Here is a 115,343-nt window from a genome sequence, read left to right as displayed (position 1 = left end):
TGCTCATTAATCTCGTATTCATTCAGTTTCCTATAATCTTCTGAAACGAAAGAAATTTTCATATGATTAGCTAAAATATTCGTCTTTTCAACAAGCGTTTCGGCAAGCAAGTCGAAATCGACGGTAACGTGTTTGGATAAGAAAAGTTCTCCATACATTTTCATGAAAGCTTTTATGCAATAAATTAAATCATATTTTGTATGTTTTACTACCTCACCATATAAACGTTCAATCATAGTTAATATGGTTTTTTCGTGCAACTTATCATAATGGCGCATTTTTAGAATGAATTCTTTATTGAATGTTTGCGTCTGTTCCTTGATAAATATTTTTGCGAAATCCAAATGTTTATAAAAATAACGATACGTGGCATTGTAAAAATCATACAATAAACGATCATTTTTTGAATTTTTGACTATGTAGTCAATGTCAGATGTGATTTCCATCATAAAATGATCAATTAATGTTAAAATCAATTCGTCCTTCGATTTAAATGATAGATAAAAAGCACCTTTAGATATGCCGCAATGATCCGTGATTTGTTGAACGGATGTTGCTTCAAATCCTTGTTTTGCAAACAGTTCCAATGCTTTTTCCATAATCAATTGTTTTTTAATCACGATATTTTCCCCGCTCTCAATAGTTCAACGTTGACAAATGACTGATTAGTCATTACTATAAGTGAATAGGTTATGAAAGTCAATTTTGTGTAGGAAAACAAACATTTAGAAATAGAAAATTGGGGGTAGAGAGCAGCTGTGAAAGGTCTAGTTAATTTTGTTCTGAAAAATAAATTAGCCGTTTGGCTTCTTACAATCATTATTACCGTATCTGGAATTTATGCAGGTACTCGAATGAAAACGGAGACGATTCCAGATATAACGATTCCATATTTAATGGTAACGGGAGTATATCCTGGAGCAACTCCTGAACAAGTCATGAAAGATGTGTCCATGCCATTAGAGAAAGCGGCTGAAAACCTGGAAGATGTTAAAGCCGTTTATTCTAATTCATATTCTAACATGTCAAGTATTCAAGTGGAATATGAATATGGCATCGATATGGATGAGGCAAAGCGTGCATTGCAATCTGCATTAGATGCAATGACTTTACCAGAGGATACGCAAAAGCCGACCATTACGTCTATTAATATGAATATGATGCCAGTCGTGGCACTTAGTGTAAGTAGTGAAAAAGAAGACATTGTAGAATTAACTTCTACGGTAGAAGATATTTTACTGCCTAAACTACAGAAAATTGAAGGCGTAGCGTCTGCTACAGTAACAGGGCAGCATATAGAAGATGTAGAGCTTGTTTATAATAAAGAAAAAATGGCTGAACTTGGTCTTACAGAAGATTCAGTAAAGCAAATGATTCAAGCGAGCGACATGTCTGTTTCCTTAGGTCTATATGAGTTTAAAGAAGGGGAAGAAGCAGTAGCGATTGACGGGAAATTCATGACCGCTAATGAACTAAAGAACATGCTTATTCCTGTTACACCATCAGAAACAAATCCAACTCCATTTGTAAAGCTTAGTGACATCGCAAAAATTGATGTAGTCGGAAAAGTAGAATCGGTTTCTCGTACAAATGGTAAAGATGCGATTGCCATTCAAATTGTTAAAGGACAACAAGCAAATACTGTTGATGTCGTAAAAAGTGTAAAAAAATTAATTAAAGACGAGCAAGCTAAAATTGATGGACTGATTATTGATGTTTCACTTGACCAAGGTAAGCCAATAGAAGACTCAATCAAAACCATGGTTGAAAAAGCCTTATTTGGTGGCTTAATTGCCGTATTAATCATCCTTTTATTCTTGCGTGATTTTAAATCGACTTTGATTTCAATTGTATCCATCCCGGTTTCAATTTTTATGGCATTAATGATTTTGAACTGGTTGGATATTACACTGAATATGATGACACTAGGAGCGGTTACGGTAGCCATTGGTCGTGTCATCGATGACTCGATCGTTGTCGTAGAAAATATTTATCGAAGGCTGCATTTAAAAGATGAGAAATTAACGGGGCGCGCGCTCATTCGTGAAGCAACGATAGAAATGTTCAAGCCGATCGCATCATCTACCATCGTAACGGTTGCGGTTTTTGCGCCACTAATCTTTGTAGGTGGGATGGTTGGCGAGTTGTTCATGCCATTCGCATTGACGATGACATTTGCACTAGGTGCGTCGTTAATTGTAGCGATCACTATCGTTCCTGCCTTTTCTCACTTCTTATTTAAGAAAAAATTATATGGTGAGAAGACAGAAAAGAGTCATAAGGAAGCAGGGAAATTGGCGAAATGGTATAAGGGCATCCTAAACTGGACGCTAAACCATAAAGCCATTACATCAGTTATTTCGATTCTTTTATTAGTCGGAAGCATCTGTTTAACTCCACTAATCGGATTTAGCTTTATGGGCAGTGAAGAAGATAAAGTCATGTATTTAACATATACTCCAGCAACAGGCGAGTTGAAGGACGAGACTTTAGCAAACGTAGAAGTTGTGGAGCAAGAATTATTAAAACGCAAAGATATTGATATCGTTCAATTATCGATAACCAATAGCGGCGATCCAATGGCAGCGATGATGGGCGGTGGAGGTAAAGGGGCGCTAATGTACCTCATCTTTGACCCAGATATGGAAAATTTCCCTGAGGTTCGCAAGGATATTGAAGACTATGTATCCAATATTGGCCAATCGGGTGAATGGAAGAGCCAGAACTTCGCTTCCATGGGGATGTCGTCGAATGAACTTAGCTATACATTTTACAGTGAAGATTTAGATAAATTAAATGACGCTGTAAAAAAGGTTGAAAAGGTAATGAAGGAAAACGATGGACTAGAAAAGGTCACTTCAAGTGCTGAAGATGCTTATGTCGAGTATACCTTTAAAGTAGAGCAGGATGAATTGCTGAAATACGGCTTAACTACAGGCCAAATCGTGATGATGTTAAGCCCTCATAAAACGCAAGATGTTTTAACGACGGTTAAAAAAGACGGAAACACGTTAGATGTGATTGTTCAACAAGAACAAAAAGAACAGCCAAAATCAGTTGATGATATTTTAAAAACAGAAATACCAACAGCAATGGGTACAACGATGCCACTTTCTGACCTTGTCAAAGTGGAGAAGGGAACTACTCTAAACACATTGGCACGCAGTAAAGGCGAGTACTATGCAACAGTTTCAGGAACCATCCTTGGAAATGATGTTTCAAAGGCTAATTCTGAGGTAGAGAAAGAAATTAATAAAATTGATTTGCCTAAAGGTGTTTCGATGGATGTTGGTGGTGTAGCGGCCGATATGGCAGAGACATTTACACAGCTTGGAGTAGCTATGCTAGCGGCAATTGCGATAGTATACTTTATCCTCGTTGTTACTTTCGGCGAAGGAACAGCACCATTTGCGATTTTGTTCTCCTTGCCATTTGCAGTCATCGGGGCGTTTGTTGGGCTTTACATTGCTGGCGAAACGATATCAGTATCCGTTATGATGGGCCTCCTCATGTTGATTGGGATTATCGTAACAAATGCTATCGTTCTCGTAGACAGGATTGTTCGAATGGAACGCGGCGGTATGAATATGCGCGAAGCAATATTAGAAGCTGGCGCCACTCGTTTACGTCCGATCCTTATGACGGCGATCGCCACAATTGGAGCATTAATTCCATTAGCGATTGGCGCAGAAGGCGGAGGCGGTATGATTTCAAAAGGCCTCGCCATTACAGTAATCGGTGGTTTAACAAGCTCAACATTATTAACACTCATTATCGTACCGATTGTGTATGAAATACTTTCGAAGATGCTTAAGAAAAATCGTAAAGAAATAGAAGAGAATTAACGGAAAAGCCCTACAAAGAGGTATCTCTTTGTAGGGTTTTTTATTCGGAAAATAGTGCGGACTTTAAATCATTGTTTGTATATAATTGGTATATGGTGAAGTTTTTCCAATAAAATCTTGGGAGAAATAATGAATAAAAAAATATGGTTGTATAGGATTATTTTTTCTGCATTTTTAATGTTGTTAATTGTTCCTTTGATCCAATGGAAAGTTAAAGTTAAGTATATCCGTTTAAACGGAATTGAACAGTTCTCACCAGAGACATCAGATAGCGAAGGTCATTATCTTCTTTTTTATCCTACTGATTATCGTTTTTCTCAGGAATTTACATTAGTAAAAGAAGTGACAAACACTGGAGAAGTCGTAAAACAGTACAGAATTTTTGACGATGATTTTGGAAGAATGACTCCGCATCAAAAGCCAAATGACATTAATCAATTATATATTTCCTTTTTTGGTGGTATTGGTGGCGAATATTATTTTAACTATGATATTCAAAAAAATAGATTTAAAAAGGTGAATGTTGATTATCTGGAAAACAAGGTTGAAATTGACCATATTAGGCACTATGGCGATGAGATTGTTTTTCAGACTCTAGCATCACATAAAACTGGAAATCAAGGATTCTATTCTACAATTTCGAATGCCACTACACAACAAAGCATTGAAACCGATTATCGTCGCTCTCCACTCTCTGCACCACTCTTGGACTTTAATGGAAAGGTATTATATGGTACAGCAGGGACAGTGGGAGATGATGATGATTACGAACATCACGGCATTGCAGTCGCAGATTTAATAAATGGTTCTATTACATACGAAACTTTTGGAACTGATAATATTTCTCTTATCCCTCTTTTTTCAACAAAAGATTATGCCTATATAATGGGGGATAATGGAAAGATGTATGTTTATGATCAAGATTTTCAGTTCAAAATATATGAGCCTTTTAAACATTTACCGAAGCAAGATTATTATGATACATCCGGAAGTAGACAATTAGCTCTAGATGAGCAGAGAATTTTATATTGTTTAAGCGATGGAGAAGATAAATATTCATTAGGTGTTTTTCATTTAAAAGATGAGCCTGTATTTGAATTATTTAATAGAGACTTTTCCAACACAGACAACTGGTATGAACCTCTATATCAGAACGTAGAAGAGAAAGAAATATATGTTAAAGAAATGAGTAATACAAAAAAGAAGAATCATATAATCGTAATAGATAATGAGAGTCTTAAAATAAAGGCGAAATTTCCTGTTCGTAATAATCATTTACTTGATTTTGTTGTAAAAACCAAATGAAAGAAAAAAATCTTCGAGCGGCTATCACTCGAAGATTTTTTTACTATTAACCTTTTAAAATATCATCAATTTTAGCTAATTCTTCTTCACTGAAATCTAGGTTGTTTAAAGCTGCTACGTTATCTTCAATTTGACTTACACGGCTAGCTCCGATTAGAGCGGATGTCACACGTCCTCCACGAAGTACCCATGCAAGTGACATTTGCGCTAGTGTTTGGCCTCTTTCGGCGGCAATGTCATTTAGTTGACGAATCTTTTGTATGACTTCTTCAGTAACTTGATCCTCTTTAAGTGCACCAGTTGAACTTGCAGCACGTGAATCCTTAGGAATTCCGCCTAAATATTTATTCGTTAACAACCCTTGTTGTAATGGGCAGAAAGCTATTGATCCTACTCCACTTTCATCTAGAACATCTTGCAACCCATCTTCAATCCAGCGGTTTAGCATGGAGTAGCTTGGTTGATGAATTAACAACGGCGTTCCTAGATCATTTAAAATTCTAACGGCTTCAGCTGTTTGTTCTGGGGAATAGCTTGAAATCCCAACGTATAATGCTTTACCTTGTCGAACGATTTGGTCAAGGGCACCCATTGTCTCTTCCAATGGTGTGTTTGGATCTGGACGGTGGGAATAGAAAATATCAACATAGTCCAATCCCATACGTTTCAAGCTTTGGTCAAGACTAGCAATCAAGTATTTTTTGGATCCCCATTCGCCGTAAGGGCCATTCCACATCCAATAGCCCGCTTTTGTAGAAATGACCATTTCATCACGGTATGGTTTAAAATCTGTTGCGAGCATTTCGCCAAACATTGTTTCAGCGGATCCTGCTGGAGGTCCGTAGTTGTTGGCAAGGTCAAAGTGTGTGATTCCTAAATCAAAGGCTCTTCTAAGCATCGCACGGCCATTTTCATATGTATCTACACCGCCAAAGTTATGCCATAGACCTAGTGAAATCGCTGGTAATAAAAGACCAGAATTTCCTGTTCGGTTGTATTTCATTGTGTCATATCGTTTGTCATCTGCTAAGTACACCATAATATATTCTCCTTTTTGTATAATATTTAAGATTTAGAGACCTCAACATAGTTTCTCCATATATGAACAGGCTCCCAATTTAATAGCTTTTTAGCCTTTTCATTACTAAAAAGTGTTTCAAAGCCAGTAAATTCTTTCTTGAACTCTTTCACATTTGGATATACCTGCTCCATCAACTGTTTGCTTTCAATATCCATACTAGTTTCATTATTGGCGATGTTTAATGCGACAGAACCAAGTCCGTCCGCTTCAACTGCAAGTCGATACGCGGTTGCGGCATCTCTTGAATCAATATAGCTCCACATTATCGTTTTCCGTTGCTCTGGATTATGAATAAAGCTTGGAAAATTAGCATACATCTCAGGTGTGATGACATTTCCGAGACGCATGGAAACGACTTGCATCCCCGTTCTGCGATGAATCATATCTGCAGTTTGTTCATTCACGATTTTGGATAATCCGTAACTATCCTCAGGCAATTGCGGATGTTCCTCGTCAATTGGCACATATTTCGGCTCTAATGAGTTCCTCGAGAAAACAATACCGTAAGAAGACTCACTTGAGGTAATAACAGCTTTTTTGATACCTAAGTTCCCGGCTGCTTCCAAAATGTTATAAGTGGACATTACATTATTTCGGAACGTCACTTCATTCGGATGTGAATAAGCAACTGGAATTGCAGCAAGATGAACAACCGCATCTGCTCCAACTAAAACCCCGTGCACTTCTCCAAGATTCGTTAAATCTGTAATGACGGTTGGACAAAGCTCCTCATTCGGCTTCTTTGCATCTGCATTCACAACTTCATAGCCATGATGTAAAAATTCTTTTATTACAGAAGGTCCTAATAAACCGCTTCCACCTGTAATGACAACCTTTGGCATGTTAATCACCTCTCTACTTTGGTGTAAATAAAACGCTTACTCACTTCGAAGTATATGTGTTCATAATCATTTATACAAGTAGTGAAAATTTTTTGATATAATAAAAGATAGGTTATTTACTATAAATTTTATAGTTGCTATTTGCTATATAGGGGGACGGAATGATGCAAGAGATAAAGGAAGAATTGGTCATTGAATGCTCGATTGAAAAAGCCTTGAATGTTATCGGCGGAAAGTGGACTTTTCTTATATTAAAGCAACTTTTTGAAGGAACAAAACGGTTCGGAGAAATCCAAAAATCGATACCAAAAATTAGCCCAAAGGCATTAACTGATACGCTTCGTCACTTAGAAGAAAACGAAGTAGTCATACGCAAAGTAACACCTACCGTTCCGGTTACGGTTGAATATTCATTAACAGAGAAGGGACAAGCTTTACATAAGATATTAAAAGAAATGAAGATATGGGGATCGCGATGGGCATAGTTCATTGTTCGAACTGTGCTAACGGAAGTTGAGGGAAATAAATAGAATAGGAACTCGATGTTCTGACATCGAGTTCCTAATACATCATTATAGTTCTAAAAAATTACTTCATCTGGATCTGATCCGAAGCGGTAGTTTTTATTCATTTGATCAATTACTTTCATATCTTCATCTGATAGAGTGAAGTCGAAAATATTAGCATTTTCTTGGATTCGCTCTTTGTGGACTGATTTAGGTATCGTCACAACCCCATTCTGAAGATCCCAGCGAAGGACGATTTGAGCTGGCGTTTTACCATGCTTTTCTGCTAGCTCAGTCAGTTGTGGCAGGTCTAGATTTCCTTTCATAATTGGAGTCCAAGCTTCTAATTGGATACCTGCATTTTTACAATATTGACGAAGCTCCTGCTGATTGAGTAATGGATGGAATTCCACTTGGTTCACTGCAGGAATTACATCGCTGTTTTGTTTAAGCGTTTCAAGATGGTGAATGTTAAAGTTACTTACGCCAATCGCACGAATATATCCGTCTTTCTGCAGCTTTTCAAAAGCCTTCCACGTTTCTACGAACTTCGTTTTACCTGGCCAGTGAATTAGATAAAGGTCAATGTATTCAAGACCTAGTTTCTGGCGACTCTCTTCAAAAGCGCGTAGGGTAGATTCGTAGCCTTGATCAGAGTTTGCTAGTTTTGTTGTGATAAATAATTCCTCACGCGTGATGCCGCTTTGCTTAATCGCTGTACCGACTCCAGTTTCGTTTCGGTAGCCAGCTGCTGTATCAATCGAACGATAGCCTGCTTCCAACGCATATTGAACTGAATTAATTACTTCGTCACCGTCCTCAACTTGAAAGACACCAAGTCCGAGCCACGGCATATGTACTCCATTGTTTAAAACCGTATAATCCTTGATATTTAGAATAGTCACATGTTTTCCTCCTCATCAAGTAATCCCTTTCATTGTATAAGACAACTTTGAAAATTGTAAGTAGTGAAATCTTTTTGTCTAGGTATACTTTTGTTAACTAACTTACTTTAAATTAAGTTCCTCGCTGTAACCAATTTTAGCAACATAGTCGATTAAAAAATGAAGCAGAATTATAGGGATAATAGAATGTAGCCCCATATACAAAAAAGCAAAAAACAAACCAACGATGCTCGTTCTAACCACATTTCCTACACCTTGGTACGTATGGGCAAGTCCAAATATTATAGACGAGGCAATCAATACAACCCATATCGATAAAGATGGAAATAAATAAGTTAAAGCAAAGATTAAAAATCCACGGTAAATGATTTCTTCTGTAATACCTGCCGTCCAGGAAACAAACGTCCAAACTTTTTTATCTTCTTTTGTTATAGGCATGATATCCGCAAATTTACTTTTCTCTAAATCTTGTTTTGTTACTTCCATAATTTTTTGTTTCAATTTTTTACTTATTTTGGATCCCACAAAATAATAGATAAGAAGGAGAGCGTATAAGATGGCAATGCCAATTGTAATATACGTTACCCAAGTTCCTAATGGGCCAGTATTTATCGTAATGCCTCTTAATCCAATATCTTGTAACGTTAACTGTCCAAATCCCACTAGTCCTAGAATGATCAATGTGGGAATCCACAGACCTAACATTACTTTTTTATAATATTTTATTCTTTCAATCGGATTTCTTCGGACTCTTTCTTTGAATCTTTGATAATCAAAATAACCATAAACAGGTTCATATAGAAAAAGAAAAATAATAATCAACCAAATAAAAATGTCCATGATCATTCCCCCTGTTTAACAACAATTCCATGTAGCTTTTTCAAAATTTTGTGGTATGTCAAAATATCTTCTTCGGGTAATTGCAAAAAATATTTTTCCAGCACCATTTCATCAACTTCATTTAATTCTTTATAAAAATCCTCCCCTTTTGTATCTAAAAAAACGAAGACCTCTCGTCTATTTTCTTCGTTTATTTCCCTTTTTACGTATTGTTGTTTTTCTAGTTTTCGAATAAATTGGCTAGCTGCACTTGGTGTGGCATTAATGATGGTCGCAACTTCATTCATCGTCAGTTTTTTACTTTTATGCAAAACGTTTAATACGAGCGATTGCTTTGAAGAAAGGTCGTGCTCGTCTAATATTTTTTTGTATTCGTTTATGAAAACAGACTTAATCTCTTCTGAAAACTGATTGGCTTCCAATAAAATTTTTTTTAAATCCATTTTTTTGTTTCCTCCAATCATTAACTCATGTTAATATTTAAGTGTGATAAATAATTAAGTTTACTTAAATATTACACAAAATTTTTTCTTTAATCAACTTTGAAAAGAGGATTATATATGAAAGTTTTGATTATTGGATTGGAATCCATACTCATTAGTTTCTTGATTTTTAGAGTGTATAAACTGTCAAAAAGCTATAGGAAGCTTGGGAAAGAAAAATCCTTCATCGAAAAAATGGAGGTAATCCTCTCTGAATCGCTTCCAAAGCCTGTTGCGATGATGATAACCAGGGAAATCACGATGCTTTATTACTTGTTTTCGCGGGATTCTAATCAAGAGATGAACAATGCTTTTTCATATCATAAAAAAGTAGGATATAAAGGCATAATGATAGTCTTATTAAGTGTTATTTTACTTGAAAGTGTTGGTCTCTTTTTCTTGCTTCATAATTGGAGTCCGATTATTTCGTGGATTCATGTGGCCTTAAATATATATGCTGTCCTTTACTTGATTAGTGATTACCGTGCCATTGTTCAACTTCCGATTTTACTGAAGGATAATATGCTGCTCATTAGAATAGGATCTAGAAGACACATTGCAATCCCTTTAACTCAAATCGCCTCTATCGATGGAGGAGGGAAGTTTTTGGAGGAAAAGAGGAATAAACATGTTTTTAAAGGGGTTTTACTCGAATTTGATACCCCTCAATTTGAAATCGACCTTAAAAATCCTATCATAATGACTAATTTGCTTGGAAAACCGCAAGAGATTACAAAGGTCTACTTAACTGTAGATGATAAGGAAAAACTTCATCAATCTTTGAAAGAATATAAATTTCCATCTTAAACTGAGAGGGAGAAACTTGCTCTTTTTGGTTGACCACAACGTTACTTGGGAATCCACCAGAATAAGTTTTTCCTTTCATTCGAAGAATTTAAGGAGAAGTGGATTCCTCTAAGGGTCTATCATTTCCAGCTAAGAGAAGACCAGTGTTGGGGTATGACATGACAACCAAAAACCTGCAGATGCCACCTCTAAGAATTCATCAAACGCACACCCAATAACATCAAAAAAGAAATCCCCACCATGCTAATAACCCACAACCAAGCCAATTCCATATTGCCAGAATCAATCGCTATGTAGATCGCGGTTGGGATCGTTTGGGTTTTGCCAGGGATGTTGCCGGCAAACATTAAAGTGGCTCCGAACTCGCCTAATCCACGTGCGAAACTTAAAATGGCTCCTGAAATAATTGCTCGATGCGCAAGTGGAATCGTTATGAACGCGAATAACTTAAATTCATTTGCACCGTCTACACGGGCTGCGTTCTCAATATCATGATCTATCGATTCAAAGCCAGCTTTAGCAGATTGATACATAAGTGGAAAAGCGACGACGGTGGAGGCAATGACTGCTGCCCACCACGTAAACATAATTGGTTGTTTAAACAAGGCTTCTATCAACTGTCCAATAATGCTATTCCTACCAAATATAACAATTAGCAAAAATCCTACGACAGAAGGCGGCAATACTAAAGGTAAGAGGAATGTTGTTTCTATAAAAGTCTTCCCTTTGAATTTTTTATTCGCCATCATCTTTCCAAAAAATAATCCTATTATGAATACAATGATTCCTGAAAAAGCAGCGACTTCTAATGAAAGTTTAATAGGTGCCCAAAAGTTGGTGGCCATTTTAATTATTTCAGTCCTTTAAATCCATACTTTTCGAAAATATCAATAGACGATTCGTTCTGAAGAAATTCGTAGAATCGTTTTGCTTCTATTGGATTACGACTGTTTTTAATCACTCCAATAGGATAAATGATAGGGGCGTGAGAGTTTTCTTTTGCTGTTGCCACCATTTTAACTTTCAGTGAAATGAGCGCATCTGTTTTATACACAATACCCGCATCAACATTGTTTGTTTCTACATATGTAAGAACTTGCCGCACGTCTTTAGCATATACGATTTTTCCTTCGACATCTGCCCATAAGTGCAAGTTTTGTAATGTTTCTTTTGCATATTGTCCAGCTGGTACTGATTCCGGGGTCCCTATAGAAATCTGTCCAGCCTTGATTAGATCTTCGAAAGACTCAATTCCTGTATTTGAATTTACAGGTATGACTAGTACAAGTTCATTTCCAACTAAATCGATTCCTTGTTTTTGATCGATTAATCCGTCTTCTATCAGTTTATCAAACTTGTCTTCTGCAGCAGAAAAGAAAAGATCGACAGGTGCTCCTTGAGAAATTTGTTGCTGAAGGGCACCAGAAGCTCCAAAGTTAAAGTTTATTTTTATATGAGGATTTTTTTCCTCAAAGAGTGGTTTAATATCATTCAATGCATCTTGTAAACTTGCTGCTGCAGATATGGTTATCTCTACGTCTTTTTCTGATGCCTCTAATTTATTGGACGAACATCCACTTATGATAAGTAGTATTACGGAGATAAAGAACAAAATAAGCTTTTTCACCATTTATTGTCCTTTCTAACTTGTTATGGTTACTTGAAATAAATTATATCATGAAGGAAACAATGACTGTTTTAGAGAAAAATAAAATGCCCAATGGAGAAAGCAGAGCCCCATAACATTAGTCTCACTATAGTTACTCTAATGGACAAAGGGTTTAATATACTTTTGATAAATAAAAATAAAATATGCTTGACACTAATAAAAAACTTCAATACTATTTATTTATTGATTAATAAATAAAAAAGAGGTTGATTACAATAGTCGTACGTGAAGATAAAAAAGAATTGATTTTAGACAAAGCCGTCGGTATTTTTGCGGAAAACGGGTATTACAAAGCAACGACAGCCCTAATAGCAAAAGCCGCAGGAGTAACACAACCGTATGTTTTTCATTTTTTTAAAAATAAAGAAGAACTATTTATTGCGGTTATTGATCGGGCCTCCAAGCGTATTTATGAAGCTTTTTCAGAGGTAGAAGCACCAGTTGAGAAATTGATGGATACGATGGGGAAAGCATTTATGGATATGATGAAGACGCATAAAGATGAAATCATTTTAATAATGCAGTCGCATGCAATTTCCGAACCAGTTATTCGCAAGCATGTTAGGGAAAAATTTAGGATTGTTCAAGAATTAGTCACTGAAAAGTTAAAAACAGCAGGCAGCCCAAATCCGGAAGCTGGTGCAAGTCAATTTTTAAGCAACGGATTCTTAATTACGGTGGCGGAAGTATTAGAATTACCACAGTTGCTTTGTTTTGATTAGGATAAGAAGGCAGAATATATCTGTCTTTTTTAACACTCTGTTATTTATTGATTGATAAATAAATATCGAAAGGAAGATGAATGTAAAATGATGAAAGCTGCATCAAAATCTCTTATTTTATTGTTTGCGAAAGAAAAGCTATTGGTCATTATGGGTATGATGGGTTTTGTGCTTGCTGCAATTTGTGCCGTTTATGTTGCTTTATTTGGGGGGATTATTCTTCCAGAAGGAAACGTGGAAAGTGCGTTTTCTTTTAATGCAGCCATTGCTATTTTTATCTTATCCATTGCAGTCTTATTACAAGTATCTGGATTAAGCCCGAGAGGTAGAAAAAGGATTCGTTGGGGTTTTGTTTTTACAGTTTTAATCGGATATGGGATAGAAACGATACAGCATTTTCGAGGTATTAATCCCAGATACACACAGGTGGGGACTACGACCGATGTTTTATTCGGGACGTTCTTCGGAATAATGTCTTTAGTGCTAATTACTTTGACTATTATCGTTGCTATTTCTTTTTTCCGAAGAAGGGATGAAGAGCAATATCCATTCCTTACTCTCAGTATTCGATATGCATTTCTCTCCACAATGGTTTCTTTCGCCGCAGGCATTTGTATGTCCGTACTTCAAAGCCGATATACGGGAGCGGCTGGGAATTTTATCGTTCTACATGGATTAGGATTCCACGCTCTCCAGACACTTCCTATATTGGGATGGTTAACTGAAAAAGCAAAGATTGACTCGAAGCGAGCTCGGGTTCTTATACATGTAGGCAGCGTTTCTTGGATGATTTCTATTTTATTAATCGGCATTCAAACATTTCTCGGACGTACAATATTTGAAATGAGTGTATTGCCTATTCTTGCGGTCATTGCTCTACTAGGTTGGTTAGCGGCGTTGATTGTTTCCTTTTTAGATGCGTTAAAAGATAATCAAGCTCTATGGATAAACGGGAAAGGGTATCAATGAATATTGATCGAGCCATAGAAATAGTAAAGAACGAAAGCCAACATCTCGATGGCAATCATTTCTCCCATATTCCCACTCCGACATAGTTCCGTTATAATAGGTAAGTATGTTGAAAAAAGATACATGAGCTTATCATTTGATATAGACGGAACTTTTTAGGAGGGACCAACATGACAAACATAAAAGGAGAGAGCTTCATTGCCGATATTCGCCAATTGGATGCGAAAGGCTCGGGGCAGGCGGTCGTTTGGCGAGAGAACGAGCATGGAAATCCGAAGAAACTAAAGCTGACGATTCCATACACTCTTCCAGGTGAAAAAGTACGTGTAACGGTGGAGCGACCGTGGGTAAGAAGATGGAAAGCGAAGCCGGAAGAAATATTAGAGGTTCATTCTGAAAGAATCAAACCGTCATGTCCTCATTTTGAACTTTGTGGGGGCTGTGTTTGGCAGCACTGGGATTATTCAGGTCAATTGAAACAAAAAACGAATCATGTCAAACAAGCGATTGAAGTTCAAGGGTTTGATCCAGCCCTTGTCCGAGATACGATTGGAATGGATGATCCTTGGCATTACCGTAATAAAATGGAGTTTACTTTCGCTCCAGATGGCACTCTAGGTTTACATGAACAAGGAAATTTCCGTAGTATTATTTCATTGGAAACTTGTCTCATTGCTGGGAAAGACATGGTGGAAGCGGCAATGGAAGTCGCGAAATGGGCACTTGAACACGAAATAAGTGGATACGATAAGGATGCCCATGAAGGCTTGCTTCGTCATTTAATGGTGCGCCAATCCTTCGCGACAGGGGAAATGATGTTGGCGCTGTTTGCTACGGAGGCTCCTGTAGGGAAACTTGAAAAAGCGGTGAACGATTTAACTGAAAAAATTGAGCAGAAATTTCCACAAGTTAAGAGCCTGTTATGGCTTGAAAATACACAATGGGCAGACAGGACTCAAGCAGAAAAAACACATATATTAGCAGGTCGTGATTTCATCTATGATGAGTTGGTCGGATACCGCTACCGTCTCTGGTTTGATACATTTTTCCAAACGAATCCAACCCAAGCGCAAAAATTAGTTGAACTTGCGTTAGAAATGGGTGAACCGAAGAGAACAGAGAAGATGATAGATCTCTTTTGCGGAGTGGGTACTTTCTCATTACCATTTGCAAGTCGAGTAGATAAACTTGCTGGAATTGAAATTGTCGAAACTTCCATTGAATCTGCAAAATGCAACGCAGAAGACAATGGCATTTCCAACACATACTTTTTAGCAAAGGATGCTAGATTAGGAATCGACCAAGTACTAGAGACTTTCGGAAAACCTGAGTTATTACTGCTTGACCCACCACGTTCTGGAGCAGGTGGAAAAGTGATGAGAAGAATTGGTCGTTCCAAACCAGAACGCATCGTTTATGTATCTTGTAATCCGGATACGTTCGCAACAGATATAAAAGAACTTCTTCCTTTTGGATATAAATTAGAAGTTGTTCAACCAGTTGACCTATTTCCTCATACGTTTCATGTGGAGTGTGTGGCACTGCTTACGTCTAACTAAAATAATAATTAAAACAGCTCGCTCCTTAGTTAGGAAGGCGAGCTGTTTCTCTTATAAATACAGAATGTGAATGAATATAATTAGCAATTTAACTCTAAGCTAAATCCTCTGCCATTTAAGATAAAGCGGAGCTGATGAAGAAATTACCTCCATTGATGCCATCTGTTTTTCTGAAGCAAAAGCGACATTTTGAGTATTACTGGCGACACAAGGAAACATTGTATGGGGTTTCCTTATTTATGATCTAATAGTATTTAAAATGTAATATGATAGAATAAATTTAATATGAGAGGAGGGAAAAGAGATGGAGAGAAAAATAGACATAATTATACAAAAGTTGGACAAGATCGAGGACAAGCTTAACGAACATAGTAAAATACTCTATAACCATAGCGAAATTCTTAATAGCCACACAGAGATTCTTACTAGCCACAGTGAAATGTTGAATAGCCATACAGAAATGCTTACTAGTCATAGCCAAATTCTTAAACATCACGATGAACAACTAAAAAGCCACGGCGACTTACTTCACCAACTAATCAAAAACGTTGCAGCAACCAATGCTAAATTAAATGAACTATCTGGTAAGGTCGATAAGAATACTAAAGACATTGAAGCGATTAAAAGTACAATGGTTACAACCGTTGATTTGCAGTATTTTGATCGAAAAATTTCCGAACATGATCGGGAAATCATGAAAATTAAACTTGGTTAGTGCACCCCTTAGGAAATTACCCCACCTTTACTCAACAAATCAAATCCCTTATATGCTGTATCAAAAGCAATTTGGATTGCTTTTTTCATATGAATGTTCTCAAAAATCCATGAATGATAAATGTTATAATTAAATAAATTCCCATTCATGGAGGAGTCAACAATGAGTGAAAATTTTATCGTTCGACCTGCATCAAAGGAAGACGTAGATGCATTATACAAACTGATGAGACAGTATATTGTTGATTTCTATCAACAACCTGATCCTAAAGAAAATGAGCTAAAGGACCTGATTCATCACTTATTGGATAATCCTATAAGTGGTCTGCAGTTTGTAGCTGAAGAAAATGGACAAGTAGTAGGGTTTGCTACTCTGTACTTTACGTTTAGTACGTTAAAAGTAAAAAGGCAGGCAATTCTAAATGATTTATTTGTCGCCCCGCAAGAAAGAGGGAAAAAAATCGGCGAAAAGCTATTCGAAACATGCTTGGACTACATTCGGAAAAATGATTTTTCATCTATGACATGGGAGACGGCAAAAGATAATATCGCAGCTCAATCCCTCTACAACAAAATGGGCGGCAAACAATCGGAATGGTTGTGTTATGAGATTAGTTAAATCTAGGTATAATGTATGCTTGTTTGGAGAAAAGAAAATAATGAGTGGAAATTATTAAAAGAAAATATCGAATTGAAAAGGTGATGAACATGTCAAAAGCTACTCCATTTTTAATGTTCCAGGGGAATGCGGAAGAAGCAATAAATTTTTACATATCTATTTTTGAGGATTCTGAAATTACAAGTTTAACTCGTGGAGGTACGGAAGGTAGTGTCATGAAAGCTACTTTTACGATAAATGGCCAAGAATTCATGTGTATTGACAGCGATATTAAACATGATTTTACGTTTACACCATCATTGTCTATCTTTATTACATGCGATACTGAAAAAGAAATCGATGAACTATTTGAAAAATTATCCGATGGTGGAGGCGTCTTAATGCCTATAGGTGATTATGGATTTAGCAAGAAATTTGGATGGGTAAATGATAAATTTGGTGTTTCGTGGCAATTGAATCTTCCTAGCTGATGTCTATGTAAAGTTACCTTTGTGTATACAAAATTTGCCATAAATAAAAAATATTAGAAGAATTTTGTTGAATATTGGAAAATGGTGAGATAAGATAAAAGTACCAGGTAGTTTATCATATAAATAAAAGGCATTATTTGAAAAAATACGACGCAAAGCTAAGGGTCTAAAGGTTTTTGGGTTCAATCTTAAAAACTATGATTCACTGGTCATCATTTTATTTTTTTGAAAATCCTATGGCTATTCTATGTCTATAGAATAGCTATTTTTTATAAGAAGAGAGGGACGCTGATTAGGAGTAAGATAGTATAACTACATTGTTATATGGAAGCGGTTACTAATACATATCCATCTTAATAAAAGGTAACACACTATATATTTTAGGGAATGAGGAGAAACATGAAGAATTTGTTCAATTTTAAAAGCTTAAAAATGAAGATTTTGGTTGGGTTTTTTCTTGTCATTCTACTATTCGTAGCCTTTGGAGCCTATAATTTTATATCAGTTTTCAGTGTAAACAACTCTACTAAAAACATCGTTAGTAAGGATCTTCAATTATTGATTGCAGATGAACAAATGGCTACTAGAATGGCCAATAGTATAGGCTTGGCCAGTGGATATGTAGTATTTGGTTATAATGACTATAAGGATATATTTGAAGACGAAACAAAAAAAGCTCAGCATTATGAAAAGATTGCTAAAGAGTTAGGTGCTTCCGCTGAATACGAGGAACTTATTCAGCGTTCTGAATCGTGGAGAGAACATGTTATAAGTGATGTATTTGAAGAATTTGAAAAAGGCAATAAAGACCAAGCTATCTTAAACCTTGCAATATCGTCAAAGGAAGCCCGTAATATTATGGAAGGTTTTGAGAAGATAGCAGCAGATACAGAGACACTCATTCAAAATCAAGGTAAAAGCATTATCGATAATGGAAATGGGACTCTTTATGTCGTATCCATTGCTATTGCATTAGTTATAATCGTTAGTATAGCGGCAGCACTCATTACTTCTACAATCATAACAACCCCAATAAAAAAAGTGATGGAACGAATGAAGTTGATTTCAAGCGGGAATCTCAGTCATGAGCCGTTAACTACGAAATCACGAGACGAAATTGCCGATCTTGTTATCTCTACAAATGACATGAATAAGAATATACGTGATTTAATTAGTCAAATTAACTATGTTTCTGATTCCATTGCGAGACAAAGTGAGGAGTTGTCTCTATCAGCAAACGACGTTAATGCTGGTTCTCAACAAATATCAGCCACCATGCATGAAGTAGCCAATGGAACCGAAACTCAAGCTACAAGTGCTAGTGAGTTGGCATCCATTATGGTATCTTTTTCTACTACAGTCCAAGAGGCTAATGATAACGGAGAACGTATACAGAAGGCTTCCGCTGATGTGTTGCATATGACAAGCGAAGGGAGTCAATTAATGCAGGCTTCTAGTCAGCAAATGGCCAAGATTGATGAAATTGTTCATGAAGCCGTTGCTATGGTAAAGGGTCTAGATGGAAAATCCCAAGAAATTTCTAAGTTGGTTTCTGTGATTCAAGAGATTGCCGATCAAACGAATTTACTAGCTTTAAACGCGGCAATTGAAGCGGCAAGAGCGGGGGAACATGGTAGAGGTTTTGCAGTAGTAGCAGATGAAGTTCGTAAACTGGCAGAACAAGTATCTGCGTCTATATCAAATATTACTGCCATCGTGAATGGAATTCAAAATGAATCTAGTTTAGTTGCAGATTCTCTAGAAGAAGGTTATAAGGAAGTTACACACGGAACGAGCCAAATTGAAGCAACACAAAAAACTTTTTCCGGAATTAGCAATGCTGTTACAGAGATGACAAATAACATTCAAGTTGTCTCCGAAAATATCTTAAACATAGCTAACAGTAGTAAAAAAATGAACGAATCTATTACAGAAATTGCAGCAATCTCTGAAGAATCAGCTGCTGGAGTGGAGCAAACGTCTGCTTCATCTGAACAAATCAGCAGTACGATGAAAGAAGTGGCAAATAGGTCTAGTGATCTGTCTAAGTTAGCAGAGAACTTAAATGGTTTGGTCCATCGCTTTGTTCTTAAATAACACCAATAATTTAAACAAAAGCCCAAGGATATTAATCCTTGGGCTTGCTTTTTATTATGATGCTTTTGGTATAACTTCACTACTCGATGTCTTTTTACTTCCTTTCACATTTACGATTAAAACACCGGAAATCGCCACGATTCCTCCGATGAGTGAAAGAGTGGTTGGAAATTCGTTTAACCAAATCCATGCAACGAGGATGGCAATAGCTGGTTCAACATATAAGATGCTCGTAATAGAGCTTGCTTTACCTAATGAAAGTGCAATTGCCCACATCACATAAGCAATGGCGCCAGGAAAAACTCCTACATAAATCGCCGTCAGATTGGCTTCCAATGTCGCATGTTGAACCGTTTGGAATACACCAGGCGCAAAGATGAAAAACGGAATGGTTCCCGCCCATGTAAAATAGGCAGTCAATTCAATTGGTCTATAACGCTTAAGAAATGGCTTTTGGAAAACAAAGAAGACGGAAGTGGCAAGTGCGGAAATTAACACAAAAATAGCCCCTTCGGAAATTGTAAAAGATGATCCCGAAGTTCCCACCGTAATTAAAATAATCCCAATAAAACCAACACTTAAACCTAACCACCCGAATAAACCTAAGCGTTCTTTTAAAACAATAGCTGCTATAATTGCGGTGAAGATTGGACCAGAGCCGATTAGCATGCCCGCTGTACCGGCAGAAATGGTTTGTTCACCAAATGTAACGCCAATGTGATAAATACTAATTCCGATCCAGCCAAGTAAAATGATTTTTAGTAGATCTTTTTTTTGAGGTAACTGGAATTTAACTCCTGGCCATAATGCATATATGACAAATAAAGCTGATGCGATGAAAAAACGTACAAGGACTAAATGGCCGGGTGAATAACCGCCATTTAAGCTAACACGAATACCTGCAAAAGTAGATCCCCAAATCAAAACTGTGATAGATGCCATTAACAAAGCTTTTGCAATCAAGAAAATTTCCTCCCACTACAAAATGGAACATTTACATATTATAGCCCTTTACGATTATTTATGGAAAGAAGAAAATATTGTATGGATATGCGCTCTGAATCTAATTTTTACTTCTACAAAAAAGTAAATGACCTTGAAGGGAAAATAGGACAGTTAGTAGAATACATACAAATCAAGCATCAAGTAACAGAAGGGTATTGGATAATGAAAGAATTACTTATGAATAGAAAATTTGTGTTTTTATGGTTGGCGCAAGGTGCTTCTGGACTGGGAAGTACATTTGCTACATTTGCTTTATCGTGGCTCATTTATGAAATGACAGGTTCGAAGATGGCAATGGGGAGTATTTGGGTATCATTTATGCTTCCTAATATCCTGATTCAATTATTTTCAGGTCCTTACCTAGATCGATGGGATCGCAAGAAAGTAATGATGTTTTCGGAATGGTTCAGAGCAGCCGCTTTTCTTGTTCTAGTTATTTGGATTTCGATGGATCAATTAGAAGTTTGGCACCTTTATGCCGTATCGATTGCTGTTGGGCTTGCCCAGCCAATCTTTTATCCGGCAAGTATGGCTTATGTTGCGGATATATTACCTAAGGACAAGTTAATAAAGGGCAACTCCCTCCTTGAAGGAACAGGACAGGTCATGATGCTTTTAGGGCCGACATTAGGAGGACTTTTAATTTCAGCTTTTGGAACAGAACCTGTTTTATATATCTTGATTATTTCTTTAGGAGTCTCTGGTTTTCTATTAATGATGAATCCAAGCTCTAAGAAAAAACAATTAGTAAAAAGAGAAAGTTGGTTTACCCAGTTTAAAGAAGGTCTCCAGTTTTACCGCGTATACCCCGTGTTATTATGGGTAGGAATGATGATGATGATGATCAATTTCAGCTCAGGAGCAGCACAGCCGATGTTTTTGCCATATATTACAGATGAATTAGGTGGCACAGCCTTTCAATATGGTTTATTTACTTCTGCTTTTTCGTTTGGTATGGTGGCGGGCACTGTACTTACGGGAACACTAAAAGAACCAGAAAATAGAAAACTAGTCATGCTAGGATCATTATTTATTTCAGGAGTGTTATTTTTAGGGTTAGCATGGACACCTTTTTATTGGCTCGCTCTTGTTATTTCGTTTGGACAAGGGATATTTGCGATTATTTTTAATATTAATAATACGACGTTATATCAGAGAAGAGTGCCGGAGCATTTGCGTGGAAGAGTGTTTTCTGTAAGAGTTTTATTAGCGCAAGCTGGGGTTCCGTTCGGAGCGGCATTAGGTGGTCTTTTTGCAGAAATGTTTTCCATCCCAATTTTATTTACAGTTTTAGGATGTCTCATTGCATGCACTACCATCGTTTGTTGGTTTAATCCGATTTTTGACAAGCTTAGTGAGAAGGGTATAGTGAACATAGATGTAAAAGCTGGTAAAAAATGAAATAGAATGATAAGAAACTATCAGCATGTGATTAGGAAAATTCCTATTCATCATTTAATCAGTGGATTGGAAAAAATGGTATCTGTATATCAAGTTCTCTATTACGAAAAAATTCGTTGAATGTTTTTGCTCTACTTAATAAAAGTAGAGCACTTTTTATGTTTTTTCAATCCTAATAAGGACATTGGGACTAAGAAAAAACACTACAAATAGACTAGTGGAATTTACAATATCTATATGTTATTAAAATACTTTATTAATAATCCTCCTCTAATATTTTAAGTGAAACACATTCTACTAAAACTTTTAGGAGGTCATATGCAATGAATAAGAAAAAGGTTATTGTCCCATTGTTAAGTGCAGCTATTTTATTTCCAACTGCCGCAAACGTATTGGCAGAAACGTACCAGCCAATTTCTTCAGTAAAATCTGTGGAATTTGTCGGAATGGAAGCGCCGGATACATATGAAGAACGTTCAGCAATGTATAGTGAAGCTTCGGCAATTGTTACGTTGAACGATGGTTCCAAGAAGACAGTTCCTTTGGAATATAAATCTTTGGCCAGACCTGGAGAAGTTATTAATGGCAAAGTTGTAGGCGCCGCTTATGATGTTAACGGCAATGTGATTAAAGACGACAAAGGTAACCCTTATGTTTCAACAGCGCCGGACATGAATACTTTGCTTACTGTGAATGGAAAAAGTGGTAAATTGTATTTAATTAATCATTTTGAAAGTATGCCAAAAAATGAAATTGGAAATATGCCAAAAGCAGTTTATTTGAATACCGTGATTCAAGATAAGAAAACAGGAGAACTTAAAATTACCGATATTGAACCTGTCGATTTTTCAGCGTATGGTGGCATTTGGACACCTTGTGCGGGGACTCTATCTCCTTGGAACACTCACTTAGGAAGTGAAGAATATGAACCTAATGCTCGAGCTCATGAGGCTAACCCTGAAAAATCTGACGTAACTGAATTTGCTCGTAACTATTATCAAGATCCCAACGCTATTGGAAATCCGTATCTTTATGGTTATACGACAGAAATAACCGTTCATCCAAACGGAAAGACGAAAGGTGTCAAACACTACAGCATGGGTCGTTTATCATTCGAAAATGTAGCGGTCGCGCCTGATCAACGTACTGTTTATTATGGAGATGATGGCAGCTATACAATGTCCTTTATGTACGTTGCTGATAAAGCAAAGGACTTATCAGCAGGTACACTATATGCCGCAAAATGGAATCAAACAAGTGATCAAAATGGCGGAGCCGCTGATATTGAATGGATAAAATTAGGACATGCCAATGATAACGAAATAAAGGAGCTTGCAAAAACAGTATCATTTAGCGATATTTTTGAAGTGACCACTGACGCTGCTTATGCAAAAGAAAACGGCTTTACAAGAATTAAGGCTGCTGGAAATGATGAGTGGCTAAAAGTAAAACCTGGCATGGAAAAAGCTGCAGCATTTTTGGAATCCCGTAGATACGGAGCTATTTTAGGTGCTACCGCTGAATTTAATAAAATGGAAACTCTCACTTTCAACAAAGCAGATAAAAAAATCTATATGGCGATGTCTTACGTTGAAAAAGGCATGACTAAAAATCCGAAGGATCCTGTGGATGATATTCAATTACCGAAACTTAGCGCGGGTGCCATATATGAAATGAATACGTCAGCTGCACAAAAGGATCGCGGTGGGAACCCAATTGCTAGTGATTATGTTGTAACCGATATGTCAGCATTATTGCTAGGTGAAGATTTATCGGCTCCAGATAAAGATGGGAACACTGCCAATCCTGATAAAATGGCTAACCCAGACAATATTGCTTTCTCTGAAAAATTAAGGACTCTATTTATTGCTGAAGATAGTAGTATGCATACGAATAACTTTGGCTGGGCCTATAACGTGGATACAAAGAAACTTTCCCGTATCGTTTCAGCGCCTGATGGAGGGGAAGTTACCGGTCTTCAGGCAATTGATGACTTAAATGGCCATTCCTATCTCATGGTTGGTTCGCAAAACCCAGGCAATATTGGTTATTTCAATTTACCTTCCGTTGACGGAAAGTAAGTTAAGTTAATTAAACAAAAAGCTCAACACTGCTGAAACTCTGGCGGTGTTGAGCTTTTTAAGTTACTTCTTATTTCTTCAAAACACCTTGTATATAAACAAATATCGGTTACTAGATTAGAATAAATGTGAGTAAAGTCCTACTTTTCAAAAAATACAGATTCTGAGACAATGGATTCAGTAATGCAAACGTTTACAAAAAGAATGAAAAAAGGAGGAAATGTATGAAGCGTTATATGAAAAAGTCCTTCAGCATGATTGCCCTCATCATATTATTAATGCAAACACTTGCATTAGGAGCTCTAAACAATTTGCCATCTGTAAATGCAGAAGGCAGGATAGTAACTCTAGTAGGAAATTTACAGGACGAGCTGGGTGGATCAGGAGAGTGGGATCCTGCGGATAAGTCCACACAGATGCAATTGCAAGAAAATGAGAAGTACGTGCTAACGGGGACGCTGCCAGCAGGAAACTACGAATATAAAATTGCAATCAATGGTTCCTGGGATGAAAACTATGGAGTGAACGGGGAGCGGAACGGATCAAACTATCAGTTGTCACTCGATAAGGAAACGGAAATTACTTTTATCTACGATGATACTACGCACCGGGTCACGATTCTTCGGGAATTGCTAGATTCAGAAAAACCAAGAATTGTCGGCGACCTCCAGCCGAAGCTGAATGCAGGCAGTGAATGGTCACCTAGCGAATCGACTGCCATTATGCAGGATGAAGACCGTGACAATATCTATACGTATACAGCCCTTGTCCCTAAAGGAAAACACGAGTTTAAGATTGTGCTAGGTACAGACTGGTCAGCTCCAGCCTATCCTGAGAATAACTTTGTTTTAAACGTCGTGAAAGATGCTGTGATTACGTTCTTTTATAACCATGATACGAAGGCTGTGTACACCGATTATGACCCAGGGTTGCCGGATGGGAATGTCCAAGGGGACAAGCTGTTTCATAATACATGGGATCTAGCTTATAGATCTCCATTTGGAGCAGTGAAAGCAGGGGAATCGGTCAAGCTCCGCCTCCAAGCAAAAAAAGGGGACTTGACGGAGGCTAGGGTCGAAGTTAAAAACTATCAAACTGGTAATACTATTTCGGCCAATATGGAATATGCGGGCTGGCTTGAGCTAGATGGGTCACAAGTTGAATTTTGGGAAGCAACCATCAAGCCGGAGGACAAAGGTGTTTACGGGTATAAGTTCATTGCTCGTGATGGGGATGCACAAAAGGAATACGGAGAAGATGCTTATGAAGGCGGAAAAGGCGTGGCATCTGATGGAAATGCGGCATTTTTCCAATTGACGGTGTATGATTCCGCGTATAAGACGCCTGATTGGATGAAGGAAGCGGTCGTCTATCAAATTTTCCCGGATCGCTTTTATAATGGCAATAAAAAGAATGATACAGCAAAAATGAATGCCCGTGGCGAGGAGCCGATTGAGCATAGGGATTGGAATCAGCTTCCAGATAATCCGCGTGAAGCAGATTCAGACGGTTATGATGGTGACGGAATCTGGTCGAATGATTTCTTCGGCGGCGATATTGCAGGGATTCAAATGAAACTGGATTATATTCAATCACTTGGCGTCAATACGCTATATTTAAATCCAATTGCTCATGCTGCGTCTAATCATAAGTATGATGCGACAGACTTTAAGGCAATCGATCCAATGTTCGGGACGCCGGAAGAATTTAAAGCATTTACAAAAGAATTGAAGAAACGAAAAATGAATTTGATATTGGACGGCGTGTTTAACCATGTTGGGGATGATTCAATTTATTTCGACCGCTACGGGAAGTATGAAACGGTCGGAGCATATGAATATTGGTCAGCTGTGTATGATCTCGTTAACAAAGGTGTAGATGAGGAAGCGGCGAAGAAACAGGTGGCGGCAAAATTCGTTTCTGAAGGACAGGTTTTTAGCCCATACGGCTTCCATAACTGGTTCAATATTGAAAATCGGAAAGTGGATGGAGTTTATCAATATCAGGCATGGTGGGGATTCGATTCCCTTCCGGAAATCAAATCGGTGCCTGGTGATGCTGTAGACTATTTGTCGGAGTTAAACAATAAAGAGTTTGCCAACTATATTATGTATGAGAAGGACTCAGTAGCGAAAACATGGCTCGATAGAGGGGCTTCGGGATGGCGTCTAGATGTTGCGAATGAGGTCGATACTGAATTTTGGAGGGAATTCCGTAAAGAACTAAAGACGGGGAAAAAGGATGAGCCGCTTATCCTCGGAGAAATCTGGGACGATGCGTCACAATATTTCCTTGGGGATCTATATGATTCGGTGATGAATTATCGTTTCCGCGATGCCCTCATCAATTATTTGAAAAATGGTAATGCCGAAGGAGCAGAAAATCAGTTAAATGCTGTATACGAAGACTATCCGAAGGAAGCTTTTTATGCCCTAATGAATTTAATGGGTTCCCATGATACGCCGCGAGCAGCCTTTATTCTCGGAAATGGGACAGATTCATTTGAGCGTGCCGAGCAGGATAAAAATTATCAGCATCAGCTTGGAATCGAGCGTTTAAAGCTTGCAGCTATTTTACAGATGGGTTATGCGGGTGCACCAACAATTTACTACGGTGACGAAGCCGGTGTAACAGGATCAAAGGACCCGGATGACCGCCGCACATATCCTTGGGGCAACGAGAATTTGGAACTTATCAAGCATTACAAGACAATTGGAGATGTCAGGACGACATATCATGATTTATTCAGTTATGGCGATTTAAATCATTTGTATGCAAAGGGTGACGTTCTTGCTTTTTCCCGTTCAGATAAAAAGAATGTTGCTGTCATTTTGACAAATCGCGGCAATGAAGATAAGCGGGTCGAATTGGACGTCGATGACATTGTCATTAATGGAATCAAGTTTACAGATCAACTTGATAAAAAGTATAAAGCAGCCTCAAAGGACGGAAAATTGGTGGTTACAATCCCGGCCATGAGCGGACGCATGCTCGTTTCCGACAAGGGACAAAATCTGAAGCGCCCAGAAGAGGTGAAACAACTTACAGCTGTGGAAGGCAACCATTCTGTATCCTTGACGTGGAAAGGCGGCGCCAAAAACTATGCCGTTTACATGACGACAGTTGAAGGGGCTTTTTATAAGAAAGTGGCAGAAACTGAGGACAAGAATATCACCATCGATGGCCTTGAAAATGGTCGTAAATATTATTTCGCTGTCATAACCATTGATAAAAATGGCAACCGTTCAGAAAAAACGAAGTTAGAAACTGCTGCCATTCCTCACGTAAAGTTAATAGGAAACAATTATAAGATTGATCATGTTTCAGCACTTGAAAATGGCAAAATTGACCTTTCGAAGCCACAAGTGGTCACTGCAAGCATTTTTGTCAAAGGGGAAACGGTATCCGAACAGATGGAAGGGCTAAAGGCAAAGCTTGAAGTTAAGCAGCCAGGAAGCAGTAACTGGATTTCCTATCCGTCAGTCTATATAGGTCAAGAGGAGGAGGCTAATGTCTTTCAAGCCCAATTCCTTCCACTTGCCGAAGGAACATATGAATATCGCTTTGCTTTTTCTAGTGATCTCGGCAGGAATTGGGTGACGAGTGAAGTACAGTCAGTGAACTTTACTAAAGGGGAGGATATAGGGGTTCCGGCTGAACTTGTTTTGCTTGAACAACCATTACAAGAATCCGGCCAGGTTAATCTTTCTTGGAATTTGGAAGGGGCCAACAATCCTTATATGACCGCGATTGTCCGAGATGGGGAGATGATTGCCCAATTGTTTGATATGAGCAAGCAATCGTACCGTGATGGAAACGTCGTAAACGGAAAGACATACAATTATGAAGTACATGTGTATAATCAATCTGGCCAGATGGTGAAATCGAATGGGGTTACCGTTACACCAGATCGAATTATGGTGCAAGTGACGTTTAAGCTCAATGCACCTGACTACACGCCGCAGGGAGCAACCATCACAATCCCAGGCAGCAAAAACAGCTGGAACACAGGCGCCTGGGCAATGACCCGCGGCGGGGCGGTAACAAGTGATTATGAATATACCATTGAAGCGCTGGAAGGTGAAGAGCTGACATATAAATATGTCAAAAATGGCACGTGGGATCAAGAGGGACTGGCAGACCATACACCTGCCAACCCAAATGATGATGATGTCAGCTATTATGGCTATGGAGCACCTGGAACCGACCTTTCTATTACCGTTACAAATCAAGGCGGAAACAAAATGGTCGTACATGACAAGATTCTCCGTTGGATTGATCTGCCTGTTGTCGTTACGTCTCATACAGACGGACAAGCAGTATCCTCTGACAGCATCACACTCAAAGGGAATGCGATTAAAGCAGGCATCCTTACAATCAATGGAGAGCGGGTGGCAATTAATAGCGACATGAGTTTCTCCCATCAGATTACTCTCAAGTCTGGGGAAAATAATATCGTGCTTCATATCGAACCATCGGAGGAAAATAAATCAGCTATTTTCAAAAATGACGGTGGCGCTATTGGAAAAGCGACAAAAACATTGGAATTGACGATTGTGAAAAAGTAAAAAGTAGCCTCTTCCGTGAATGGAAGAGGCTACTTCTTTATAGATGCAAGTTTGACCGTAGAAGTTGCTAGTAGAAAGGTCATAACACTACTTTATTTTTTGGTCATATTCAATTGTTTGTATCGTTCCATCCTCGTTATATTTTAGTTCAGTGTATTTAACACTCCGTTTATGATTAACCCCACCAGATAAAGAGGCATCATGGTAAAATAAATACCATTTGTCTTTAAACTCTACAATAGAGTGATGTGTTGTCCAACCAAGAACTGGGGTTAAGATTGTACCTTTATAAACATAAGGACCTTGTGGATTTTTACTCATGGCATAGGCGAGAAGATGGGTAGTTCCTGTGGAGTAGGAAAGATAATAATACCCGTTATATTTATGTACCCATGGGCCTTCGAAAAACCTTCTTTCCTCATCTCTTGCAAGGATAGGATTGCCTTTTTCATCAATAATGGAAATTTTTTGAGGCTTTTCTTTAAAAGAAAGCATATCATCATTTAGTTCTGCAAACATTGGACCTAATGCAGGTTCCGAAGGTGCAGGACCTTTTCCGTTGGGATCATAGCTTCCTGTTTGCCATTTTTCTAACTGCCCGCCCCAAAGGCCGCCAAAATACATATAAGCTCGATTATCCTCATCGACAAGTACAGCTGGATCCATGCTGAAACTGCCTTGTATGAAATTTTCTTGTGGAGTAAAAGGTCCAGCCGGATTCGGACTAGTGGCTACTCCAATTCGAAAGATTTCATCATGATCTTTGGCCGGAAAGTATAAATAGTATGTATTATTTTTGTAAGCAGCATCCGGCGCCCACATTTGTTGCTTTGCCCATGGAACATCTTTTACATGAAGGACTTCTCCATGATCCACGCATGGAGAATCAAAATCATCTAATGATAGAACATGGTAATCCTCCATGGCATATTGATCTCCGTTATCATTGGAAGGTCCATCGTGATCTAAATCATGGGATGGATAAATATAAAGCTTACCTTCGAAAACATGGGCAGATGGGTCTGCAGTATAAATATGCTCTACTAACGGTTCGTTAGGTTTTACTCTTTCTTTCATTTCCTGCTCACCTCCAATAATCTTAGAACATTTATGCATTTAAATGCTTCTATATTCAGTTTGAACTTTGGCCAACTATTTTCTCTGTTTAGTGAAACATAACCTTTCTGAATAATTCTATTAAACTCTCTTAAATACCGGAAAAAATTAATCAAAACCTCCCATTCATAAATACATTGAAAAAACTTTGTATAATGGCTAGACAAACTATATTTTTATTATTATAATATGGAAAAACAGAAAAGACAACGCTTACAAAATATTAAGTATCTACAATATTATTCTTCAACACCTTCAAAAAAGATTATAAGCATAATTTTATATAGACATAACCCGCTGTATGAAAGCGCTTAATTACTTGGTGATTCATATCCAATGATTAGGATAGGCAATAAATTATAAGTTTATTCAAGTGAAGAAGTTTGCACAAATGCTTATCATTCCTTTTTAAACACCACAATCCACACGAAACTGTACAACAAAATTCCCGAATGCATATCCTTAGTGCTGGGTCTTGTATGTTGATGACCTCTCCAATTTATGGTGGAGACACGAACAAAACAAAGTGATACTAGACAAATCATTTTCTCTAATTAAATACATAGGCAAAAGTATCAGGCAAACCAATGGATGGAAGGTTGGATTTTTCACTTCTCTCACATTGATGAAATAGTATGTGGTCCCATATCATCGTAATTTCTCAAATAGTAGGTGATGGCTATTGGTTTTATTCGAATTCCACACCTGACTTATAAAACCGTACAGCACTAACCCTTTTCGTACAACTTTTAATAAAGACATCAAAAATTAAGTTAGATACTGCAAGGTATATCCTTGATTATCAAATAACATTTTTATTTAAGAGGGGGGCAAGGCTAGTGAAGGTGGGAAAAAGTTTCTTTTTAATTATGTTAAGTATGTTGATGATTTTGAGTTCGGCATGTTCATCAGAAACAGGTGGTAAGAGCACAGGTGGCAAAAAGTCAGGAAAAAAGGAAATTACAGTTTGGAGTTTTACAAACGAAGGTGAGTATGCTGTTAAAAAATACATGGAACAAAATCCGGATGTAAAAGTTAACTTTCAGCATATACCAGGTGATCAATATCAAACAAAATTACGTTCCGCTTTACAAACAGGTGTCAATGCTCCTGATGTTTTTGCAACTGAATATGGGTTTGTAAGAAAGTTTATTGATCATCCAGCTCTCGAAAATCTATCAGACGTGTCTTATAATGCGGGTGATTTTATTGGACAGCAATATGAATATGTACAGGCAATAGAAACGGATTCTGAAGGGCAAATAAAAGCTCTAGGTTACCAAGGAACACCAGGAGGAATCTATTATCGTAGAGATTTGGCCAAACAATATTTAGGGACAGACGATCCAGCAGAAGTCAGTGACTTAATTTCTTCTTGGGAGAAGATTTTTGAGATAGGTAAACGTGTTTACGATGAAAGTGGTGGCAAGGTTCATGCCTTATCGAATTGGAACGCCATTGGTGCGGTACAAGGAGGTAATGTAACTTCACCTTGGGTTGTGGACGGAAAATTAGTTATAGATCCAGAAAGACTGAAAGTATTAGATTTGGCACTTCAAGCAAAAGAAATGAATGTACTAGCTATGTTAGAAGACTGGAGTGCAGGGATGTGGGCAGCAATGCAATCCGGGGATGTGATGTTTTTCCCTGGCCCAACATGGTATTTGCAATACGTTATTAAAGCAAATGCACCAGATACAAGCGGTAATTGGGGATTGGCACACGGACCTGGTTCCTTTAGCGGAGGAGGAACATTCTATTCCATTTATTCAAAAAGTGAAAACAAAGAACTAGCCTGGGATTTTATCAAATTCTATTCATTTGATCACGAATTTTTGGAGCAATTGGCTAGAGAGGAAGCTTACTTTACAAGTAATAGAGAAGTAAACGCTAAACTAGCACCTGAGTTGACGGATGAATTCTTAGCGGGACAGAAGTATTTTGAGTTTTTCAATATTGAGGGTGAAAAGGTTCATCCTGTTTTAAGAACTGAGTTTGATGGAGATATCGATACAATATTTGGTAATAACATGGAGTCCTTTGTAAAAGGAAATATCAAAACGAAAGAAGAATTTCTTGAAAAGTTCAAAGCTGAAGTCAAGCATGATTTTCCTGATTTAGTTGTTGAGTAACAATTTGGCCCGGTAAAACCGGGCCAAATGATTATAAATCAAAGGTTTTGGAGGAAACGAATATGTTTTCTAATAGTATTAAAAAAGATAATTACGGATATCTATTCATTGCTCCATTCTTTATTATTTTTTGCATCTTTGGTTTTTATCCAATCTTATATTCCTTGTATTTAAGCTTTACAAACTGGGATGGATTAAATGCTCCAGCGTTTGTAGGATTTGCAAATTATTTAAGAGCTTTTGAGGATCCGGTTTTTTACAAATCTTTGTTCAATACTTTTTTTATTTGGATAATATCTGTTATTCCTCAGTTAACGGTGAGTTTAGTGTTAGCGGTTATCCTAACTGAAAGGTATTTAAAAGGAAAAGAGTTCTTCCGTGCCGTTTACTTTTTCCCTAATATAGTAACCGCCGCATCACTAGGATTACTTGTTAGTTTAATGTTTGATTGGAAAACGGGAAGCATGAACCAAATGTTATTAAGTATGGGTATTTTTGATGACCCATATGATTGGAAGAATAATCCCTTTATTATGAGATTAATAGTGTCTACCATTCTCTTTTTTCAATATTTTGGTTACTCTATGTTAATCTATATTGCTGGTCTTCAGGGAATATCTCATGAGTATTCAGAAGCTGCCCAAATTGATGGTGCAAGTAAAGTTCAAGTATTTTTCAAAATAACGATTCCACTTTTAAGGCCTATTATTCTCTTTCAAGTAATCACTTCTTTAATAGGTGGGGTGCAAATATTTGATCAACCATATATGTTAACGCAAGGTTCAGGAGCGCCGGACAACTCAACTCTTACTAGTATTATGTACCTATATCGAACAGCTTTTGAGCAAAATAATTTTGGCTACGGTGCAACATTAGCTTTTTGCTTATTTTTTGTAATAGGAACCTTATCTATTATTTCATTTTTGGTTTCCAATCGCCGTAGCAGGGTATAAAGGGGGAGCAGAAAATGGAACTTTCTAATCTAGAAACAAAAACTAAAGAGATGATTAGTCCTGAAAGAAAAAGAGGGAAAAGGAAACTTTTTTTTCTATATTTAATACTCATATTACTTGCCATTGTTTGTTTTTTTCCATTTTATTTAATGATTATGTATTCTACGCATTCAAATGCTGAAATTGCTGCCTCCTTTGTATATTTACCCGGAGATAACCTAGTATCGAATTTTACAAGAATGATAGAAAAGGTGAATATAGGTAGAGGCTTTTTAAATAGTATTATTATTGCGGGTGGTTCAACCTTATTAACAATTTATTTCGGTGGATTAACGGCTTATGGATTTTCTAAATTTAAATTCCGTTTCAATAAGCAACTTTTTTATTTTATGTTAGCTACGATGATGATTCCAGGCCAATTGGCGTTAATTGGTAGCTACAAATGGCTTGGGATGTTGAACTTACTAGATACGCATGCTGCTATTATTCTACCGGCAGCTGCAAATACATTTGCTGTATTTTTTATTAAACAATTTATTGATGGTAGTATTCCCGATGAGATTATTGAGTCTGCACGGATCGACGGTGCAGGTGAATGGAGGATTTTCAATCGTATTATTTTTCCGATGTTAGCCCCAGCTCTATCTGCTATTGGTATTTTTACATTTATTGGTTCATGGAACAATTTTATCAGCCCTCTTGTTCTATTATTTTCTGAGGAAAAATATCCTCTACCTGTAGTAGTTGCTATGATCCAAGGTTATTATAGTACCGATTATGGCTTGCTTTATCTTGGAGTAGCCATCTCCGTATTACCAATTATTATTGTCTTTTCAATCTTCTCAAAGCGAATTATGGGAAGTGTTGCGATAGGTTCGGTAAAAGGATAACTAGTTAAAAAAGATATGGAGTGGTTTTAATGAAGCTAGTGAAACTGGGAATTATTGGTTGTGGAAATATTAGTAGCATATACTGTCAGGCGGGAAGCAGATTTCAAAATTTAGAAGTTGTTGCTTGTGCAGATATTGATCTTGAGCGTGCAAAAGCACGGGCAAAAGAGTTTAATATTCCAAAAGCATGTACGGTTGAAGAGTTACTTGCGGATCCAGATATTGAAATTGTTATTAATCTAACAATACCAAAAGCCCATGCGGAAGTGTGTATTGCAGCACTAGAGGCGGGTAAGCATGTATATGTTGAAAAACCTTTAGCTGTAACGCGGGAAGATGGGCAAAAAATATTAACACTTGCAAAAGAAAAAGGATTATTGGTTGGTGGGGCTCCTGACACCTTTTTAGGAGGAGGGATTCAAACGGTACGGAAGTTAATCGACGAAGGGGAGATTGGAGAGGTTGTTGGTGCAACAGCATTTATGATGAGCCCAGGTCATGAAATTTGGCATCCGGATCCTGAGTTTTATTATAAAGTCGGTGGAGGACCGATGTTTGATATGGGTCCATACTACATAACGGCATTAATAAATTTAATCGGCCCTATTCGAAAAGTTACTGGATTTACAAGAATTAGCTTTCCTGAAAGAACAATAACAAGTCAACCGAAATATGGACAAAAAATCCAAGTAGAAGTCCCTACCCATGTTGCAGGTGTACTTGAATTTGAAAGTGGTCCAATAGCAACAATTATTACAAGCTTTGATGTTTATGGATCCAAACTTCCTAATATTGAAATTTATGGGTCTAAGGGAACAATCGTTGTACCTGATCCGAATACATTTGGAGGTCCAGTGTATCTCTTTAAGCGGAATGAAGATGACCCTTTATCTATTTATAAAAACGGAATTAAATGGGAGGAAATTCCGTTAACACATGGGTATACTGATAACAGCCGTGGTATAGGTGTGGCAGATATGGCGGAAGCGATCAGGAATGGCAGAATACATCGTGCAAATGGTGATTTGGCATTCCATGTGTTAGACGTAATGCACGCTATTCACGATACGTCTAATAGAGGAGCTCATTATGAACTTTCTAGCACATGTGAGAAACCAGAAGCATTACCAATAGATTTTTTAGAATACAGTCATCAGTGATAATCGATAAATAATTACTTGGATTTTTTGTAAAATAAATAGAAAAGATAAACCCTCGGATAAGACATAAAAGAAAAAGCTCAACAATGCATAAAACCTATGCATTGTTGAGCTTTTTAAATTACTTCGTATAGTTATCAAAATACCCTTGTATAAACACGATTGGCGTACCTTTATCTCCGCTTCCAGACGTTAAATCAGAAAGGGAACCGATTAAATCTGTCAGTTTTCTAGGTGTTGTCCCTTGAGCTTCCATCGCTCCGACAAGATCATCGCCTTTATTATTGATATAATCGGCGATTGCTTTTTTAAGCTCCTCACCTTTTAAATTGGCAAAATTATTATCGGCAAGGTATTTTAACTTGATTTCATTAGGTGTTCCTTCGAGACCTGATGTATAAGCAGGCGATACAACTGGATCAGCAAGCTCCCAAATTTTACCCACTGGATCTTTAAATGCACCATCGCCATAAATCATGACTTCTACATTTTTACCGGTTTTTTCTTTGAGCACTTGTTGAATTTTATCGACGACAGGCTGGCAGTTACGCGGGAAAAGTTTTACGCTTTCTTCTGTTGATTTATTGGAACCCAAAAGGCCGTATGCCTCATTATATCCGCTGCCGTCGACAGATTCAGATAAAATATTATCAAGGCTATATATTTTTTCTCCGCCGTTTGCTTTTAAAATTCTTTTCGTTCTAAATCTTGTATGGATGTCACAAGTAAGAACATTTTTTGTATATTCTAAAATGGTTTTTGGATTGTTTGAAAAAATAACTTCACATTCAACGCCGTATTCTTCAACTAATGATTTATAATACTCGATATAATCGACACCTGTAAAAGGATGTTTATTGTATCCAAACAAATCACGGAATTGTTTTTCGGTTAAAACATCAGTCCAAGGATTGACGCCTTTTTCGTCGAGTGTATCGATATCAACTAGGTGATTCCCCACTTCATCAGATGGGTAGCTGAGCATTAATACAATTTTTTTTGCACCTTTTGCAATACCGCGAAGGCAGTTTGCAAAACGGTTGCGGCTTAAGATTGGGAAAATGACTCCTAGGGAATCGTCTCCGAATTTTGAATGAACGTCTTTTGCAATTTGATCGATCGTCGCGTAGTTACCTTGTGCGCGTGCAACGATTGATTCTGTGATGGACACAATATCTTTATCATTAATTTTAAAGCCTTCAACCTCTGCAGCTTTTAACACGCTATCTACAACGATTTCTTCGATATTATCGCCTTTATTTATGATCGGGCAACGAAGTCCTCTCGCAACAGTTCCGACTACTCTCTCCAAATTGATCGCCCCTTATAACTATTAAAGTTAATGTAAGTTAACTCTACTTGTAATATACAGCAGTCTAGTGGTATAAGTAAAATGGATATATCTAATAGTAGGTATAAGGTGTGGTTATATGGCAAGTAAATTAGATTTGTATAAAATATTTTGTGTCGTTAGTAAAAGAAAAAGTTTTTCTCAGGCGGCAAAAGAGCTATATATGACGCAGCCTGCTGTCAGTCAAGCGATTATGCAGTTAGAAAGAGAGCTGGACACTCGTCTTTTTAATCGGACACCTAAAGGCGTCACTCTAACTGACGAGGGTGCTATCTTATTTGAATACGCCAATTCAGCCATCAACCTAATTGATGCAGGAGAAGAAAAGCTTTTGGAGTTTAAGAATTTAACGGCAGGAGAATTGAAAATAGGTGTAGGTGACACGATTTCTCGTCACTTCTTACTTCCATACTTAGAAGCATTTCATAATCACTACCCAAATATAAAATTTAAGATGGTGAATGGAACAACGACAGAAATTTGTTCTTTGCTAAAGTCCGGAGAAGTCGATATTGGAGTATGTAATTTCCCTTTAGAAGACTCAGCGCTGGAGCTAAGACCGTGCATCGATATTCACGACATCTTTGTTTGCGGAGAAAAATTTAAATATTTGCTATCTAAACCGATAAGTATGGAAGATCTCGTGAAGTTACCGTTAATCATGCTTGAACGGAAATCAAATTCGAGAAATTATGTGGAAGAATATTTGATTTCAATTGGGATCAAGGTGTCGCCAGAATTTGAATTGGGCTCACATGATTTATTATTGGAATTTGCGAAAATAAATCTAGGAATCGCCTGTGTAACAAAGGAATTTTCCCAAGAAGATTTGAATAAAGGACAATTATGGGAAGTACCTGTCAAAGAAGAGTTGCCAAGTAGAAGTATAGGGGTTTGCTATTTAAAAAGCGTTCCGTTATCCCCAGCTTCAACAAAGTTTATAAAGATTATAGAACGCCAACAAGTTTAAACTTCATTTTGGCTTCCTATGATCCTTATTTTTTTATTAAACCACCAATTCAAGACCTAAGAAAACTCTACAACTTGAGAAGTAACATTAGAAAGTCTCAGCTTTATCGAAAAAATTCATGAGAATCATTTCAATTACGACTACCGTTCCAAATAAGAATGCAAGCTTTTCTTTATCTGATAAATAAAGGGCAGCGCAGGCTAAAGTAAATATTAATAACTGTAAAAGGATTCTCACATTTGAAGACACTGGAAAGGAGGCTTTAGGGGCAATGAATGTACCCCAAAAAATTGCAACCAATAGCGGTAAGCCTATTCCAACTAAAATCTTAATAGCCCAACCGCTCTTTAATTGAAACCCCCAAAAAGAAAATGCTGCAAGGGCACATAGTTCCATTAAAAAGAAGATGATGAATACTGTGTATTTGATAGCAATCATTGTAAAATGCTCCCTAATGATTTTTCCATATATTCTTCTATATGATCTGAAGGATTAAGAACAGTATATCCATGGCATACTTCTACCTTTTCTGGTTTTAGGTCCTTAATGATGGCACTGCTTTTTATGGCTTCATTCATGTCGGCAGTAAAAATAGATATTGGGCGCTTGAGTTTTCCCTTTTTAGAAGTAAAAAGGTCACCTGCCAACAATACTTGATCCTTTTCGTGGTAATAAGCAACATGACCAGGAGAATGGCCAGGTGTATGGTATGGAGTCAGTCCGCCGATTTGCAATAAATTTCCTGTTTCATCTTCTGGAAGTGATCGAACGATTTCTTTTGAGACGTTCTGTTCTGGTTTCTTTCTTTTTGGATAAGGAAGTTCACCAGTCATATAAGGATTTTCAATTCGATGAGCATAAACCGGAACTTTTAGTTTATTTGAGATTGGCTTGATGGCGCCAATATGGTCCAGATGTCCGTGGGTAAGTAGGATTCTTTTCAGAGGCCCCATGTTCAGTTTTTCAATGAATGTCAAAATTCCTTTCGCCATATTCGGCATCCCAGCATCTACAAGTGTTACTTCTCCTTTATCCACAACAACCCAAACATGAACGGGAATCAACATCCACGTTCTTAAACTCCAAATATGCTCGGAAACTTGTTTCACTTTCATCATTCATCCCCCATTTGATTAATTTTTTCCTTGAATCCCCAAACTAAAATTTCTACAGAGAGGTCAAAAGTTGGTGTTAATCTTTTCATTAACTCGCCAATAGATTCATGAAGATAAGAATAAGTACTCAAAACTCCATTTAGCTGATAATAGAAAATGCGAGAAAAGTTTAATAATAATTCATTGTCAGGCATTGAGAGACAGTCTTGTAAAACTTGCTTCATTAATGCAAAGATTTTTAAGCGCAGTTTATTTATTTCTAATTCTGGATCAGATTCATCTACTCGAGTTGATTTGACATTGAAAATGACATCGAACATATTCCTATTTTCTAAGCAGAACTGAATATATTCATGACTGATTTTTTTTAGTTGAGCCTCAGGGGTTAATGTGTCTGTGATTGTAATGGAGTTTAACTGTTTATACAGTTTTTCTAACGATGGCATAGAAAGCTGATGTAGCAGCGCTTCTTTGTCCTTGAAATAAAGATAGATGGTTGTATGAGAACAACCTGCTTCCTTAGCAATTTCTCTTATCGATACCGAGTCAAATCCTTTTTTCGCAAATAATTTTCCGGCAGCATTTAAAATTAGTTCTTTCGTTTCTTCTGAACGTTGTTCCTGTCTGCTTTTCATAATGGATTCATCCCTTTTTTAGTAAATAACCAACCACTGGTTACATTATAACCAGTGGTTAGTTATTGTGTCAATAAGATAAAATATCATTTTCTTTTTTAGCCAAAAAGTATAATAATGAAAAAAACATCTATTATGGGAGTGTGTAGTATGAATCCATTCATATTTTCATGTATTTGCCCACACGGGGGAGAAATTATACCGGAATTACAGGGAACCGATCCAAAAAGAATGGCGGTGACTCGCCAAAGTTTAAAGTTGCTAGGCAAAGAAATGGCGGAGGCAAAACCTGATGCGTTGATTGTGTTAACTCCGCACGGAACTCGAATTAATGGGCAGTTTTCGATTTCGGGTTCAGAAAGAATGGTTGGGACAGTGGATGAAAACGACGCATCTTATACAATAGAAAAAGTAGTGGATCGGGAGCTTGCAGAGGGAGTTGCTGAACATTCCAAAGCAGCTGGGTTTCCAGTTGGTGTGATAAATTACGGAACTTCATCAGGACCGATTTCCTGCTTGCCTCTTGACTGGGGAGCAATTGTTCCGCTTCGCTTCATGCCAGATGTGCCAATTGTTGTGATTACTCCGTCTAGAGATCTTTCATTCGAAAAGCATTTGGAATTCGGAAAGGCGCTAAGGGAAGCAGTACAAAAATCCGAGAAGCGAATAGGACTTATCGCAAGCTGTGACTGGTCACACGCCCATGATGCAGCCGGTCCTTATGGATATGATCCTGGAGCCAAACAGTTAGATGAAGAAGCGGTGGGATTAATCAAAAACAACAAACTTGAAAATATGGCTGACTTTGATGAAGATTTTATTGAAGCGGCAAAACCAGATGGGATTTGGCAGACCCTTATTCTGGCCGGTGCTATCCCTGAGGAAGAACGAAAAGTGGAGTTTTTATCTTACGAGGCTCCAACGTACTTTGGATTGATTTGCGCTGCCATTCGCTAGACATTGCACGAATGAATTTGATATAAGCTGGGAACTACGGTATACTAGCGCTAATTACATAAAATGTCCGTCCGGGTGCTTGAGTGAATCAGGCTGAGATAGTAGCTGTTAACCGCTGCTGACCGTTAATCTGATCTGGGTAATGCCAGCGTAGAGAATATAGATCCAGTGTGATCTTTTTTAGGCCCTTCTCGACCGTCTGCGCATTCAGACGGCTTTTTTTGTATAGAAAAAAGTTAAGGGGTTGGAAAAAATGAAGTTGAAGTTTTCAGATTTACTGATCACTGTCATGATTGGAATTGTCTTTGGCATCATTATGAAATTTTGGGATGACTTATATACGGTCGTGAAACCGATGCTTCCGGTTGCACGGCAATTAATTTATGGAATGTGGTTTATGGTCGGCCCATTTGCCTTTTTGCTTATTCGCAAGCCGGGGGTTGCTTTATTATCAAGCGTGTCTGCAGCGGGGCTTTCGGCGTTTATCGGCCACGGGATTGAAGTCCTCATTTACGGCTTTATCCAAGGGCTAGGTGCTGAGATATTATTCGCTGGATTCCGTTATAAAAAGTTCGGGATTGTAGTGGCAGGATTAGCGGGTATTGCGTCTTGCTTCGCCGGCTTCTTCTTAGATTGGTTTTATGGATATGCGAATTTAGAAGCATGGGCGCTATTTACGAAGTACGGTTTACGCGTCATTAGTGCTTTCCTATTTACTGGAGTATTTGCATACTATATCGTTCGTGCTTTAGAAGGGACGGGTGTAACAAATCTGATTAGACCAGTCTCTAAGGAAGAATATTCGCTGTTAGATAAATAGTTTGGTAAGGTTGGGAAGGGCCAATGAAACTCTTACTTTTTCGAAAAGCTAGGTGATTTTTTTGGAATTACAACTACAAGATCCGATAATGGGAGTTTCGAATTTACGATTAAAATTTCCAGGAGAGCCATCTTTGATTTTCAAGGATCTCTCCTTTACCGTTTTAAAAGGAGAAAAGGTATTATTGCTGGGGCCAAGCGGCTGCGGAAAATCAACCTTACTCCAAGTATTAAGTGGGATTGTTCCAAATTCGATTGAAGTCCCCCTCAAACATGATTCAATCCAACTTCCAGAATCATGGGGATTTGTTTTTCAGGATCCCGATACTCAATTTTGTATGCCCTATGTGGACGAAGAATTGGCTTTTGTATTGGAAAATTTAAATATACCAAGGGAACAAATGGATGAAATGATCAAAGATGCGCTTGTACGAGTAGGCTTAGGCTCATTAGACGTGCATACGCCTATACAGGATCTTTCACAAGGAATGAAGCAACGTTTGGCTCTTGCTTCGGTCTTATTGCTCCAGCCGGATGTTCTATTCCTTGATGAGCCATCCGCTTTACTAGATCCAGAAGGAACAGTTCAAATCTGGGATTCGGTGAAGGAAGTAGCAGGGGATAAAACGGTTGTGATTGTAGAGCATAAAATTGATCAAATTGCTGATTGGGTTGATCGGGTTGTGCTGTTCAATCATATAGGAGAAATTCTTGCTGATGGGCTACCTTCTGTCATTTTTGAAAAACATCGAGAAGAACTCATCCAATATGGCATTTGGTATCCAGAAGTGTGGCAGGATTATCTTGCATCGGAGAAATATAAAAATACCGAAGAAAATAGAAAGAAAGAAAATCTATCAACCTCACAAATCATTAAGCTTCAAGACTTTAAAGGATACCGAGGAAAAACGGAAAAATTAAATATCCCAAGGGCAGAGATAAGACGCGGAAGCTGGGTTGCGATTATCGGTGAGAATGGAGCTGGAAAAAGCACGTTCCTGCTTTCGTTAATGCAATTACTCCGCTCATCAGGCGTTTACGAAGTAAATGGTAAGCAGATTGACATAGATAAAAAGAAAAAAACTCCACCGACTGGACTATCACTCGTTTTTCAAAATCCTGAGCTACAGTTTGTGACGAATTCTGTATTTGACGAAATTGCCTTTTCGTATACAGTATCGGGATTGCCTGATTCGGAAATACGTGGGAAAGTAATGGATCTATTAGACACTTTTCAAATCCACGTCAACGAAGATCGTCATCCATTTCAATTATCAATCGGACAAAAGCGCCGACTCAGCGTAGCCACTGCTTTTGCCCAAGGTTCTGAAGTTCTATTATTGGATGAACCTACGTTTGGCCAGGATGCCCGGAACACTTTTATTATGTTAGAACAACTAGAAGAACTGCGTAAAAATGGAACGACCATCATCATGGTCACTCACGATATGATGATTGCTGAACAGTTTGCGACGGAAGTTTGGACAATCGATAAAGGTAAATTGATTCAGCAGGAGCAAAAACGAAAGGAGAATGCATATGCAGGAATGGTTTACACCCGCTAGAGAGACATGGCTTTATCGTGTTAATCCTGCACTAAAATTCGCTATGTTTTTTGCCCTGCTCTTAGTCGTCTTATTCAATCAACATGTTGCTTTCACCTTCAATCAGATGATCCTATATGGAATCCTGTTATATGGTTTTAGCGGATATTCGTGGAGGAGATTACTCCTCTTTTCGCTGCCTATAATCCTTTCATTTTTCTCGTCAGCGCTAACGATGATGTTATTTGGAAAAGGGGAAACAGTTTGGTGGTCTTGGGGCCTAATTAAAATATCTGAGGAAAGCTTTAATTACGGATTATTACTCGGATACAAAACGGCTTGTTTCGGTTTTTTGGGCTTGGCTTTCGTATTGACTTCTCGGCCTATTCTCTTTTTTTATGCGCTTATGCAGCAGTTTCGTCTCCCTTCTAAATATGCATATAGTTTCATTGCTTCGATTCGTATGCTGCCTGTTATTGTCGATGAATTGCAAACGAGGTCCAATGCTCTTAAAGTACGAGGCGTTCAATTTTCTAAAGGAATAAGAGGCTATTTTGAAAGATTAAGAATGTACACTGTACCGCTATTTGCACAAAGTATTCGAAGGGCTCAAAGGGTGGCGGTAGCGATGGAAGCAAAACGTTACCAAATGGGGGCAAAGAGAACGTACTTTTACCCGACAAATTATTCAAAAATGGATATCGTGTTTGTAGTTATTATGACGATTTCCTTTGTTTCAGCCTATTTGTTGGCGTAATATGGTACGATGGGCATAGATGGAAAGAATGGATACTGGAGGAAATGCAATAATGTCTAATTTGCCCAATTGCACTAAGTGCAATTCAGAATATACGTATGAAGATGGAAGCCTTCTCGTTTGCCCGGAGTGTGCCTATGAGTGGAGTTTACAAGAAGGTGAAAGTTCGAACGATGAAAAGGTTGTAAAAGACGCTCATGGTAATATTCTAAACGATGGCGACGCTGTCACTATTATTAAGGATCTAAAAGTAAAAGGGAGTTCTTCCGTTTTAAAGATTGGTACAAAAGTAAAAAGTATTCGTTTAGTGGAAGGCGACCATAACATTGATTGCAAAATAGATGGCTTTGGAGCAATGAAGTTAAAATCCGAGTTTGTAAAGAAGGCGTAACAGCTAAATAGTAATTTTACGAGTCAGGCATCTTTGCTTGGCTTTTTTTATTTTATCCTTTTCTTAGACCAATTTCCCACAATAAAAATGCACCATTCACGCAAGAAATTTTCGGTTCAAGGAAGCTTTTATCGTGTACACTCTATACTAAGAGATACGAAAAAAATAAAAATGAGCGGTGATTAAATGGAAGAATCAAATCGATTTAATTGGCTATTTGACACGATAACGACTCATACACTCGATATTATTGCAATTGTTGATCAAAATCGGAGAGTGCGATTCACAACCCCCATGTTTTTTGAGATTTTTGGGTCTAATCTTGAAGGAAATCCGGATTTAGATATTTTTGATGTCGTACATCCGGAAGACCGTGAATGGTTAATGGGAAGGCATAAAAATGTCATCGCAACACAGCAGACATCATCAACAGAGTATAGAGTAATTGATAAGTATGGAGAGATTAGACATTTCGAGTGCAAGACTACTCCTATTCCAGATACAGAAGATAATTTGACAGTCGTGGCAATAAGAGACATAACAGAAAGAAAATTAATGGAGAGTGAACTTCAACATAGGAAAAACCGCTATGAAGTTTTACAAAAAAGTTTAAGAGATTATTCGCAAGATTTGTCAGCTGTTATGAAAGCATCTGATTTAGAAGGTCGATTATTGAAAGAGGTTCGCTTTATCTTACCTATGTCTGAACCTGAAGTTATTGTCCTTGATAATGAAGAAAATTTAGATGAGGTGGACTTCTTTCTACAGCAAATCGTAATAGGAAAATTGGAAAGAATAAAGGACCAGTATTTTATTAAGATAGGAGATAAAAAGAACTGTTCTTACATTCTTTCGTTACAAGCGTCTTCTATCCAAGATTCTATGGAATCCATTTGGCTTGAAACGTTGGTTTATTATACGGTAATGGTATTTGAGAATTTAAATGTCATAGAAAATTTAATGAATCAATTGGAAACAACTTTGCAAAGAAATGAGACTCCTCAATGGGTATTAAGGTTGTTATTTAATCTCCAAGAGCAGCAACGATTAAATTTATCTAGTGACTTGCATGACACTGTACTTCAGGATCAAATAGATTTGTATAGACGATTGGAAGCGCTTTTGAATCGATATGAAATAGAAGCTGGGGTTAAAACCCAACTAAAAGCGATTGAACAAGGCTTACTTGATACGATCCATCAAATAAGAATGACATGCAATGAATTGCGTCCTCCACTACTTAGAGAATTAGGGCTAGAAAGAGCATTAGAAAACCTATTTGACCATACCCAAGTGTCATCGACATTTAAAATCAATTTTCAAACAGAGAATACAACGGACCTTATATTAAGTGAAGAATTAACGATAGGAATTTATCGAATTGTACAAGAACTATTAAATAACGCGGCAAAGCACTCAAATGCAACTAGTTTGAAATTTTGCTTGATTAAAGATGGCCCATTAAAAATCGTATACTCTGATAATGGTGTAGGATTTGATACGAACAAGCTAAACCCTTCCTTCAACAATATGGGACTAACAAGTATGCGGCAAAGAGTTCAAAGCCTTAACGGCTGTATTGAATTTCATTCACAATTAAATCAGGGGCTAAAAGTGTTAATAGAATTTCCAAAGTTTAGAGATGGAGCATGATATATAAGGAGAAGTGATACAAATGATTAACATACTGATAGTGGATGACCATTTATCCATTATTGAAGGGACGAAAATGCTTTTGGAGCAAGAGCCTGATTTTAGAATCACAATTGAAAATAGCTCATTAAGAGTAATGGATGAAATCAAACTGAATCAATATGATGTTTTACTTTTTGACTTATATATGCCCCACGTCAACGGATTGGAACTTACTAAAAAAGCGCTATCTTATAATCCGGATTTAACCATACTCATCTATACAGGATTTGATATTAAACCCCATTTTAATTTATTGGTAGAAGCAGGTGTCTCGGGATTCTTATCAAAAACGTCTTCACGCGAAGAGCTTGTAACTGGCATTCGATGCGCTTTAAGGCAACAGGTTGTATTGCCGCTATCATTAGTGAGGGAATTGAGAAGACCAGGAATCATAGCCAGTGGTAGTAATTCACAAGAAAAAGTCGTTCTTAGTTCGTTGGAGGAAGAAATTCTCACTGAGCTTGCAAAAGGAAAAAGTACTAGGGAAATTTCTACAAAATTAGCGATGAGTCAAAGATCTTTAGAGTATAATTTAACATCCCTTTATCAAAAATTTGGTGTTAGAACGAGAGTAGACACTGTACAAAAAGCAAAGGATCTTGGATTAATTCCTGAAGAAGAATTGAAATAAATTGATAAAAGACTATTATAAGTGGTTGGAAAACATCCATTTGAAATAGTCTTTTTATTTTATTAGGCAACGTTGCAAAACATATTCGGAGGCACCCCAAATTTCTGCGGTGCCTGTTCAGAATGTCTGCGGTTTGTAGTGAATGGAATCGCCGTACAATGTAATCAACTTAGAGAGTTTCACGAATATTACGTTAAAAAATGAAAAACGGAGGTATTTTTATGATTTCGATTCAAGACGTATCAAAGGTGTATTCTTTAGAGTCCGGTGATTTTTTTGCACTAAAACATAACAATGTCCACATCAAAAATGGTGAGTTCGTAGCCATTATGGGTCCTAGTGGATCTGGGAAAAGTACACTCTTGCAATTAATGGGTGGGTTGGACTTACCGACAACAGGAGAAATGATTGTTGATGGTGTTCATTTAAACAAATTGAATGAAAAAGAACGAACGCTTTTCCGTCGAACAAAGGTAGGGTTTGTCTTTCAAAACTATCAACTGCTGCCTATGATGACCGTTGCCGAAAATATTGCACTCGCCCTATCAGCTAATAAAACTCCTAAAGATGAGATTTTACATCGAGTTAAGCAGCTGATGAAGGATGTAAACCTGGAAGGGAAGGAATCACAGTTTCCGTCCCAGCTAAGCGGAGGTCAGCAACAACGGGTAGCCATTGCGAGAGCACTTGCTATGAAGCCTCAATTAATTTTGGCAGATGAGCCTACCGGAAATCTAGATCAGAAAAATGGCACTGATATTTTGCAATTACTTTCCAAGTTGAATAAGGAAGAAAAAATAACGATTGTGATAGTGACTCATGACGAGCAGGCTGCTAAGGTAGCAGATCGCATAATCTTAATCTCGGATGGCGAAATTGTACAGGATCGCAGAAAGGGAGTGGCTAGAAATGAACCATTGGCTAGTAGCATGGCGTAACTTAATGCGAAGAAAGCTCCGAAGCTTTCTAATGATTGTGTCAATTGTTATTGGGGTAGCATCTACATTTGCCGTCGTTGCTGCTGTTGACTCTGCCGAAAAAGCATTCCCGATTTTCTTAAAAAATGCTTTTGGGAAAGCGGATTTTAATATTAACGGGACAGAGGCGTATTTTTCAGAAGAGGTTCATCAAGATATAAAGAAATTAGAAAGTATGTCATCCATTGCGGTGTTAAAAGAAAATACGAATATTGAAATCGAAGGGGCGAACAAATCCCCCATTCAAAAAAGAGTCGTTCTCAGCGGATATAGCGATTTAGATACTCCTGTTACGGGTTTTAAAGTCGTTGAAGGGAGTCTGAATAACGGTGGAGCTGTCATCACGGATCGAACAGCTAGAGTATGGAAAGTCAATGTAGGAGATACGATTTCCTTCAAAACAGATTCCGGAATACAAAGCATTAAAGTATCAGCCATCGTCAAATATACGGTTGAACTTATGGGACCATCAAGCTGGTCGATGGCAAACTATCACCCATGGTCGGTAGCTGTTCCGTTAAAGGTTGTACAGGATTGGTATCGTCTTCCAGGAAAAATTGACAATATCCAAGTCAAAGTAAAAGACGTATCTACATTGAAAACTGTAGAGAGCCAACTAGAACAATTCGTTAAAAATTACGATGGAATCTATATGCAACCTGTCGTGATCGACTTTGAATCAACATTCAAAACGCTTGATTCGTTCTTTCTAGCTCTTTATATTGCGGGATTTCTAGGTATCGTCCTTAGTGCTTTTATCATTTTCCATTCTTTCTATGTAAGTATGAAAGAACGCAAAAATGAATTTGCTGTATTAAAAACCGTGGGGTATACACCTTCCGACATAAGAGCAATGGTTTTAGCTGAGGTTATACTGATTTCCATTTTGGGAACAACGATTGGGTTATTGCTCGGATACGCATTTGGACTTGGATTAAAATCCCTTATCTTCTTAATATATAGCGTCTATGAAGGCGGAATGGTATTGATGAAAGGCTTAATACTTTCTGCTCTTGCCGGTTTGCTTGTTCCCATTCTTGCTGCATTGTATCCGATGCGCCAGGCAGTTAACGTAAGTGTCATTGAGGTAGTAAAAGAAAATCGCGCTACAGCTTTTAAGCCGAGTAAGTGGCTGGCCTTTATAGGAATTTTGTTGATCGCATCCGGGTTTTTTATTAAACATTTACTTTTGATTGTACCGTTGATGATAGGGATCATTTTCGTTTTTCCATATTTGTTTAAGCTATTTGAATTTTTCCTAAAGAAAGTGGTTTATAAACCATTATTCCGCTTCTCTGGTGAATTGGCTGCAAATAATTTAAACCGGAATTTAGGCCGTACTTCTATGACATCAGTCATTCTTTGTTTAGGAATTACGATGATTATACTAATGAGTTCATTGAATTCTGCTCTTTTACAAACATATGAAAAAGTGATCTATTCATCGTATGGAGGAAATTTAGATATCATGTTTCACCATGTTGAAAAAGAGGATTTAGAAACCTTAAAGAATATTGAGGGTGTTGACGGGGCAATCACTTATTCTATGCAATCCGTTATCTGGAGCCTCGGCGACCAAAAACGTAAACTGCCGGTTTATGGGGTTGGCGAGGAATGGATTGATCGTTTCTCATTGTTTACTTCTCCAGATATGAGTAACAGTGAGCGAATAAAGCAATTACAGTCAGATGAAATCCTTTTAGATAAAATTTCCTACGATGTGTGGGGAGGTACATTCGGAGAAAGCATTCTACTCGATACACTTCAAGGATTAAAAGCTTATAAGGTTGTTGGCATTGTCGACTCGATGAAAAACAGCGGCTACGGGGCTTTTATGAAAGAAGAAGCCTTTAAAGAGAGTTTTGGACTTAAATATGAAAGAAATGCCCTTGTCATAAAAGATGAGGATACAAGTCCGCTGGAATTAAGGAAAAGAATTTTTGATCAGTTTGGAGAAAGAATTGAAGAAATGTTTGGACCGGAAGATTGGGTAGCCGTAATTAAAGCGACTTTTACAGGATCATTCACGATTATAAACGGACTTGTCGTCTTAGCCATCATAGTTTCAGGGATTGGAATCACCAATACATTATTGATTAGTGTAATGGAACGGATTCGTGAAATTGGGATGATGCGTGCAGTTGGTGTGTCACGCAGGCAAATAGTTGGCATGATTCTACTGGAAGGTTTAGGTATCGGGCTAGCGGCGACAATTATCGGCTCCCTGTTTGGAATTCTTTTAATCTATATTACTTCCACGTTTTTGGAAGTAAGTTCACTCACTTTTGATTTTGGAATCTCATGGGGCATCATCTTTGCAACTACTTTGTTTGGACTTTCTGTTAGCTTGATTTCTAGTTTTGCTCCCGCCTCAAGAGCTGCAAAAACAAAATTAAGTGAAGCATTGAGATACGAGTAATTAAGAAATTATTATACAAAGCTAAGGGGCGGAATGAAATTTCCGCCCAAAACGAAGGATGGTACGAGGGAGGGTGGTAACCGTGAATAATCTCTATGTTGAAGAAAAATTAATGAAGCTTGAAGAACGTGAACGCCAGCGAAAGGCTGATCAGGCGTGGATGTGGTCAAATAAAGGTGGGGATGTACCTCCTAAAAAAACATTCCTTTTAAAAAACAGACTGTTAATTGGAATTTTTTAGAAAGATATATTTATTCAAATAGGTTGAATATGTGGATACGTAATGTTTAATATATTTCTATGATACAAAAATATTAATGAACAAGTTTGAACAACTACTAAAATAGCAAATGCTTTTTTATAAATAGAGTACTCATGGTTTCATTTGCGATAGAAGAGTTGGCTGGACTTAATGTGGTAGGAGAGAGTTTATGGTATATGATGTAGTTGTTATTGGTGGTGGCCAGGCGGGATTGGCCATGGGTTATTACTTAAGGAAAACGCACTTATCTTTTATGATTCTTGATAGCAATGAATCAGTTGGTGATGCTTGGCGAAAAAGGTATGACTCTCTAGTCTTATTTACCCCGCGGTTATATAGTTCATTACCCGGCTTGGCGTTGGATGGTGATCCTTCAGGTTTCCCCACGAAAAACGAAATTGCTGATTACCTTGAAAGATATGCTAAAACGTTTAATTTGCCTATTCAAGTAAAATGTAAGGTGACGAAGGTTCGGAAAGAAAATAATGAATATCATATTGTTACAAATGACTCTAAAATAAAGTCTAAAAAAGTAATCATCGCAACAGGTCCTTTTCATACTCCTAGAATCCCATCATTTGCAAAAGACCTTCCTAAAAACGTTGTTCAGCTTCATTCTTCTGAATATAAAAATCCATCACAATTAAATCGAGGCTCTGTCTTAGTTGTTGGAGGCGGAAATTCTGGTGCACAAATTGCTGTTGAACTATCAGATTCGCACGACACATACTTATCCATTGGTCATAAAATTCGCTTTCTCCCTTTATCAATTGGTAAAAAGAGCTTCTTTTGGTGGTGTGAGAAAATAGGGCTATTAAAGGCGAACGGAGACTCCTTTATCGGAAAAAAATTTAAAGACAAACCAGATCCAATATTTGGCTTTGAGTTAAAAGAGAGAATCAAAAATAATGAAGTTCAATTAAAAACTAGAACAAAGTCTATTAAGGAAAATGTAATTCAGTTTGAAGACTTATCAACATTAAAAGTGCAAAATGTTATTTGGGCAACTGGTTTTAATAAAGATTACTCGTGGATAGATATCCCTAACCTTTTTGATGGGAATGGCAATATAAAACATAATAGGGGAATTACAGAAAACACTGGCCTATACTTTCTAGGTCTTCCGTGGCAACATCGCAGAGGATCCGCCCTTTTATTAGGGGTAGGAGACGATGCAGAATATTTAGCTCACCATATAGAATCAAATTAGTAGAAGTGATTATTTCAAATTCTAAAAATCTACCATTTTGGTAGATTTTTTTGCGTTCTTACCACAAAAACTTGCGGTATGACTCAAAAACTGTGCGGGGAAAATTCATAAATACTGCGGTTAGGAAGGACTGAAATCGCCGTACAATGACATCAATCAATAGAGATTGAAAGGAGTACGGACGATGAACAACTATCAATTATTTATGCCATATGTGAAACAGGTTAGCAAATTGTATCTTATCGGATTTATTGGAAGTATATTTAGATTCCTGATTCCACTTTTTGTTCCATTAATTTTGAAGTATATATTTGATCAATTGCTGCAAAATGAAGCGTTGAGCCGAACGGAAATGCTCGAACAACTTTTATACATTTCAGCAGGAATGATTATTGTGTTTCTTTTCCTACGCACCCCTATGGAATATGTACGGCAGTTTTGTATTCATAAGGCAAACAATAATATTATTAAACAGCTTCGGAAGGATGCTTTTCAAAAGGTTCATTCCTTAGATGCAAAGTATTTTGTAGATAATAAAAGTGGAGAAATCGGAACTCGCTTTTTCGATGATATTGAAAAGGTGAGAGGCTTTTTGACTGCGATGTTTGGGAACATCTGGATTGAAATGATTGTGCTGCTTTTTGTTATCACTGTGATGGTCACTCTTAATGTGAAGCTAGCCGTTTTATCGGTTCTGTTAGTCGGTTTTCAATTTGTTTTAGCTCATCTTTTATCTAAAAAATTTAAAAGATCCACCCGAAACATGATGAAGTATCGGTCGGTAATGTATGGGTTTATTTTTGAAAAAATTCAGGGTGCCTTTCTATCTAAATTATTTGCTGCGGAAAAGCGTGACAAGGAACAATTGGATGAACATTTAACCCATTTCGATCATTTAACAGATAAGCATGCTAGAGTAAATGCAATCATGCTAGCTTCTGTTAATGTTCTAAGTGATATGACACCGTTTATCGTAGCGATAGTCGCAAGTCTATATGTGATAGATGGAAGCTTAACAATTGGTAGTTTGATTGCATTTTTCGCGTATGTGGATAAAATGAGAAGTCCTGTTGCAGCCTTGGTGAATGCCTATCCAGCAATCGTAGAAGGAAATGTCGCCCTTAAAAGGATCTTCGACTTTTTCCTTACACCATCTGCTATTACAGAAAGTGAAAAGCCAATAGATTTAAAGCAATTTCATCAAGCTATTCACCTAGACAATGTATCCTTTTCCTATGACGGAAAAAATGAAATCATTAAAAACATGTCATTGACATTAGAAAAGGGAAAAACATATGCATTTGTCGGCGAAAGCGGCGGCGGAAAGAGCACCATTCTGCAACTGTTGCTAAGAATGTATGATGCGAATAAGGGTGAAGTGTTAATAGATGGAGTGAATATTAAAGATTACTCGATTGCCAGTCTTAGAGAGCATATGGGGATTGTGACACAGGATAATTTCTTATACAGCACCTCGATTAAAGATAATATTAAAATGGCAAAATTGGATGCGACGGATGAGGAAATCATCGCTGCTGCCAAAAAAGCATTCGCTCATGATTTTATTTCAGAATTACCACAACAATATGATACAGAAATTGGTGAAAGAGGAATTAAGCTATCTGGCGGTCAGAAACAGCGAATTGCCCTTGCACGTGTATTTTTAAAAAATCCTTCTCTCATTATTTTAGATGAAGCAACGAGCGCACTAGATAATGAAAGTGAAAAGCTTGTTCAAGAATCAATCAGCCAATTCGAGAAAGATAAAACAATTATCATGATTGCCCATAGGCTTTCTACAATTGTTAATGCAGATATGATTTTTGTTGTGAAAAAAGGTGAAATCGTTGAAAAGGGTAACCATCAAAGCTTGCTTAGAAGAAATGGGTATTATAAAGAGTTGTATTCCAAGCAGAATATGATAATTGGTGAGGGATTAACTGCTGCTGGATGATGTATATGGATGCTACTTTGGTGGTCTATACGTTAGATGAGATAATCTATTGTCTTGTCTAACGTTTTTTTTCGTGAAAATAAGAGAAAGTTTCATCCGTTTATAGGATAAGGAATCTACATGATATTATCAAAATGTACATAATTATATTATTCAGAGATGGATCGATATAAGTAGTTAATAAGAATTCCAAATCATTTTCATTTAAAGAATTTTTTGTAAGATGCTTGCGTCGATAATGATTAGTGTGTCGTCAAAGTATCAGGGGAGGTTGAGAGGCATTCGATGTTTAATTTTATGAAGAAAGATACTTTGAGTCATGAAGAACGGATGAGAATCGCTGAAGAACTCATAGATACATATGGAAAGGGCATGACCAGCTTTGCTTACACATATTTGAAGGACTGGGGAGAGGCGGAAGAAGTGGTCCAGGAGGTCTTTATTATTGTGTATAAAAAAATTGATGGATATAAAGGAATTTCCTCTATCAAAACGTGGTTATACAGCATCACAGCGAATAAATGTAAGGATGTCCTAAAAAGCAGTTATAAAAAAAGATCAGTTATTACCGATAAAATCCAGTTATTTGTAAAAGATACGGAATCATCAACTGAGGATGAATATTACAAAAATATTAATGCAGAACAATTAGCACAATCAATTATGGATTTACCAATTAAATACCGTGAAATTATTATTTTATATTACTATAACGATCTAAATACAGAAGAAATTAGTAGATTACTAGATATGAGTAATTCTACAGTTAGAAGTCGCTTGCGAAGAGGGAGAAATTTATTGAAAGCAAAGCTTGAAGGGGGTAATGAATACTATGGACAAGTCTAACAATTGGATTAAAGAATCGTTAGAACATGAAGTCTTTGAGAATAACCCATTTAACGAAGATAGCAAAAAAAGAATATTGCAACGTTTAAATAAAAGAGAAATTCGTGCTTCAAATAATCCCTTCAATAAAATGGTCCCTGCCATTTTGACCGTAATGGTATTTGTTATAGGTTCCTACGCAATTGGTTCTTTTGCCTTTAAAGAGCTAGCAGGGAATCCACCAGTGGATAATAAAAATGAAATCGGAAGCGGAGAAGAATCTAACATACAGGTAAATGAACCGAATGAAAATAAAAATGATTCTTTGATAAATGAAAAGACGTTTCGTACGTACGGAATTAATCCGGAAAAGGTGGGAGTAGATATTTATGCGGACATAAGTGGCTTCTATCCTTTAAGTGAAGATCCATTTGCTGCACACGAACACTATCCTTTGATGGATTTTGGTTATGTAAATGTTACCGAGAAGAAGTTTATTATGACTGGTCAGGAAATCGACGAGATACACGACAAATTCCCAGAGATTAGTATATTTGTACCAGCTGGTGTTTTCTATGAAGGAGAGCTTATCCAGGCCGTTTTCGATATTGGTAGTGGAAACAGAAATACTAAAAAAGAAGAAGAAATATTGGAAGAAATAAAGAAAAGATTCCCGACCGTACCTATATTTATTAGTTTTTCTGATGTGTCAACAGGAGGACAAGATGAAAAAATCCTTATCCCTCAATCGTTTGGATATGGTTTAGGTGATTATTCGTATATCCAAAATGTTTCTGATGCATTGTATGCTGGCAATATTAATACGATTTTAGAGCTTTCAAAAACGAATAAACAATTTGTAGATGAATCTAAGTCAATCGGAGAAAACGATATGCTAAATAGAGCGTATAAAACAATGGCTTTTGAGGGTTACTTTATTAAAGGTAGTGGTGATTATGGATCTTTTCCTAATGGGAAAAGTGATATTCTGAAAGCAGGTACACTTCAAATATGGTCTGAAGTTCCGTTGAATATACCAGAGCAACAAGAAGCTATCAATCAAATGATTGCAACTATCGAACATTTTTATGATACAAAGGAATTCGCGCTAATAGTGACCTATCGTACCGACCCGAATTTCTTAAATGAAAAAAGTAAAGAAGAATACGGAGGATGGTCGGTAGGATATAAAATGCCAAACAATCCGAATGTAATATTTAAACATTTAGAGGGGATTGATCCTTATAATCCGTGACAGTAGGAATTATACATTTTGGTCGTATTTTATTAGATAACTAACTTGGTCAGTTAAAAGGGGAATTATAATGGAAAAATTGATAAATACCTTTACTGAGAAAAAATACCGGTAAAAATCCAATTACCTATGGATATTCCTTTAAATTTCAATCTGATGCGGAACTTTCCACGTTTTTATCAAAGTATAACGGTTAAGTAGGTTATCTTATCAATCAATCATTTACCAGAGTTAAAGAATGTTTTATCCTAAATATGGGATAAAAGTTTTTGAAAATTTGGGGGAATAAAAAGTGACACTAACATCTACAGACACACAGAATTTTATCGACATCATTTCAGACTTTGCACCAAAGCTAGTAGGAGAAATGGGAAAAGCTTATGTGAAGCCGGACATACCAGAGAAGAAGCTGCAAAATGCGCTTCAATCATATGGAGAAGGAATCAATGCAACGAATGTCGTTGCTCTTTATGATGGTACTACTTTTGGTAGTGCAAAGGATGGTTTCCTTATTACAAAGGCGGGATTTTACTATAAAGAAATTCTTGTAAAGCCTACATATATTAATTTTAATACGATCACGAAAGTAGAAATGGAAGAGGTTGCGGTTCCGAGAAAAAACAAGCCTGACAAAATTAACTATACGTTACATATTGAAGTTGGCGATGAAAGGATCACCTTTGCTGTTAACAATCTATACGTGGATGGCGAGCAACTATATTTATTTTTACAAAAGGTGATTGAATCGAAGGATCAAGACTTGATTGATGAAACAGATAAAATCATGATTTTAGAAGATATGCATGAAGATGTAAAACTAAACTACGTCAAAGCTATCGTCCAATTTGTCATGAATGAAAATGATGAAATTGATGCGAAGTCGCTTTCTGAAATCCAGACGCTCATGGCGCAATTGAACTTTGATGCAGAGTTGCGTCATCAAATCCGTTCTTATGTGGCGGAACCTTCGCTATCTATTGATGAATTGCTAGAAAGAATGATTGTTAATATTCCACGCGGAAGCGAAAATGCTTTGAAAATCTCATTAGTTAAAGATATGATTCGTGTCCATCGGGCGAAAGGAACTGATACTCCTGCGTTGGAAGTTGAGTCTATTGTTAATCTAGCAGAACGATATGATATTGATGAAAGTCAGATTACCGTCATTGAACAAGGAATTAAAAATGATGAAAAAATAATGCGCGGAGAAGTGAAAGACGATCAAATCATTAAAAATGCGAAAGAATTGTCTGCAAGAGCTGCTTCGGTAGGTGTACCAATTGCTGCAATCTATATGAGCGGCAGTGTTGTCGGATTGAGTGCAGCAGGACTTACATCCGGGTTGGCTGCACTTGGTCTTGGCGGTGTTCTCGGATTATCTTCCATGGTAACGGGCATTGGCGTTGTCGTTATTGCTGGAGTCGGTGTATACAAAGGCATTCAATGGCTGACAGGTGGCAGTGAGCGTTCGAAAACGCAGAAACGTGAATTTTTTATCCAAGAGATTATTAAAAACAACCAAAAAACAATTAACAATTTAGCTGAGGACGTAAATTTCTTTGCAGAGAAAGTAGTTGAAATTGCTCTTGAACAAGAAGTTAACAAACAAAGACTAGAAAAGCTTGGGAAAGAGTTGAGTATTTTTACGAAGGCATTAAAAACCCTTCAAGAAAAAGGCATTGATTTACAGGCAGTATTGGAGCAAAAGGATTAATCTATGAAAAAATTTGAGAAAGCATTAATTGTCCAAGATGACCAAATAAAAAGAATATCGAAAACTTTAAGCGATGTACAAGCAGTTGGAAGTGAATTGAAAGAGGGAAATGCAGCCCTAAAAACGAAGCTGGATGAGGCAGATGAACAAATGAACCAGCTCTTTGCCTCACTCGGGATCAATCTAAAGGATTTGGATACAGAGGGTTTCAATGTATCCGGTTCTATTCAATTATCAAGTGATGAAATGGCCAAAATCAAACTTCCAACCTTTGAGCCGCTTCCGATTGTTAACGGTGCAAATTGGGATGAATATGAGAAAAACATTGATTCATATATGGATAAATATGAATTGGATTTGAACATTGATCCAATTAAGCAACTCTTATCAGCCCAACAAATTAGGGAGATAGAAAATAAATTTTATCAAGAATTTGGAGATACTCGTTGGACAAAATGGGATTATACAATAGTAGGACTAGCTGCCCTTGTTGGTTTTTTAGTAGATTTGCTAGTTGTCAAAATGCCAGCAGGCGCGGCAGATAAATATGTTCCTCAGTCTCAAAAAAGCGCGGCAGGAAAATGGGTTAACAAAATGATGGATTCTTATTTGAATCCAGAAAATAATGCAGCGATTAGAAAATTAGAAAGCTGGGCGAAAACGCCGTACGACGCAGTTAATGTGAAAGCCTTTGATCGAATTATAAGCGAAGAAGGACCAATCAAAATGAACGCCAATCTTCATAGGTTGAAAACACCAGGACATGATCCTGTGCTGCAACTGATTTTTGGTGTTTTGGATTGTATGAATGGGACGATTTCGGTATTTGATCAAAGCGGAAAATTGGCTGTATTGGATAATCCTAATTTTGGAGGGACGAATCTATTTTTATCGATCACGAAAACATTAGCTCACTTCATTACGGATATTGGTACTCCAAAAGGAGTCGTACCACCATTTTTTTCACTAACACAAGCCATCACGTTAGACACTCCTTTCGAGATAAATGACATGGGTACGATAAGAAATATGAAACTGAATGAACTTGCAGAGCGCATGTATTCCGTTGGAGGATATAACTTCAATCATTTTCTCGTCATGTCTCTAACGCCTCTTTCTGTCGAAATGATTATTCGAGGCTATCACTGGATGACGAAACCTACAACAAACGTCGATTTTAAACGTGATTATAAACTTAACAGCATGCTTACGTTAGCTCATTCCTTAACGATGTCTACTAATATTATAAAAATGTGGCTAAATGGTTGGAATCCGCTTTCGTTTAACTACGCGGAATTGCTCATGCTTATAAAATCATTTTATTCTTTTGTTAGGGCAAAATCGGAAAGAGATAAAAAGATTGAAAATATACTTCTTCAAAATTGGGAAGAGATGTATCGTGCTCATTTTTAATAGTAGAACCCGTCGATGAATTGAATCGATGGGTTTTTTGCATATAAACAAAGAGGAATTATTCTAAGCTATATCCAATATAAAGGTAAAGATGAATAAAAGAAGGAAGGAGAAAATCATGAATGAATTTGACTCCCTCAAAGGAATAGCCAAACCAGCAAGGCGGGCACTAGCAGGTGCTGGGTACGAACGGCTGGAGCAATTAACTAAAGTTACAGAAGCGGAACTTTTGAGGCTGCACGGAATGGGACCAAGAGCAATAGAGCAAATTCGTCAGGCTCTTGCAGAAAAAGGATTGTCATTCGCTAGTAGCTCATAATAGCTAAGCCTTAACATAAAAAATGCACCTTTTAAAGAGTGCATTTTTATTTTTTCAAAAGTAAATACATGAAGTAAGGAGCACCGATATCACCATAATACCGGCTGAAATTCCATCTGGATCGACAATATTTCTCCCAATTGCATCGGAAAATAGTAACAGCCATCCCCCAATAAATGAAAATAATGGATTTTTGACCTAGTATATAGAATTAAAATATTAGTTTGCTCCGATTCCAATAGGGTAACAGAAAATTGTACTGTGTTTTACTTAATACCTATTGGGAGGTCTATCATGAACGAAAATAGGAAAGGAAATGAAAACAAGAAGCAGGAGCAATTGGAACAGTTTCGCTCCAATGACCAAGGAAAAGAAATGACGACCAATCAAGGGCTAAAATTATCGGAGGATGAATTTTCTTTAAAAGCAGGTGAACGTGGTCCGACATTAATGGAGGATTTTCATTTCCGTGAAAAAATGACCCACTTTGACCACGAGAGAATACCGGAACGAGTAGTTCATGCTCGCGGTTTTGCGGCTCATGGCGAGTTTGAATTATACGAATCTATGAAGGAATATACAAGTGCGAAATTTTTACAAGATCCTTTAGTAAAAACGCCAGTATTTGTTCGCTTTTCAACTGTTGCAGGTTCACGTGGTTCAGCAGAAACAGTTAGGGATGTTCGTGGCTTTGCTACAAAATTTTATACGGAAGAAGGAAATTTCGATCTAGTAGGTAATAATATTCCAGTCTTTTTTATTCAGGATGCAATTAAGTTTCCTGATTTAATCCATGCTGTAAAACCTGAACCGCATAATGAAATGCCTCAGGCTGCATCTGCACATGATACGTTTTGGGATTTTGTCGCAAATAATCAAGAATCAGCCCATATGGTCATGTGGCACATGTCAGACCGCGCCATCCCAAGAAGTTTTCGGATGATGGAAGGGTTCGGTGTCCACACGTTCCGATTCGTTAATGATCAAGGAAAAGCTCACTTTGTAAAATTCCATTGGAAGCCTGTTTTAGGTGTCCATTCTCTCGTCTGGGATGAAGCACAAAAAATATCGGGTAAGGATCCCGATTTTCACCGACGTGATCTATGGGAAGCGATAGAAATGGGGCAATATGTGGAATTTGAATTAGGTGTCCAACTCATCGATGAGGCAGAGGAGTTTTCATTCGATTTTGATATACTAGACCCTACAAAAATATGGCCAGAAGAAGATATACCTGTGAGAATCATCGGAAAAATGACCTTAAATCGCAACGTAGATAATGTATTTGCGGAAACCGAACAAGTTGCCTTTCATCCAGGTCATATTGTACCGGGTATTGATTTTACAAACGATCCTTTGTTGCAAGGTCGATTATTTTCTTATACTGATACACAATTAATTCGCCTTGGCGGTCCTAACTTTCATGAACTGCCCATCAATCGTCCCGTCTGTCCATTTCATAACAATCAACGTGATGGATATGGACGTCAAACGATCAATAAAGGTCAAGTCAGCTATCATAATAATTCATTGGCAAACAATACACCTAAGCCAGTAAGCGGTGTAGAGGGTGGATTTGTTCATTATCAGGAAAAAATTGAAGGGCATAAAGTGCGGAGAAGAAGTGATAGCTTTAAGGATCATTTCTCCCAAGCAACAATGTTTTGGAATAGTATGAGTCAGCCAGAGCAGATGCATATTATTGATGCATTCTCATTCGAGTTAGGAAAAGTAATGAGCTTTTCTGTCCGCCAACAAGTAGTCGATATGTTTTCCAATGTTAACGCTGAAATGGCAGCAGCGGTTGCCGATGCGATTGGTGTAACACCTCCAGGAGCTAAAAAATCGAATATAACAAAGTCATCACCAGCATTAAGCCAATTAAATACAAAGAAAACACCTTATACTCGTAAAGTGGGTGTAATCATTGGGAAAGATTTTAGCGGGACCGAAACAATGGCTGTATTAGATGTTTTAAAAGCAGCAGGTATACAAATCGAGATAATAAGTGAAAAATTCGGAACTTTGAAGGCCTCTGATGGGACAGAATTGATGGTTGATCAAACCTTTTTAACTACTGATCCAGTTTTATTGGACGCTTTATATATCGTTGGAGGATATGGAGAAAACGTAAAGTTTAGTCAGGATGTTACCTATTTTATTGAAGAAGCGTTTAAACATTATAAGTCGATAGGTGCTACACATGAAGGAACAAAATTCTTTAAAGAAAAAATGCTGAACAGCCCAGGAGTAGTGACAAGCGATAATATTCATCAATTGGCTCATGATTTGGTCGAAGCCATTTCAATACATCGCCACTGGGACCGACAAATCGTTTAGGCATATAGGCAAAAATCCTTTCCAATCGGGGAAAGGATTTTCTTTATGTTAAGTATACAGTAGAGTAAGAGTGAGTAATTAAGAATCTATTTTACGAAAAAATATTTCGCTAATTACAAATGCTATAAAGAACAAACTTAAAAAAGTGGGGTGATAAAATTGAAAATTGTTATTACAGCTGACACCCATATGCCAAGGATGGCAAAAAAACTTCCTGTAAGATTAGTCGAAGAGCTTGAAAATGCCGATTTGATCATTCATGCAGGTGACTGGCAAACATTCGAGGTATATGAAAAATTGAGAGAATATGCTCCAATAGAAGGTGTGGCAGGGAATATAGATGGTGAGGATTTACAAAATTTCTTCGGTAAAAAGAAGATTTTAACATTAGGATCGATCACAATCGGATTAACACATGGCGATGGGAAAGGAAAAACAACCGAGAGAAGGGCTTTGGAAATATTTAAGGATGAACAGATTGATCTTCTGATTTTCGGGCATTCCCATATACCATTAATGAAGAAGGTAGGTAACATAACACTTTTTAATCCAGGTTCTCCTACAGATAAGCGTAGACAAAAGCAGTTTTCTTTCGGAGTGCTATCTATTACAAAGAATATTACTTTAGAACATGAATTTTTTGATGATAAGGATTGAGCATCAATTTCCGAGCAAATAGGAAAAAAACTTAACTTATAGGTGAAATTTTTAGTAGAAGACATTATGGTTAACAGCTATACTGAAAATCATGAGGAATAACAATGGTGTTTCCAAAGTTCGTATATAAAACCTACAAAGGTATCAGCATTTCCGAATTGAGGATTAATGACGAATGGAGACATTAAAGGAAGCTAAATAAATTAGGAGGGTGTACATGTTAATTGATTGGAATGGATTAAATTACATAGCGATTATTATTGGCGGATTCTTGTATATGATATATGGAGCGGTTTATTATTCAATTTTACTTTCTAACAAAAAAGGAAATCAAGACAGTGGTCCAGTTAAGTATGTTGTTTCAGTTATCATAGCGTTTATCAGTTCATTTTTTATGGCCACCATTGTCCAAGCATCTGGATCAGGTATTGTAGAAGGTTTAACAATAGGCTTTATGGTAGGTTTGATCATTTCACTTGTTTATTTGAAAAACACACTGTTTGGCTTAATAAATAAAAAATCATTCATCATTGCTATTGGTGATCATCTTGTTATCTTTACCCTGTTAGGTGGTTTGCACGGTTTAATGGTGTAATTTTATTTAAACATCATCAATTACTTAGAAATTGTTTTAGAGAGGAAATGCTAGCATGATATACGATAAGTTAGAGAACTTAGGGCGGTATATTTTTAACAATCAAAAATTAAATAGTGCCATTCAAGATATTACTGAAGGTCTAATAGAAGATGAGAATGTATCGGATGATTATCAAAAAAATAAAATCGCATTTACAACCACTGTTTTGGATGAAAAAAGATATGAGGCACACAAAAAATATATTGATATTCATATTGTTTTAGAGGGAATGGAGTATGTAGAGGTTGCAAATGTTCAAGAACTAACGAACATAACGGAATACGATCAAGAAAGTGATATTTTCTTTGGTGATGTTGTATCAGACAATAAATTTTGCGGTTATTTACAAAAAGGTTATGCCCTTATTTGCTTCCCTGAGGATACCCATCTAGTAGGTGCACACAGAGAAGTGGAAGAACGTATTTGCAAAGTAGTCTATAAAATTTCAATGTAATTTACATATTAGGACCGGCCAGTTGTGTCAATGCCTAAAAAAATGATTGTACATGTCTTTTTTTTGTGATATTTTTATTTTGCCAAAAAAAATACAACAAACACCCATCCATATAATCCTAATAATCTGGTTTAGGAGTTTCTACGGAGCAACCATAATTGCTCTTCTATGGATAAAAGGACATGATTTCATCTATCAGGATGTTCTCTCATTTCTTTTATAACGACTTTTTATAGACTAGTACAAGCTGTATAGACTCGTAAACTACGAGACTTTCCTTATGAGAATGCGCCACCGATTATCGTGTCTTCGTCATTTATTGTGAGTCCCTGTAGCTCATACGACGAGCTTGCTCTTTTCTAAAAGTCCCATTCATCTATACTTCTCATATGAGTTGTATTCCGTAGTGATGGTGTGATGAGAGGGGATCAACATGGAAATTTGGAAGGATATTTTGGCTGCATTAAGTGGAGTGTTAAATGGACTCCCGCAAGGTTTATTAGCAATGACTTTTGGATTTGCAACCATTCCGACCGCCGCCGCATTTTTAATTGGTGCAGTTGGGAATGCCGCAACAAGTAATGTTGCAGTAATTTCATATCAAGCAGAGACGATTACATTGGCTGGTACAATGGGTAGAAGTATGCGCGAAAGATTATCGATGATCTTTTTTGGCGGAGCCATTCTGCTCATAATCGGCCTTTTTGGGTTTCTAGAGTCTTTGATCACTTGGATTGGACCCGTCATTACAACAGGGATGATGGCCGGAGTCGGAATTATGCTTTCAAAAGTATCTTGGGACATGGCAAAGAGCGATAAAATTAGTGGAACTACTTCGATGGCAAGCGCACTGATTGTTTATTTTGCCACGAAGGATTTAGTGTATACCATTACAGCTTCTGTCATAGTTTCAAGTATCGTTCGTTACTTTTTTTCAAAAAATAAGATTGAATCTACGGTGAAACAGGAATCAATAAAAGATGGCTTTATTCGTCAGAAATTGGTTATGAATCCCAGCGTAATACGTGGTGCTCTAGCAATGGTTTGCTTGAATATTGGGGCAAACATTGCTTTTGGTAAAATCAATGGTGAAATTGCCAACAAAGCCGTTAATGTTGATGTGCTTACAGTTATTAGCAGTTTCGCTGATATGGTTTCTTCCTTTTTTGGCGGGGCACCAGTAGAAATTATTATTTCCGCTACATCAAGTGCTCCTCATGCTGTTTGGTCAGGTGTATTGATGATGGTACTGATGGCCGTCATATTATTAACAGGTTTGTTGCCGAAAATTGGAAAGTTTGTACCGAGCGCTTCCATAGCAGGCTTCCTTTTTGTGTTAGGTGCTATCGTCACACTTCCGGGTAATGCGATTACTGCGTTAACGGGAGAAGGAGCGGGCTCAGGAATTATCGGTGCTATCACAATGATTGTTACAGCTATTACGGACCCGTTTCTTGGCATGCTTTCAGGCGTAGTTGTACAATTTTTAATGAACGTATTCGGATTTTGATGGAGGATTTTAAATGAAAACATATACTTTACAAATCGGAGACGTGACACGGGAATTACCTATTATACCTATTTCAGATACCTTGAGCATAGCGAGCTTTGTCATTCTCGGCGATACTGAAATTGTTAGCAAATCAGCACCACTACTAGCAGCAAAATTACCAGAGGTTGATGTACTTGTTACCGCAGAAGCGAAGGGAATCCCATTTGTTTATGAACTGTCAAAGCAACTTGGAATGTCCCGCTATATCGTAGCTCGAAAAAACGTGAAACCTTATATGGATGCACCTCTCGTTAACAAAGTTACTTCTATTACGACTCAAAAAGAGCAGTTGCTATGCCTTGATGGTACAGATGCAGAGTATATAAAAGGAAAACGCGTAGCATTAGTTGATGATGTAATTAGTACAGGAGAATCGCTTCGTGCCTTGGAACAGCTGGTGGAAGAAGCGGGTGCTATTGTTGCTGCTAAAGCCGCTATTCTCGCTGAAGGTGATGCAAAAGATCGAGAGGATATCGTTTATTTGGAATATCTGCCGCTATTTGAAATAAAATAATAAATATTAGTTTACCCTTCCTGAAAAATTTTTAGGAAGGGTTTTGTTAAGTTGGGTATACATAGTATAGAAACTTCCTCAGAAAGGAGTGGGAAAGTGGAAATATTAGTCATCGTTCTATTATTGCTAGTTTGCGTATTAATATCGAATGTCATCAGCCATTATATCCCTTTCATTCCTACTGCCTTAACGCAAATTGCTTTTGGAATAATACTCGCATTTTTCTTAAAGGATCTGTCTTTCACCATTGAAACAGAATGGTTTTTACTATTATTTGTAGCCCCGCTACTATATAACGATGGCAGGCATTATCCCCGCGAGGAATTGTGGAAAATGAGAGCTCCTATCTTTGGCAACGCTATTGTCCTTGTGCTTTTAACAACCATTGGCGGTGGTCTTTTTATTCATTGGTTGATTCCTAGTATTCCGCTTGCTGCTTCTTTTGCTTTAGCCGCTATTTTATCGCCGACAGATCCCGTAGCAGTTAATGGTATTGCGAAACGAATTCATATTCCAGAGAGGGTATTAAATCTCGTTCGAGGCGAGTCTTTAATCAATGATGCTTCCGGATTAGTAGCATTTAACTATGCTGTGGCGGCGGTTGTGACGGGTTATTTTTCATTATCAAAAGCTACGGTTGATTTTATATACATGTTTTTAGCAGGTGCTCTATTTGGCGTCATTCTTAGTTTGCTCATCATGTGGATCCGTTTTACGCTTCGAAAACAAGGGATTCATGATGTGACATTCCACTCATTACTGCAAATTATCGCTCCATTCCTAATTTATATGATAGCAGAAGAATTTTTTCATGCCTCCGGAGTAATTGCTGTTGTTATGGGGGGGATTGTACATACTCTAATTAGAGAGCGGACAGAAACGATGAACGCTGAAGAACAGGTCCTTACCGAAAATATCTGGACGATAGTACTTTTTGTTTTAAACGGAATCGTATTTATTTTATTAGGTCTAAATATTCCTTCTTCAATGGCGGCCACTGTCGAGAATCCGGATATAGGTAATGGCTTAGCCGTTCTATACGTTATTTTGATTGGTTTTGTTATATTAGGCATTCGTTTTATGTGGTCTTATTTATTTGCGTATTCTACTTATCGTCACAATAAGTTAAATGACTCCGTAACACCCAATTTAAAGACAAGCCTATTTATAAGTTTAACAGGTGTTCGTGGAGCAGTCACAATGGCGGGCGTTCTCTCCATTCCTTACTTCATCATGAATGGAAGTGAATTCCCAGAGCGCTCTTTAATTCTTTTTCTAGCTGCCGGCGTCATCCTTTTTACATTAATTGTTGCAACGATATTTTTGCCGCTTTTAAGTAAAGACACTCCGACAGAAGCGACTGAAAAGGATTTAACGAATGCTAGAAGAAAAATTTTGCTTGCGGCGATTCAAACTATTCGGCAAGAAATGAAAGAAGAAAACAAATCGGCTGCTTATGAATTAATGAATGAATACAAGATCAAGTTTCAACGAATTCATCCAAGACGAAAGACAATAGATGAAACAATTGATGACCAACAAAAAATGGCAGAAATACGATTGTTGGCTTTGAAGGCCGAAAGAAAATATATTGAAGACATTATGGGTAAAAACAGAATGGACGAAGAGGTCTTTGAATCATTCGAAAAATCACTTAACCATAGGGAAGAAGTTCTTTCGAATAATGTCCAATCTAGATTTACTTTTCTCATTGGATTAGCGATTAGGGGTTTAAAACGTTACAGATCACATAAAAGAAAAAATGATCGTGCTACATTACATTTAGCCAAGCAAATTCAGTTAAAAGCATTCCAAGCAGCTCTAAAAACGTTAGAAGAGACCGCAAAAGGCATGGAAAAAAATGAAATCGTTTATGCAGTGATTCTTGATTATAAAAGAATGATTGAGCAATTAGAAAAGCCTTCTGTCCGCTACAACGAAAAAATAGAAGAACAAAAAGAAGAACTTCGTATAAAAGTAATGGACGTGGAGCGCTCAAAGATTCATGAGTTGTATCAGTCAGGAGAAATCAGTATGGAGCAAGCTAGGGAATTAAGGAGATTCATTAATTATATTGAAAGTGTAACATTACATGAACATGTCGAATAATATAGCCAGGCCTTGTAGGGCTTGGCTTTTGTGATTGAAAAAAAGTAAAAAATTTTTAAAAAAAACTATAGACAATAAAAAATATTGGAGATATAATTTGTTTAATTTATAAATGAATGATTCATTCATCCAAAGATAGGAGATGGAATTAGAATGGATAAAAGACTAACAGATTCTGAATGGAATATACGAGGAAAATATGTAGTGATAACAGGTGCAACAAGTGGTATTGGTCTTGCAGCCGCTAAGATTTTGGCGAATCGGGGTGCAAATCTAGGAATCATTGCTCGAAACGAAGCTAAGGCAAATGAAGTAGTAAAACAAATTAAAGGGTCAACGAAGGAGAAGATCGTGATTGATGTGTTCTTAGCGGATATGTCTTCGCAGCAATCTATTCGCAAGGTAGCAACGGAGATCTTATCAAATTGTCCAAGAGTTGATGTCCTGATTAACAACGCTGGGGCACTGTTTGAGAATCATCAAGTTACAGATGACGGTCAAGAAATGACTTGGGCTGTGAATCATTTAGGACCGTTCCTTCTTACAACTCTTCTTCTAGAGCGGTTGAAGGAAAGTGCCCCTGCTCGAATTATAACGACCTCTTCACACGGCCATAAAATGGCTAGAAAGGGGATAGACTTTAATGATTTGCAGGCAGAACAACTATACAAACCAATGAAAAAGTTAATGGGCGGCCCAACCCTTCGCTATGGACAGTCAAAGCTTGCGAATATATTTTTCACATCCGAGCTCGGTCAACAGCTAAAAGGCACAGGGGTTACTACCTATTGCTTTGACCCAGGATTAGTCGATACGAATTTCAATCAAAACAATGGCAAGATGGCACGCTTGACGATGGCTGTGATGAGAATGTTTTCCCGCACTCCTGAAAAAGGGGCCGAAACAATGGTATGGTTAGCAGAAACAGAAGAAGTAAGCCATCAAACAGGTTTTTACTATGCGGAAAAAAAAATTGAAAGTCCAACGGAAATTGCCAAGGATCGAAATATTGCAAAACGGTTGTGGGAGATCAGTGAGAGACAGACATTGATAAAAGGTTAGTATAAAAGTAAACTATTTCTGGGAAGAGCATTGGCTGAATTACAATTACGGAGGGTCATGATCTTATGACACCATTAAATGAACAGCAGTTAGAACTGCTACACATACAACGGATTGAGCAAATTAAAAAAGCAGCATTAAAAGTATTTGCACGGCGAGGAATTATAGGGACGAAGATGAGCATGATTGCGGCAGAAGCAGGGATCAGTCAGGGTTTATCTTATCGATATTTTAAATCAAAAGAAGAACTTTTCATTACATTAATTCAAGATGCGTTAGAAGAAGCCAAAAATTCAATGGAACAGATTAATCATTTGTCGGGGACTCCAATAGAAAAAATGAGGACTTTAACGAAAAATATGCTTGAGGATAATAATAAGCAATTTTTCATGCTCATCCAGCAGGCAACAGCATCGGATGAAGTTCCTGAGCAGGCGCAGCAATTGCTAGAACAATTTTCTAAGGAAAATCCAATCCAACTACTAATTCCATTATTTATCGAAGGGCAAGAGATGGGACAATTTTGCGAAGGTGCCCCTAATAAGCTATTGTTTTGTTACTTCTCTATTATCACTGGACTAATGTTACAAGAAGCACAAACAGATGAAAATTACTGGATTCACGAGGTAGATTTGTTAATGAAGGTAATTATGAAGTAATTTTAAGGGTGTCTAATAGATTAATTAGTCACCCTTTTCGTTTTTCAACTTACTTCAATTTGATTTTGAATGTTTTTCAAAATGCTCTCTAAAGAAAGGACAACACCTTTATCATCTTTATACATAGCGTTTTTAGGAGAAAAAAGAACGGTGAATCCTGTCCAGCTGCTACTGAAATATGGAATAACCTTTTCCGCAACGTGAATTAGTTTGCATACGACCTATTCTTGTTTGCTGAAATTTATGTGTAAGTGAAGGAAACGGAGAAGATGAAATTCATTTACAAAAAATAAAAAATTCAATTGACAATTGGGATTTTTCAGAATAAAATAATGTTCATATCAAAATTTCATATTTCATAACTCTTATGAAGAGAGGCGGAGGGACTGGCCCAGTGAAGCCTCGGCAACCATTGAATAATATTTTTATTCAAACGGTGCCAATTCCAGCAGATTTTTTTAAGTCTGATATATAAGAGGTTAAGCTTAAATCACTTATTAAAAGCAGAGACCTCTTATTGTAAAGAGGTCTTTTTCTTGTATATCGGGGAATAAAAGAGTTGAAGGAACGGAGAAAAGCAGCTATAGGCTACAAGAAACTTCATACGGAGTAAAACAAAAAAGTACTATTAAAAATGAAATGGAGTGTTTTTAAATGGCAACAGCTCAATTGTTGAAAGTGGGAACAGAAGGAAAATGGAACCACGGTTTGCAAACGTCAATTACAATCAGGGATTTTGAAAAAATCACGGTTGATGAACCAGTAAATTTTGGCGGCACAGATGAAGGACCAACTCCGGTGGAATTGGTACTTGCAGGACTATCAAGCTGTGCTTCTGTCATGATTGCATTGATTGCAAAAGAACAGAACTTTTCTTATTCTGGTGTTGATTTCAAGAACGAAGGAACGCTGGATCTCCGCGGTTTGCAAGGAGTGGAAGGTGTTTCTCCCCATTTCCAATCAGTTCAATTCGATGTCGTGTTCAACACAGAAGAAAGCGAAGAGAGAATAGAAGCGTTGAAAGCTGAAGTGGAAAGAAGATGCCCAGTTTTGAATCTTTTGGCAGATGCGGGCGTGCATGTCGACGGGAACTGGAAAAGAGCTTAATGTAGGAGAGTGCTTGAAAGAATCGCTGACAGCGGTTCTTTCAAGCTGTTGAAACTGTGCGTCAATAATAAAGCCTCTATTTTCGCACTATCTAGCCCGTATTGATAAATAGTTTCCTTCTATGTAGGACCAGGCATTTAGACAATTCTAATTGTTCGGTATTGTTTCGATGCTGGCACTCACACAATTTGTTTTTGAATGTCTTTCAAAATGCTCTCTAAAGAATAGACAATTCCCTTATCATCTTTATACATAATATTTTTAGGGGAAAAGTGGACAGGTGAATCTAATCCTGCAGCTGCAGAAATCCGGAATAATCCTTTTCGTAATGTGATCAAATAATTTGCAACACGATATTTTTTTTCATCAATCACCAAAGCCTTCTGTAAATCAGGATCGGTCGTAGCGACTCCGACAGGACATGTATTCGATTGGCATTTTAATGTTTGAATGCAGCCAACAGAAATCATAAATCCACGTGCGATATTAATTAAATCAGCTCCCATTGCAAGAGCAACCGCTATTCGGTCAGGTGTAAAAAGTTTTCCAGACGCGATAATTTTCACACGATCTCGTACGCCATATTTTTTTAGAGTACATACAAGGATGGAAAGAGCAGATTTAAGAGGTAAGCCTACGCTATCAATTAGCTCTTGATACGAAGCTCCTGTTCCTCCTTCGCCTCCATCTACTGTAATAAAATCGGGACCTTTTCCAGTTTCTTTCATATACTTGGCAAGCTCTTCAGCACTATCGTTACTGCCAACAACAATCTTGATTCCAACTGGTTTTCCTGTATGAGAACGTATCTTTTCTATAAAGTCACACATTGCGGGCACATTATCAAACTGGTGAAAGCGGTTCGGGCTATCAACGGATTTGTATGGCACGACCTTTCGAATATCTGCAATTTCCGGATTGACCTTTTCAGCGTCTATATGGCCGCCACGGGTTTTTGCTCCTTGGGCTAATTTCAGTTCAAACGCTTTTATTTGAGAAATTTCGCTTTTTCTTTTTAATTCGTCCCAGTCTAGATCTCCGTTTCCATCTCTAATTCCGAATAAAGCCGGTCCAATTTGCATAATGATATCAACCCCACCCTCCAAATGATAGGGAGATAATCCGCCTTCACCTGTATTCATCCAGGTTCCTTTCGCAATGGCCAATCCTTTTGATAATGCGGTTATAGCATTTTTTCCTAGAGCTCCATAGCTCATCGCAGACATTCCAATAAGTCCTTTGAGTACAAATGGGTGCTCAGTATTTGGACCAATGACAACCGCATCGTCATTATGTAATAAATAAGCGGACGATTCATCCTCTTCCCATTTTTCCTCTCTTTGGGTAAAGAGAGGGTCTTTGATTAATAAATATCTTTTTGTTAGCGCAAGTGTGTTTTCATCCATCTTCATTTCTTCGTTAAGCATTGGGAACATGTCATTTCGAACATAATAACCTTCTTCTTCAAAATCACGTTTAGAACCGAATCCTACTACATCACGTTTATATTTCGCGCTTTTAACGATATGTTCATAATCATTCCTGGAAAAAGGCCTTCCTTCTGTATCGCTATTAAACCAATATTGACGAAATTCCGGACCAATTTTTTCTAAAAAATATCGAACCCTGCCAAGAAAAGGATAATTTCTTAAAATGGAATGCATTTTCTGATTTCGGTCGAACACTAATAAAAATAAAATGGAGACAATGAGCCCGAACAGAACAATTACAATAAGAAAAAAGCCTATAATAATTAATACACTTGCGAAAAAATTCATGTTCTCCACCTCATAATGGTTGAAATTACCTAACATTAATATCATCGTACTTAAATGGATTTATACAGTTATTAAACATATTCTTGCTTTTTCGAAAATATGTAAGTGAGGGGGAAAAGGAAGGAATTTCATGGATTTTCCTAGAAAATATATTAAGTGAATTAAAAGCGTAAACTTTTGTAAGAGCTACGGAAACAAGGAGGAATGGTAAGTGGGTGAATATGCACTTTTTGGAAAATTTATAGCAAAAGATGGCGAACGTGAGACATTAGTCAAAATATTACTAACAGCTGCAGATTCAATGCAGGATTTAGATGACTGTGAAATTTATCTAGTGAATATTTCCCCTGAAGAACCTAATTCCGTGTTTGTTTATGAAGTTTGGCGTGATGAAAGTGCACATCAGGCATCATTAACACTAGAAGCTGCTCAAACATTAATCCAACAAGCAAAACCAATCATTGCCGGAATGGAGAGAATCGCCACACTTTCACCAAGGGGAGGAAAAGGAATTAAAGGTTAATATTAATACCATGGTGGAAGCTAGTGGTTGTTCCATCATTTTTTTACTCAACTTAGTTAGGATAATTTTTTAAAAGGAGAGTAATGGTTATGGCGAAAAATAAGGAATCTGGCACTCCGCAAGTAGCTGATTTTTTGTCCAATCTTGAGCATCCATTAAAAAAAGAAATAGAGGAAGTTCGAACAATTATTTTAAGTGCTAATGAACAAATTACCGAACATATAAAATGGAACGCCCCGAGCTTTCAATATAAGAATGAAGATAGGGTGACCTTTAATCTTCACGGTAAAAGCTTTTTTAGATTGATTTTTCACTGCGGAGCAAAAGTAAAGGAAAACAACGTGAAAGAATATTTGTTAGATGATGCGAACGGGCTATTGGAGTGGGTCTCCAATGATAGAGCGATCGTGAAATTTACAGATATGAATGATGTTAAAGTAAAGAAAGATAAACTTGTAGAAGTCATAAGTAAGTGGTTGGAACTTACGTTTTAGAATTATATAAAGAAAATACTCTAGGTGGTAAAGATGACGAAAACAATCGTAGAAAAACTAAACTTAAAAAAGTATGAAAAAGTAGCGGTATTGAATTTACCCGAAGGTGCAGATTATTTAACAGAGCTCGATCCTTATGATACAGAACTTAAGGAAAGTAAATATGATCTAATCTTTGCATTTGTACTCGACATGGAATCTTTTAAAGAGCTCATACAAAAAGTAATTGAAAAGGATTTTTTAAACAAAAAGGGCTATATCTTTTTGGCTTATCCCAAAAAGGGGAATAAAGTTTATCCAACATTCATTCATCGAGACGAAATATTTTCTAGTATTGGCGTAGACGAAAATGGTTATGTTGGTAAAAGCAATATAAAATTTGCCCGTATGGTCGGCTTAGATGAAGTGTTTACAGTTGTAGGATTAAAAGAAGAATCCCGTAACAAAAAACAGACCTCCTCAAAAGCTAGCCAACGGGTTGACGATTATATTGAAATGATTCCAGCTATAGAAAAAGATTTAGAAGATAATCCTGATTTACTTTCTTTTTATCGGACGCTCACACCCGGGTATCAAAAAGATTGGGCTCGTCATGTGTATAGTGCAAAACAAGAATCCACAAGAAACAAACGACGTGAAGAAATGAAAAAGATTCTTGCCGCGAGGTACAAGAGTTTGGAATTGTATCGAAGGGATCAATAGTTCTCCAATAAAGCAGGAAGCCATTGGATGTTAATCAACAATCCAATGGCTTTTTATTTCTAATAGATAAAGGTACTTGTAATAATAGAAACGGAATTGGATTTACACTTTCGATTCCGAATACACTTTTAGCATCTCCTCAACACTAATCCCATTAATTTTCATTCCTTTTAAATTACACATGTTGATCTGAACGTTTTCTAGGTTGCAATCTGTAATCGTAGTTCCATTAAGGTCGCAGTTCTCAAACTTGAGCGGTCTTTGTTTAGCATTAGGTTCATAATTCGGATGACCCTCAGGTGGAAGGCCGATATTATGAATAAAAGCTCCTCCAAGTTGGGCTCCATCAATTTCTACATCGCTTAGGTTAGCATCATTAATGACTAATCGACTTAAATTTGCATTTACTATTTTGGTCTCAGATAAATCAACATTTTCAAAGTTGAGTTTATGTCCAAGTATGCAAGTAAAAGTTGAAGTAGAAATGTCTGCCATATTCAATTCTTGTTTTTGATTTTTTAGATTCATTAAGATCAGTCCTTTTAAAAAAATTTCATCCATCACATTCAACATTAAACATGTTTCCGTCTAAATCATAGAAGTCTAGAAACTTAAATCCTCCTTCTTCATCATGAACAATTTCCTCGACTCGTGCACCATGCTTTTTCAAATGCTTGTACAATTGCTCAATATTTTTGGCTTGAAAGCCGACAACACTTCGAGTAGCTCCATTTTTTGTGAAATTTGCATTTGTATCATCGTCCGTTTCAGATAGAAAAATCATTTGTCCAGATGGCAAGTTTACTTGCGCGAGCTTTTCTTCATCGCTATGCCAGATGAACTCAAAACCTAAAACTTCGGTATACCACTTAATGGATGCTGGTATATCTTTCACAGGAACAGTATTATATAAAATCTTTTCAATCAATTTTTACTACTCCTTTTTCTCAATTTCCACACTTACAATCGTTTTACATTTTTCTGGCGGATAACAGCCCATGGCAGGGAGTAAATAGATTTCTCGATGGACTCCTTTCATTTGGTACCCTTCTACCTCTAAATCCTCTTTTATTATTTGAAGTGTTTCCTTCGTATTTTTGTAATGGCCGACATGAAGTCTTTGTGCACATAAAGTAGGACCGTTATTCCTAAAAGTAATAGAAGGAAGCTCTTTTACTCGTAAATTCTTTTTCACATGTTCTATCGCCCTATCAAACATTTCTTCTGTAACACAATCTGCCACAAGCATCATTTGGTCAACGACCCATTTATCATTTTCGGCTGCTTTATGCCAAATAATTTCCGGAGGCATTAACTTAAATTTGTATTCTAGCTCTTTTTTCGTTATCTGCTTGATTTGATTAACAACCTTCCAAGCAAGCCATTTATCATCTTTCGGCTCAGGCCTTCCATCCCAATTCATATCATAGGAAGTGACCATACTTTGTGATACGTACTTTAATTCTGGTAATAATTGAATAACTGTTTTTTGAGGCTTTAGTTGATATATATCTCCGTAGACTTTTCTGTGGTCATGTGTCTTAAGCGTTTTGGATTCAAGTTTTTGCAAGTAAATATCCCCCTTTAAAAAATTCTTGTAATCAAGCTTATTATAAAAGTGGTAAAATAGTTATAGGTGAGGCTATAATGGCTAGGTGTGTGTTTTCATATCTATAATTGTCTTCTTTACTAATACTCGAATGTCCTTTATTTTTTAAAAATTTCCGCTTTTTTTATTATATTTTCGTAGTGAAAAAGGTAAGAACGTCAAGGCAAGATATGTAAACGGATACGGATTGATTTTGGAATGGATGGTGTCCAGTGAAACTTAAAATATCAATGTTTTACTTATTTTTATATCTCGGCATGGGAAGCTTTATGCCGTTTATGAGTTTGTTTTTAACTGAAAGGGGTTTTGACGCTTCGACAATCGGAGTGATTCTTGGTGCGGGCTCGTTGACGGGGATCATTGCACAGCCGGTATTCGGTCTTATTAACGACGCTGCCAAAGATTATCGGAAGCTATTAAAGGTTTCCACCTTTTTATCGGCCATTGTGGCATTCGGTTATATTTTTAGTGAATCATTTATACCTATGATTATTACCGCAATTGTCTTTTCTTTTATCAATACTCCTGCTGGAACGATTGTCGATGCTATTGCTGTTGAAAAGGGCCCATCATTTGGGTTCACTTATGGACAGGTTCGTTTATGGGGAGCGCTCGGATTCGCGTTCGTGACGGTCATTGCAGGCTATGTTTATAATGCGATTGGCTATCAATATAGTTTTGTGGCATTCGCGATTTTTGCCGTCATCATGTTTTTGCTCATGTTTACTTTTCCAAAAATGGAGCGGCCGAAGAAGGCGGAAGTACTAGGAAAAGAAGGGGTAGGTGCCTTATTTAGTAACCGAAATTTTATATTTTTCTTAGTCATTACGATGGTGATTTCAGGAACTGTTACGATGAACTTTAGTTATTTGCCTATTTATTTTCAAAAATTGAATTATCCAGTCGATCTCGTCGGTTGGAATTTTACAATTGCGGCAGTCGTTGAAATCCCATTATTCTGGTTATCTGCAAAGCTCATTCGGCGCATTGGTTTGTTTCCTATGCTTATTCTTGGAACGATTGCGTATGCAATTAAGTACATTATTATGGGATTCGCCCCTCCAGTTGGTGTCGTTTTATCTTTGCAAGCTCTTGATGGAATTGCTTTTGCCTTTTACTTCAGTTCAGTCGTTGAGATTGTCAATTTAATGGCGCCAAGAGATGCGAAGGCAACCGCCCAAACCATGTTTGCGGCTGCCGGGGGACTTGCAGGAATTGCGGGAAATGTCATTGGAGGGCTAGTAGTAGATTATCAAGGTCCTCAATTTCTGTTCTGGATGATGGGATGTATTATTTCCGTAGGGACTATGTTTTTCTTTCTCTTTCCTAAGAAAGGGAGCTATCGTTTACCCACAAGTAGTGGAGAGAATATAGCTGGTGTATAAACAAAAAATCCAATTAACTTTGTTAGTTAATTGGATTTTTTACGTTTAATTGACTACTTGTTGAACAAGCACCAGGACAATGTTTACTCAATTCACAGCCTGCGCATTTTCCCATTTTGCTTCTCTTTACAAATCGGTATATCGTAAAAATGGCGTAGCCGAAAATAAGAACGCCGAGAAGGATGCTGATGATCATTACATTTCCCTTCTTTCAAATTAATGAAGGCCAAATAGATGACCGCCTTGATAGATAACAATTGAAACCAAATAAGCAATGACAAGGGCATAAACAACTGAGAACCATGTCCATTTAGCTGACGCTGTTTCTTTTTTTATCGCGGCGACTGTCGCCAAGCATGGCACATATAGCAAAATAAAAGCGAGAAAACTATAGGCAGAAAGCGGTGTGAAATAGTCCGCCATTACGCCTTGCAATGTTGACATGTCGGGTGCAACGTATATGATGTTCATCGTCGAGACGACAACTTCTTTTGCTAAAAATCCGGTGAGTAAAGCTGCTCCTGCTTGCCAGTTTCCGAATCCGAGCGGATGGAGAATTGGAGCTATCACTCCACCAATCATGGCAAGGAAGCTATCGTCCATCGAAACATTCAAACCACCTGGTCCTGCATACGTTAAGAGCCAAATAATAACAGAACCACCAAAAATAAATGTCCCCGCTTTACGAACAAATCCTTTTCCTTTTTCCCACGTACTTTGCAATAAAGTTTTGAACTGCGGAATGCGATATGGAGGTAATTCGATTACAAAAAACGAACTTTCTTGTTTTAAAATAGTCGAAGAAAAAATCTTCGCTAAAGTCAGAGCAAGGATTACACCTAATAAATATAATGATAGAACAATTAGGGCTTGGTTTTGTTTGAAAAAGGCTCCGACAAATAAACTATAGACAGTTAATCGGGCAGAGCAAGACATTAATGGATTTAATATAATCGTGAGTAGCCGTTCTTTCGGTTGTTCGATTGTTCTGGCTGCCATGATTCCCGGAACGTTGCAGCCAAACCCGATAATCATCGGAATGAACGCTTTCCCATTTAAGCCAATGCTCTCCATTATTTTATCCATGACCATCGCCACACGAGCCATATAGCCCGAATCCTCAATAAACGAAATCATAAAGAAAAGCATAAAGATTTGTGGGACAAAAACGAGAACGCCGCCGACACCAGCAATGATCCCTTGTAAAATCAACGCACGGATAAACTCAGTAGCTCCTGCCATCACAAGTAAATTGTTCAGCGTATCCGTTAGCGGACCTGTAATAAACGCATCCAATCCATCTGATAGCGGAGTTCCGATCCAATCAAACGTCAGCTTAAAGATAAGGTACGTAAATAGTAAAAAAATAGGAAGACCTAGTACTTTATTTGTAACGATTTGATCGATACGGTCTGTCATCGTATACTCTATTTTTTTCGTATTGTTAACACAGCATAATAAAAGAGATTGAATGTAGTTCCCGCGAATCGTACGAATATGTTGGGCGATCGATTTTGCTTTAGTTTCAGCTTGAACTTGACGTTCCGTAGTTTCGTATATTTCATTGGCAATCGATTCAGGGATATATTGTAATATAAGATCTCGAACTAGCTTATTTCCTTCAAAAAATTGAAGAGCTAACCATCTTTTAGGAGGCAGATTTTCATTCTTAGGAAGCAATGAAATAATATGCTGAATCGATTCCTCCATCACGTTTCCGTAATTAATTATAAGGGGTGCCTGTGATTTTGCGGGTGTAGATAGGGTTGAAACTAATTCGTCGCAGCCTTCTCCAGAACGTGCAACAATAGGAACAACCGTACAACTGAGCCGTTCAGATAAAAGATGGAGATCAATTTCAATGCCCCTTGCCTTTGCAACATCGACCATATTTAATCCAATCACAAGCGGTTTTCCATATTCTAATAATTGTATCGTTAAGTAAAGATTTCTTTCTAATTGAGAAGCATCAACTATATTTAAAATGGTATAAACTTCATCATATAAAAGATAATGAGTGGCAACACCTTCATCTTTCGATAAGGGATTAAGAGAGTAAACACCAGGCAAATCGACTAATTGTCCATTCTTACTCTTTAAAATGCCAATCTTTTTCTCAACCGTAACACCAGTCCAATTTCCCACATATTCATATGAACCAGTCAGTTTATTAAATAAGGATGTTTTTCCGGTATTAGGATTTCCAAATAATGCTACTGTGTTGATACGCTTTCCACCCGAATCTTTTTAGCTTCGCTCCGGCGAATTCCTATTAATTGTCCTCTTGCTTCGATTGTAATTGGTCCCCCTAAAGGTAAAATGCGCTTTATTTTTAGGACCGACCCTTCCATAATTCCCAGATCTAATAAACGACGCTGAACGAGCTCGTTTACAGAGTCAGTATTTTTGATCCGAACTTTTTTTCCTACCTGTATTTCAGATAGAACCATTGCATACACCTCAATGCAAATGATAATCACTCTCAATTCACATTATTAATTTTATGGGAAGAATATTCATTTGTAAATAAAAAATGTTGGAAAAAAGTATGGACTTTCTATCTAACGTTCGTTAGAATTAATTTGTAGGAGTGAAAATATGGAAAATAAAATTTCAACTAAAGAAAAAATATTAAATATCGCTATTGATTTATTTTCCAAGTCTAGCTTTAGCGCAGTGTCGATACGGGACATTACGAGGGAAGTGGGGATTAAAGAGAGTTCTTTATACTATCATTTTAAAAATAAAGATGAACTGCTCGATAGTATTTTTTCTATCTTTCAACAAGAAATCGGAAAGGTCTGTCCGCCACTAGATATACTGGATCAAATCTTGGAACAAACGACTCCCGAGCAGTTTTTACAACAAGGTCTCCAAAATTTTAAATCTTATATATGTGATAATCCTAAAATGTCTAGGATATCCCGGATATTAAGTACGGAACAGTTTAATCATCCAAGAGCAAGGTCGATTATTTTAAATGATTTGTACGAAGATAATATTAAATTTATCGAAGTGGTTTTTGCAAAATACATAGATTTAGGGTACATCCAGGAATATCCTCCTCGGCTGCTTGCTGTTGAATATCAATATCCTGTATTTTCGATGATTACTCAATATCAAATTTTACAATTCGAGGGTAAAGATACTTCAGAATTAGAAGAACTATTGCACGACCATGTCGAGTTTTTTGTCCATAAAATCAAAAAATAAAAAGAATGATTAAATTTAGGGGTGTCATATGAAATTTTCAAAGGAAGATTTTAAGATTTCGGAGTCGGGAATCAGTAGTTTAGAAAGTATTATGATTGGTGGGGTAAAACAAAGCATTTTAATACAATCGGAAAATCCGAAAAATCCAGTGCTGCTTTTTATTCACGGTGGACCAAGCATGCCGGTGCCCGGTGTTGCGAACAGGGGTTTAGACTATGCGTTAGTTACAACGACAAAAGAACTCATTAAACATTTCACCGTTGTTTTTTGGGATCAGCGTGGAACGGGAAAGTCGTATTCCAAAGATATTCCAAAAGAGACGATGCATCTAAAACAATTTATAAGTGACGGACTTGAAGTGACGGAATATTTGCGTAACCGTTTTAAAAAAGAAAAAATTCATCTCGTCGCTCATTCATGGGGAACAGTAATTGGTTTGCCACTTGCTTCTCAACACCCGGATAAATATTACACTTATACTGGTTTCTCACAAATTCCGAGCTGGGTTGAAAATGATAAACTTAGTTATAAATGGTTACTCAAAACGGCAAAAGAAAATAATGATAAAAAAGCATTGCGAGAGCTTACTGAAGTCGGTGCTCCACCATATCTAGAAGGTTTCGAGCAGTGGGCTAAAATTCGAAAATGGCAATTCAAGTACAAATCGATGTTTTATGATGCAGGCGATAAAAAATCCGCTACCTTTTTTTCAGGTCTTAAAATTATGCTAAGATCGAAAGACTATTCATTTATAGATATTTACAATTCTCTTGTAAGAGGCTTCAAACTGTCTTATTCGGAGAAAATGTTAGAGGATATTAATACGTTTGACTTTTTTAAGGAAGTGCCTTTACTCCAATTGCCTGTCCTGTTTATTCACGGTGGTAAGGAAAAGCATGTGATGCCGGAATTGATTCAAAGATATTACGAGCAGTTGGATGCCCCAGAAGGAAAGCAACTGCTTTGGTCCGATAAATCTTCCCATGCCTTTCATATAGATGACGCACGTGAAAATGAGCAGAGGCTGATTACACATCTTACTAGAAAGTAGGTTCTCATTTATGCCTTATGAAATCAACAATGTCATGATCTCCGATGCGGAAATCAGACAAAGAGTAAAAGAATTAGCAGTAGAAATAGAACAGGACTTTAATCACGAACCGATTTTTTTGATTGTAGTCCTTAAGGGATCTTTCGTATTTGCAGCTGATTTGATTCGTGAAATGAAAGGAGATATAAAAATCGATTTTATCTCTGTTTCCAGCTATAGCGATCAAACAGAATCGACGGGTAAAGTGAGGTTATTAAAAGATTTAGATGCGAATATTACCGATCAGAATGTAGTTGTCGTCGAGGATATCATTGATAGCGGTCTAACACTTCATTTCTTGCGAGATCATTTGATGATGCATAAACCAAAACAAATTAAAATTTGCACTCTATTGGATAAGCCAGAAAGAAGGAAGATTGACTTGCCAGTTGATTATGTTGGTTTCGTCATTCCCGATGAATTCATAGTAGGCTACGGAATAGATTATGCTGAAAAGTATAGGAATTTACCTTATATTGCAACGGTAAAAGAAGTATAAGCCAACATTTTTGAGTTGGTTTTTTTGTTTCATAAGAAATTCTTATACATTTTTATAATTAATATCAATTTTACTTATGATGGAATCCGTACTATTCTTAAGATGAATTAAGGAGGTGCGGAGTATGGAGTATATAATGCTTTTTATTATTGGAGTTTGTGCAACAACCGTTGGGACATTAGCAGGCGGGGGAGGATTCATTAGCTTTCCAGCTATGTTAATTCTAGGGATGCCTGTCCATTCAGCGATCGGCGCCAACAAAGTATCAAACACGATAAGTTCGTTCTCTAGTTTTTTTCATCTATATAAAAAGAAAGAAATATCCTTAAAAGAGTCGTTTTGGATCATTCCAGTCAGTCTTGGCGGTGGATTGAGCGGGGGATATATTGCATCAAAAATATCTGGAGAGCATATGTACATCATCGCTATCATCCTATTAATATTTGCTTTTGTCACTTCTTTTAAAGGAAAGGGCAGTTTTACAGGAGAAAATCCTTTAAAGATGAATAGATTTAGTGTCCCAGGCCTTTATGGTATTGGAATATATGACGGACTTTTTGGCCCTGGCCAAGGAACCTTAATGTTTTACTTATTTAGTTACTTGAAAATTTCCTATATCCGAGCTGTTGGACTTGTGCGCCTCGCGACTTTTTCGAGTTGCTTCGGAGCAGCCATTTCATATATCGCAGCTGGAAAAATCATTTGGCCATTTACGATCGCACTTCTACTCGGCTCTTTGTCAGGTGCTCAAATTGGCGTTCGGATTGCTGAAAAGCTGAAACCACAATATGTTAAGCCAGTTTTACGTGTTGTGACGGTATTGCTTATTATTCATATTGTGGTAGATCAATTATAAAGAAAACATGTAAGAAAAGAGTTAGTTTAGAATAGAATTTAATGTTGATATACTTCGTAAAAGCTAAGGAAATAACCTGTTTCCTTAGCTTTTTTTATTGTAAAATTAATTTGAATATTCAGTACCAAGTGAGTTTGTCATGTGGCGGGATATCTATGAATACTAGTAGAAAAGTAGGTTTAAATGGAGGCGCTTATATGAAAAAAAGTCTTGTTAACTCCCCGATGATGTATGCGTTTGGTATGTTGGCTATGATGATTCCTAGTCAAGCTTTTAGCTCTTTTTATAGTTACTATTATGTTGACAAATTAGGATTGGGAATAGGATTAGCAACATTAGCACGTACAATTTTTATGATTTGGGATGCGGTTAACCAGCCCTTATTTGGATATTGGTCCGATCGAACCAAGACAAAGTATGGTCGGAGAAGGCCGTGGATTTTTGGAGCCATACCATTTTTTATGTTAACTTTCATCATGATATTCTCACCGCCAAAAGATATATCAGAGATGGGGCTTTTTACTTGGTTTTTGATTGCCCTAGTTCTGTACGAAGCGGTAGCGACAGTTATTTGGGTAAACTACGGTGCGCTTTTTCCTGAACTATTCAGAGGAGATAGAATTCGTGCAAAAGCCTCTGCCATTCAACAAGGTTTTCAAATTGTTGCACTCCTCATTGGCACAGCATTAACTCCTATTTTGTTTACGACGATGGGATTTAGCAAAATGTCGATTATATATGCAATTGTATTTGCTATTTTTATGCTTCTATTTTTAATGTATGTTAAAGAAAATGAACAGGCTGCCAACACTCCTAAACTTAGTTTAAAAGAGTCATTTGGCGAAACATTAAAAAATAGACCGTTCTGGTTAGTAAATATGGCAAATTCATTCGCCCAAACCGTTAATGGTTTACTTAGTTCTATGATCCCGTTTTACGCAAAGTATGTATTGAAAATCCCAGAAGTTCAAAATACTATTCTATTAGCTTCCGTGTTTATTTCTATCATCCCACTTGTTGCTGTTTGGTTTTGGCTCATTCGTAAAATGGATCCAGTACGGGGGTGGAGATTGTCCATGATTGCTTATGCCATTTCAGTACTGCCGCTTTGGTTTGGTTCCAATTTAATGAGCGGAATTGTTGCAGGGGTTTTAGTAGGCTTTGGAATGGCGGGCTTTCTCGTAACACCTCCAATCGTCAACAGTTTGATCATCGATATGGATTTTGAAAAAACTGGCCAAAGACGAGAAGGGGTTTATACGGCAGTAAGTGGCTTCATCACACGTTCCAGCGGGTTAATTTCTGCTCTCGCTTTTCTGATTGTAGGTATAATTTTTGGCTATGAAAGTGGCGAAAATCCAGGACCTAACCCTGAGGCAACCTTTCGTTATTTAATTAGTATCGTTCCATTCGGGTTACTGTTAATATCAATATTTATCACTTTATTTGTAAAAATTGAAAGGAAGTTTACTAAAGCAGACTAGAATATTGACAATCAATTTTTAAATATGTTATTTAATTAATCATTAGCACTCTGCGTCGCAGAGTGCTAAAATAAAGTTGTCTATTAAATACATATGATGGAAAGGAGACTTTTTCATGGAAAAAAAGCTATTCCAAGCAGAATCTAAAAGGCTATTGGAAATGATGATCAACTCCATTTATTCTCAAAAGGAAATTTTCCTTAGGGAGTTGATTTCGAATTCCAGTGATGCCATCGATAAAATTTATTACAAGGCTCTAACCGATGATTCGTTAAGTTTTGACAAAGACAGTTACTACATAAAGGTGAAGGCTGATAAAGAAAACAGAACTTTAACAGTAACCGATACTGGTATAGGAATGACGAAGGAAGAATTAGAAACGAATCTCGGAATTATTGCTAAGAGTGGTTCTTTAGCATTTAAAACTGAAAATGAAATAAAAGATGGCCATGATATTATTGGTCAATTTGGTGTTGGATTTTATTCCGCTTTTATGGTCGCTGATGAGGTTACAGTCATTAGTAAGGCTTTAGGAAGCGATGAAGCATATAAATGGCATTCTTCTGGTGCTGACGGATATACCATCGAGCCATTTGAAAAAGAAACGGTCGGTACAGAGATCACATTAAAAATCAAAGAAAATACCGAAGAAGAGCAGTACGATGAGTTCTTAGAAGAGTATAGTTTAAAATCTATCATCAAGAAATACTCAGACTTCATTCGCTATCCAATTAAAATGGATGTTACGGAAAGCAAGTTAAAAGAAGGCACTGAAAATGAATACGAAGAGGTTAAGGAAGAGCAAATCATCAACAGCATGGTGCCGATTTGGAGAAAAAATAAAAGTGAGCTCACAGATGAAGATTATGAGAATTTTTACTCGGAGAAACACTATGGCTATGACAAACCTTTAGCTCATATCCACACTAGTGTTGACGGGGCTATTCGTTACAACGCGATTTTATATATTCCTGAAAAAACTCCATTTGACTATTATTCTAAAGAGTATGAAAAGGGCTTAGAGTTATATTCAAATGGCGTATTGATTATGAATAAATGCGCTGATCTTCTACCAGATCACTTTAGCTTTGTAAAAGGAATGGTCGATTCACCGGACCTTTCATTAAACATCTCAAGGGAAATCTTACAGCATGACCGCCAATTAAAGCGAATCGCTAACAATATTAATAAAAAGATTAAAAGCGAATTGCAAAATCTGTTGAAAAATGATCGGGAAAAGTATGTGAAGTTTTATGAATCATTCGGAAGACAGCTTAAGTATGGCGTGTATAGTGACTTCGGAATGAATAAAGAAACATTGCAGGATTTATTGCTATTCTATTCTTCCAAAGAGAAAAATCTCGTCACATTGGATGAATATGTATCAAGAATGCCTGAAGATCAAAAATATATTTATTATGCTTCTGGTGAATCTAATGAAAGAATTGAAAAGCTGCCACAAACTGAATTAGTAGCGGATAAAGGTTATGAAATCTTGTATTTTACAGAAGATATTGATGAGTTCGCGATTAAAATGTTGATGAACTACAAAGAAAAAGAATTCAAATCAGTCTCAAGCAGTGATTTAGGAATTGACGCTGCAGATAATGAAGAGAAATCCGAAACGGAAGAAAAAGCCGATCAAGATCTCTTTAATGAAATGAAAAATATTTTGGCTGATAAGGTGAAGGACGTCAGGGCATCCAAAAGATTGAGATCCCATCCTGTATGCTTCTCGACAGATGGTGAGGTCACAATTGAAATGGAAAAAATCTTAAATTCCATGCCAGATAACCAAAATATCCAGGCTGAAAAAGTATTGGAAATCAATAAACATCATGAAGTTTTCCAATCCTTAAAAGACGCGTTTGAAAAAGATAAAGAAAAATTATCACTATATACAAATTTACTGTACAACCAAGCCCTATTAATTGAAGGCTTGCCAATCAACGACCCGGTTGAGTTTACGAATGATATTTGTAAAGTAATGGTTTGATTACAAATAGGCTGTCCAAAAAGTCAGTGAAAACTAGCTTTTTGACAGCCTTTTTATTTGCTTACCAGGAAATTATTAAATTGAACTTTGTGGACAACTTTCAAGGCGGGAAGTTTTTGTCCAGCTCCAGCGCCTATCGACTAGCAAACTTCTTGTCCTTCTCCCTACGATAAGTCAACATGGGCTCGTCCCTCGCCGTGTTTCCTTTATCTCAGTCGAAGGCCCTGAAGTTTGTACGTCGATGGAAAGGCGCTTGCGCTTTTGTTTCCTTTCTCCAATAAAAGGCGAGGGAGTCCGATTTCCTTATTGTTACTAGTAAAGCAACTCCATTTTTGAAGGAGTTGCTTTTATTATTTAGCAGCCCAATGAGCCAGATATGAATCTATTTTATTAAAATCCTCTCTAATCATATGAATCATTCCGAAATGCATATGACTTTTAAAAAGACCATCTGCATTCTTAGTTGTTATCCGAGGGCTTTACACTAATTCTTGCTAGAAAATATTTCTAAGTCTCCAGTCGGAGGTAATTTTACATATGCAGCCTGAGGTTAGGGAAGGGAGGAAAACCTATAATGAAAAAAGAAAACGTGCAAAAAGGGAAGGATAAAAAATAGTTAACGAAGGAGAAAAAAGTGATGCAGTCATGGATTAAATTTTCATTAAAGAACGCAGGGGTTATTTTTATCGCCATGTTAATGGTGATTGTGGGTGGTATTTATTCCGTCAAAACAATGAAGATGGAGTCGATGCCGAATGTCGACATACCGTATATTATCGTACAGGTTCCATATGTTGGAGCTACCCCAGAACAAGGTTTAGAGGATATAGGAAAGCCGTTGGAAACTACGCTGTCAGGAATCAAGAAACTGGATAATCTCTATATTGAAGCACACAGCAATGTAGTTGTTGGGATTCTCGAGTTTAATATGAGCAAGGATATGGAGGAAGCCGAAAAGGATGTGACAACAGCTGTCGCTTCAATCAAGCTGCCGGAAGGAGCTGATAAACCTCAAATTCTAAAGGACGGACCTTCTGCGATGCCGGTTTTTCAGTTTGCGCTTTCGTCTGAAACAGCCAATCAATCCGATCTGACACAATATATCAATGAACACATCAAGCCATCCTTAGCCAGAATAGACGGGGCAGGGGCCATTGATATAAATGGTGAGACTGAAAAAGAAGTGGCCGTCAAACTGGATCCGGAAAAGATGAAGAAGTACGGGATTTCCTATGAGACCGTAAAGCAAACATTTTTAGCACATCAGTTCTCGTTTCCTGCCGGGCAGGTCAATGTTGATGATAAAACCTTGAATGTGCAGGCTGATTTTAAACTGGGATCTATAAAAGCTGTTGAGGACATTCAAATTTTGGCCCAAGGTTCTGCTGGATTAGTGAACGTGAAATTGTCGGAGATCGCCTACGTTTCATATAGCAATAAAAAGGAACAAGTCTATACTCGATTGAATGAAAAGCCAGCTGTTTTGGTAGAAATGAAGGCACAGCCAGGCTCCAATACAGTTGAAGTGGTTGGTAAGGCGAAGGAAGTATTGGATAAATTAGATCTTCCAGAGGGCTATACGTTAACCAAATTATATGACACTTCCAAGGAAGTAAAAACATCGGTTGATGGGATGCTTCGCGAAGTATTGCTGGGTACGTTGTTTGCGGTTATTGTAACATTCTTGTTTTTGCGGAATATAAGAGCAACCATTGTTGCCGTGCTTTCGATTCCATTATCGATTTTGGCCGCGATGGTGACGATGAAGTATTTGGACTATAGTTTAAACATGATGACCCTCGCTGGGATTGCCGTTGCGGTCGGCCGGGTGATTGATGACTCAATTGTTGTCATTGAAAATGTTTATCGCAGGACCCTGATTAGTCCTAAACGGGATGAGCGGATGGTATTGACGGCTGCTAAAGAAGTGGGTGGAGCGATTACCTCTTCCACGCTGACAACGATTGCCGTGTTCGGACCGCTTTCGTTTGTACCAGGAATTATTGGCCGATTCTTTGCGCCATTTGGCATAACAGTCATCGTTGCACTGGCGTTTTCATTGATCGTAGCTTTGACGGTCGTGCCATTATTGGCGAAGTTATTTTTACTAAGGATCAAGCATAAAGAAGTGAAGGAAACTTGGTTTGAAAAAGCCTATAAGAATACTTTGTCTTGGGTGTTAAATCGCCGTGCTGTGACGATTGTACTGGCGGTGGTGATGTTTGCCGGGTCACTCGCCTTGGTTCCGATGATTCCGCAGAACTTTTTACCGCAGGAAAAAGCCGTTTCCTACCGGTTAACAGGGGAATTACCGGATGGCACTTCGTTGGAAAAGGCAAATGGGCTGGCAATGAAAGTAGATAAGATTTTAGCTGAAGAAAATCATATTAAAAATGTTCAAACGATTGCGAACGGCAACTATATTGTTTTTTCCATCGATTTAAAAGAAGCTGTAACGAAGGAACAAACGAATGATTTTGAAAAGAGTGTCAGATTTAAGGTTGAAAAATTGGACGATCAAATGCAGGTGGCACTCGCTCCTGTCGGGATTGTCGGAACAAGCGGGCTGGCGCTGATTGTTGAGGGTGGCAATGCCCAAAATTTAGAGACCGCCGGGAAGTTGATTGTTGATAAAATAAAGGATATTGATGGGTTGGAAAATGTCCAATCGAATCTTTCTGGAGTGAAGGAACAGCTTCAGTTGTCGATTGACGATCAGAAAGCAGCTGAAAAAGGGTTGAACCCGATTATGGTGGCCGGTTTCGCTAGGGAGCTGATTGCAGGTAATCGTGTTGGAGATATTCAAGTTGAAGGGAAAACGACAAGTGTAAATTTGTTGTTGAATAGTGGTTCGGGAGACTCCATTCATGATATTTTGAGTCAAAAAATCATGAGTCCGATTGGGCAGGAAGTGACTCTTTCCGAAGTAGCAACACTTTCAAAACAGCCTAGCCCTTCGGCGTTGTACCGGTTAAATCAGCAACAATATGTCCAAGTTACGGGTCGGATTACGACTGATAATTCTTCAGGCGTGCAGGCAGAGGTCGAAAAGCGGCTGAAAACCTTAGATTTGCCGGATGGGATCACCTATTATTCCGTTGGTCAGGCGCAAGCAATGAATGAAGGATTTACAAATATGACTATAGCGATGGCTGTTGCCGTAGTGCTTGTGTTTATCGTGATGCTAGTGGCGTTTGGAAATATGGTCATGCCGATTGCGATTCTTTCATCTTTGCCTTTCTTATTCTCGGGTGGATTGCTTGGATTGTATCTGACAGGGCAGGCTCTCGGAATGCCGGCACTGGTTGGGTTCTTGATGTTAATTGGAATTGTTGTTACAAATGCGATTGTGTTAATGGAACGGGTAAAGCAGAATGAGAAGAAGGGCATGGAGATCACAGCAGCTTTACTTGAGGCAGGTAAGACACGTCTTCGCCCAATCTTGATGACGGCGTTGGCAACGATCGGTGCGCTATTGCCTTTAGCCCTGTCCAGTGATGCTGGATTGATTTCGAGGTCTTTGGCGATAGTCGTTATTTCTGGGCTGTTGACTTCGACTCTGTTAACCCTAGTTATTGTTCCAACGACATATCATATTTTGCGCTCTATAATGGCGAGATTTAGCAGGAAGAATGAAACAGCAGTGTCTGTCACAACAAGAAGTGTGGCGAAGATGACGGGACTTTTGAAATGATTAGGAAAGAGAAGTGTTTAATAAGCACTTCTCTTTTTTTAGTAAGTAAAGAAAGTATTATTTTTATTATAGGTCTGTAATTTTGGTGTCTAGCTCCAGCCCCCAGCCCCTCGTGGTCAAATGGATGGCTTGCTCTTTTCTTGTGGTGCTTATTCTAAATTTACTTTTTTCCTTTCTCTTAATATTTATATCTACATAACTTGGGTATATCAATAATACGCACAAATAGCCTTAGGGAGATGAAATTACATGCGATGGGAAGGCAGAAGGGGCAGCACTAATATAGAAGATAGAAGAGGAAGGGGCGGAACGATGATCGCTGGAGGTGGAATTGGCGGTCTTATTCTCCTGCTCGTTTTTACGTTTCTCGGAGGGGACCCAGGCTCCTTGTTGCAGGGTGTGCAATCTCAAGGGTATGACAGTCCGCCACCATACGAGGAAACGGCAAAAGAGAAGCGACTATCAGAATTTGTCTCTGTCGTTTTAGCAGATACAGAGGATGTATGGAGTGAGATTTTTAAGGAGAAAGGTTTTGTGTATAAAAATCCGACATTGGTATTATACAGCGGTAGTGTCCAATCCGCTTGTGGAGCGGCAAGTTCAGCAGTCGGCCCTTTCTACTGTCCGAGCGATCAGAAGCTTTATATCGATTTGAGCTTTTATGATGAACTCCAGCAGAAATTCAATGCTCCTGGTGACTTTGCGATGGCATATGTCATAGCGCACGAGGTAGGACATCACGTGCAGAAACTGTTGGGGACGAGTGACAAAGTTGCGGCACTTAGACAAAGACTCAGCGAAAAGGAATACAATATATATTCTGTTAGACTTGAATTGCAGGCAGATTACTATGCAGGCGTATGGGCAAATCATGCGGAAAGTTTGAATCTATTAGACGAAGGTGACATTGAAGAGGCAATTAATGCGGCAAGTGCAGTGGGTGATGATACACTTCAGAAAAGGGCACAGGGATACGTCGTGCCCGAAAGCTTTACTCATGGAACATCGGAACAAAGAATGCACTGGTTTAAAAAAGGTTATCAATCAGGTACTTTAGAAGAAGGAGATACTTTCAATACTTCGGAATTGTAAAGGAGGAGTTACGTTGAAAATGAATGTTAATACCATCATGTTTCGAGACGATGGAGAGATTCCTAACAATCCTGATTTTCCTGTCATAGTGTATGAACATGTCTTTAAGGATAATCCTAATGATATTGAGGCTGCATTTAATCGCCATGACTGGACGGGCAGCTGGACAGGGGGAGTATTTGACTATCATCATTATCATAGCAATACACATGAAGTGCTTGCTGTAAAAAGAGGTAATGCCACAATCCTTGTCGGGGGAGAGGAGGGCGAACGCCTCCGAGTAGAGACGGGTGATGTGATGGTTCTTCCGGCTGGAACAGGGCATAAAAAAATAGATAGCAGCGATGACTTTGAGGTTGTAGGTGCGTACCCTGGAGGTATAACTCCTAATCTAAGAAGGAGAGATACAAAGTCACGTAATCAAGACTTATCTGAGATCAAACATGTACCGATTCCTGAAACAGACCCAGTGTTCGGAGATAAGGGTCCATTGTTAGAAAAATGGATAAAGTAAGAGGAGGATTGGACTGTGAGTCTAATCCTCCTTTTCGTTTTTATATAAATAAGTCTGTCACATTTCAAAATGTAAAATGGATGACTATCATTTTCATAGGTGTATAATGAAAAAGATATTGAAAGTAACAGGAGACGACATCATTGGAAAAACAAAATAGTAAATATAGATGGATTGTATTTTCGACTGTATTACTAACTTATTTTTTAATTGTAAGTCAACGAACAGCACCGGGATTAATTACAGACCAATTAATGCATGACTTTAAAGTGTCAGCGGCAACAATTGGGCTTTTGACGAGTATACAATTTTTTGCCTATGCCAGCTTGCAAGTTCCAATTGGGATTTTATCAGATCGTTTTGGTCCGAATATATTTTTGATTGTAGGGGTTTTGCTTAATGGGGTAGGAACGTTAGTGTATAGCCTTGCGCCAAATGAATTCGTTCTTCTTCTCGCAAGGCTGATGGTAGGAATTGGTGATGCGACCATCTGGGTTAATTTAGTTTTAATACTTAGCCAATGGTTTAAAGTGAAAGAGTTTATTGGATTGCTTGGTATAGCTGGAATGGCTGGAAGCTTAGGGGTGTTGATGGCAACCGTCCCATTTTCAGCGTGGATTAACCTAACAGGCTGGAGATCTGCCTTTTTTACGATAGGGATTATTTTATGTCTTTGCGCATGCCTTCTTTATTACGTCCTTGCGAAAAAGCCGAAACAAATCATTAAAGATTACCGTGTCATTAACAACTCTTTTAATGTAGGAGAACCGAAAAGAGAAAAAACATCCAAATTGCTGAGAAAAATATTTACTGATCGTCAAGCATGGGCGACCTTCTTTTGTCACTTCGGTCTTGTAGGGACGTATATTGGATTCGTTGGATCTTGGGCCGTACCTTACGGAATCCATGTGTATGGGATGTCGCGTTCAAGTGCAAGTCAGCTTGTGATGATAGGTCTCATTGGAGCACTCATAGGTTCGCCTTTGGCAACTTGGATTGCCAGTAGACTAGGAACTATTAAGCGCCCTTATGTAATGGTACACTTTATTATTTTTCTATGTTGGCTAGCATTGTTTTTAGTTGGTGGAAAACCACCATTTGCAATACTCATTATTCTTTTCATAATCATTGGTTTTGGCAATGGAGCAAGCTCCTTAACATTTGCTGTTGTCCGGCAATCGTTTGACATAAAGGTGGTTGGAGTCGTATCGGGTTTTGCTAATACAGGTGGATTTTTAAGTGCTGTCCTCCTACCAAGCATCTTTGGGAAAATACTTGATCACTTCCACACTTCCCCTAGTACGGTAGGATATCATTATGGTTTTATCATTCCCGTTGTCTTCTCATTAATCGGATTAGTCGGTGGTGTTTTGATTAGGGAACAACGGCAAGAAATAAGACAAACAGCAGGGTGATCATTTCACCAAACAAGAAAAGTGTTAAAGCCTGGAGCTAGAAAGGACTTACGGCTATCGGAAATAATCCTAAGTAAAACTTCAACAATGTAAAAAGGAAAATCCTATCATTTAAGGATTTTCCTTTTTAAATATCCATTAATTGTTGTGCCCACGTAAAAGCTTCATAGTAGCTGTTATGAGCAATACTATCTTCAATATTCAGCTTCTCACAACAGATGCCAAACCCTTCCCAATCTCCTTTTTCAATGGAAATAATCAAATCAAGCGTATCCTTCATCTGGTTAGAGTGCCCTTTTAAAGCTTCACAGATGTCTTCTTGAAGCGGCATGGAGAGTAATATTTCCTCCATGTTCAGACATAATAATACATCCATAAGAGAGAACATTCCAGTTAAAAAATAGGAAGGTGCTTCCTTATGTTTATACCTATGTATCGCAATGCGCTCACACATTTTCGCCCTAACAAGACTATTGAAAAACATTTCCTTGGACCATTCACTGTTTCCGGTGACATTTCCTCTAATAGATAGAATATAAAGCCATTTCTTCAATTCCGTTAATCCAAGTCGAACGATTGCTTGTCTTATGGAATTTATTTTAGTAGCAGACCGAAAAGCAGGTGAATTGATTAATTTAAGGAGTTTATAAGATAACGATAAATCTCGCTCGATTAGCTCAGTTATTTGTATGAGATCTGGTTCTTCATCAGATAAAAGATTGAGGATCATTAAATAATTTTGAAAAAACTCAGGCACATCCTTAGTAGAAAGAATAACAGGCTTAGAAAAATAGTAACCTTGAAAATATTCATAGCCAGCTTTTACTGCCGATTTAAATTCCTCTTCTGTTTCAATCTTCTCAGCAAGTAATTTATAGTTATAATGCCTAGAAATATATTCTATGATTTTTCTTGTTTGTGCTGTAGTCTCTCGAAAATCCACTTTAACAATATCTGCAAGTTCCAACAAAGGATAGGAGAATGGATTTTCCTTATTTAAAACAAAGTCGTCAAGAGCTATTTTGTATCCCTGACTTTTAAGTTCTTTGCATATAACGACTAATTCTTGAGTAAATTCCACAGTTTCTAGAATCTCTACTACAATCTCATTTGGTTTGAAATAAGAGGGGATTTTTAGATTCAGCAGCCTTTCCGTAAAATTGACAAAGCATGGCTTTCCATTTGAAAGCTGATTGATTCCAATATTAATAAAACTATTAATGATGACATCAGTCGTGGCGATATCTCCATCAATTTCCGGGAATATATTCTCTTTATTGCTGCGATAGAGAAGCTCGTACGCAAAGACTTCCTTCGCTCCTGTAAAAATAGGCTGTCTAGCTACAAAAAAATCCATCTGGCTCCCCCTATAATTCGCAATTATATGCCGAAATTTTCAGAAAATAATTTATGTAAAATTGAACCTATTTAGAATATTACAAAACCTATTACCACTATAAATGATAATGAAAGCAATTACAATGACCTAGGAAAAAATACTTAAATAAATCCCATATATTTACAGTGATGCGATTAGTAAGAAGCATTTGATATAATGTATTCATTAAGAAAGAATCCAAATTGAGGTACGATTATGAATAAAACGATTGGAATATTAGCTCATGTAGACGCAGGAAAAACAACTTTTTCCGAGCAAATTCTTTATCATACAAAAAGTATTCGACATCGAGGGCGGGTTGATCACAAGGATACTTTTTTAGACAATCACGAGATTGAGAGAAAGCGAGGAATTACTGTATTTGCTGAACAAGGAATGTTCTCATTTCGTAATTCTCATTATTATTTGATTGATACTCCTGGACATGTCGACTTCTCTCCTGAGATGGAGCGAGCCATTCAAGTAATGGACTACGCTGTCATTATTATGAGTGCGGTCGAGGGAATTGAAGGACATACGGAAACCGTATGGGAGATTTTAAGAAAACATCAAATTCCAACCTTTTTCTTTATTAATAAAATTGATCGTGTTGGAGCAGACGAGAATGCAGTTATTAAAGATATTCGACTAAATTTAACTGGAAATGTTTATAATTTAACCGATTCTTTTTCCGATGGAGAAATGAGTGAGGATTTAATTGAATTCATAGCTGAAAGAAATGAAGCCCTTTTCGAACATTATATGGATAAAGGCTACGACAAAGAATTATGGCTCCATGCAATGGTAGAGATGATTAAAGAGAATCATTTTTTTCCATGTATGTGTGGTTCTGCCCTTCAAGATATCGGGATTGATTCTTTTTTAGAGAAGCTAGACCTTTTAACCAACTCATATTACATAAATGAAGAATCATTCTCAGGTCGTGTTTATAAAATTCGCCATGATTCAAACGGAACTCGAGTTACTTTTATTAAAGCATTAAGCGGGACTTTAAAAGTACGTGAAGCAATAAAATATGGAGATGCGGATAATGTTATTTCTGAAAAAGTAACTCAAATTCGTGTATACAGTGGGAATAAGTACCAAACTGTCGATTTTGTAGAAGCTGGCCAACTTTTTGCCGTCACAGGCTTATCGATGGCAGTAGTTGGCGATGGACTTGGGACATTGCAAGAAAAAGTAAACTATGAAATGATCCCGACTTTGAAGTCAAAGGTTATATTAGAACCCGGGGTCAACATAAAAGAGGCAATTAAAACTTTTAACATACTAGGTGCTGAGGATCCGTCTTTAAATGTCCATTGGGATGAGAGGTTGCAAGAGATTCATATACATGTGATGGGAGTCATTCAGCTTGAAGTATTGGAACAGCTAGTTTTTGATCGCTTTCAGTTAAAAGTTGCCTTCGATAAGCCGGAAATTCTATATAAGGAAACAATTGAAACTACGGTTAATGGCTTTGGACATTTTGAACCTTTAGGGCACTATGCGGAAGTTCATTTAAAGCTTGAACCAGCTGAAAGGAATAGCGGAATTACGTTCGAAAATGCATGTCATGCAGATGACTTATCCTTCGGAAATCAAAATCTTATTCAACATCATCTTTTTGAGCGGGAACATCATGGGCTTTTAACAGGTTCGCCGCTGACCGATGTAAAAATAACATTACTAACGGGACGTGCTCATAACAAACATACATCTGGAGGAGATTTCAGGGAGGCAACCTTCAGAGCGTTGCGACAAGGGTTGGAAAAAGCAAAAAACATCGTGTTGGAGCCGGTTTATCAATTTAAAATTAAAGTTGACATAGAACAGATGGGTCGTGTTATTTCTGATATTCAAACTGCTCATGGTACTTATGATTCTCCAAGAACGGAAGGGGATAAAGCTATTTTAACGGGTATCGTTCCTGTTGCAACATTTATGGATTATGGTGCTGAATTTGCTGCGCTCACACATGGTAAAGGTATGTTGAATCTTGTTTTTTCTGGATATAAGCGTTGTCATAATGAAGAAGAAGTCATTGAAAGAATTGGTTACGATAAAAATGCTGATTCAAAGTATACTTCTTCTTCCATCTTCTGCGCTAAAGGTCAGGGTTATACTGTAAGATGGGATGAGGCAGAGCTGAAGATGCATGCTCTGTAAGTATTTATTGAATAGCTAAAAAGATTATATCTGTAACACTCCTAATTAAATATTGAAATTTATTCTTTTAAATTGATTGACAAATAGTTTCTCATCCCTATAATTGAAATTGAGAATCATTTTCAATTGAAAAATACATATATTTAATAGAGGAGCGAAACAACTTGAAGAAATTTTTCACAATCATAATTAGCGTGTTGATCTTAGCGCTTGCGGCGTGCGGTAGTCAGCCTGAAAAAGAAAATCAAGGATCTTCAAAATCTCAAGGGAACGAGAAAGTTGTTGAGAGTAAAGAAGTCAATCTATATACAAGCAGACACTATGATGTTGATAATGAACTATATGCTAAATTCGAAGAACAAACAGGGATTAAAGTAAACATCATTAAAGGAGAAGCGGACGAATTGCTTGAAAGAGTCAAGCGTGAAGGTGATGCAACGAAGGCAGACCTGTTTTTAACCGCTGATGTTGGAAGATTATTCCGTGCAAAAGATGCTGGATTACTACAATCAGTCTCAAGTGAAGTGCTTGATAAGCAAATCCCTGGAAAATTCCAAGATAAGGATAAAATGTGGTACGGTTTAACGAAAAGAGCTCGTATTTTAGTGTATAATAAAGAAAAAGTTAAACCTGAAGAACTTTCTACTTATGAAGATTTAACAGAAGACAAGTGGAAAGGACGTATTTTAGTTCGCTCATCAGAAAGTGTATATAATCAATCCCTTCTTGCATCATTTATTGAAATCGATGGAGAGGAAAAAGCAAAAGAATGGGCTCAAGGAATTGTAAACAATATGGCTCAAAACCCTGAGGGTGGAGACCGTGACCAGGCAAAAGCGATTGCTGCGGGTGTAGGCGATGTTGCTATTATGAACACGTATTATTTTGGTCAAATGCTTAATTCTGAAGATCCTGAAGAAGTTAAAGTGGCTGAACAGCTCGGAGTATTTTTCCCAAACCAAGAAACAACGGGTGCTCATGTTAATGTGAGTGGTGCTGGAGTTGTGAAAGCATCTAAAAATAAAGACAATGCGGTTAAACTACTTGAGTTTTTATCTGCAGATGAAGCACAAGCAGTTTTTGCGGATGCAAATTATGAATATCCTGTAAATGAACATGTCAAACCGTCTGAATTACTACAATCATGGGGAGAGTTCAAGGAACAAGACATCCCACTATCCGTTCTAGGGGATAATAACGCCAAAGCAATCATGATTTTCAACGAAGTCGGCTGGAAATAATAGAGAGAACCCTTGCTTATACTAGCAAGGGGTTTCTTGCAGTTATCAAAGGTTTGAAAAAAAGTATCATGAAGACCGGAAAGCTTATTAACTTTAATATCTCCATACAGTAAATGTGTATTAAATTCGGTAAGTGGTCATTGATTCAGAGGTGTAGGCATCATGCGAAAGTTTCTTGTGAATGTGAATAGTTGGACGATAGCAGCATCAGTCATTATTCTTTTATTATTCCTTCCTAATTTATCTATTGTTACAGGGATATTCTCACCTGTAACAGAAAATTGGCTTCATATAAAAGAACATGTACTTTTTCAATATTTACAAACATCTATTATTCTTGTTATTTCAACAGCATTATTAACTATTTTTATTGGTTTAAGCCTAGCTTGGTTAATAGCTCAATATCAATTTCCTTTGAGGAACTTCTTGAAATGGGCGCTTATATTACCGCTATCTATCCCACCATTCATTGGTGCTTACACGTATCACGGAATTGTAAACTATACAGGTGTTATTCAAAAAACTTTACGAAACCAATTCGATCTTACAGTGAATCCAGCTTATTTCGATATTATGAATATACCTGGAGCCATTTTCATTTATACTTTATTTTTATATCCATATGTATACACAATCACAAGAATTTTCTTATCTCAACAATCTGCTTCCCTCATTGAAAGTGCAAGGGTTCTTGGTAAGGGACCATGGCAAATATTTTTCAAGATTGTGCTCCCGATTTCTCGGGTTTCCATTATAGGTGGCGCAAGTTTAGTTGTGCTAGAAGTATTGAATGATTATGGGGTTGTAAAATATTATGGTATCCAAACATTTAGTACAGCAATATTCCAAACATGGTTTGGACTAGGAGACATTGAGTCGTCCATTAAGCTTGCCGCTTCACTAATGGGGATAGTCATTTTCATTCTAATAGTAGAGAAATTGCTTCGTGGGAAAAAACAATACAGTTTTTCCTCGACAAAAGTCAGGCCGCTCCCACTTGTGCGTTTAAAGGGAAAGAAAGCGTTACTAGCCACTTTGTATTGTATATTTATTTTTAGTCTCGCCTTTTTAATACCGGTCATTCAATTATTTGATTGGTTAATCTTGACGTGGGGAAAAATCCCGTTTAATGATTTTCTTTTATATGTGAAAAATTCTGTCATGGTAGCGGGAATCAGTTCAACACTTATCATCACTTTCGCCCTTATTGTTGGCAATTTCGGTCGACTTGTTCATGGCAAAATTGCCAAAGCCCTTCCGAAGCTGACGGTGCTTGGCTACTCGATTCCCGGAGCAGTCATTGCTGTAGCCGTAGTGACAGCTTTTATCGCAGTTGATAAGTTTTTAACACCAGTATATTTAATGCTTGGCATTAATACTGGTCTTGTTCTAAGTGTGAGCCTTGTCATGCTCATTTCAGCATATGTCATTCGCTTTTTTGCGATTGGCTATAATTCAATTGAATCAGGTTACGATAAGATTGGAACTAATTTTCGCGATGCTTCAAGACTTCTCGGAATGGGGTTAACGAAAACATTTTTAAAAGTCGATGTTCCTATGATGAAAGGCGCCATTATCAGTGGATTTATTCTAGTTTTTGTTGATATTTTAAAAGAAATTCCACTAACATTGATCTTAAGACCATTTAACTTTGATACATTATCGACGAAAGCTTTCCAGTATGCAAGTGATGAAAAAATAATGGAAGCATCACAAGCATCATTACTTATTGTTGCCATCAGTGCCACGGCCATCTTTGTTTTCCATAAGCTACTTGAAAAGGAGCCACAATAAGATGTTTATTAAAATCGAAAATGTTTGTTTTTCATACCCACATATAAAGGAAAAAGCGCTTGATTGTTTTTCAATGACCATTGAAAAAGGAGAGGTCATTTCTATTCTAGGACCGAGTGGCAGCGGTAAAAGCACTGTTCTACGTTTGCTGTCGGGACTTGAAATGCCTAGTCAAGGTTCTTGCACAATCCAGGATAGGGTGATATTTGATCAACATACGTTTGTGCAGCCGGAAAAGAGGGGAATCGGCATGGTTTTTCAGGATTACGCTTTATTCCCACATATGACCGTAAGTGAAAACATCCTTTTTGGCCTTTTCAATATGAAGAAAAGTGAAAGGAAGACAAGGTTGAAAGAGGTCTTAGAGCTGGTGGAGATGACTGAATACGAAAAAAGGTATCCGCATCAGCTTAGTGGGGGACAGCAGCAACGTGTGGCTATAGCACGTGCCATAGCCCCTAACCCAAGTCTTATTTTACTCGATGAGCCATTTAGCAACTTAGATTCGGAGCTTCAATTAAAAATTCGGAAAGATTTACGTAACATTTTAAAGAACGCTGGAATTACTTCCATCTTTGTTACACATGATGAAAACGATGCACTCGCCATTGCGGACCGCATTGTACAAATTAGAGCTGGAAAAATCCAAAATATCGGAAGACCGTGTGATTTATTAGGAGCTCAACTGCCTAAAACTACACTTCTTATCGAAGAAGAAAGTGAACGGATTTTGGCAGGTGTATAGTTGAGATAAAAAATGGTTCAATGATCCTAACCTCTTTTAGTTTAGAAAAGCTATAAGAGGTTATTTTTTTGTGAATAGCTAATGGAATTTTAGTTGGCGAAAGTAGGGTATATTAGTTCTAACAAGTTCAACTGCAATACTAATGATAGTTAATAGAAAGGAATGAGATGGATATGTCTGTTAAAATAAAACGGGCATATGTAGATACCGCGAATGATGATGGAGTTCGTATACTAGTTGATAGAATATGGCCGCGAGGTGTGTCAAAGGAACAGTTGAACATTGATCATTGGATGAAAGAGATTGCTCCTTCAACTGAATTAAGAAAATGGTTTAATCATGAACCGGAAAAGTTTGATGAATTCAAACAGAAATATAAAGGAGAATTACAACATAGCCAACAATGGGAGGAGTTAAAAAAATAGCGTTAGAGAAAAAGAAAGACGTTACTTTGGTGTATGGTGCTAAGGATGAAAAGCATAACCAAGCAGTTGTATTAAAGGAACTTTTAGAAAATCTGTGTTAGCAAAAAAAACAGGAAAAAAGTTAAAAACATATTGACAATATTTAGTCAGTGAATTATTATCAAAATTGATAATGGTTAGTGATAAAAGGAATAACCTAGATATATATGATTGACTCTAAGGTTTTGAAACCTCATGTCAATATTTTTTATCAAGCATTGTTATCATTATCAATAATAATAACAATAAGGAGATAGAAATTATGATGAAGGAATCAAAAGCGGACGTCATTTTACATCCAGTCCGAATGAGAATTATACAAACATTGATAAACGGGAGAAGGTTAACCGTTCAGCAAATCGGAGAGAGACTTCGGGACATCCCCCAAGCGACACTATATCGGCATTTAAAAAAACTGCTAGAAGCAAAGGTAATTGAGGTAGTTGAAGAAAATCAGATAAGGGGTGCTGTTGAAAAAGTTTACGCATTACCGGAACAGGCTGGGTCCATTTCTCCTGAAGATATTTCGAAATGGACAAAGGAAGATCATATGGATTCATTTATGAGATTTATTTCTGTTGTGTTGGCCGACTTCGAAAGATATGTCAGTCAAGAGGAGTTCGATATGCTGAAGGATGGTGCCGGCTACAGGCAAATAAGCTTTTATGTAACGGATGAAGAATACATGGAATTCCTACAAACATTAAATAGTGCAGCAATAAAGCTCCTTCAAAACGAAGAGGGAGAAAACAGAAGAAAAAGAACATTTTCAACGATTGTAACGACCGAAAACAATTAAAATGGAGGATTAAGAAATGAAACAACAGCAAATCAGTATTAATAGCGATGTATTGTTAAAAGGAACAATGATGTTTCCTGATTCCGATGAAAATAGACTTCCCGCTATTTTATTTCTTGCGGGCTCCGGCGGTATAAATAGGGATGGGAGTACAGTTAAAGGTAAATTCAAATTTAATTTGTATAAGGAATTGGCAGAAATCATTACACAACTTGGTTTTATTACTCTTCGCTATGATAAACGCGGAGTTGGCGAAAGTGAAGGGAAATTGTTAACTTCCGGACTTTGGGACGCTGTATCAGATGCGGAAATGGCCCTTGAGTTTTTGGCAGGGCATCCTAGAGTAGACCCAAATCGGATTATTGTACTAGGGCATAGTGAAGGCTGTATTGTTGGAACCGCCTTAAATGAAAAAAGGCCAGTTAATGGCTTAATTCTTCTCTCGGGTGGAGGCGGTGGATTGCAAGAAAGCCTTGATGTGCAAAGACAGCAAGTATATAAAGAAATGAGCGACACAAAAGGTTTTAAAGGAATTCTTATTAAAAAGCTTAATACGATTGAAAAAAGTGAAAAACAAGCTCAAGGACTTTACCGGAAAATGACTTCAACTGACAAAGATATTATTAAGATTATGGGATTTGTTAAAATGCCAGCCAAATATTTTCGCGAACATTTTCACTATGACATTATCGAAGGTCTAAAAAAGATTACATGTCCTGTTTTAGCAATCAATGGGTTAAAAGACTTTCAAACAAGTCATGACTTTCTAAATAGAATTCCGGAGAATGCGAAAGGGCCGGTATCGATTTTCCTTATTGAAAATATGGATCACGGGCTAAAGGTCCAACTTACGCCCATATCAGCATTAACTGCAAAGAAAGATTATGTAAAGACAGTCGGAAAACCAATCCATGAAGAGGCAATTATCCATATTACTTCTTGGTTAAATGAGTGGAAAGAAAATACAAATAACGGTGAATCGATGATCATTCAAAATGGTTAGAAACGAGACAATTAAATCAGTATTAATAGAATCATATTATTTAAAGTAGCTATTCCTAATTTGCATAGGGGTAGCTTTATTTTTTGCTATGGAAAACCTAAACAATAATAGTACAAAATGAATATCTTATTGTAAGGAGGTGGGGCTGTGAAACGTAGGGGGTCACGCTTTTGCGTATTTCCAGGCTACAAATGGTGTGGACCGGGTTGTAGTGGACCAGGAGCCCCGTTCAACGAGGTTGATGCAGCATGCAAGGGACACGATGAGTGTTATCGATCTAGTCGAAACTATTGTGAGTGTGACTACGAATTCCTTCGAAGACTTCGCCCGCTCATAAATCCTTCTACTAGAACGGGAAGGCATGCAAGTCTTTTATATGATTATATGAAATTCCAAATTCTCTTGAATTGTGGATTTAATAGAAGATGACGAGTATGTCCGGACGCTTTTGGAACATACTCGTTTTTTTATATTATTTATTTAATTCTTCCCCAGCTTTTAGCAACGTACGACTTCTGCTTAAACTCCTCTAGTCATAAAGTCACCTTTCGTAGTAATATAATTAATAATATTTTGAAAGTGGGTGACTAATCAATGGTTTCCTATGAAAGTTTCTTTCTATTAATCTTAATTAGTGTACTAGGACCAGTGGTTGGACTACTCACTCTAATATTTTTTAATGCGTTTGAGAGACAAGTGTATTTATTAGAAGTGGAAAATACACAAGTACTACTGGAAAAAGAATTGGAAACAAGTAAATATATTCAGTTGAACCAACAAATTCAACCTCATTTTTTATTTAATGCCTTGAATTCCATGCTCGGGTTAATTAGGTTAAAGAAATATGAGCGTTTGGAAAGTGTATTTGAACATATGGTGCTCTATTTGCGTTCTAAATACAATCAAGATAAATCACTGTATACACTGCGGGAAGAACTAGAATATACGAGACATTTTATCGCAATCCAACAATTGCGTTTCGGTGAACGTCTTCATGTGAATTGGATGGTAGATGAACAAATCGATGAAGCCATGATAGTCCCGTACGTTCTGCAGACTCTAGTTGAAAATGCCTTTAAGCATGGGATTGAAAACATTGAAGGAGAAGGGATATTGAACATTACCGTACATTCTACAGAAGATCAGAGGCTTATCCTCACAGTAGAGGATAATGGTCCAGGCTTCGAAACTCATCCATTGTCCGACAACACTCAAGCTGGAGTTGGATTAATGAATATAACAAAGCGGCTTAATTTATTATTTGGTGAGGAAGCTTATATCAATTTTTTGTTAAAGGATCATAGTACAGAAGGCGGAAAGGTGACAGTTTCTTTACCAAAAATATTCAATATTGACGAGCTGGGAGGTGATAATGAATGAATATTCTTCTTTTGGATGATGAGCCAATTGAATTAGAACAATTGGAGTTGCTTATTCATTCGCATTTTCCAACATGGAATATTTATAAAGCTTTATTCGGGTCAAAAGCTATTGAAATGGCTGAGGAAATGGTGAAAGAGGGAAAGCAATTTCAACTTGCGCTTATGGATATTAAATTGCCTGGAAGAAATGGATTGGAAATTGCTGAAAATCTAAAATCTTTTATGCCTTCATTAGAACTCATCATTGTGTCAGCATTCCAAAATTTTGATTATGCGAAGCAATCGATTCATTTAAAAGCAATTGACTATTTGGTCAAGCCGGTAGTAGAAAGAGAATTAATTGATAGCCTTCAACTATTTTTAAATGAGCATCCGGAATATAATACCCATACTGAAGTAGTGCAAGAAGTCATTCAGTTAGTAAATAATAATTATCAGAAGTCTCTCAAACTAGCCGAAATAGCTAAGCAGCTGCATATTAACGTAAGTTACTTAAGTAGACTTTTTAGTGAGGAAGTAGGTTCAACTTTTTCAGACTATTTACTCAATTATCGAATTGAAAAAGCAAAGAGTCTTTTACTTCTTCAAAGGAATTGGTCAATTCAACGTGTTGCCGAAGAATGTGGTTTTAATAGCCCACATTATTTTAGCAACGCATTTAAGAAGATAGCAAATTGTACACCAAAAGAATATCGAAATAAAGGAATCGCATAAGTGAAAACATTAAAACCTTTGAATGTAACGTACTTAATTTCTAATTGGCTTTCCATTAGCATGATTTTCCTCATAGGTGAAGCAGTTATCCAATTTGGCGTTTATGCTGGCATTGTGATTGTCGGAGTATTTATACTTGCATTTTGTGTTGCACTGCCGTTTTTAAAGCCTATTTTTTCCAACCCCACTCCGGTTAGAAAACCAAAATGGTTAAAGGAACTTTTGTTAGCGGTTTGGCTGCTTGAAATCTTCATTTTACATTTTTTAATCAGCGGGCTGCTCCTACAAGCTTTTTTTGATATGCACTATACTGTTTCTGTTTTCTTTACAATGGGGATAAGTTTCTGCATCATCATATTTTTATCGAAAATGAGAATGCTCGTATTTGTCCTAAAAAATATTAAGTTTATTTTACTTAGTAGTTTAGCTATTTTTCTACCAACCTATATTTATTTGCAAAAGGGGCTAGAATCCGTTTATCACGATCTGTTATATTATCACCCAAGTGTTCTTCATAACAATCAAAAGGGGATATGGGTGCTTATCGCTGTTGCATTTTTGATTTTTTTCACGAAATTTTTATTGCAAGGAGAAATGCTGTCTAAGTTCGCAGGAAAAACATTTCATAAAGGTATGCGCAAGTTATTCGTAGCCGTAATTATTTATTCAACTTTTATCCTAGCTTTTTCAACAATGATGGTTGTAGCTATCACGCAAAATTTGGAAGTAAACCATGTAAACGAGTTGCTCCTTTTTATGATTAGAAAGCTTTCAACTCCAAACGTCTCACATTTAATAGGAATCGCTCTTTATATATCTACCTTGCTTACGTTAGTACTTTCTTTTTTTCTATTTGAAGATGAGTCGGATAATAAAAGGTTATCAAGAACACCTACAATACTTATTTTAATAGCTTCAGTTTGTGCTATTGTTTTCTTTCATCGTCAACTGACACTTTTAAACATTTATAGTTTTTCGGGTCTGTTAATTTGTGGACTTTTCCTCTTATTTCCATTTTTCAGAATGTCAACAAACATTAAAAAAATGAAATAATATTGCAACATTATTGTTTGAAAATTCCCTATAATAAGTAAAAAGAGGGGGTTGAAAACATGGGGAGAACCAGAATAATGGTACTTTCTTTTTTTCTTATTGTTGCTTTAGTCATTAGTGGTTGTAGTAGTTCCAAGACCTCTAATGAAAAGGGAAAAGAAGGTAACGCAAAAACAGAAAAGAATAATACGATTGTTATTGGGTTGGAAGCTGAACCTACATCTTTAGATGCTCATCAGTTGTCAGACTTCAACTCAAGCCGGACAGCGATGGAAATATATGATCAGCTCGTCCATTTTAAAGATGGAAGTACAGAGCTGGAGCCTGGACTTGCAGAAAAGTGGGATGTTTCCGAAGATGGTCTAGAATATACTTTTTATTTGAAAAAGGATGTTAAGTTCCACGACGGAACTCCTTTTAATGCAGATGCAGTTAAGTTCAGCATTGATCGTCAAATCGATCCGAAGCACCCGTTCCATGATACAGGTACATATGCGTATGCTGATTTTACCTTTGGATCTGTCGACAAAGTAGAGGTAGTTGACGAATACACGGTAAAAATTACATTGAAAGAAATGTTTGCTCCGTTTTTAGGGAATATGGCTATGCACGCAGCAAGTATTGTCAGCCCTACAGCTGTAGAAAAATATGGTGCAGACTTTACAAAAAATCCAGTCGGAACTGGTCCTTATAAATTTGTGAAATGGAATCCGGGCGTCGAAGTTATTTTAGAAAAGAACGAAGATTATTTTAAAGGTGCACCTTCTGTTGATAAGTTAATTTTTAAACCAATCACAGAACCGCAAACACGATTAGCGGAGCTTGAATCAGGAACTATTGATTTTATCGTAAACGTTCCGCCGGATGATCTTGCAAGACTAAAAGAGGATTCAAATTTGCAAGTAATCGAACAAGCGGGAATGCACGTATGGTGGACAGCGCTTAACACGCAGCGTGAACCTTTTAATAATGTGAAAGTTCGTCAAGCCATTAACTATGCCATTAATAAGGAAGCGATTGTAGAAGGAATTTTACAAGGAACGGGTGAAGTGGCAAACAGTCCTGTACCACCAACTGTATGGGGGCATAATCCAAATACAAAAAATTATGAACATGATCCTGTAAAAGCGAAGAAGCTATTAGAAGAAGCGGGATATCCAGATGGCTTCGATGTGACTTATTGGGTGCCGGAATCTGGCAGCGGGATGCAGCAGCCTGAAGCAATGGCAGCAGCCATCCAAGCAGACTTGGCGGAAATCGGTGTAAATGTAAAAATTCAAACTCTAGAATGGGGAACGTATTTAGATAAAGTATTTGTTCCTGCAGAAGAGAATGATATGGATATGCACCAAATGTCATGGATGGGGGACAATGGTGACCCTGACAACTTCTTATATATTTTATTAAGTGGTAAGCAATGGCCCACAGCTGGTTTCAATGACGCTTATTATAAAAATGAAAAAGTCGATGAATTATTGGATCAAGCTAGAGTCATAAAGGACAAAGCTGAACGTACAAAGATGTATGAAGAAGTACAAGAGTTAGTGATGGAAGATGCTCCTTGGGTTGTAGTGGACCACGAAAAGCAAATTGTGGTGGCTAATAGTCGAATAAAAGATTTTAAACTTCATCCTACAGGTGTATTTAGATTTTCAAATGTAAAAGTAGAATAATTGATTTTTAGCAAAGAGGAGAGCAACTCCTCTTTGCTGTTTCATAAGAGTTCAACTATTTCCTATATGGAATGAGGTGAAGGAGTTGTTTTCATATATTTTAAAGAGATTAGGAGGGCTAATTCCAGTTTTACTAGGAGTAACCATCCTTGTTTTCTCTATCATGCATTTATCTCCAGGGGATCCTGCAAAAATTATACTAGGTCCGAAAGCAACAGCAGAGTCCATTGCTAAATTAAATGCTCAGCTTGGATTAGATCAACCTTTGTACATACAGTATTTTACTTGGATTGGAAATGTATTAACGGGTGATTGGGGCAGATCGATTCAAATGAAAATGGATGTATTGCCACTTGTCATTGACCGATTTAACGCAACATTAATTTTAACGATTTTTAGTGCACTTTTTGCAGCAGTCATCGGAATTGGAGTTGGCATTATTTCCGCTTATAAAAAATATTCTTGGATTGATCGTGGACTTATGTTTTTTGTTCTAGTTGGATTTTGTTTGCCTGTTTTTTGGCTCGGTATCATTTTACAAATTATTTTTGGACTTAAACTTGATTTATTCCCGATATCAGGGATGTATTCTCCTGGAGAAACCGGTATAGCGGATTTATTAAAGCACATTGTTTTGCCTTCTTTAGCCCTTTCAGCTGGTGCTGGGGCAGTCATAGCGAGAATGACGAGATCCAGCATGTTAGAAGTTTTGGAGCAAGATTATATTCGAACAGCTCGATCAAAAGGGATTAAAGAACGACGTGTTATTTATCTTCATGCATTAAAAAATGCCTTCATTCCTGTCCTTACTGTACTAGGCATGCAGGTAGGATTTTTGCTTGCTGGAGCCGTACTCGTCGAAATGGTCTTCGCTTGGCCGGGAATTGGCACTCTGATGATTAATGGAATATTGGCAAGGGACTTTCCTTTAGTGCAAGGGATCATTCTTTTTGTAGCTACAACATACGTCATCGTAAATTTACTTGTAGATATTTTATATGCCTTGCTCGATCCGCGGATCTCTTATAAATAGGAGGTGAATGAGATTGGAACCTAATGTGAGCAAAACTCCCAATAATGTACTAGTTAGCGAAAATATACCCAACTTAGGAAAGCCAGCGGTGAGAAAAAGTCCATGGAGAACAGCATGGAAGAAGTTATTGCGCGATAAAGCTGCGGTAGCAGGTTTATTGTTGCTTTTAATTATTTTATTGATTACTTTATTGGCTCCTATTTTACCACTTGCAAATCCAGAAAAAGTTAATTTGATGAATCGTTTAAAACCAATTGGAACAGAAGGACATCTTTTAGGTACAGACGATTTAGGAAGAGATATTTTCAGCAGGTTAATATGGGGCGGACGAGTATCCATTACTGTAGGTTTTATTGCTGTAGTTATAGCATTGTTTTTCGGTGCCATTTTGGGACTTATTGCTGGGTATTTTCAAAAGTTCTTTGACACTGTCATTATGAGATTTATTGATATATTAATGGCTTTTCCTTACGTTCTATTGGCAATTGCAATCATTGCTGCGTTAGGACCTGGCCTGATGAATACAATGATTGCTATCAGTATTGTAGGGATTCCCTATTATGCAAGAATTGTACGAAGCAGTGCCTTAATGTTCCGCAATATGGAATTTGTTTTGGCTGAACGCGCGCTTGGAGCAGGGCATATCCATATTATTTTCCATCATATTTTGCCTAATTGTTTGCCTCCAATTATCGTTGCAGCAAGTTTGGATGTTGGTTGGATGATTTTAGCAGCTTCAGGTATGAGTTTTCTAGGTTTAGGGGCACAACCTCCGATGGCAGAATGGGGAGTTATGCTGAGTGAGGGACAAAAATTTATTCGAGTGGCTCCTCATGTGAGTTTATTGCCTGGGTTTGCGATTTTCCTAGTTGTTTTGGCAGTCAATTTAGTCGGAGATGGGTTTCGTGATGCACTTGATCCTAAAACAAAATAAATGGGAGGAAGAACAGTTATGAAAAAGAACAATATACCAAAAGATTATGTAAATACGTATTCGATTGTCGGTTTTGATCCGGAGACGAAAGAACTTGGAGTAGCTGTGGCTTCTAAATTTCTATCTGTAGGTTCTATTGTTCCGTGGGCAAAGGCTGGAGTAGGAGCAGTTGCTACACAATCTTGGGCTAATCCGCTTTATGGAATCGAAGGGTTAGAACTAATGGCGGAAGGAAAAAGCGCTGAAGAAGTGGTGAACATTCTGACAGAGAACGATGAGCAAAAGCTTCTTAGACAAGTCGGAATGGTGGATGCTAATGGAAACAGCGCAACTTATTCAGGAAGTGAATGCTACGATTGGGCTGGAGGAATTGCCGGTCAGAATTTCGCTTGCCAAGGGAATATTTTAACCGGACCTGAAGTTGTAGAGGCAATGGCTGCAACTTTTCAACAAACAGAGGGAGACTTGGCGACACGACTATTAAAAGCTTTAGAAAGTGGCGAAAATGCAGGCGGTGATCGAAGAGGCAAACAGTCCGCGGCATTATTAATAGTGAAGGAAAATGGTGGATACGGCGGTGTTACCGATCGATATTTAGATCTTCGCGTGGATGATCATAAAGAACCTGTGAAGGAATTAGGAAGAATCCTTGACTTACACCAATTATATTTCAAGAAATCAAATCCGGAAGACATTCTGCTTGTTGAAGGTGATTTGAAGGCGAAACTTTCTGCTGCATTACAAAAGTTGAACTTCCTAAAAGTAGACCAACCAACAGATGATGAAATATTTGAAGCACTTAAGGATTTCCACTTAATTGAAAACTTTGATGAAAGAGTTCAAGAAAAAGGAAAAGTTGACTATAAAGTCGTTGAATACATCGATCTCTTACTTCAAGACGAGGAATGAAGACAATGAACGCACTATTAGAAGTAAAGGATTTGGAAGTAGCTTTTAAAAAGGATCGTGAATTTATTCCTACCGTAAGAGGGGTGGACTTCCAGGTCTTCCCGGGGGAAACGCTTGGAATTGTCGGTGAATCCGGTTGTGGTAAAAGTGTTACATCGCTTAGTATCATGGGCTTGCTCCCGAAAGAGTTTAGTAAAGTAGGAGAAAAAAGTGACATTTTGTTTGAAGGAAAATCATTAAAGCATTTGTCGGATGTTGAATATCATCAATATCGAGGCAAAGAATTAGCGATGATCTTTCAAGACCCGATGTCTTCGCTGAACCCTGTCTTTACAATAGGCTTTCAAATGATTGAAATGATTATGGCACACATGAAACTTTCAAAAAAAGAAGCGAGAAAAAGAGCAGTCGATATGTTGAAGAAAGTTGGAATACCTAGAGCTGACAGTGTAGTAGATGAATACCCTCATCAGCTTTCAGGTGGAATGAGACAGCGTGTGATGATTGCAATGGCATTATCATGCAATCCGAAGCTGCTAATTGCCGATGAACCAACAACCGCTTTAGATGTAACGATTCAAGCTCAAATATTAGATTTGATGAAAAAACTTCAGAAAGAATATCATACAGCTGTAATGCTGATTACACATGATTTAGGTGTCGTAGCAGAGGTTTGTGATCGAGTAATTGTTATGTATGCGGGAAAAGTGGTGGAAGAAGCAGAAGTAGCCGAAATATTTAATGCACCGAAACATCCGTATACAGTTGGATTAATTAATTCAATTCCTAGTTTAACAGATGAAAAGCAAAGGTTGGATGCTATTTCTGGTTCAGTTCCACTTCCGGAAGAAATGCCATTAGGATGTCCATTCGCCCCACGATGCGCACATGCAACTGAACGTTGTTATACTGAAGAACCTTTACGGGTAAACGTAGGACACAACCATTATACAAGCTGCTGGTTATATAGTGAGGAAGAAAGGGGAGTGGCCTATGGGGGAACTATTAGCAGTACGTAACCTTAAAAAATATTTTCCTGTTAAAAAGGGATTAATAAGCCGAACATCCAGCTATGTTAAAGCAGTCGATGATGTCAGCTTTACTTTGAATGAAGGTGAAACACTTGGCTTAGTTGGAGAAAGTGGTTGTGGGAAATCAACATTAGGGCGAACGGTTCTACAATTATGGAAACCCACTTCAGGCGAAGTATTATATAATGGAAAAAATCTAGCGGATATGAATTTTAAACAATTGCGCCCTTTCCGAAAAGATATCCAGATGATTTTTCAAGATCCATATTCTTCACTTAACTCTAGAAAAACCATTAGAAGTATATTAAAAGAGCCGTTAAAAATTCATCATTTGTATACTGAAAAAGAAAGAGAAGAAAAAGTTGTAGAAATGCTTGAACTTGTAGGATTAAATCGCGGCTTTGCTGATCGTTATCCTCATGAATTCAGTGGGGGACAGAGGCAGCGGATTGGCATTGCAAGAGCTTTAATGTTAGAACCGAAGTTAATAGTGGCGGATGAACCTGTTTCAGCCCTTGATGTATCTGTTCAGGCGCAAGTTCTAAACTTGATGCAAGATTTACAAGAAAAACTGAAACTGACATATTTATTTATTGCCCATGACTTAAGTGTCGTGAAACATTTTAGTACAAGGGTTGGAGTTATGTACCTTGGCAGAATGGTGGAGCTTGCCAATAAGTCGGATCTTTATTCTGAGCCGTTGCACCCTTATACACAAGCGTTGTTATCCGCAGTTCCAGTACCTCAAGTTGGCGTAAAGCGCGAAAGGATTATCCTCCAAGGAGATGTCCCAAGTCCGGAAAATCCTCCTCAAGGATGCGCTTTTCATACACGTTGTGGTGCATGTATGGAAATCTGCAAACAAAAAAGACCAGAGATGAAGGAAGTCTCCAAAGGGCATTATGTAGCTTGCCATTTATATAATTGACAGACGGAAAAGGCAGTCTGGAAATTCAAGTTGTGAATTTTCAAGACTGCCTTTAATTTCAATATATCCTATAGAACACATTCCACCATTTTATCCAACAGCTCTTGCGCAGCCACTGTCCGCTCACCGCCGCCTTGGACGAAATCGTCTTTTCCGCCGCCTTTTCCATTGATTACTGAGCGGGCTATGTCTGAAATCTGCTTCATGCTCAGATTTACATTCAATCCTTTTGCTGCCACGTATTGCAAACGATCTTCATTTTCCAATACTAACAAGACGATTACATTGTCATCTAAACCGACAATCATTCGTGCTAAAGATTGTACTTCTTGCATCGTTCTCCCAATGAATACTTGCTTCACGATTTCATTATCTTTTTTAGTCAGTAACTCTTTTGCTTCATATTTAAGTAGAGCGTCCTGTGCTTCTTTTAATGTTCTTTCTAATGTGCGATTTGCGGCAAGTAGTTTTTCCACAGCATCATTTACTCCACCTTCAGGAGCACTTAATAGTCGACTAGCTTCAGATAAAATGGCATTCTTACTATGTAATTGCTGTAAAATACGGCCGCCGCAAACAAAATGGACCCGAGTTTTGCGCTTTTGTTTTTCAGTAGATAGAATTTTAATACCACTCACTTGGCATGTCGAGCTAGGATGGGTACCGCCGCAGCCGTTATAATCGAAATCAGATATGATGACTAAACGGATTTCGTCTGTGACCGCTAATTCTTTTCGCAAGGAATATTGATCTAGTTCATCCTCTGTGACCCATTTCGTTTGGATTGGAAGGTTTTTCAAGACAATGTCATTTGCTAGTTTTTCTGCAGCTTCTAACTGCTCGGAATTTACACTTTCGGCAGCCAAATCAATGCTGCAAAGCTCTTTTCCTAAATGAAAGCTTTCTGTTTGAAAGCCAAATAATTCCACAAACGCAGCGGTTAATATATGCTGGCCAGTATGCTGCTGCATATGATCAAAACGCCTGCTCCAATTAATAATACCTTGAACATCTCCGGTTGAATTCAACCTTTCAGCTAATGTATGACGAATTTCTCCATCTACTTCCTCTACATTGAGAACTTCAATTCCGTTAATTGTTCCTGTATCATGTGGCTGACCGCCTCCAGTAGGGTAAAATGCGGTATTTTCTAACACGACATACCAATTGCCATCCAAATCCTGTGATTCTTTGCTAATTTGAGAAGTGAAATTTTGAACGTAAGCATCTTGATAATATAAACGATCTTTTAACATTTAATAAATTCCTCTCTAAACTAAAGAATATCTCGCTAATTGCTCTCCCCACGGGGCCATTTCAGTTTCTATAAATCCCGCTTTTTTATAAACCATTTGAGCAGCCTTGTTTTCTGGATGATATCCAATCATAATGACGGGAATCCCTTTAGAATTATTTTTCTTTATCTCGTCAATGACTAGGAGTATAGCCTGTGAACCTAACCCTTGCCCTTGGAAAGCTTGGTCAATCATCAGTCTATATATCCAGAAGTTCCCATCATCTTCGTCAATTCCGTACATTGTAAATCCGACCATTTTATCATTAGAATAAATCCCTTTTACACATCGCTCAGGATAAAACTGGGCCTCAGCTATCGAATATAGATTGGAAGCTATAAAAGAACATTGATTTTCTTGTACGGTTAATTCGCAAGCTATTTCCCAATTAGTTCTATCAATTGATTTCATAGTAAGTGCTTCCAAAATAAAACTCCCTTCTGATATTCATTAGGAAAATAATATCATATATCGCAATTAGATAGTGAATGGACAAATAAAAAACCCGAATGCTGGGCATCCGGGTTACTAATTATTGATAGATTTTTATTTTTACAGTACGTACACCCCATTGAAGTGCCTTTGCCTTAGTAGGTAAGTGTATATCAATCTTATTTCCTTTCATAGCGCCGCCAGTATCACCAGCGATAGCTTCTCCATAACCTTCCACCCATACTTTAGTTCCAAGTGGGATTATTTTTGGATCAACGGAAATGACTTTTGCGTTCGGGTTTTTCTTTAAATTAATGCCTGTGGCTGTGATGCCACTGCAACCTTTACAACTTGCTGTATAGGCAGTTGCTTTAACAGTCATAGTCTTGTAGGCTGGGCTGGCGGAAGCTTTTTTCGGTGCTGCTACCGGTTTTGCTATTTTTAATACTTGATTTGGTTTGATTAAATCTGTTTTAAGCCCATTCCAACTCTTTAATTGGTTGACAGAGACTTTGCTTTTATTGGCAATCTTCCATAAAGTATCGCCTTTTTGGACTTTATATGTACTAGCCGCGGCTGAGGATATACCAGAAACACTAAATAATAGAAAACAAGCAGTAATCGTCGAAATAACTATCTTTTTCAATGTAATAGTCTCTCCTAACGTTTTTGAATCTAGCATTTAGTATAGCAGGGGAATATGACAGGAATATTTCACTAGCGTAGGAATTGTGTTACATTTTGATTTCTAGATCGCAAAAAATGAAAAAAACCACAGCAAAGTGTGGTTTTTGTCGTTATTCTTTTGGACTCAATCCATGCAGGATTGTTTGAAGAGTACGCTCGGTTTCAAGTTCATCATCCCATTCAAAATTAGGGAAGAGGATGTAACGTGAAAATAGGTAGCCAAGAATATTCGTAAGCATGAGCCTAGCTATACTATTCGGAGGCATATCTATCAATTGTCCTTTTTCCTGGTAGAATTTGATTTTGTTAACGAAAAGTCCAAATATTTTTTCAGCAAATTGTTCAATAATATGTTCCTTTAATTCCACTTGAAAAGGGATTTCTTGAAGGACAATTTTAATAACAGGCAATAGTTTCTTCAAAACTGCTCTGCGATTTTCAATCGTAGCTCTTAAAAAATCCTCAATATGATCATAAGGACGATCCAATACCTTATTGAAGTCATTAACGACGATTGGTCCAACTAATTTTGTTATAAGAGGCATTACAATGGACATAAGCAGCTCTTTTTTTGTTTTGTAATGCCGGAAAATCGTACCTTCCGCAACTCCAGCTTTTTTGGCAATTTCACTAGTTGAAGTAGAGGCATAGCCTTTTTCGGAAAATAATTCGATCGCTGCCTCAATGATTTTTTTTTGCTTTTCGGTAAAATTTTCATTGTCAAATATCTGTTCAATTATAAAATCATTTTCAGACATTGTCTTCTCCTTTTAAATTTTTCGGTACTTTTTTAAAGCGAAAATATTTAACACGATGAAGATAAAGGCAAAGCCTAGTAAGACGAATAGATTATTTTTAATTTCGCTTAATCCCAAACCCTTATACATGACATCAACTAAAGCATTGCCACCATAGTACATTGGCATGAACTTGGCGATAATCTGCAGCCAGTTGGCCATTCCTTCGACGGGAAGAATACCGGCGAAAAAGATTTGCGGCACAATGGCAACTGGGATAAACTGCATCATTTGAAATTCAGAATTCGCAAAGGATGATAATAGTATTCCAAGCGACAAGGCAACTAAAGCTAATGTCAGATTAATGAGAATGACATTCCATAAAGAACCTATAAGCATCATATCCAAAACTTTTACTGCATAAAAGACGACAATTAACGTTTGAATAATAGCAAATAAGCCGTAACCAAGCACATATCCAAGAACAATATTCCATCTCCTAATAGGTGTGGCCATTAAACGATCTAATGTACCTGTCGTGCGTTCCCTCAATAATGCAATTCCAGAAATGAGGAAGACAAAGAAGAAAACAAAAAATCCAACTAAAATAGGGCTTAATTGATCAAAAAAGGTTGTGTCTGTATCTCCGTAAATAAATTTAGTATGGATGGTTGGCACATTTACTTGTTCTATTGGCACTGGTTTTTCTTGCAACTTAATCTGAATATCTTTAATGAACTTCTCCATATTTTCGGCTTGTTTTTTTGCATTTATGGCTGCGATGCTTTGCTGAACTTTCATTTGTAAAGCCTTTGCCGATGAAGTTTCATCATTTAAAATAGTTAATGTGATGGATTCATTCTGAACGTCCAAAACTCCGTCTAAGTCATGTTCCTCGATGAATGACTTAGTATTTTTAAGCTCACCATAATGAATAACTTCAAGATCGTTCTCTTTTAACAAATCAATGAGATTGTCATTTTTGGGTAAATTCACACCGAGCCTAGGAGTAGTTGTCTCTGCTGAAAGTAAATAATGTAGAAGGGTTAGAATAAGTAATGGTGCAACCATCATTAGCGCTAGAGCCCGTTTATCCCGCACCATCTGCTGGATGATTCGTTTTACTAAAGCTAGTATTCTCATTCACTTTTCCCTCCAGCTTTTAAAAATATCTCTTCTAAACTAGTAATTCCATATTTCTCTCTTAGTTCACTCGGCGAGCCACTTGTTATGATTTCTCCATCCCTTACCATTGCTAGTTGATCGCATTTTTCTGCCTCGTCCATCACATGGGTAGTAATTAAAATCGTTTTCCCTTTTTCTTTCAAATAGCGGAGTTCAGCCCAAATGGATTGCCTTAATTCGGGGTCAATACCAACAGTCGGTTCATCCAAGATGAGAACTTGGGGATCTTGGATAAGAGCAACGGCAAGAGACAATCTACGTTTCATACCACCTGAATAATCTCGAACTTTCTTTTTGAGATGGGATGTGAGATTGACGAGTTCGGCAGCGTATGCAATTCGCTCTTTCTTCATGCTCTTTTTTAACTTAAA

104 protein-coding genes, 2 pseudogenes and 3 riboswitches (2 of these 109 only partly in view) are annotated in these 115,343 nt (G+C 37.4%); of the genes and pseudogenes, 77 read left to right on the top strand and 29 right to left on the bottom strand.

The window, feature by feature from the left end:
• A protein-coding gene (locus KHA97_RS14505) for a TetR/AcrR family transcriptional regulator (protein ID WP_213125417.1) crosses the window boundary here: on the bottom strand, positions 1-620 show its 5' portion. It extends 217 nt beyond the left edge of the window; the window shows 620 of its 837 coding nt (coding positions 1-620); the start codon lies at positions 618-620; its stop codon lies beyond the left edge, outside the window.
• 138 nt (positions 621-758) lie between these two features.
• Here KHA97_RS14505 and KHA97_RS14500 point away from each other — a divergent pair, with 138 nt between their 5' ends.
• A complete protein-coding gene (locus KHA97_RS14500; protein ID WP_213125416.1) occupies positions 759-3,845 on the top strand; it encodes an efflux RND transporter permease subunit in 3,087 nt (1,028 codons plus the stop codon).
• Positions 3,846-3,974: 129 nt separating this feature from the next.
• Complete coding sequence (locus tag KHA97_RS14495; RefSeq protein WP_213125415.1) at positions 3,975-5,150, top strand: hypothetical protein; 1,176 nt, start codon at positions 3,975-3,977, stop codon at positions 5,148-5,150.
• Positions 5,151-5,196: 46 nt separating this feature from the next.
• Here the strand turns inward: KHA97_RS14495 and mgrA are convergent, their stop codons facing one another.
• Together mgrA and KHA97_RS14485 are read right to left on the bottom strand one after the other, a co-directional pair.
• On the bottom strand, positions 5,197-6,189 hold the full coding sequence (gene mgrA / locus KHA97_RS14490; protein ID WP_213125414.1) for an L-glyceraldehyde 3-phosphate reductase: 993 nt from the start codon (positions 6,187-6,189) through the stop codon (positions 5,197-5,199).
• A 26-nt stretch (positions 6,190-6,215) separates the two neighbouring features.
• Entirely contained in the window at positions 6,216-7,073 is an 858-nt protein-coding gene (locus KHA97_RS14485; RefSeq protein ID WP_213125413.1) for an NAD-dependent epimerase/dehydratase family protein, read from the bottom strand.
• Between the two features lie 161 nt (positions 7,074-7,234).
• On the opposite strand from KHA97_RS14485, the gene KHA97_RS14480 reads away from it, so the two are divergent.
• Complete coding sequence (locus KHA97_RS14480; protein WP_233713486.1) at positions 7,235-7,558, top strand: winged helix-turn-helix transcriptional regulator; 324 nt, start codon at positions 7,235-7,237, stop codon at positions 7,556-7,558.
• 95 nt (positions 7,559-7,653) lie between these two features.
• Here KHA97_RS14480 and KHA97_RS14475 read toward each other — a convergent pair whose 3' ends face one another.
• The 3 genes from KHA97_RS14475 to KHA97_RS14465 form a co-directional block, all read right to left on the bottom strand.
• Positions 7,654-8,433 (bottom strand): aldo/keto reductase, encoded by a 780-nt coding sequence (locus tag KHA97_RS14475; protein ID WP_213125798.1) that lies wholly within the window; start codon positions 8,431-8,433, stop codon positions 7,654-7,656.
• A gap of 153 nt (positions 8,434-8,586) precedes the next feature.
• The gene (locus KHA97_RS14470) at positions 8,587-9,324 is read right to left on the bottom strand and encodes a CPBP family intramembrane glutamic endopeptidase (protein ID WP_213125412.1); all 738 of its coding nucleotides are present in this window, start codon (positions 9,322-9,324) and stop codon (positions 8,587-8,589) included.
• A gap of 2 nt (positions 9,325-9,326) precedes the next feature.
• The gene (locus tag KHA97_RS14465; RefSeq protein ID WP_213125411.1) at positions 9,327-9,767 is read right to left on the bottom strand and encodes a MarR family winged helix-turn-helix transcriptional regulator; all 441 of its coding nucleotides are present in this window, start codon (positions 9,765-9,767) and stop codon (positions 9,327-9,329) included.
• Positions 9,768-9,884: 117 nt separating this feature from the next.
• Here KHA97_RS14465 and KHA97_RS14460 point away from each other — a divergent pair, with 117 nt between their 5' ends.
• Positions 9,885-10,613, top strand: a complete 729-nt coding sequence (locus KHA97_RS14460; RefSeq protein WP_213125410.1) for a hypothetical protein — start codon at positions 9,885-9,887, stop codon at positions 10,611-10,613.
• 188 nt (positions 10,614-10,801) lie between these two features.
• Here KHA97_RS14460 and modB read toward each other — a convergent pair whose 3' ends face one another.
• Both modB and modA read right to left on the bottom strand, forming a co-directional pair.
• Positions 10,802-11,458, bottom strand: coding sequence for a molybdate ABC transporter permease subunit (modB, locus tag KHA97_RS14455; protein WP_213125409.1), 657 nt, complete (start codon positions 11,456-11,458; stop codon positions 10,802-10,804).
• A gap of 5 nt (positions 11,459-11,463) precedes the next feature.
• Positions 11,464-12,240 carry a molybdate ABC transporter substrate-binding protein gene (gene modA, locus KHA97_RS14450; RefSeq protein ID WP_407658039.1) on the bottom strand — a complete coding sequence of 259 codons (777 nt, stop codon included), beginning with the start codon at positions 12,238-12,240 and terminating at the stop codon, positions 11,464-11,466.
• Positions 12,241-12,488: 248 nt separating this feature from the next.
• Here modA and KHA97_RS14445 point away from each other — a divergent pair, with 248 nt between their 5' ends.
• The 7 genes from KHA97_RS14445 to KHA97_RS14415 all read left to right on the top strand — a co-directional run bounded on the left by KHA97_RS14445 (position 12,489) and on the right by KHA97_RS14415 (position 19,432).
• On the top strand, positions 12,489-13,004 hold the full coding sequence (locus KHA97_RS14445) for a TetR/AcrR family transcriptional regulator (RefSeq protein WP_233713485.1): 516 nt from the start codon (positions 12,489-12,491) through the stop codon (positions 13,002-13,004).
• An 87-nt stretch (positions 13,005-13,091) separates the two neighbouring features.
• Positions 13,092-13,973: a hypothetical protein gene (locus KHA97_RS14440; protein WP_233713484.1), complete on the top strand. Its 882-nt coding sequence runs from the start codon at positions 13,092-13,094 to the stop codon at positions 13,971-13,973.
• A gap of 170 nt (positions 13,974-14,143) precedes the next feature.
• Positions 14,144-15,532 carry a 23S rRNA (uracil(1939)-C(5))-methyltransferase RlmD gene (rlmD, locus tag KHA97_RS14435; protein ID WP_213125407.1) on the top strand — a complete coding sequence of 463 codons (1,389 nt, stop codon included), beginning with the start codon at positions 14,144-14,146 and terminating at the stop codon, positions 15,530-15,532.
• A 304-nt stretch (positions 15,533-15,836) separates the two neighbouring features.
• Entirely contained in the window at positions 15,837-16,247 is a 411-nt protein-coding gene (locus tag KHA97_RS14430; protein WP_213125406.1) for a hypothetical protein, read from the top strand.
• A gap of 162 nt (positions 16,248-16,409) precedes the next feature.
• Positions 16,410-16,865 (top strand): GNAT family N-acetyltransferase, encoded by a 456-nt coding sequence (locus tag KHA97_RS14425; RefSeq protein WP_213125405.1) that lies wholly within the window; start codon positions 16,410-16,412, stop codon positions 16,863-16,865.
• 89 nt (positions 16,866-16,954) lie between these two features.
• On the top strand, positions 16,955-17,335 hold the full coding sequence (locus tag KHA97_RS14420; protein WP_213125404.1) for a VOC family protein: 381 nt from the start codon (positions 16,955-16,957) through the stop codon (positions 17,333-17,335).
• 119 nt (positions 17,336-17,454) lie between these two features.
• A riboswitch (cyclic di-GMP riboswitch) is annotated at positions 17,455-17,552 on the top strand.
• Positions 17,553-17,734: 182 nt separating this feature from the next.
• The gene (locus KHA97_RS14415) at positions 17,735-19,432 is read left to right on the top strand and encodes a methyl-accepting chemotaxis protein (RefSeq protein ID WP_213125403.1); all 1,698 of its coding nucleotides are present in this window, start codon (positions 17,735-17,737) and stop codon (positions 19,430-19,432) included.
• 54 nt (positions 19,433-19,486) lie between these two features.
• On the opposite strand, the gene KHA97_RS14410 is transcribed toward KHA97_RS14415, so the two are convergent.
• Entirely contained in the window at positions 19,487-20,395 is a 909-nt protein-coding gene (locus tag KHA97_RS14410; protein WP_213125402.1) for a DMT family transporter, read from the bottom strand.
• 81 nt (positions 20,396-20,476) lie between these two features.
• Here KHA97_RS14410 and KHA97_RS14405 point away from each other — a divergent pair, with 81 nt between their 5' ends.
• From KHA97_RS14405 to KHA97_RS14395, 3 genes are all read left to right on the top strand, one after another.
• Positions 20,477-21,838, top strand: a complete 1,362-nt coding sequence (locus KHA97_RS14405; RefSeq protein WP_233713483.1) for an MFS transporter — start codon at positions 20,477-20,479, stop codon at positions 21,836-21,838.
• A gap of 323 nt (positions 21,839-22,161) precedes the next feature.
• The gene (locus KHA97_RS14400; protein WP_213125401.1) at positions 22,162-23,919 is read left to right on the top strand and encodes a PhoX family protein; all 1,758 of its coding nucleotides are present in this window, start codon (positions 22,162-22,164) and stop codon (positions 23,917-23,919) included.
• Between the two features lie 224 nt (positions 23,920-24,143).
• Positions 24,144-28,487, top strand: coding sequence for an alpha-amylase family glycosyl hydrolase (locus KHA97_RS14395; RefSeq protein WP_213125400.1), 4,344 nt, complete (start codon positions 24,144-24,146; stop codon positions 28,485-28,487).
• Positions 28,488-28,574: 87 nt separating this feature from the next.
• Here KHA97_RS14395 and KHA97_RS14390 read toward each other — a convergent pair whose 3' ends face one another.
• On the bottom strand, positions 28,575-29,564 hold the full coding sequence (locus tag KHA97_RS14390; protein ID WP_213125399.1) for a glycoside hydrolase family 43 protein: 990 nt from the start codon (positions 29,562-29,564) through the stop codon (positions 28,575-28,577).
• A gap of 878 nt (positions 29,565-30,442) precedes the next feature.
• Here KHA97_RS14390 and KHA97_RS14385 point away from each other — a divergent pair.
• The 4 genes from KHA97_RS14385 (at position 30,443) to KHA97_RS14370 (ending at position 34,738) form a co-directional block, all read left to right on the top strand.
• Entirely contained in the window at positions 30,443-31,735 is a 1,293-nt protein-coding gene (locus tag KHA97_RS14385) for an ABC transporter substrate-binding protein (RefSeq protein ID WP_325167458.1), read from the top strand.
• A 62-nt stretch (positions 31,736-31,797) separates the two neighbouring features.
• The gene (locus tag KHA97_RS14380; RefSeq protein ID WP_213125398.1) at positions 31,798-32,688 is read left to right on the top strand and encodes a carbohydrate ABC transporter permease; all 891 of its coding nucleotides are present in this window, start codon (positions 31,798-31,800) and stop codon (positions 32,686-32,688) included.
• A 14-nt stretch (positions 32,689-32,702) separates the two neighbouring features.
• Entirely contained in the window at positions 32,703-33,578 is an 876-nt protein-coding gene (locus KHA97_RS14375; RefSeq protein WP_213125397.1) for a carbohydrate ABC transporter permease, read from the top strand.
• Positions 33,579-33,607: 29 nt separating this feature from the next.
• A complete protein-coding gene (locus tag KHA97_RS14370; protein ID WP_213125396.1) occupies positions 33,608-34,738 on the top strand; it encodes a Gfo/Idh/MocA family protein in 1,131 nt (376 codons plus the stop codon).
• Positions 34,739-34,859: 121 nt separating this feature from the next.
• Here KHA97_RS14370 and KHA97_RS14365 read toward each other — a convergent pair whose 3' ends face one another.
• The gene (locus KHA97_RS14365; protein WP_213125395.1) at positions 34,860-36,050 is read right to left on the bottom strand and encodes a coenzyme F420-0:L-glutamate ligase; all 1,191 of its coding nucleotides are present in this window, start codon (positions 36,048-36,050) and stop codon (positions 34,860-34,862) included.
• 118 nt (positions 36,051-36,168) lie between these two features.
• Between KHA97_RS14365 and KHA97_RS14360 the strand changes: the two genes are divergently transcribed.
• A complete protein-coding gene (locus KHA97_RS14360) occupies positions 36,169-37,059 on the top strand; it encodes a LysR family transcriptional regulator (protein ID WP_213125394.1) in 891 nt (296 codons plus the stop codon).
• 87 nt (positions 37,060-37,146) lie between these two features.
• Here KHA97_RS14360 and KHA97_RS14355 read toward each other — a convergent pair whose 3' ends face one another.
• From KHA97_RS14355 to KHA97_RS14345, 3 genes are read right to left on the bottom strand one after another with little or no spacing between them, the layout of a single operon-like run.
• Entirely contained in the window at positions 37,147-37,497 is a 351-nt protein-coding gene (locus KHA97_RS14355) for a YrdB family protein (RefSeq protein ID WP_213125393.1), read from the bottom strand.
• A complete protein-coding gene (locus KHA97_RS14350) occupies positions 37,494-38,174 on the bottom strand; it encodes an MBL fold metallo-hydrolase (RefSeq protein WP_213125392.1) in 681 nt (226 codons plus the stop codon). The genes KHA97_RS14355 and KHA97_RS14350 overlap by 4 nt, the downstream gene beginning before the upstream one ends.
• A complete protein-coding gene (locus tag KHA97_RS14345) occupies positions 38,174-38,809 on the bottom strand; it encodes a TetR/AcrR family transcriptional regulator (protein ID WP_213125391.1) in 636 nt (211 codons plus the stop codon). The genes KHA97_RS14350 and KHA97_RS14345 overlap by 1 nt, the downstream gene beginning before the upstream one ends.
• A gap of 150 nt (positions 38,810-38,959) precedes the next feature.
• On the opposite strand from KHA97_RS14345, the gene KHA97_RS14340 reads away from it, so the two are divergent.
• The 17 genes from KHA97_RS14340 to KHA97_RS14260 all read left to right on the top strand — a co-directional run bounded on the left by KHA97_RS14340 (position 38,960) and on the right by KHA97_RS14260 (position 57,951).
• The gene (locus tag KHA97_RS14340; RefSeq protein WP_213125390.1) at positions 38,960-39,766 is read left to right on the top strand and encodes a DODA-type extradiol aromatic ring-opening family dioxygenase; all 807 of its coding nucleotides are present in this window, start codon (positions 38,960-38,962) and stop codon (positions 39,764-39,766) included.
• Between the two features lie 253 nt (positions 39,767-40,019).
• Positions 40,020-40,586, top strand: a complete 567-nt coding sequence (locus tag KHA97_RS14335) for an ECF transporter S component (protein ID WP_213125389.1) — start codon at positions 40,020-40,022, stop codon at positions 40,584-40,586.
• Between the two features lie 52 nt (positions 40,587-40,638).
• Entirely contained in the window at positions 40,639-42,150 is a 1,512-nt protein-coding gene (locus KHA97_RS14330) for an ABC transporter ATP-binding protein (RefSeq protein ID WP_407658027.1), read from the top strand.
• Positions 42,125-42,886: an energy-coupling factor transporter transmembrane component T family protein gene (locus KHA97_RS14325; RefSeq protein WP_213125388.1), complete on the top strand. Its 762-nt coding sequence runs from the start codon at positions 42,125-42,127 to the stop codon at positions 42,884-42,886. The genes KHA97_RS14330 and KHA97_RS14325 overlap by 26 nt, the downstream gene beginning before the upstream one ends.
• 52 nt (positions 42,887-42,938) lie before the next feature.
• A complete protein-coding gene (locus KHA97_RS14320) occupies positions 42,939-43,277 on the top strand; it encodes a zinc ribbon domain-containing protein YjdM (RefSeq protein ID WP_213125792.1) in 339 nt (112 codons plus the stop codon).
• Between the two features lie 186 nt (positions 43,278-43,463).
• The gene (locus KHA97_RS14315; RefSeq protein ID WP_213125387.1) at positions 43,464-44,930 is read left to right on the top strand and encodes a PAS domain-containing sensor histidine kinase; all 1,467 of its coding nucleotides are present in this window, start codon (positions 43,464-43,466) and stop codon (positions 44,928-44,930) included.
• 22 nt (positions 44,931-44,952) lie between these two features.
• Complete coding sequence (locus KHA97_RS14310; RefSeq protein ID WP_213125386.1) at positions 44,953-45,603, top strand: response regulator transcription factor; 651 nt, start codon at positions 44,953-44,955, stop codon at positions 45,601-45,603.
• Positions 45,604-45,824: 221 nt separating this feature from the next.
• Positions 45,825-46,541 (top strand): ABC transporter ATP-binding protein, encoded by a 717-nt coding sequence (locus KHA97_RS14305; protein WP_213125385.1) that lies wholly within the window; start codon positions 45,825-45,827, stop codon positions 46,539-46,541.
• Entirely contained in the window at positions 46,513-48,999 is a 2,487-nt protein-coding gene (locus KHA97_RS14300) for an FtsX-like permease family protein (protein WP_213125384.1), read from the top strand. The genes KHA97_RS14305 and KHA97_RS14300 overlap by 29 nt, the downstream gene beginning before the upstream one ends.
• An 82-nt stretch (positions 49,000-49,081) precedes the next feature.
• Positions 49,082-49,240, top strand: a complete 159-nt coding sequence (locus tag KHA97_RS14295) for a hypothetical protein (protein WP_213125383.1) — start codon at positions 49,082-49,084, stop codon at positions 49,238-49,240.
• 190 nt (positions 49,241-49,430) lie between these two features.
• Entirely contained in the window at positions 49,431-50,471 is a 1,041-nt protein-coding gene (locus KHA97_RS14290) for a flavin-containing monooxygenase (protein WP_213125382.1), read from the top strand.
• A gap of 184 nt (positions 50,472-50,655) precedes the next feature.
• A complete protein-coding gene (locus KHA97_RS14285; RefSeq protein ID WP_213125381.1) occupies positions 50,656-52,425 on the top strand; it encodes an ABC transporter ATP-binding protein in 1,770 nt (589 codons plus the stop codon).
• A gap of 285 nt (positions 52,426-52,710) precedes the next feature.
• The gene (locus KHA97_RS14280; protein WP_213125380.1) at positions 52,711-53,271 is read left to right on the top strand and encodes a sigma-70 family RNA polymerase sigma factor; all 561 of its coding nucleotides are present in this window, start codon (positions 52,711-52,713) and stop codon (positions 53,269-53,271) included.
• A complete protein-coding gene (locus KHA97_RS14275) occupies positions 53,258-54,505 on the top strand; it encodes a hypothetical protein (RefSeq protein WP_213125379.1) in 1,248 nt (415 codons plus the stop codon). The genes KHA97_RS14280 and KHA97_RS14275 overlap by 14 nt, the downstream gene beginning before the upstream one ends.
• 292 nt (positions 54,506-54,797) lie before the next feature.
• Complete coding sequence (locus KHA97_RS14270; RefSeq protein WP_213125378.1) at positions 54,798-56,219, top strand: hypothetical protein; 1,422 nt, start codon at positions 54,798-54,800, stop codon at positions 56,217-56,219.
• A 3-nt stretch (positions 56,220-56,222) separates the two neighbouring features.
• Positions 56,223-57,632, top strand: a complete 1,410-nt coding sequence (locus KHA97_RS14265; protein WP_213125377.1) for a hypothetical protein — start codon at positions 56,223-56,225, stop codon at positions 57,630-57,632.
• 91 nt (positions 57,633-57,723) lie between these two features.
• Entirely contained in the window at positions 57,724-57,951 is a 228-nt protein-coding gene (locus KHA97_RS14260) for a helix-hairpin-helix domain-containing protein (protein ID WP_233713482.1), read from the top strand.
• Between the two features lie 46 nt (positions 57,952-57,997).
• Here KHA97_RS14260 and KHA97_RS24055 read toward each other — a convergent pair.
• A pseudogene (locus KHA97_RS24055) lies at positions 57,998-58,125 on the bottom strand (iron chelate uptake ABC transporter family permease subunit); the annotation flags it as partial.
• 120 nt (positions 58,126-58,245) lie between these two features.
• Here KHA97_RS24055 and KHA97_RS14255 point away from each other — a divergent pair.
• The 10 genes from KHA97_RS14255 to KHA97_RS14210 all read left to right on the top strand — a co-directional run bounded on the left by KHA97_RS14255 (position 58,246) and on the right by KHA97_RS14210 (position 69,042).
• Positions 58,246-60,291 (top strand): catalase, encoded by a 2,046-nt coding sequence (locus tag KHA97_RS14255; RefSeq protein WP_213125376.1) that lies wholly within the window; start codon positions 58,246-58,248, stop codon positions 60,289-60,291.
• Positions 60,292-60,450: 159 nt separating this feature from the next.
• A complete protein-coding gene (locus KHA97_RS14250) occupies positions 60,451-60,948 on the top strand; it encodes a metallophosphoesterase family protein (protein ID WP_213125375.1) in 498 nt (165 codons plus the stop codon).
• Between the two features lie 217 nt (positions 60,949-61,165).
• Positions 61,166-61,543 (top strand): DUF1761 domain-containing protein, encoded by a 378-nt coding sequence (locus tag KHA97_RS14245; RefSeq protein WP_213125374.1) that lies wholly within the window; start codon positions 61,166-61,168, stop codon positions 61,541-61,543.
• 55 nt (positions 61,544-61,598) lie between these two features.
• Positions 61,599-62,039 (top strand): YhcH/YjgK/YiaL family protein, encoded by a 441-nt coding sequence (locus tag KHA97_RS14240; protein ID WP_213125373.1) that lies wholly within the window; start codon positions 61,599-61,601, stop codon positions 62,037-62,039.
• Between the two features lie 88 nt (positions 62,040-62,127).
• Positions 62,128-62,228: riboswitch (purine riboswitch) on the top strand.
• 244 nt (positions 62,229-62,472) lie between these two features.
• Positions 62,473-63,549: an NCS2 family permease gene (locus tag KHA97_RS14235; protein ID WP_213125372.1), complete on the top strand. Its 1,077-nt coding sequence runs from the start codon at positions 62,473-62,475 to the stop codon at positions 63,547-63,549.
• Between the two features lie 13 nt (positions 63,550-63,562).
• Positions 63,563-64,105, top strand: coding sequence for a phosphoribosyltransferase family protein (locus KHA97_RS14230; protein WP_213125371.1), 543 nt, complete (start codon positions 63,563-63,565; stop codon positions 64,103-64,105).
• Positions 64,106-64,201: 96 nt separating this feature from the next.
• The gene (locus KHA97_RS14225; protein ID WP_213125370.1) at positions 64,202-66,214 is read left to right on the top strand and encodes a Na+/H+ antiporter; all 2,013 of its coding nucleotides are present in this window, start codon (positions 64,202-64,204) and stop codon (positions 66,212-66,214) included.
• Between the two features lie 153 nt (positions 66,215-66,367).
• Positions 66,368-67,276, top strand: coding sequence for an SDR family oxidoreductase (locus KHA97_RS14220; protein WP_213125369.1), 909 nt, complete (start codon positions 66,368-66,370; stop codon positions 67,274-67,276).
• 65 nt (positions 67,277-67,341) lie between these two features.
• On the top strand, positions 67,342-67,935 hold the full coding sequence (locus tag KHA97_RS14215; protein WP_213125368.1) for a TetR/AcrR family transcriptional regulator: 594 nt from the start codon (positions 67,342-67,344) through the stop codon (positions 67,933-67,935).
• 362 nt (positions 67,936-68,297) lie between these two features.
• Positions 68,298-68,413, top strand: a riboswitch (SAM riboswitch).
• Between the two features lie 176 nt (positions 68,414-68,589).
• Positions 68,590-69,042, top strand: coding sequence for an OsmC family protein (locus KHA97_RS14210; protein ID WP_213125367.1), 453 nt, complete (start codon positions 68,590-68,592; stop codon positions 69,040-69,042).
• Positions 69,043-69,221: 179 nt separating this feature from the next.
• Here KHA97_RS14210 and KHA97_RS14205 read toward each other — a convergent pair whose 3' ends face one another.
• Complete coding sequence (locus KHA97_RS14205; protein WP_213125366.1) at positions 69,222-70,820, bottom strand: FMN-binding glutamate synthase family protein; 1,599 nt, start codon at positions 70,818-70,820, stop codon at positions 69,222-69,224.
• Positions 70,821-71,031: 211 nt separating this feature from the next.
• Between KHA97_RS14205 and KHA97_RS14200 the strand changes: the two genes are divergently transcribed.
• The 3 genes from KHA97_RS14200 to KHA97_RS14190 all read left to right on the top strand — a co-directional run bounded on the left by KHA97_RS14200 (position 71,032) and on the right by KHA97_RS14190 (position 72,539).
• Positions 71,032-71,343, top strand: a complete 312-nt coding sequence (locus KHA97_RS14200; protein ID WP_213125365.1) for a putative quinol monooxygenase — start codon at positions 71,032-71,034, stop codon at positions 71,341-71,343.
• Between the two features lie 89 nt (positions 71,344-71,432).
• On the top strand, positions 71,433-71,837 hold the full coding sequence (locus KHA97_RS14195; protein ID WP_213125364.1) for a DUF1801 domain-containing protein: 405 nt from the start codon (positions 71,433-71,435) through the stop codon (positions 71,835-71,837).
• Positions 71,838-71,870: 33 nt separating this feature from the next.
• Positions 71,871-72,539, top strand: a complete 669-nt coding sequence (locus KHA97_RS14190) for a YdeI/OmpD-associated family protein (RefSeq protein ID WP_213125363.1) — start codon at positions 71,871-71,873, stop codon at positions 72,537-72,539.
• Positions 72,540-72,641: 102 nt separating this feature from the next.
• Here the strand turns inward: KHA97_RS14190 and KHA97_RS14185 are convergent, their stop codons facing one another.
• Genes KHA97_RS14185 through KHA97_RS14175 form a run of 3 tightly spaced genes read right to left on the bottom strand, consistent with a single transcriptional unit; the run spans position 72,642 to position 74,109 of the window.
• Complete coding sequence (locus KHA97_RS14185; RefSeq protein WP_213125362.1) at positions 72,642-73,112, bottom strand: pentapeptide repeat-containing protein; 471 nt, start codon at positions 73,110-73,112, stop codon at positions 72,642-72,644.
• On the bottom strand, positions 73,093-73,467 hold the full coding sequence (locus KHA97_RS14180; RefSeq protein ID WP_213125361.1) for a VOC family protein: 375 nt from the start codon (positions 73,465-73,467) through the stop codon (positions 73,093-73,095). The genes KHA97_RS14185 and KHA97_RS14180 overlap by 20 nt, the downstream gene beginning before the upstream one ends.
• Before the next feature lie 6 nt (positions 73,468-73,473).
• Complete coding sequence (locus tag KHA97_RS14175; protein ID WP_213125360.1) at positions 73,474-74,109, bottom strand: hypothetical protein; 636 nt, start codon at positions 74,107-74,109, stop codon at positions 73,474-73,476.
• Between the two features lie 251 nt (positions 74,110-74,360).
• Between KHA97_RS14175 and KHA97_RS14170 the strand changes: the two genes are divergently transcribed.
• Positions 74,361-75,533 carry an MFS transporter gene (locus KHA97_RS14170; protein WP_213125359.1) on the top strand — a complete coding sequence of 391 codons (1,173 nt, stop codon included), beginning with the start codon at positions 74,361-74,363 and terminating at the stop codon, positions 75,531-75,533.
• A gap of 22 nt (positions 75,534-75,555) precedes the next feature.
• On the opposite strand, the gene KHA97_RS14165 is transcribed toward KHA97_RS14170, so the two are convergent.
• From KHA97_RS14165 to KHA97_RS14155, 3 genes are read right to left on the bottom strand one after another with little or no spacing between them, the layout of a single operon-like run.
• Entirely contained in the window at positions 75,556-75,729 is a 174-nt protein-coding gene (locus KHA97_RS14165; protein ID WP_213125358.1) for a FeoB-associated Cys-rich membrane protein, read from the bottom strand.
• A gap of 20 nt (positions 75,730-75,749) precedes the next feature.
• On the bottom strand, positions 75,750-77,759 hold the full coding sequence (gene feoB, locus KHA97_RS14160; RefSeq protein WP_213125790.1) for a ferrous iron transport protein B: 2,010 nt from the start codon (positions 77,757-77,759) through the stop codon (positions 75,750-75,752).
• Positions 77,747-77,983, bottom strand: coding sequence for a FeoA family protein (locus KHA97_RS14155; RefSeq protein WP_213125357.1), 237 nt, complete (start codon positions 77,981-77,983; stop codon positions 77,747-77,749). Before KHA97_RS14155 ends, feoB begins: the two co-directional genes overlap by 13 nt.
• A gap of 148 nt (positions 77,984-78,131) precedes the next feature.
• On the opposite strand from KHA97_RS14155, the gene KHA97_RS14150 reads away from it, so the two are divergent.
• The 10 genes from KHA97_RS14150 (at position 78,132) to KHA97_RS14105 (ending at position 91,386) form a co-directional block, all read left to right on the top strand.
• Positions 78,132-78,746: a TetR/AcrR family transcriptional regulator gene (locus tag KHA97_RS14150; protein ID WP_213125356.1), complete on the top strand. Its 615-nt coding sequence runs from the start codon at positions 78,132-78,134 to the stop codon at positions 78,744-78,746.
• A 28-nt stretch (positions 78,747-78,774) separates the two neighbouring features.
• Positions 78,775-79,797 (top strand): alpha/beta fold hydrolase, encoded by a 1,023-nt coding sequence (locus KHA97_RS14145; protein WP_213125355.1) that lies wholly within the window; start codon positions 78,775-78,777, stop codon positions 79,795-79,797.
• 10 nt (positions 79,798-79,807) lie between these two features.
• Positions 79,808-80,335, top strand: coding sequence for a hypoxanthine phosphoribosyltransferase (gene hpt / locus KHA97_RS14140; protein ID WP_213125354.1), 528 nt, complete (start codon positions 79,808-79,810; stop codon positions 80,333-80,335).
• A 124-nt stretch (positions 80,336-80,459) separates the two neighbouring features.
• Positions 80,460-81,191, top strand: a complete 732-nt coding sequence (locus tag KHA97_RS14135) for a sulfite exporter TauE/SafE family protein (RefSeq protein ID WP_213125353.1) — start codon at positions 80,460-80,462, stop codon at positions 81,189-81,191.
• A 197-nt stretch (positions 81,192-81,388) separates the two neighbouring features.
• Complete coding sequence (locus KHA97_RS14130; RefSeq protein ID WP_213125352.1) at positions 81,389-82,675, top strand: MFS transporter; 1,287 nt, start codon at positions 81,389-81,391, stop codon at positions 82,673-82,675.
• Between the two features lie 115 nt (positions 82,676-82,790).
• Positions 82,791-84,671: a molecular chaperone HtpG gene (gene htpG / locus KHA97_RS14125; protein ID WP_213125351.1), complete on the top strand. Its 1,881-nt coding sequence runs from the start codon at positions 82,791-82,793 to the stop codon at positions 84,669-84,671.
• Positions 84,672-85,308: 637 nt separating this feature from the next.
• Positions 85,309-88,365: an efflux RND transporter permease subunit gene (locus tag KHA97_RS14120; protein ID WP_213125350.1), complete on the top strand. Its 3,057-nt coding sequence runs from the start codon at positions 85,309-85,311 to the stop codon at positions 88,363-88,365.
• A gap of 249 nt (positions 88,366-88,614) precedes the next feature.
• Positions 88,615-89,457: a KPN_02809 family neutral zinc metallopeptidase gene (ypfJ, locus tag KHA97_RS14115; protein ID WP_213125349.1), complete on the top strand. Its 843-nt coding sequence runs from the start codon at positions 88,615-88,617 to the stop codon at positions 89,455-89,457.
• Between the two features lie 19 nt (positions 89,458-89,476).
• Positions 89,477-89,971: a cupin domain-containing protein gene (locus tag KHA97_RS14110; protein ID WP_213125789.1), complete on the top strand. Its 495-nt coding sequence runs from the start codon at positions 89,477-89,479 to the stop codon at positions 89,969-89,971.
• 143 nt (positions 89,972-90,114) lie between these two features.
• Positions 90,115-91,386, top strand: a complete 1,272-nt coding sequence (locus KHA97_RS14105; RefSeq protein ID WP_213125348.1) for an MFS transporter — start codon at positions 90,115-90,117, stop codon at positions 91,384-91,386.
• A gap of 127 nt (positions 91,387-91,513) precedes the next feature.
• Here the strand turns inward: KHA97_RS14105 and KHA97_RS14100 are convergent, their stop codons facing one another.
• Positions 91,514-92,743 carry an EAL and HDOD domain-containing protein gene (locus tag KHA97_RS14100; protein ID WP_213125347.1) on the bottom strand — a complete coding sequence of 410 codons (1,230 nt, stop codon included), beginning with the start codon at positions 92,741-92,743 and terminating at the stop codon, positions 91,514-91,516.
• Between the two features lie 237 nt (positions 92,744-92,980).
• Here KHA97_RS14100 and KHA97_RS14095 point away from each other — a divergent pair, with 237 nt between their 5' ends.
• The 17 genes and pseudogenes from KHA97_RS14095 to KHA97_RS14015 all read left to right on the top strand — a co-directional run bounded on the left by KHA97_RS14095 (position 92,981) and on the right by KHA97_RS14015 (position 110,636).
• Positions 92,981-94,933 (top strand): elongation factor G, encoded by a 1,953-nt coding sequence (locus tag KHA97_RS14095; RefSeq protein WP_213125346.1) that lies wholly within the window; start codon positions 92,981-92,983, stop codon positions 94,931-94,933.
• 164 nt (positions 94,934-95,097) lie between these two features.
• Positions 95,098-96,174: a Fe(3+) ABC transporter substrate-binding protein gene (locus tag KHA97_RS14090; RefSeq protein ID WP_213125345.1), complete on the top strand. Its 1,077-nt coding sequence runs from the start codon at positions 95,098-95,100 to the stop codon at positions 96,172-96,174.
• Between the two features lie 162 nt (positions 96,175-96,336).
• Positions 96,337-97,968 (top strand): ABC transporter permease, encoded by a 1,632-nt coding sequence (locus tag KHA97_RS14085; RefSeq protein ID WP_213125344.1) that lies wholly within the window; start codon positions 96,337-96,339, stop codon positions 97,966-97,968.
• Position 97,969: 1 nt separating this feature from the next.
• The gene (locus tag KHA97_RS14080; protein WP_213125343.1) at positions 97,970-98,713 is read left to right on the top strand and encodes an ABC transporter ATP-binding protein; all 744 of its coding nucleotides are present in this window, start codon (positions 97,970-97,972) and stop codon (positions 98,711-98,713) included.
• Positions 98,714-98,886: 173 nt separating this feature from the next.
• A pseudogene (locus KHA97_RS14075) lies at positions 98,887-99,239 on the top strand (DUF488 domain-containing protein).
• Between the two features lie 200 nt (positions 99,240-99,439).
• A complete protein-coding gene (locus KHA97_RS14070) occupies positions 99,440-99,976 on the top strand; it encodes a helix-turn-helix domain-containing protein (RefSeq protein ID WP_233713481.1) in 537 nt (178 codons plus the stop codon).
• 16 nt (positions 99,977-99,992) lie between these two features.
• Positions 99,993-100,979 carry an alpha/beta hydrolase gene (locus KHA97_RS14065; RefSeq protein WP_213125342.1) on the top strand — a complete coding sequence of 329 codons (987 nt, stop codon included), beginning with the start codon at positions 99,993-99,995 and terminating at the stop codon, positions 100,977-100,979.
• Between the two features lie 147 nt (positions 100,980-101,126).
• Positions 101,127-101,408, top strand: a complete 282-nt coding sequence (locus KHA97_RS14060; RefSeq protein WP_213125341.1) for a phospholipase — start codon at positions 101,127-101,129, stop codon at positions 101,406-101,408.
• Between the two features lie 165 nt (positions 101,409-101,573).
• Positions 101,574-102,359, top strand: coding sequence for a sensor histidine kinase (locus KHA97_RS14055; protein ID WP_213125340.1), 786 nt, complete (start codon positions 101,574-101,576; stop codon positions 102,357-102,359).
• A complete protein-coding gene (locus KHA97_RS14050; protein WP_213125339.1) occupies positions 102,356-103,075 on the top strand; it encodes a response regulator transcription factor in 720 nt (239 codons plus the stop codon). The genes KHA97_RS14055 and KHA97_RS14050 overlap by 4 nt, the downstream gene beginning before the upstream one ends.
• Positions 103,076-104,128, top strand: a complete 1,053-nt coding sequence (locus KHA97_RS14045; RefSeq protein ID WP_213125338.1) for a hypothetical protein — start codon at positions 103,076-103,078, stop codon at positions 104,126-104,128.
• A 59-nt stretch (positions 104,129-104,187) separates the two neighbouring features.
• Entirely contained in the window at positions 104,188-105,801 is a 1,614-nt protein-coding gene (locus KHA97_RS14040; RefSeq protein ID WP_213125337.1) for an ABC transporter substrate-binding protein, read from the top strand.
• Positions 105,802-105,886: 85 nt separating this feature from the next.
• Positions 105,887-106,834: an ABC transporter permease gene (locus tag KHA97_RS14035; RefSeq protein ID WP_213125336.1), complete on the top strand. Its 948-nt coding sequence runs from the start codon at positions 105,887-105,889 to the stop codon at positions 106,832-106,834.
• Between the two features lie 13 nt (positions 106,835-106,847).
• A complete protein-coding gene (locus tag KHA97_RS14030) occupies positions 106,848-107,768 on the top strand; it encodes an ABC transporter permease (protein ID WP_233713480.1) in 921 nt (306 codons plus the stop codon).
• An 18-nt stretch (positions 107,769-107,786) separates the two neighbouring features.
• Complete coding sequence (locus KHA97_RS14025; RefSeq protein ID WP_213125334.1) at positions 107,787-108,677, top strand: DUF1028 domain-containing protein; 891 nt, start codon at positions 107,787-107,789, stop codon at positions 108,675-108,677.
• Between the two features lie 5 nt (positions 108,678-108,682).
• Complete coding sequence (locus KHA97_RS14020; RefSeq protein ID WP_213125333.1) at positions 108,683-109,696, top strand: ABC transporter ATP-binding protein; 1,014 nt, start codon at positions 108,683-108,685, stop codon at positions 109,694-109,696.
• Positions 109,671-110,636, top strand: a complete 966-nt coding sequence (locus KHA97_RS14015; RefSeq protein WP_213125332.1) for an ABC transporter ATP-binding protein — start codon at positions 109,671-109,673, stop codon at positions 110,634-110,636. Before KHA97_RS14020 ends, KHA97_RS14015 begins: the two co-directional genes overlap by 26 nt.
• Positions 110,637-110,704: 68 nt before the next feature.
• Here KHA97_RS14015 and KHA97_RS14010 read toward each other — a convergent pair whose 3' ends face one another.
• The 6 genes from KHA97_RS14010 to KHA97_RS13985 all read right to left on the bottom strand — a co-directional run.
• Positions 110,705-111,892, bottom strand: a complete 1,188-nt coding sequence (locus KHA97_RS14010; RefSeq protein ID WP_213125331.1) for an alanyl-tRNA editing protein — start codon at positions 111,890-111,892, stop codon at positions 110,705-110,707.
• Positions 111,893-111,907: 15 nt separating this feature from the next.
• Positions 111,908-112,342, bottom strand: coding sequence for a GNAT family N-acetyltransferase (locus KHA97_RS14005; RefSeq protein ID WP_407658038.1), 435 nt, complete (start codon positions 112,340-112,342; stop codon positions 111,908-111,910).
• 121 nt (positions 112,343-112,463) lie between these two features.
• Positions 112,464-113,009, bottom strand: coding sequence for a 3D domain-containing protein (locus KHA97_RS14000; protein ID WP_213125329.1), 546 nt, complete (start codon positions 113,007-113,009; stop codon positions 112,464-112,466).
• 151 nt (positions 113,010-113,160) lie between these two features.
• A complete protein-coding gene (locus tag KHA97_RS13995) occupies positions 113,161-113,808 on the bottom strand; it encodes a TetR/AcrR family transcriptional regulator (protein WP_213125328.1) in 648 nt (215 codons plus the stop codon).
• A gap of 12 nt (positions 113,809-113,820) precedes the next feature.
• On the bottom strand, positions 113,821-114,930 hold the full coding sequence (locus KHA97_RS13990; protein ID WP_213125327.1) for an ABC transporter permease: 1,110 nt from the start codon (positions 114,928-114,930) through the stop codon (positions 113,821-113,823).
• Positions 114,927-115,343, bottom strand: partial view of an ABC transporter ATP-binding protein gene (locus tag KHA97_RS13985; protein ID WP_213125326.1) — the 3' portion only. Its footprint extends 306 nt past the window's final position; the window shows 417 of its 723 coding nt (coding positions 307-723); its start codon lies off the right edge, out of view — the gene reads right to left on this strand; the stop codon is at positions 114,927-114,929. The genes KHA97_RS13990 and KHA97_RS13985 overlap by 4 nt, the downstream gene beginning before the upstream one ends.

The organism is Lederbergia citri (assembly GCF_018343625.1).
Taxonomy (GTDB): Bacteria; Bacillota; Bacilli; order Bacillales; family Bacillaceae_C; genus Lederbergia; species Lederbergia citri.
Note: the sequence above shows the minus strand (reverse complement) of the source record. Positions and strands in the feature narration are given on the sequence as shown.

Coding starts and splice junctions, on each gene's coding strand:
- KHA97_RS14495 (WP_213125415.1), top strand. CDS start 3,975: ATGAATAAAAAAATATGGTTGTATAGGATTATTTTTTCTGCATTTTTA.
- mgrA (WP_213125414.1), bottom strand. CDS start 6,189: ATGGTGTACTTAGCAGATGACAAACGATATGACACAATGAAATACAAC.
- KHA97_RS14485 (WP_213125413.1), bottom strand. CDS start 7,073: ATGCCAAAGGTTGTCATTACAGGTGGAAGCGGTTTATTAGGACCTTCT.
- KHA97_RS14480 (WP_233713486.1), top strand. CDS start 7,235: ATGATGCAAGAGATAAAGGAAGAATTGGTCATTGAATGCTCGATTGAA.
- KHA97_RS14475 (WP_213125798.1), bottom strand. CDS start 8,433: ATGCCGTGGCTCGGACTTGGTGTCTTTCAAGTTGAGGACGGTGACGAA.
- KHA97_RS14470 (WP_213125412.1), bottom strand. CDS start 9,324: ATGGACATTTTTATTTGGTTGATTATTATTTTTCTTTTTCTATATGAA.
- KHA97_RS14465 (WP_213125411.1), bottom strand. CDS start 9,767: ATGGATTTAAAAAAAATTTTATTGGAAGCCAATCAGTTTTCAGAAGAG.
- KHA97_RS14460 (WP_213125410.1), top strand. CDS start 9,885: ATGAAAGTTTTGATTATTGGATTGGAATCCATACTCATTAGTTTCTTG.
- modB (WP_213125409.1), bottom strand. CDS start 11,458: ATGGCCACCAACTTTTGGGCACCTATTAAACTTTCATTAGAAGTCGCT.
- KHA97_RS14440 (WP_233713484.1), top strand. CDS start 13,092: ATGATGAAAGCTGCATCAAAATCTCTTATTTTATTGTTTGCGAAAGAA.
- rlmD (WP_213125407.1), top strand. CDS start 14,144: ATGACAAACATAAAAGGAGAGAGCTTCATTGCCGATATTCGCCAATTG.
- KHA97_RS14430 (WP_213125406.1), top strand. CDS start 15,837: ATGGAGAGAAAAATAGACATAATTATACAAAAGTTGGACAAGATCGAG.
- KHA97_RS14425 (WP_213125405.1), top strand. CDS start 16,410: ATGAGTGAAAATTTTATCGTTCGACCTGCATCAAAGGAAGACGTAGAT.
- KHA97_RS14420 (WP_213125404.1), top strand. CDS start 16,955: ATGTCAAAAGCTACTCCATTTTTAATGTTCCAGGGGAATGCGGAAGAA.
- KHA97_RS14415 (WP_213125403.1), top strand. CDS start 17,735: ATGAAGAATTTGTTCAATTTTAAAAGCTTAAAAATGAAGATTTTGGTT.
- KHA97_RS14405 (WP_233713483.1), top strand. CDS start 20,477: ATGGATATGCGCTCTGAATCTAATTTTTACTTCTACAAAAAAGTAAAT.
- KHA97_RS14400 (WP_213125401.1), top strand. CDS start 22,162: ATGAATAAGAAAAAGGTTATTGTCCCATTGTTAAGTGCAGCTATTTTA.
- KHA97_RS14395 (WP_213125400.1), top strand. CDS start 24,144: ATGAAGCGTTATATGAAAAAGTCCTTCAGCATGATTGCCCTCATCATA.
- KHA97_RS14390 (WP_213125399.1), bottom strand. CDS start 29,564: ATGAAAGAAAGAGTAAAACCTAACGAACCGTTAGTAGAGCATATTTAT.
- KHA97_RS14380 (WP_213125398.1), top strand. CDS start 31,798: ATGTTTTCTAATAGTATTAAAAAAGATAATTACGGATATCTATTCATT.
- KHA97_RS14375 (WP_213125397.1), top strand. CDS start 32,703: ATGGAACTTTCTAATCTAGAAACAAAAACTAAAGAGATGATTAGTCCT.
- KHA97_RS14370 (WP_213125396.1), top strand. CDS start 33,608: ATGAAGCTAGTGAAACTGGGAATTATTGGTTGTGGAAATATTAGTAGC.
- KHA97_RS14360 (WP_213125394.1), top strand. CDS start 36,169: ATGGCAAGTAAATTAGATTTGTATAAAATATTTTGTGTCGTTAGTAAA.
- KHA97_RS14355 (WP_213125393.1), bottom strand. CDS start 37,497: ATGATTGCTATCAAATACACAGTATTCATCATCTTCTTTTTAATGGAA.
- KHA97_RS14350 (WP_213125392.1), bottom strand. CDS start 38,174: ATGAAAGTGAAACAAGTTTCCGAGCATATTTGGAGTTTAAGAACGTGG.
- KHA97_RS14345 (WP_213125391.1), bottom strand. CDS start 38,809: ATGAAAAGCAGACAGGAACAACGTTCAGAAGAAACGAAAGAACTAATT.
- KHA97_RS14340 (WP_213125390.1), top strand. CDS start 38,960: ATGAATCCATTCATATTTTCATGTATTTGCCCACACGGGGGAGAAATT.
- KHA97_RS14335 (WP_213125389.1), top strand. CDS start 40,020: ATGAAGTTGAAGTTTTCAGATTTACTGATCACTGTCATGATTGGAATT.
- KHA97_RS14325 (WP_213125388.1), top strand. CDS start 42,125: ATGCAGGAATGGTTTACACCCGCTAGAGAGACATGGCTTTATCGTGTT.
- KHA97_RS14320 (WP_213125792.1), top strand. CDS start 42,939: ATGTCTAATTTGCCCAATTGCACTAAGTGCAATTCAGAATATACGTAT.
- KHA97_RS14315 (WP_213125387.1), top strand. CDS start 43,464: ATGGAAGAATCAAATCGATTTAATTGGCTATTTGACACGATAACGACT.
- KHA97_RS14310 (WP_213125386.1), top strand. CDS start 44,953: ATGATTAACATACTGATAGTGGATGACCATTTATCCATTATTGAAGGG.
- KHA97_RS14305 (WP_213125385.1), top strand. CDS start 45,825: ATGATTTCGATTCAAGACGTATCAAAGGTGTATTCTTTAGAGTCCGGT.
- KHA97_RS14300 (WP_213125384.1), top strand. CDS start 46,513: ATGAACCATTGGCTAGTAGCATGGCGTAACTTAATGCGAAGAAAGCTC.
- KHA97_RS14290 (WP_213125382.1), top strand. CDS start 49,431: ATGGTATATGATGTAGTTGTTATTGGTGGTGGCCAGGCGGGATTGGCC.
- KHA97_RS14285 (WP_213125381.1), top strand. CDS start 50,656: ATGAACAACTATCAATTATTTATGCCATATGTGAAACAGGTTAGCAAA.
- KHA97_RS14280 (WP_213125380.1), top strand. CDS start 52,711: ATGTTTAATTTTATGAAGAAAGATACTTTGAGTCATGAAGAACGGATG.
- KHA97_RS14275 (WP_213125379.1), top strand. CDS start 53,258: ATGGACAAGTCTAACAATTGGATTAAAGAATCGTTAGAACATGAAGTC.
- KHA97_RS14265 (WP_213125377.1), top strand. CDS start 56,223: ATGAAAAAATTTGAGAAAGCATTAATTGTCCAAGATGACCAAATAAAA.
- KHA97_RS14260 (WP_233713482.1), top strand. CDS start 57,724: ATGAATAAAAGAAGGAAGGAGAAAATCATGAATGAATTTGACTCCCTC.
- KHA97_RS14255 (WP_213125376.1), top strand. CDS start 58,246: ATGAACGAAAATAGGAAAGGAAATGAAAACAAGAAGCAGGAGCAATTG.
- KHA97_RS14245 (WP_213125374.1), top strand. CDS start 61,166: ATGTTAATTGATTGGAATGGATTAAATTACATAGCGATTATTATTGGC.
- KHA97_RS14240 (WP_213125373.1), top strand. CDS start 61,599: ATGATATACGATAAGTTAGAGAACTTAGGGCGGTATATTTTTAACAAT.
- KHA97_RS14235 (WP_213125372.1), top strand. CDS start 62,473: ATGGAAATTTGGAAGGATATTTTGGCTGCATTAAGTGGAGTGTTAAAT.
- KHA97_RS14230 (WP_213125371.1), top strand. CDS start 63,563: ATGAAAACATATACTTTACAAATCGGAGACGTGACACGGGAATTACCT.
- KHA97_RS14220 (WP_213125369.1), top strand. CDS start 66,368: ATGGATAAAAGACTAACAGATTCTGAATGGAATATACGAGGAAAATAT.
- KHA97_RS14215 (WP_213125368.1), top strand. CDS start 67,342: ATGACACCATTAAATGAACAGCAGTTAGAACTGCTACACATACAACGG.
- KHA97_RS14210 (WP_213125367.1), top strand. CDS start 68,590: ATGGCAACAGCTCAATTGTTGAAAGTGGGAACAGAAGGAAAATGGAAC.
- KHA97_RS14205 (WP_213125366.1), bottom strand. CDS start 70,820: ATGAATTTTTTCGCAAGTGTATTAATTATTATAGGCTTTTTTCTTATT.
- KHA97_RS14195 (WP_213125364.1), top strand. CDS start 71,433: ATGGCGAAAAATAAGGAATCTGGCACTCCGCAAGTAGCTGATTTTTTG.
- KHA97_RS14190 (WP_213125363.1), top strand. CDS start 71,871: ATGACGAAAACAATCGTAGAAAAACTAAACTTAAAAAAGTATGAAAAA.
- KHA97_RS14185 (WP_213125362.1), bottom strand. CDS start 73,112: ATGTTGAATGTGATGGATGAAATTTTTTTAAAAGGACTGATCTTAATG.
- KHA97_RS14165 (WP_213125358.1), bottom strand. CDS start 75,729: ATGATCATCAGCATCCTTCTCGGCGTTCTTATTTTCGGCTACGCCATT.
- KHA97_RS14155 (WP_213125357.1), bottom strand. CDS start 77,983: ATGGTTCTATCTGAAATACAGGTAGGAAAAAAAGTTCGGATCAAAAAT.
- KHA97_RS14150 (WP_213125356.1), top strand. CDS start 78,132: ATGGAAAATAAAATTTCAACTAAAGAAAAAATATTAAATATCGCTATT.
- KHA97_RS14145 (WP_213125355.1), top strand. CDS start 78,775: ATGAAATTTTCAAAGGAAGATTTTAAGATTTCGGAGTCGGGAATCAGT.
- hpt (WP_213125354.1), top strand. CDS start 79,808: ATGCCTTATGAAATCAACAATGTCATGATCTCCGATGCGGAAATCAGA.
- KHA97_RS14135 (WP_213125353.1), top strand. CDS start 80,460: ATGGAGTATATAATGCTTTTTATTATTGGAGTTTGTGCAACAACCGTT.
- KHA97_RS14130 (WP_213125352.1), top strand. CDS start 81,389: ATGAAAAAAAGTCTTGTTAACTCCCCGATGATGTATGCGTTTGGTATG.
- htpG (WP_213125351.1), top strand. CDS start 82,791: ATGGAAAAAAAGCTATTCCAAGCAGAATCTAAAAGGCTATTGGAAATG.
- KHA97_RS14120 (WP_213125350.1), top strand. CDS start 85,309: ATGCAGTCATGGATTAAATTTTCATTAAAGAACGCAGGGGTTATTTTT.
- ypfJ (WP_213125349.1), top strand. CDS start 88,615: ATGCGATGGGAAGGCAGAAGGGGCAGCACTAATATAGAAGATAGAAGA.
- KHA97_RS14110 (WP_213125789.1), top strand. CDS start 89,477: ATGAATGTTAATACCATCATGTTTCGAGACGATGGAGAGATTCCTAAC.
- KHA97_RS14100 (WP_213125347.1), bottom strand. CDS start 92,743: ATGGATTTTTTTGTAGCTAGACAGCCTATTTTTACAGGAGCGAAGGAA.
- KHA97_RS14095 (WP_213125346.1), top strand. CDS start 92,981: ATGAATAAAACGATTGGAATATTAGCTCATGTAGACGCAGGAAAAACA.
- KHA97_RS14085 (WP_213125344.1), top strand. CDS start 96,337: ATGCGAAAGTTTCTTGTGAATGTGAATAGTTGGACGATAGCAGCATCA.
- KHA97_RS14080 (WP_213125343.1), top strand. CDS start 97,970: ATGTTTATTAAAATCGAAAATGTTTGTTTTTCATACCCACATATAAAG.
- KHA97_RS14070 (WP_233713481.1), top strand. CDS start 99,440: ATGATGAAGGAATCAAAAGCGGACGTCATTTTACATCCAGTCCGAATG.
- KHA97_RS14065 (WP_213125342.1), top strand. CDS start 99,993: ATGAAACAACAGCAAATCAGTATTAATAGCGATGTATTGTTAAAAGGA.
- KHA97_RS14055 (WP_213125340.1), top strand. CDS start 101,574: ATGGTTTCCTATGAAAGTTTCTTTCTATTAATCTTAATTAGTGTACTA.
- KHA97_RS14050 (WP_213125339.1), top strand. CDS start 102,356: ATGAATATTCTTCTTTTGGATGATGAGCCAATTGAATTAGAACAATTG.
- KHA97_RS14040 (WP_213125337.1), top strand. CDS start 104,188: ATGGGGAGAACCAGAATAATGGTACTTTCTTTTTTTCTTATTGTTGCT.
- KHA97_RS14025 (WP_213125334.1), top strand. CDS start 107,787: ATGAAAAAGAACAATATACCAAAAGATTATGTAAATACGTATTCGATT.
- KHA97_RS14020 (WP_213125333.1), top strand. CDS start 108,683: ATGAACGCACTATTAGAAGTAAAGGATTTGGAAGTAGCTTTTAAAAAG.
- KHA97_RS14015 (WP_213125332.1), top strand. CDS start 109,671: ATGGGGGAACTATTAGCAGTACGTAACCTTAAAAAATATTTTCCTGTT.
- KHA97_RS14010 (WP_213125331.1), bottom strand. CDS start 111,892: ATGTTAAAAGATCGTTTATATTATCAAGATGCTTACGTTCAAAATTTC.
- KHA97_RS14005 (WP_407658038.1), bottom strand. CDS start 112,342: ATGAAATCAATTGATAGAACTAATTGGGAAATAGCTTGCGAATTAACC.
- KHA97_RS13995 (WP_213125328.1), bottom strand. CDS start 113,808: ATGTCTGAAAATGATTTTATAATTGAACAGATATTTGACAATGAAAAT.
- KHA97_RS13990 (WP_213125327.1), bottom strand. CDS start 114,930: ATGAGAATACTAGCTTTAGTAAAACGAATCATCCAGCAGATGGTGCGG.